This window comes from Ideonella sp. sgz306126 (genome assembly GCF_056032705.1).
Genome location: NZ_JBVYWP010000001.1, coordinates 595,760 through 708,912 on the forward strand (window position 1 = coordinate 595,760; position 113,153 = coordinate 708,912).

The 113,153-nt window shown below is 67.2% G+C and carries 102 protein-coding genes (2 of these 102 running past the window's edge); 32 read left to right on the plus strand and 70 right to left on the minus strand.

Annotation, left to right across the window (positions count from 1 at the left end; translation table 11 throughout):
- The 17 genes from AC0N04_RS02755 to AC0N04_RS02835 all read right to left on the minus strand — a co-directional run.
- Positions 1 to 285, minus strand: partial view of a glycosyltransferase family 4 protein gene (locus AC0N04_RS02755; protein WP_474278365.1) — the beginning only. It extends 828 nt beyond the left edge of the window; 285 of the gene's 1,113 nt are visible here — the first part of the coding sequence; it begins with the start codon at positions 283 to 285; its stop codon lies beyond the left edge, outside the window.
- A gap of 35 nt (positions 286 to 320) precedes the next feature.
- Positions 321 to 1,517 carry a glycosyltransferase gene (locus AC0N04_RS02760; RefSeq protein WP_474278367.1) on the minus strand — a complete coding sequence of 399 codons (1,197 nt, stop codon included), beginning with the start codon at positions 1,515 to 1,517 and terminating at the stop codon, positions 321 to 323.
- A 7-nt stretch (positions 1,518 to 1,524) separates the two neighbouring features.
- A complete protein-coding gene (locus AC0N04_RS02765; RefSeq protein WP_474278369.1) occupies positions 1,525 to 2,442 on the minus strand; it encodes a glycosyltransferase family 2 protein in 918 nt (305 codons plus the stop codon).
- A 7-nt stretch (positions 2,443 to 2,449) separates the two neighbouring features.
- Positions 2,450 to 3,505: a glycosyltransferase family 2 protein gene (locus AC0N04_RS02770; RefSeq protein ID WP_474278371.1), complete on the minus strand. Its 1,056-nt coding sequence runs from the start codon at positions 3,503 to 3,505 to the stop codon at positions 2,450 to 2,452.
- Positions 3,451 to 4,461, minus strand: coding sequence for an acyltransferase family protein (locus AC0N04_RS02775; protein WP_474278373.1), 1,011 nt, complete (start codon positions 4,459 to 4,461; stop codon positions 3,451 to 3,453). Before AC0N04_RS02775 ends, AC0N04_RS02770 begins: the two co-directional genes overlap by 55 nt.
- Before the next feature lie 24 nt (positions 4,462 to 4,485).
- Positions 4,486 to 5,814: an O-antigen ligase family protein gene (locus tag AC0N04_RS02780; RefSeq protein ID WP_474278375.1), complete on the minus strand. Its 1,329-nt coding sequence runs from the start codon at positions 5,812 to 5,814 to the stop codon at positions 4,486 to 4,488.
- Positions 5,815 to 5,822: 8 nt separating this feature from the next.
- Positions 5,823 to 7,025, minus strand: a complete 1,203-nt coding sequence (locus AC0N04_RS02785; RefSeq protein ID WP_474278377.1) for a Coenzyme F420 hydrogenase/dehydrogenase, beta subunit C-terminal domain — start codon at positions 7,023 to 7,025, stop codon at positions 5,823 to 5,825.
- Entirely contained in the window at positions 7,018 to 8,178 is a 1,161-nt protein-coding gene (locus tag AC0N04_RS02790; RefSeq protein ID WP_474278379.1) for a polysaccharide pyruvyl transferase family protein, read from the minus strand. Before AC0N04_RS02790 ends, AC0N04_RS02785 begins: the two co-directional genes overlap by 8 nt.
- Positions 8,179 to 9,471 carry an oligosaccharide flippase family protein gene (locus AC0N04_RS02795; RefSeq protein WP_474278381.1) on the minus strand — a complete coding sequence of 431 codons (1,293 nt, stop codon included), beginning with the start codon at positions 9,469 to 9,471 and terminating at the stop codon, positions 8,179 to 8,181.
- Between the two features lie 464 nt (positions 9,472 to 9,935).
- Positions 9,936 to 10,670, minus strand: coding sequence for an exosortase-associated protein EpsI, B-type (gene epsI, locus AC0N04_RS02800; RefSeq protein WP_474278383.1), 735 nt, complete (start codon positions 10,668 to 10,670; stop codon positions 9,936 to 9,938).
- Positions 10,657 to 11,538, minus strand: coding sequence for an exosortase B (xrtB, locus tag AC0N04_RS02805; protein WP_474278385.1), 882 nt, complete (start codon positions 11,536 to 11,538; stop codon positions 10,657 to 10,659). The genes epsI and xrtB overlap by 14 nt, the downstream gene beginning before the upstream one ends.
- Positions 11,539 to 11,560: 22 nt before the next feature.
- Positions 11,561 to 12,475, minus strand: coding sequence for a polysaccharide biosynthesis tyrosine autokinase (locus AC0N04_RS02810; protein WP_474278387.1), 915 nt, complete (start codon positions 12,473 to 12,475; stop codon positions 11,561 to 11,563).
- Between the two features lie 18 nt (positions 12,476 to 12,493).
- Positions 12,494 to 13,918, minus strand: a complete 1,425-nt coding sequence (epsF, locus tag AC0N04_RS02815) for a chain length determinant protein EpsF (protein ID WP_474278389.1) — start codon at positions 13,916 to 13,918, stop codon at positions 12,494 to 12,496.
- Between the two features lie 108 nt (positions 13,919 to 14,026).
- On the minus strand, positions 14,027 to 14,878 hold the full coding sequence (epsE, locus tag AC0N04_RS02820) for a polysaccharide export protein EpsE (RefSeq protein WP_474278390.1): 852 nt from the start codon (positions 14,876 to 14,878) through the stop codon (positions 14,027 to 14,029).
- An 8-nt stretch (positions 14,879 to 14,886) separates the two neighbouring features.
- Complete coding sequence (locus AC0N04_RS02825; protein WP_474278392.1) at positions 14,887 to 15,909, minus strand: EpsD family peptidyl-prolyl cis-trans isomerase; 1,023 nt, start codon at positions 15,907 to 15,909, stop codon at positions 14,887 to 14,889.
- A 184-nt stretch (positions 15,910 to 16,093) separates the two neighbouring features.
- Positions 16,094 to 16,723, minus strand: a complete 630-nt coding sequence (locus AC0N04_RS02830; RefSeq protein ID WP_474278394.1) for a thiol:disulfide interchange protein DsbA/DsbL — start codon at positions 16,721 to 16,723, stop codon at positions 16,094 to 16,096.
- Between the two features lie 233 nt (positions 16,724 to 16,956).
- Positions 16,957 to 17,151: a hypothetical protein gene (locus AC0N04_RS02835; protein WP_474278396.1), complete on the minus strand. Its 195-nt coding sequence runs from the start codon at positions 17,149 to 17,151 to the stop codon at positions 16,957 to 16,959.
- 170 nt (positions 17,152 to 17,321) lie between these two features.
- Between AC0N04_RS02835 and AC0N04_RS02840 the strand changes: the two genes are divergently transcribed.
- On the plus strand, positions 17,322 to 17,657 hold the full coding sequence (locus AC0N04_RS02840) for a helix-turn-helix domain-containing protein (RefSeq protein ID WP_474278398.1): 336 nt from the start codon (positions 17,322 to 17,324) through the stop codon (positions 17,655 to 17,657).
- Positions 17,658 to 17,783: 126 nt separating this feature from the next.
- Here the strand turns inward: AC0N04_RS02840 and tnpA are convergent, their stop codons facing one another.
- Positions 17,784 to 18,185, minus strand: a complete 402-nt coding sequence (tnpA, locus tag AC0N04_RS02845; protein ID WP_474278400.1) for an IS200/IS605 family transposase — start codon at positions 18,183 to 18,185, stop codon at positions 17,784 to 17,786.
- Between the two features lie 58 nt (positions 18,186 to 18,243).
- Here tnpA and AC0N04_RS02850 point away from each other — a divergent pair, with 58 nt between their 5' ends.
- Both AC0N04_RS02850 and AC0N04_RS02855 read left to right on the plus strand, forming a co-directional pair.
- Entirely contained in the window at positions 18,244 to 19,584 is a 1,341-nt protein-coding gene (locus tag AC0N04_RS02850) for an RNA-guided endonuclease InsQ/TnpB family protein (protein ID WP_474278402.1), read from the plus strand.
- A 42-nt stretch (positions 19,585 to 19,626) separates the two neighbouring features.
- Positions 19,627 to 20,841, plus strand: a complete 1,215-nt coding sequence (locus AC0N04_RS02855; RefSeq protein ID WP_474278404.1) for a type II toxin-antitoxin system HipA family toxin — start codon at positions 19,627 to 19,629, stop codon at positions 20,839 to 20,841.
- A 62-nt stretch (positions 20,842 to 20,903) separates the two neighbouring features.
- Here AC0N04_RS02855 and AC0N04_RS02860 read toward each other — a convergent pair whose 3' ends face one another.
- From AC0N04_RS02860 to AC0N04_RS02890, 7 genes are all read right to left on the minus strand, one after another.
- On the minus strand, positions 20,904 to 21,725 hold the full coding sequence (locus AC0N04_RS02860) for a beta-keto acid cleavage family enzyme (RefSeq protein ID WP_474278406.1): 822 nt from the start codon (positions 21,723 to 21,725) through the stop codon (positions 20,904 to 20,906).
- Between the two features lie 71 nt (positions 21,726 to 21,796).
- Positions 21,797 to 23,125 carry a sigma-54-dependent transcriptional regulator gene (locus tag AC0N04_RS02865; protein WP_474278408.1) on the minus strand — a complete coding sequence of 443 codons (1,329 nt, stop codon included), beginning with the start codon at positions 23,123 to 23,125 and terminating at the stop codon, positions 21,797 to 21,799.
- Positions 23,125 to 24,987 carry an ATP-binding protein gene (locus AC0N04_RS02870; RefSeq protein WP_474278410.1) on the minus strand — a complete coding sequence of 621 codons (1,863 nt, stop codon included), beginning with the start codon at positions 24,985 to 24,987 and terminating at the stop codon, positions 23,125 to 23,127. The genes AC0N04_RS02865 and AC0N04_RS02870 overlap by 1 nt, the downstream gene beginning before the upstream one ends.
- Before the next feature lie 6 nt (positions 24,988 to 24,993).
- Positions 24,994 to 25,794, minus strand: coding sequence for an ABC transporter ATP-binding protein (locus AC0N04_RS02875; RefSeq protein WP_474278412.1), 801 nt, complete (start codon positions 25,792 to 25,794; stop codon positions 24,994 to 24,996).
- 1 nt (position 25,795) lies between these two features.
- A complete protein-coding gene (locus AC0N04_RS02880; protein WP_474278414.1) occupies positions 25,796 to 26,614 on the minus strand; it encodes an ABC transporter permease in 819 nt (272 codons plus the stop codon).
- Positions 26,615 to 26,619: 5 nt separating this feature from the next.
- Complete coding sequence (locus AC0N04_RS02885; RefSeq protein ID WP_474278416.1) at positions 26,620 to 27,597, minus strand: ABC transporter substrate-binding protein; 978 nt, start codon at positions 27,595 to 27,597, stop codon at positions 26,620 to 26,622.
- A gap of 347 nt (positions 27,598 to 27,944) precedes the next feature.
- A complete protein-coding gene (locus AC0N04_RS02890) occupies positions 27,945 to 29,477 on the minus strand; it encodes a hypothetical protein (RefSeq protein ID WP_474278418.1) in 1,533 nt (510 codons plus the stop codon).
- Positions 29,478 to 29,740: 263 nt separating this feature from the next.
- On the opposite strand from AC0N04_RS02890, the gene AC0N04_RS02895 reads away from it, so the two are divergent.
- The 4 genes from AC0N04_RS02895 (at position 29,741) to AC0N04_RS02910 (ending at position 32,853) form a co-directional block, all read left to right on the plus strand.
- Entirely contained in the window at positions 29,741 to 30,835 is a 1,095-nt protein-coding gene (locus tag AC0N04_RS02895) for a methyl-accepting chemotaxis protein (RefSeq protein WP_474278421.1), read from the plus strand.
- Between the two features lie 48 nt (positions 30,836 to 30,883).
- On the plus strand, positions 30,884 to 31,291 hold the full coding sequence (locus AC0N04_RS02900; protein WP_474278423.1) for a bacteriohemerythrin: 408 nt from the start codon (positions 30,884 to 30,886) through the stop codon (positions 31,289 to 31,291).
- Positions 31,292 to 31,559: 268 nt separating this feature from the next.
- Positions 31,560 to 31,919 (plus strand): HU family DNA-binding protein, encoded by a 360-nt coding sequence (locus AC0N04_RS02905; protein ID WP_474278425.1) that lies wholly within the window; start codon positions 31,560 to 31,562, stop codon positions 31,917 to 31,919.
- A gap of 40 nt (positions 31,920 to 31,959) precedes the next feature.
- The gene (locus AC0N04_RS02910) at positions 31,960 to 32,853 is read left to right on the plus strand and encodes a sulfotransferase family protein (protein ID WP_474278427.1); all 894 of its coding nucleotides are present in this window, start codon (positions 31,960 to 31,962) and stop codon (positions 32,851 to 32,853) included.
- A 43-nt stretch (positions 32,854 to 32,896) separates the two neighbouring features.
- On the opposite strand, the gene AC0N04_RS02915 is transcribed toward AC0N04_RS02910, so the two are convergent.
- Positions 32,897 to 34,942, minus strand: coding sequence for a methyl-accepting chemotaxis protein (locus tag AC0N04_RS02915; protein WP_474278429.1), 2,046 nt, complete (start codon positions 34,940 to 34,942; stop codon positions 32,897 to 32,899).
- Positions 34,943 to 35,207: 265 nt separating this feature from the next.
- Here AC0N04_RS02915 and AC0N04_RS02920 point away from each other — a divergent pair, with 265 nt between their 5' ends.
- Positions 35,208 to 36,365, plus strand: coding sequence for a glycoside hydrolase family 5 protein (locus tag AC0N04_RS02920; RefSeq protein WP_474278431.1), 1,158 nt, complete (start codon positions 35,208 to 35,210; stop codon positions 36,363 to 36,365).
- A complete protein-coding gene (locus AC0N04_RS02925) occupies positions 36,362 to 36,937 on the plus strand; it encodes a hemerythrin domain-containing protein (RefSeq protein WP_474278433.1) in 576 nt (191 codons plus the stop codon). The genes AC0N04_RS02920 and AC0N04_RS02925 overlap by 4 nt, the downstream gene beginning before the upstream one ends.
- Positions 36,938 to 36,983: 46 nt before the next feature.
- Here AC0N04_RS02925 and AC0N04_RS02930 read toward each other — a convergent pair whose 3' ends face one another.
- The 9 genes from AC0N04_RS02930 to AC0N04_RS02970 all read right to left on the minus strand — a co-directional run bounded on the left by AC0N04_RS02930 (position 36,984) and on the right by AC0N04_RS02970 (position 46,953).
- Entirely contained in the window at positions 36,984 to 37,751 is a 768-nt protein-coding gene (locus AC0N04_RS02930) for a hypothetical protein (protein WP_474278435.1), read from the minus strand.
- Positions 37,748 to 39,415, minus strand: a complete 1,668-nt coding sequence (locus AC0N04_RS02935; RefSeq protein WP_474278437.1) for a beta-1,6-N-acetylglucosaminyltransferase — start codon at positions 39,413 to 39,415, stop codon at positions 37,748 to 37,750. Before AC0N04_RS02935 ends, AC0N04_RS02930 begins: the two co-directional genes overlap by 4 nt.
- Positions 39,416 to 39,449: 34 nt before the next feature.
- A complete protein-coding gene (locus AC0N04_RS02940) occupies positions 39,450 to 40,217 on the minus strand; it encodes a hypothetical protein (protein ID WP_474278439.1) in 768 nt (255 codons plus the stop codon).
- 118 nt (positions 40,218 to 40,335) lie between these two features.
- Positions 40,336 to 41,319, minus strand: coding sequence for a glycosyltransferase family 2 protein (locus tag AC0N04_RS02945; protein ID WP_474278441.1), 984 nt, complete (start codon positions 41,317 to 41,319; stop codon positions 40,336 to 40,338).
- Positions 41,316 to 42,689: a hypothetical protein gene (locus AC0N04_RS02950; RefSeq protein WP_474278443.1), complete on the minus strand. Its 1,374-nt coding sequence runs from the start codon at positions 42,687 to 42,689 to the stop codon at positions 41,316 to 41,318. The genes AC0N04_RS02945 and AC0N04_RS02950 overlap by 4 nt, the downstream gene beginning before the upstream one ends.
- The gene (locus tag AC0N04_RS02955; RefSeq protein ID WP_474278445.1) at positions 42,686 to 44,188 is read right to left on the minus strand and encodes a hypothetical protein; all 1,503 of its coding nucleotides are present in this window, start codon (positions 44,186 to 44,188) and stop codon (positions 42,686 to 42,688) included. The genes AC0N04_RS02950 and AC0N04_RS02955 overlap by 4 nt, the downstream gene beginning before the upstream one ends.
- Positions 44,189 to 44,203: 15 nt before the next feature.
- Complete coding sequence (locus tag AC0N04_RS02960) at positions 44,204 to 45,085, minus strand: sulfotransferase family 2 domain-containing protein (protein WP_474278447.1); 882 nt, start codon at positions 45,083 to 45,085, stop codon at positions 44,204 to 44,206.
- 26 nt (positions 45,086 to 45,111) lie between these two features.
- The gene (locus tag AC0N04_RS02965) at positions 45,112 to 45,948 is read right to left on the minus strand and encodes a sulfotransferase (RefSeq protein ID WP_474278449.1); all 837 of its coding nucleotides are present in this window, start codon (positions 45,946 to 45,948) and stop codon (positions 45,112 to 45,114) included.
- 201 nt (positions 45,949 to 46,149) lie between these two features.
- On the minus strand, positions 46,150 to 46,953 hold the full coding sequence (locus AC0N04_RS02970; RefSeq protein ID WP_474278451.1) for a sulfotransferase family protein: 804 nt from the start codon (positions 46,951 to 46,953) through the stop codon (positions 46,150 to 46,152).
- 122 nt (positions 46,954 to 47,075) lie between these two features.
- Between AC0N04_RS02970 and AC0N04_RS02975 the strand changes: the two genes are divergently transcribed.
- Entirely contained in the window at positions 47,076 to 47,870 is a 795-nt protein-coding gene (locus AC0N04_RS02975) for a hypothetical protein (protein WP_474278453.1), read from the plus strand.
- A 12-nt stretch (positions 47,871 to 47,882) separates the two neighbouring features.
- Here the strand turns inward: AC0N04_RS02975 and AC0N04_RS02980 are convergent, their stop codons facing one another.
- The 10 genes from AC0N04_RS02980 to AC0N04_RS03025 form a co-directional block, all read right to left on the minus strand.
- A complete protein-coding gene (locus AC0N04_RS02980) occupies positions 47,883 to 49,190 on the minus strand; it encodes a hypothetical protein (protein ID WP_474278455.1) in 1,308 nt (435 codons plus the stop codon).
- A 13-nt stretch (positions 49,191 to 49,203) separates the two neighbouring features.
- The gene (locus AC0N04_RS02985) at positions 49,204 to 53,067 is read right to left on the minus strand and encodes a glycosyltransferase family 2 protein (protein WP_474278457.1); all 3,864 of its coding nucleotides are present in this window, start codon (positions 53,065 to 53,067) and stop codon (positions 49,204 to 49,206) included.
- Positions 53,068 to 53,084: 17 nt separating this feature from the next.
- A complete protein-coding gene (locus tag AC0N04_RS02990; protein WP_474278459.1) occupies positions 53,085 to 54,848 on the minus strand; it encodes a polysaccharide biosynthesis/export family protein in 1,764 nt (587 codons plus the stop codon).
- A 5-nt stretch (positions 54,849 to 54,853) separates the two neighbouring features.
- Positions 54,854 to 55,966, minus strand: coding sequence for a KpsE/RkpR family capsule polysaccharide export protein (locus AC0N04_RS02995; protein ID WP_474278461.1), 1,113 nt, complete (start codon positions 55,964 to 55,966; stop codon positions 54,854 to 54,856).
- Positions 55,963 to 56,655: an ABC transporter ATP-binding protein gene (locus AC0N04_RS03000; protein WP_474278463.1), complete on the minus strand. Its 693-nt coding sequence runs from the start codon at positions 56,653 to 56,655 to the stop codon at positions 55,963 to 55,965. Before AC0N04_RS03000 ends, AC0N04_RS02995 begins: the two co-directional genes overlap by 4 nt.
- A gap of 7 nt (positions 56,656 to 56,662) precedes the next feature.
- Positions 56,663 to 57,454: an ABC transporter permease gene (locus AC0N04_RS03005; protein ID WP_474278465.1), complete on the minus strand. Its 792-nt coding sequence runs from the start codon at positions 57,452 to 57,454 to the stop codon at positions 56,663 to 56,665.
- Positions 57,455 to 57,604: 150 nt separating this feature from the next.
- Entirely contained in the window at positions 57,605 to 60,268 is a 2,664-nt protein-coding gene (locus AC0N04_RS03010) for a glycosyltransferase (protein WP_474278467.1), read from the minus strand.
- A gap of 241 nt (positions 60,269 to 60,509) precedes the next feature.
- Entirely contained in the window at positions 60,510 to 61,541 is a 1,032-nt protein-coding gene (locus tag AC0N04_RS03015) for a hypothetical protein (protein WP_474278469.1), read from the minus strand.
- Positions 61,531 to 62,625, minus strand: a complete 1,095-nt coding sequence (locus AC0N04_RS03020; RefSeq protein WP_474278471.1) for a glycosyltransferase family protein — start codon at positions 62,623 to 62,625, stop codon at positions 61,531 to 61,533. The genes AC0N04_RS03015 and AC0N04_RS03020 overlap by 11 nt, the downstream gene beginning before the upstream one ends.
- Before the next feature lie 117 nt (positions 62,626 to 62,742).
- Complete coding sequence (locus AC0N04_RS03025) at positions 62,743 to 64,269, minus strand: YifB family Mg chelatase-like AAA ATPase (protein WP_474278473.1); 1,527 nt, start codon at positions 64,267 to 64,269, stop codon at positions 62,743 to 62,745.
- Positions 64,270 to 64,556: 287 nt separating this feature from the next.
- Here AC0N04_RS03025 and AC0N04_RS03030 point away from each other — a divergent pair, with 287 nt between their 5' ends.
- From AC0N04_RS03030 to AC0N04_RS03090, 13 genes are all read left to right on the plus strand, one after another.
- A complete protein-coding gene (locus tag AC0N04_RS03030) occupies positions 64,557 to 65,303 on the plus strand; it encodes a TorF family putative porin (protein ID WP_474278475.1) in 747 nt (248 codons plus the stop codon).
- 25 nt (positions 65,304 to 65,328) lie between these two features.
- Positions 65,329 to 65,667 carry a P-II family nitrogen regulator gene (locus tag AC0N04_RS03035; protein ID WP_474278477.1) on the plus strand — a complete coding sequence of 113 codons (339 nt, stop codon included), beginning with the start codon at positions 65,329 to 65,331 and terminating at the stop codon, positions 65,665 to 65,667.
- A gap of 33 nt (positions 65,668 to 65,700) precedes the next feature.
- On the plus strand, positions 65,701 to 67,248 hold the full coding sequence (locus AC0N04_RS03040) for an ammonium transporter (protein ID WP_474278479.1): 1,548 nt from the start codon (positions 65,701 to 65,703) through the stop codon (positions 67,246 to 67,248).
- A 212-nt stretch (positions 67,249 to 67,460) separates the two neighbouring features.
- A complete protein-coding gene (gene gshA / locus AC0N04_RS03045; protein ID WP_474278481.1) occupies positions 67,461 to 68,756 on the plus strand; it encodes a glutamate--cysteine ligase in 1,296 nt (431 codons plus the stop codon).
- A gap of 42 nt (positions 68,757 to 68,798) precedes the next feature.
- Positions 68,799 to 70,715: a potassium transporter Kup gene (locus tag AC0N04_RS03050; RefSeq protein ID WP_474278483.1), complete on the plus strand. Its 1,917-nt coding sequence runs from the start codon at positions 68,799 to 68,801 to the stop codon at positions 70,713 to 70,715.
- A gap of 2 nt (positions 70,716 to 70,717) precedes the next feature.
- A complete protein-coding gene (locus tag AC0N04_RS03055; protein WP_474278485.1) occupies positions 70,718 to 71,896 on the plus strand; it encodes a benzoate/H(+) symporter BenE family transporter in 1,179 nt (392 codons plus the stop codon).
- A 241-nt stretch (positions 71,897 to 72,137) separates the two neighbouring features.
- A complete protein-coding gene (locus AC0N04_RS03060) occupies positions 72,138 to 72,593 on the plus strand; it encodes a type IV pilin protein (protein ID WP_474278487.1) in 456 nt (151 codons plus the stop codon).
- Positions 72,590 to 73,084, plus strand: coding sequence for a pilus assembly FimT family protein (locus AC0N04_RS03065; protein ID WP_474278489.1), 495 nt, complete (start codon positions 72,590 to 72,592; stop codon positions 73,082 to 73,084). The genes AC0N04_RS03060 and AC0N04_RS03065 overlap by 4 nt, the downstream gene beginning before the upstream one ends.
- Before the next feature lies 1 nt (position 73,085).
- Entirely contained in the window at positions 73,086 to 73,580 is a 495-nt protein-coding gene (locus tag AC0N04_RS03070) for a type IV pilus modification PilV family protein (protein ID WP_474278492.1), read from the plus strand.
- Positions 73,580 to 74,917: a PilW family protein gene (locus AC0N04_RS03075; RefSeq protein ID WP_474278494.1), complete on the plus strand. Its 1,338-nt coding sequence runs from the start codon at positions 73,580 to 73,582 to the stop codon at positions 74,915 to 74,917. The genes AC0N04_RS03070 and AC0N04_RS03075 overlap by 1 nt, the downstream gene beginning before the upstream one ends.
- Positions 74,905 to 75,504 carry a pilus assembly PilX family protein gene (locus AC0N04_RS03080; protein WP_474278496.1) on the plus strand — a complete coding sequence of 200 codons (600 nt, stop codon included), beginning with the start codon at positions 74,905 to 74,907 and terminating at the stop codon, positions 75,502 to 75,504. The genes AC0N04_RS03075 and AC0N04_RS03080 overlap by 13 nt, the downstream gene beginning before the upstream one ends.
- A 52-nt stretch (positions 75,505 to 75,556) precedes the next feature.
- The gene (locus AC0N04_RS03085) at positions 75,557 to 78,835 is read left to right on the plus strand and encodes a hypothetical protein (protein ID WP_474278498.1); all 3,279 of its coding nucleotides are present in this window, start codon (positions 75,557 to 75,559) and stop codon (positions 78,833 to 78,835) included.
- Between the two features lie 41 nt (positions 78,836 to 78,876).
- Complete coding sequence (locus AC0N04_RS03090; protein ID WP_474278500.1) at positions 78,877 to 79,143, plus strand: hypothetical protein; 267 nt, start codon at positions 78,877 to 78,879, stop codon at positions 79,141 to 79,143.
- Between the two features lie 22 nt (positions 79,144 to 79,165).
- Here the strand turns inward: AC0N04_RS03090 and AC0N04_RS03095 are convergent, their stop codons facing one another.
- The 4 genes from AC0N04_RS03095 to AC0N04_RS03110 are packed head-to-tail and all read right to left on the minus strand — an operon-like array spanning position 79,166 to position 82,909.
- On the minus strand, positions 79,166 to 80,299 hold the full coding sequence (locus AC0N04_RS03095) for an ABC transporter permease (protein ID WP_474278501.1): 1,134 nt from the start codon (positions 80,297 to 80,299) through the stop codon (positions 79,166 to 79,168).
- Positions 80,296 to 81,255, minus strand: a complete 960-nt coding sequence (locus AC0N04_RS03100; protein WP_474278503.1) for an ABC transporter ATP-binding protein — start codon at positions 81,253 to 81,255, stop codon at positions 80,296 to 80,298. The genes AC0N04_RS03095 and AC0N04_RS03100 overlap by 4 nt, the downstream gene beginning before the upstream one ends.
- The gene (locus AC0N04_RS03105; RefSeq protein WP_474278505.1) at positions 81,252 to 82,253 is read right to left on the minus strand and encodes an HlyD family secretion protein; all 1,002 of its coding nucleotides are present in this window, start codon (positions 82,251 to 82,253) and stop codon (positions 81,252 to 81,254) included. The genes AC0N04_RS03100 and AC0N04_RS03105 overlap by 4 nt, the downstream gene beginning before the upstream one ends.
- Positions 82,250 to 82,909 (minus strand): TetR/AcrR family transcriptional regulator, encoded by a 660-nt coding sequence (locus AC0N04_RS03110; RefSeq protein WP_474278507.1) that lies wholly within the window; start codon positions 82,907 to 82,909, stop codon positions 82,250 to 82,252. Before AC0N04_RS03110 ends, AC0N04_RS03105 begins: the two co-directional genes overlap by 4 nt.
- Before the next feature lie 314 nt (positions 82,910 to 83,223).
- On the opposite strand from AC0N04_RS03110, the gene metX reads away from it, so the two are divergent.
- The gene (metX, locus tag AC0N04_RS03115) at positions 83,224 to 84,360 is read left to right on the plus strand and encodes a homoserine O-succinyltransferase MetX (protein ID WP_474278509.1); all 1,137 of its coding nucleotides are present in this window, start codon (positions 83,224 to 83,226) and stop codon (positions 84,358 to 84,360) included.
- Positions 84,361 to 84,451: 91 nt separating this feature from the next.
- The gene (gene metW / locus AC0N04_RS03120; protein WP_474278511.1) at positions 84,452 to 85,036 is read left to right on the plus strand and encodes a methionine biosynthesis protein MetW; all 585 of its coding nucleotides are present in this window, start codon (positions 84,452 to 84,454) and stop codon (positions 85,034 to 85,036) included.
- A gap of 13 nt (positions 85,037 to 85,049) precedes the next feature.
- On the opposite strand, the gene AC0N04_RS03125 is transcribed toward metW, so the two are convergent.
- The 4 genes from AC0N04_RS03125 to AC0N04_RS03140 all read right to left on the minus strand — a co-directional run bounded on the left by AC0N04_RS03125 (position 85,050) and on the right by AC0N04_RS03140 (position 89,514).
- Positions 85,050 to 85,823 (minus strand): general secretion pathway protein GspB, encoded by a 774-nt coding sequence (locus AC0N04_RS03125; RefSeq protein WP_474278513.1) that lies wholly within the window; start codon positions 85,821 to 85,823, stop codon positions 85,050 to 85,052.
- 23 nt (positions 85,824 to 85,846) lie between these two features.
- Positions 85,847 to 87,574, minus strand: coding sequence for an ExeA family protein (locus tag AC0N04_RS03130; protein WP_474278515.1), 1,728 nt, complete (start codon positions 87,572 to 87,574; stop codon positions 85,847 to 85,849).
- A gap of 71 nt (positions 87,575 to 87,645) precedes the next feature.
- Positions 87,646 to 87,939 (minus strand): hypothetical protein, encoded by a 294-nt coding sequence (locus AC0N04_RS03135; RefSeq protein ID WP_474278517.1) that lies wholly within the window; start codon positions 87,937 to 87,939, stop codon positions 87,646 to 87,648.
- A 144-nt stretch (positions 87,940 to 88,083) separates the two neighbouring features.
- Positions 88,084 to 89,514 (minus strand): outer membrane protein assembly factor BamB family protein, encoded by a 1,431-nt coding sequence (locus AC0N04_RS03140; protein WP_474278519.1) that lies wholly within the window; start codon positions 89,512 to 89,514, stop codon positions 88,084 to 88,086.
- Between the two features lie 691 nt (positions 89,515 to 90,205).
- Between AC0N04_RS03140 and AC0N04_RS03145 the strand changes: the two genes are divergently transcribed.
- Positions 90,206 to 91,108, plus strand: coding sequence for a diguanylate cyclase (locus tag AC0N04_RS03145; protein WP_474278521.1), 903 nt, complete (start codon positions 90,206 to 90,208; stop codon positions 91,106 to 91,108).
- A gap of 63 nt (positions 91,109 to 91,171) precedes the next feature.
- Here the strand turns inward: AC0N04_RS03145 and AC0N04_RS03150 are convergent, their stop codons facing one another.
- Positions 91,172 to 92,008, minus strand: coding sequence for a Rossmann-like and DUF2520 domain-containing protein (locus AC0N04_RS03150; protein WP_474278523.1), 837 nt, complete (start codon positions 92,006 to 92,008; stop codon positions 91,172 to 91,174).
- Complete coding sequence (locus tag AC0N04_RS03155) at positions 92,005 to 93,987, minus strand: aminotransferase class I/II-fold pyridoxal phosphate-dependent enzyme (protein WP_474278525.1); 1,983 nt, start codon at positions 93,985 to 93,987, stop codon at positions 92,005 to 92,007. The genes AC0N04_RS03150 and AC0N04_RS03155 overlap by 4 nt, the downstream gene beginning before the upstream one ends.
- A gap of 200 nt (positions 93,988 to 94,187) precedes the next feature.
- On the opposite strand from AC0N04_RS03155, the gene AC0N04_RS03160 reads away from it, so the two are divergent.
- A complete protein-coding gene (locus tag AC0N04_RS03160; protein WP_474278527.1) occupies positions 94,188 to 95,726 on the plus strand; it encodes a methyl-accepting chemotaxis protein in 1,539 nt (512 codons plus the stop codon).
- A 66-nt stretch (positions 95,727 to 95,792) separates the two neighbouring features.
- On the opposite strand, the gene trxC is transcribed toward AC0N04_RS03160, so the two are convergent.
- Positions 95,793 to 96,227: a thioredoxin TrxC gene (trxC, locus tag AC0N04_RS03165; RefSeq protein ID WP_474278529.1), complete on the minus strand. Its 435-nt coding sequence runs from the start codon at positions 96,225 to 96,227 to the stop codon at positions 95,793 to 95,795.
- A 119-nt stretch (positions 96,228 to 96,346) separates the two neighbouring features.
- Here trxC and thiL point away from each other — a divergent pair, with 119 nt between their 5' ends.
- From thiL to AC0N04_RS03180, 3 genes are read left to right on the plus strand one after another with little or no spacing between them, the layout of a single operon-like run.
- Positions 96,347 to 97,309, plus strand: a complete 963-nt coding sequence (thiL, locus tag AC0N04_RS03170; protein WP_474278531.1) for a thiamine-phosphate kinase — start codon at positions 96,347 to 96,349, stop codon at positions 97,307 to 97,309.
- Between the two features lie 7 nt (positions 97,310 to 97,316).
- A complete protein-coding gene (locus tag AC0N04_RS03175; protein WP_474278533.1) occupies positions 97,317 to 97,961 on the plus strand; it encodes a phosphatidylglycerophosphatase A family protein in 645 nt (214 codons plus the stop codon).
- A complete protein-coding gene (locus tag AC0N04_RS03180) occupies positions 97,961 to 98,479 on the plus strand; it encodes a CinA family protein (RefSeq protein WP_474278535.1) in 519 nt (172 codons plus the stop codon). The genes AC0N04_RS03175 and AC0N04_RS03180 overlap by 1 nt, the downstream gene beginning before the upstream one ends.
- Before the next feature lie 8 nt (positions 98,480 to 98,487).
- Here AC0N04_RS03180 and AC0N04_RS03185 read toward each other — a convergent pair whose 3' ends face one another.
- A complete protein-coding gene (locus tag AC0N04_RS03185) occupies positions 98,488 to 100,320 on the minus strand; it encodes a putative bifunctional diguanylate cyclase/phosphodiesterase (RefSeq protein ID WP_474278537.1) in 1,833 nt (610 codons plus the stop codon).
- Positions 100,321 to 100,402: 82 nt separating this feature from the next.
- Between AC0N04_RS03185 and AC0N04_RS03190 the strand changes: the two genes are divergently transcribed.
- Positions 100,403 to 101,353, plus strand: a complete 951-nt coding sequence (locus AC0N04_RS03190; RefSeq protein ID WP_474278539.1) for a 2-hydroxyacid dehydrogenase — start codon at positions 100,403 to 100,405, stop codon at positions 101,351 to 101,353.
- Between the two features lie 52 nt (positions 101,354 to 101,405).
- Here the strand turns inward: AC0N04_RS03190 and holA are convergent, their stop codons facing one another.
- From holA to AC0N04_RS03225, 7 genes are read right to left on the minus strand one after another with little or no spacing between them, the layout of a single operon-like run.
- Positions 101,406 to 102,515 (minus strand): DNA polymerase III subunit delta, encoded by a 1,110-nt coding sequence (gene holA / locus AC0N04_RS03195; RefSeq protein ID WP_474278541.1) that lies wholly within the window; start codon positions 102,513 to 102,515, stop codon positions 101,406 to 101,408.
- Positions 102,516 to 102,529: 14 nt separating this feature from the next.
- Positions 102,530 to 103,072, minus strand: coding sequence for an LPS-assembly lipoprotein LptE (locus tag AC0N04_RS03200; RefSeq protein WP_474278543.1), 543 nt, complete (start codon positions 103,070 to 103,072; stop codon positions 102,530 to 102,532).
- Positions 103,069 to 105,717, minus strand: coding sequence for a leucine--tRNA ligase (leuS, locus tag AC0N04_RS03205; RefSeq protein WP_474278545.1), 2,649 nt, complete (start codon positions 105,715 to 105,717; stop codon positions 103,069 to 103,071). The genes AC0N04_RS03200 and leuS overlap by 4 nt, the downstream gene beginning before the upstream one ends.
- A 38-nt stretch (positions 105,718 to 105,755) precedes the next feature.
- On the minus strand, positions 105,756 to 106,190 hold the full coding sequence (locus tag AC0N04_RS03210; RefSeq protein WP_474278547.1) for an ExbD/TolR family protein: 435 nt from the start codon (positions 106,188 to 106,190) through the stop codon (positions 105,756 to 105,758).
- A gap of 3 nt (positions 106,191 to 106,193) precedes the next feature.
- Positions 106,194 to 106,844, minus strand: coding sequence for a MotA/TolQ/ExbB proton channel family protein (locus AC0N04_RS03215; RefSeq protein WP_474278549.1), 651 nt, complete (start codon positions 106,842 to 106,844; stop codon positions 106,194 to 106,196).
- Complete coding sequence (gene dapB / locus AC0N04_RS03220; protein ID WP_474278551.1) at positions 106,844 to 107,656, minus strand: 4-hydroxy-tetrahydrodipicolinate reductase; 813 nt, start codon at positions 107,654 to 107,656, stop codon at positions 106,844 to 106,846. The genes AC0N04_RS03215 and dapB overlap by 1 nt, the downstream gene beginning before the upstream one ends.
- The gene (locus AC0N04_RS03225; protein ID WP_474278553.1) at positions 107,653 to 108,216 is read right to left on the minus strand and encodes an outer membrane protein assembly factor BamE; all 564 of its coding nucleotides are present in this window, start codon (positions 108,214 to 108,216) and stop codon (positions 107,653 to 107,655) included. Before AC0N04_RS03225 ends, dapB begins: the two co-directional genes overlap by 4 nt.
- A 131-nt stretch (positions 108,217 to 108,347) precedes the next feature.
- Here AC0N04_RS03225 and fur point away from each other — a divergent pair, with 131 nt between their 5' ends.
- Complete coding sequence (gene fur / locus AC0N04_RS03230) at positions 108,348 to 108,830, plus strand: ferric iron uptake transcriptional regulator (protein ID WP_474278555.1); 483 nt, start codon at positions 108,348 to 108,350, stop codon at positions 108,828 to 108,830.
- Here the strand turns inward: fur and hprK are convergent.
- The 6 genes from hprK to AC0N04_RS03260 all read right to left on the minus strand — a co-directional run.
- Positions 108,784 to 109,740, minus strand: a complete 957-nt coding sequence (hprK, locus tag AC0N04_RS03235; protein WP_474278557.1) for an HPr(Ser) kinase/phosphatase — start codon at positions 109,738 to 109,740, stop codon at positions 108,784 to 108,786. The two genes, fur and hprK, sit on opposite strands and share 47 nt — an antisense overlap.
- 19 nt (positions 109,741 to 109,759) lie before the next feature.
- On the minus strand, positions 109,760 to 110,230 hold the full coding sequence (locus AC0N04_RS03240) for a PTS sugar transporter subunit IIA (RefSeq protein ID WP_474278559.1): 471 nt from the start codon (positions 110,228 to 110,230) through the stop codon (positions 109,760 to 109,762).
- A gap of 232 nt (positions 110,231 to 110,462) precedes the next feature.
- Entirely contained in the window at positions 110,463 to 110,804 is a 342-nt protein-coding gene (hpf, locus tag AC0N04_RS03245; RefSeq protein ID WP_474278561.1) for a ribosome hibernation-promoting factor, HPF/YfiA family, read from the minus strand.
- Positions 110,805 to 111,303: 499 nt separating this feature from the next.
- Positions 111,304 to 111,975, minus strand: coding sequence for a glutathione S-transferase (locus AC0N04_RS03250; RefSeq protein WP_474278563.1), 672 nt, complete (start codon positions 111,973 to 111,975; stop codon positions 111,304 to 111,306).
- Between the two features lie 136 nt (positions 111,976 to 112,111).
- On the minus strand, positions 112,112 to 113,017 hold the full coding sequence (locus AC0N04_RS03255) for a DMT family transporter (RefSeq protein ID WP_474278565.1): 906 nt from the start codon (positions 113,015 to 113,017) through the stop codon (positions 112,112 to 112,114).
- On the minus strand, positions 113,010 to 113,153 hold the 3' end of the coding sequence (locus AC0N04_RS03260) for a rhomboid family protein (RefSeq protein ID WP_474278567.1). 465 nt of this gene lie beyond the right edge of the window; the window shows 144 of its 609 coding nt (coding positions 466-609); its start codon lies beyond the right edge, outside the window — the gene reads right to left on this strand; the stop codon is at positions 113,010 to 113,012. Before AC0N04_RS03260 ends, AC0N04_RS03255 begins: the two co-directional genes overlap by 8 nt.

Here is a 113,153-nt window from a genome sequence, read left to right on the forward strand (position 1 = left end):
AATGATGTATTGCGTGTGAAGTATATCCAACCCCAATGATTTTTGCAGACGAGGCAGCTCCCATATTAATCTCCGCACGGATCCCGTCTTGGCCAATCTTACGAGATTGACATTGGGCAAGTCAAAGGCAGGGTACCTAGTCAAAAACGACTCCGTTTCCGCCAGCAAGCAGAAAAAGTCAATTTCCGGACACAATTTAGCCACCCTCGAAAAGACTTCTATGACATGCGTACGCGAGCCTTGGAAGAGGCCGTCGACCACATGCAGGTCGAAGCCAACCTTCATACGTGATTGCTCGGTTGCTTTTGGGGCGTCACTTATCATCGACTAACAACTGCTTGAATTAACATTTCATTCAATGAAGCCCGTTTGGCTTGCCAAGAGAACTGTACTTCAGCCAGCGCTCGGGCACAGATGCTGAGGCGTTTGCTCAGATCGGGGTTGTCCAGCACCGCCACCACCTGTCTCGCAAACTCTGCGGGTGAATCCGCGATAAGCATATGTTTGCCCGACTTCGCTCCGGTTTCTTCCGCGCCAATGCTCGTTGACACGATGGGGCAGCCGCAAGCCATGGCCTCAAGCGTCTTGATCTTGATACCACCGCCACTCAGTAAGGGCACCACCACCAGTGAGGCGGAACACAAAAATTCAAACGCGTCGGGCACGATACCCACGAATCTGATATTTTTATTTGCTAGCGCCAATATGGCGGTTGGAATGCCTTTTCCAGCAACCTCAAAAATCGCGTCTGGATGTGCTCGCAGCACGTCTGGAAGCACTTTATTAATGAAAAACATTAATCCTGTGACGTTGGGCAGATGGGAAAATGAGCCAATGAATGCGATTTTTTTTGTCGTGCCGATTTTCCAAGTTTTTGCTGGCATGACGACCGCCGCAGGACTGGTCACTGCGCCTAATCCGGGATTAAAAACCTCCAGACCCAAACGATCTTGCTCAGTCAATACGGCTATCAGGGAAAATTTACGGTAATACCGAGCTTCATAACACAACCACCCCAGCCAATTCATAAGGGCCAACGCCCGTTTCATTATCCGCTTTTGAGACCTAAATTGTCGATAGGCTGAGATTGAATAAGCATCTTGAACATCCATCAGCGCGGGAATCCCGTTGCTTGCATCGATGTACTGCGCCATCTGGGGAAATTGGATCAGCACCGCATCAGGCGCCAATCGCGCGATGGCGTCCCGCACGGCCAATGACATTGCCGGCACCCTGCACAGATATGCACCGACTGGCGTCAGGCGCAGCACTTGTGCCACCTTGGCACGCATGATGGTGAGCCTACCCAATGGCTGGTGCACCGTGGTAACGGAGGCACAGATCCTCTGCAAATGCGGAAGCGCAACAGCGAGCTCTTCGGCGCCTGCTTGGGCAAACGCCAGAAAGTGAACCTCGTGTTCCGCAACCAGTCCTTCCAGCTGCCCCCAGCACAATGCGCCGCCGCCGTGCGGCACGCCGGGGTAATAGACAAAGGGCGATAGAACGATGAGTTTCAAAGCGTGGTCACCCCTCCACCCGTTGCAGGGCCTGCCTGGCCGCAGCAGCAAAGCCCCGCGCCCTTTCCAGATCAACAGCATGGCCGCGCACTTTGTATCGTGCGGCGTATACAGGCACCCGCAGTGCCAACACCAAGGCGATCAGCGTACTGCTTACTGCAGCTACGGTGACGCCGTGGTGCTTGGCTAGGTACAGCCGGTAAGAGCGAACCGTGCGCGTCAGCGCCCCTTGGCCGATCCATGGCTTGCCAGCCCCCTCATAGTGCGTCACTCGCACGCTGGGCACATAAGCAACGTCAAAGCCCAGCATCCGCACTTGCTTGCAGTAGTCCACGTCTTCTACGTACATGAAATAGCGTTCGTCCAACCCACCAATGGTTCGCCACAAGCTGCGGCGCGTCATTAAGAACGCGCCCGATACCCACGCCACCTGAGCATGGGGCTGATCGTAAAACGCCGGCTGCGTCTCGGTCCGGCGAAACAAGGTGGGCAACGCCGCCACAGAGGCCAACCCCAACCAAGACAGCACGATGCGTGCAGGCGTGTGTTCATAGCCAACGGACGGTTGGTTGCGCCCATCGCCATAGAACAGGTGCGCACCCGCGGCACCCAACTTAGGGTTGTCAAAGGCAGTCACAACGTCAGCGATCGGGCCCAATAGCTTGGTGTCGTTGTTCAGCAGGAGCACCAAGTCGCCTGCGGCAACATTCACACCCAGGTTGTTCCCTCCGGTAAAGCCACTGTTGATGGCGTTCTTGATCAAGTGAACGCTTGGGAAATTTGCTTCTATGTAGGCCGAACTGCCGTCGCTGGAAGCGTTGTCCACGATGATCACCTCATGGGTGCAAGCCACGAACCGCACCACCGAGGCCAGACAGTCGTCCAGGAAACGGCGGCCGTTGTAGTTGACGATGACGATCGACAACAAGGGCTTAGGCGGCATGGCGGCCCCCCACGCGGCGCAAGGCGAACAAACCGAGCATTGTGGCGAACAGAGCGACTTTGGCAGTCTTGAACTGCTTGCGTTTGAGGAACGTCAGCAACTCCAGGCCAATCTGGGCCAGGCAGCGAATGAAGTTGGCCCGGTTGAACTTCCAGTTGAAGATTACCCTGTTGCGATAGAGATACCTGGTAGAAAGGGTAGACGGCTGACCCAAGCTACTGGAGCCGATGGACCCACCCTCCTTATGCCAAACCAAGCTTGCATCGGCATAAGCCAACTTGAACCTGCCTCGCGCCCGAAAAGCCCAATCTATCTCTTCGAAATAAAGAAAATAGTCTTCACACATCAGCCCCACAGACTGAAGGAAAGCTGCGCTCACCAGCATCGAAGCGCCCACCACATAGGCCGTCTGCGCCTCCACCGCTGCTACATTGCATTTGGCACTTGTAGGTTGAAACTGCCCAATTGGCACCACCACGCCTCGCGAAGGATCAAAGGCTGCCCCGCCGTAGGCCTGAACCGTATCCCGCTGATGATGGAAAACAAGTCTGGAGCCACAGATGCCCACAGTGGAATCCTGCTGCATACGCTCCACCAGCTTCAGCAAAGCATCCGGCGCCACCACTGTGTCGTTGTTCAATATCCAAACGTAGTCAAAACCGCCGTGAGCGATACAGTAGCGCAGGCCGACGTTGTTGCCCCCCGCAAAACCAAGATTCGCCCCGGTTTGGATCAGAACCAGCGGGGCCTCTGGATCATCAGCCCCCCCTGCCTCGGCTTGTGCTCGACCATACAGCACAGAAGGAATTGCCTTAGCTTCAGCCCATGACGATATTTTCTCAAGAGAGCCATCATGTGATAGGTTATCGCACACCACTACTCGGAAAGCCACGCCGGCACTTTGGTATAGGCTTTCAAGACATTCAATGGTGTCTTGCCAACCATTCCAGTTCAAAATCAATGTGACGACACTCGAAACTTCGTGCCTTACTAACATGCAGCAACAGCCTTCCGTTGCAGAAACCGCTTTTCCACCAAATGCCATGACGCTACCGCAAGCAACAATGAAACCGGTAGAGATAGCATAAACACGACCCACCAAGTCAAATATCCAGGCATTGATCTTGTGACTAGGTATATTACAAACTGCTGCACCGGGAATGCATAAATATAAATTCCGTAGGAAAAGTCCCCAAATTTAGCGAAATTTGACAACCCAAACCTACAATAACCAACACGAATTATCAAGTAAGCTATGAACGGCGACCCGATGAGCACATTGATCTTCAATAGATACAGGAGCAACACAAAAAATATTGCACCGAACAGTTCAACACTGCCTGACAGGCTTTCTTTATAAAGAAATGCAATTGTTCCGGCAAGAAACCAACCACAAAGGGGTATAAATTCGCGAAAGAAATTAACGAAACCAGAATCAATTGTCGACAAGCCAATACAAATGATCCAGAGCAACCACACCACTGACTTTCGCAAAATGCCAAAATAACCCAAGGCCGCAATTAATAAGTAGCAGGTAAATTCATGCCGCAATGTCCAGAGGGAGCCATTAATTGCTGACCCATAGGGATTGCGTCCAAAAACCCCAGGAAGATCAAATTTACCTTTATAAAGGGTTATATTTTTTATGAAATAAATGAGACTAGCCCCCATAAAATCAGAGAGATCAGCCGATGTAATGAACGCCCCAACCACAATTGTGATTAACAGAACACTAGCGAGCCCTGGAAATATTCTGCGTACTCGCGCATTCAGAAAGGCATATATATTTTTCTTACCCTCCCAACTCGCAGCGATTAAGAATCCACTGAGGATAAAAAAAACGACAACCGCGAGCCTGCCACCATTAAGGCGGCCATTGCTAAGCGCAACCAGCGGTTCATCTCTTGCATTTAGCACCAAGGGAAACGAGTGCGAAAACAAGACAAGAACCGATGCAGCAAGTCGCATCGCATCAAAATTATTTGGGCTGCGCGTATTCATATCGACTGATATATGGCCTAGTCATCAATTTGAGGCATTATTAGTATCGCCTTCCTGAGTGATTTTCGCGCATACAACGATCAACAAAATGAACCACATCTGAGAACTCAGCGAGTGGATACCCATTTGAATTGAATATGTCAACAACACGGTGACAGCAGATGCATGAGTTCTCGCTTCATTTAGCTTGTCAACCTCAATTAACCGGCGCCAAGGAATACCACCCAATATTAACACTAAGAGCAACAAAGCTGCCGCCGAAAAGCCCGATTCCAAACTGATTAGCAGATAATAGTTATCTAAAGTTCTAATGCCTGCCCGACCGACAAGGGAGAATACAGACAGTCCTTCTCCAAGACCATGCCCAAGGAAGGGCGCCTCCAACGCCCGCGGCAGGCCACCCAGCAGCATTTCGACTCGCGCACTCGTGCTAGAAATGGTTTCTTGGGTGCGCCCGAATAAAGTCCCCACATAGAAATAGAACGCTGAAATCAATCCCGCAATTGCGAGCGGCACTTGAGACATAACCAGATACTGCAGCACTCTATTTTTAGAACGCCTTGTCCACGCATATATTTCCCAAGACAACATGATCACCGCGACAGCAAACACCAAACCTAGTGCCGCACGCGAACCACTCGCATATATGGACGCCAAAGCCAAGAGCCCAGCCGTCATATACAATAATTTGTTTGCACTTCTAGTTGTTTGACAAAACAGTGCCCAAATTATCGGCAAGAGTAGTATAAAGAATTGACCAAGCAGAATGGGATGCTCGAAGGTGCCTTCAGCGCGGTAACCACCATCGCGCGTTTTGTCCAAAAACACACCCATCAAATAGTCACTATTGATGGGAAAGAAACTCATTAACAGGTTTCTTTGCTTATAATAGTCAATGAGTGCAACGATGCTGGCCAAGCACCCAGATATCACCAAGGTGACCATCACTTTGTGTGCATTCTTTTTGAAACTGATTGCAAGCAGCGCATAAAACAACAGGGGAAACGTTACAAAAAATTCGTTTCTAAAAAATGCATACAACTCAAATATTGGATTCTCTGAATATGCTGCACTAACCATGCGAACGCCATAAAACAAACTCAGCGCAGAAATAAATAATCGATATTCCAGCAAACGCCGCTTCATTAATTGAATAGCGTCAGAATTGGTAAAAAAATTCCAAATGAACCCAACTAATAATGCAAATCGAAGCAATCGATCTGGCGCAACATTGGGTAAACCGCCAAACTTTAACTCTGCATAATTAGGCCAAAGAGGCAATATAAACACGAAGACCAAGAACAAATAAAAATACTTTGATTCTTTTCCGTCATTAATGCTTTTTGTGCTCATGGTCGTCATTAATCAATCAGGCGCCGCAGCGTGCCTCTGAAACTGCTGATGTTTTCGCGCAAGCTAAGTTCGGCAGCCAAACGAAACAGTGGCAAGTTGACATAGCGAGGTGCTAGGCGACGCGCCACCCATAGCGCCGCAATGCGCGACATGACCAAGCGCTTGCGGTTGAGTTGATACGGTTGCATCTTGGCAATTTCTTCCTCAGGCAACGGTTCAGTGGCAATGGCACTGGCCTGCATGGCGCTTTGCACCAGGGCTTCGCCCTTTGCGGTGCGTGTTATCACGAGGCTGCGGCCTTCGCGCTCGTCAAACTCTGGGTAGCCGTCTTTGCCGTACCAAGCATCAGCACCGACCACGTCCGCAAATTCGCCTGTACCGTCGGGGCAAATCTTGCAGCGGAATTGCAGATGCCGGTTAAGGACCGTTCCCCAGGATGTGGCGTAGTCAGTTTCAAAGCATTTGTTGTCGAACGTGATGGCAGTGGTTTTTCCGGGCCAGCCGTCGCCACGAAAAACAAATGACTTCACCCGCTCCGGCTGGACTTCAAACTTCTCCAGTAGGGTCAATGTGCCTTTGCGGCTCGGTATTCCAGCGCACATGAATGACAGCATAAAGGGCACTTTGGTGCTGATATCGGGGTGCAAGGCCTCAAAGCGGCGCAGGGCAGCAACGTCACAGGGTTTGCCCACAAAGGCGAATCGGCCGGGCATGGCAAGTAGTTCGCGCAGTTGGGCCAACGGAGCGGATGGGGCGTAGCGGGAGCCCGCCCCATCAAGTACCTGCCCGGCTGTACGGCTGATGCTCATCTCGTTGCCCAGCGGGTCATTGGTCGCGGCCTTGATGTGGGCCACGTAGTCCACCTGTCTGCTTTCAAGCAAGTGAATCAACAGGGCAGACAGCACGCCGCCAGAAGAGCCCCGGTGCCTCGTCTGGGGGTCATGGGCGTGCCCTGTGCGCACCTGCACCAGTGGGCCCCAATGGGGGTGATAGTTTGTCAGCTTGTCCTGGTGTTGGATGAGTACGCCGGGGCACACATTGCCCAACTGCTCGCACTCGTCGGCGTCCAGCGCTTGCTGTGCAACGGGGCGCAGGTAGCCCGCATGACTGAGCGCGATCTTCACCTTGCCTGGAAACAGGGTCTGGCACAGGCCGCAGCCCGTGCACAGGCCGCTGGCACTTATCGATTCGATACTGATGCGTTTACGCACGCAATTCCTTCAGCATGCCAACCAGATAGCTCTCGTATTTGGCAAGCCTGCTTTCGGCTACCCGGTTGCCAGCGTCAACCTCTGCCTTCAGGGCCAGGCGCGCCTCGAATGACTTCTTTATCAATGCCATCACCTCCTCCTGGCTGTCTGCCTTGCAATCGCCAAAGTGTGGATAGCCTAGCGACGCAAACAGCCCGTTGAATTTACGGCTGTAGGCCAGTGGCACGACAGGTACGCCACTGGAAAATGCGCCGATGCAAGCGTGCATGCGCGCGCCCACGAAAAAGTCCATGCCCGAGATGAAGGACTTGGCGTCACCAGGGGAGGCAAATCGAGGGGCCACTTGCACACCGGGATAGCGCTGCTGCAACGCAAGTGACACGCGATGATCGTCCTCGACTTCCATGGATTCAGGGATGACATGTGAAACAAGGAAGACATCGCAGTCCGCCTTGGCTGTGAACCAATCCAGCATGGCGTGGGTAAGTGCAGCGTAGTCCAGACTCAAGGCAAACTGATTGTTGCGGGTGTAGCCACCGTGGTAGAGCAGCGCGGATACATTGATGCCCACCCGAATGCGGCCTTCATCGTGCCGCACCGGCTTTTGATAGGGCAGTGCAAATGCAACGTCAATGACCTCCGCCGCGTTGGAAACGCCGTGGGAGCGCAGGTACTCCATGGACAAATGGTCGCGAGCAAACACTTGCTTGCTGCGCTTCATGATGAACAGAGCACCAGCCCGGCTGAACCTGCGCTCAAATGGGCCTATGGTTTGAGGGCTCAAGATCAAGGGGATACCAGACAACCAGACTGAATATTTGGTGCCTGTCAGAATGAGGTACCGTTCAAGGCCGTAGATGTCAGTGAAGCTGTCACCCTCCCCGATATCCAGCACCAGATCACACTCGCGCAGTTGTCTGAGAAAGGGCGATTTCCAGGGGGCCATGAAGTTGCGCTCAACACCGCAAACGCTGACAACATTCGTTTGCTGGCCATAGTCTTCCGCGCCTAACGTGCCAAAGAGCTTGAATTGCACCTTCAGGTCGAGTTGCGCGGCCGCACTTTCCAGGATCGCCATCTGCGAGAGCGTGAGAGCGCCAACGCCAAGATTGCTGGAACTTAGCGAGTGCCAGAGCAAGCCTATGGTCAGCATTCAACGACTCATCATCAGGAGGAACACCACACCGATGACGACGACCAAAGTCGTCGCATTCATGGCACTGATTCCCAATGGAAAACCACGCAGAACCAAGGTGAAGGCATAAATGAAATAGAGGCTGGTCACCGCAATAATGGACGCATAGAGCATGCCGAGCAGCCCGAACGTCGGGATGAGGAAATAGGCTGCTATAAATAAGGCTGCCAATGCAGCGGCAACAGCCGCGACGCGTGTGGACTGAAGCCTTACTGCACTGAGCGTGACGCCATGGCTGGCCGCGACGTAGCGGACCAACAGCAGCATGCCAAACCAGGGCATCAGACGTCCGAGCTCGTCGTATCTGTGGCCATACAGTTTGTGCGTGATGACCTGTGCGCCCGTGACAAAGAGGAGCATGAAGCCACCGCCGATCAATAACATCTGCAAGAAAAGCCGGTTGGCAAGCAGCTTCAAGCCGGTCTTGTCCCCGATCTTGCCGGCCATGGCGGGCAGGTAGACATTACTCAGCACCTGTGCAAAGGTATTGGCGCCTTGCATGAGACGAAGCCCGGCCTGGTACAAGCCCACCGCACCTGAGCCCAGGAAGTGTTGAACGATGAGCGTATCGGCCTGGGATTGAAAATTGGTGAAAGCCGCCTCAGCCGCAAATGAAAGGCCCACTCGAATATTCTGCAGGCCATGTTCTATGGTGTGGTGGGAACCTCTGTTGGCTCGCGGCACCAGCCGCTGGTAAGTGCGGGCGGTAAGAATGAGGAAAAGAATGCGTGAAGCCAAAAAACCCAATGCAACTTCGATAACACCACAACCCATGATCAATAAACCCAACACCACACCGAAGTGAACAAGATTCACCCAAAATGCAATGTGAGCTTCTTCCTTGTACTGACCTAACCCACGAAATACGGCGTTGAAGGTGTCTGCAAATGAACTCAGGATACCGGTTAAAAGCAATACCCAGAAAAGCATCAGGGGTTGCCTTTCTCCCCATGACGTCAGCAAAGCAACGCAAGAAACAAGAACTGTTCCAATTGTGAGAATCACCTTGGCAGCCATCACGCCGGCCATCAACTCACCAGTTCTTTCTTGGTTGTAGCCAACATCCCGCATCAACTGTTGACCGAACCCGAAATCGACTACGAGCCCGATCAAGGAAGTTGTCGTAAACAGGTACATGAATGAGCCGAATTTCTCAGGCCCCCACATTCTCGCCATCACAATGAAAATGACGACGCCCGTCAACAACCGCAGGGCTGTTGACAGAGTCATAAAGAAGGTGTGCTTAAGCAATCCGCTCGTCTCCAATAGGTATTTCGTAGAGCCGAACAGTTTGGCTGTTATGCCAAAGGTGTTAAGGAGCCGAGGACCATGGTCCGCATTGAGGTTAGATTCAATATGGACAGCATTGATCCTGCTCTGTTGCAAGGAGATGCGCTATAGCGCTCTGGTTGAGAACAGCGCATAACCGCACAACCAGTTCTTAAAGACACGTTGGTTGCTGGCCGGAAAACTTTTTTTGGCGTTTCATGGCAGTGCCTTAACGGTGACGCGAACCTGGGCGGTGCCGGATATCACTCATACCATGCACGAGGATCCACGGTTCAGCAGGATTACCGACTCTCGTGCTGGCCATGCTCAAAGGCTTCATTCATCGGTGAATCCCTAGCATATCAAGCATATGGTCATAGACTGCAGGCCTTTGATGCTCACCATGGCAACCGAGGAGTAGAGCACGAACGGGTCATATGTTCAGCTCAATGAGAGCCCTCAGCCCCAGCAACAGCTCTAACATTTGCAGAGGACATGGCATCCAGCAGGTCTCGCACAAATTGGTCTTGCCGCCTCCAAGCATAGTCGCTGTTACCGTCAATCGACGAGACCCGAAATAGCAGCCCGTCTGCAATGAGGCCCTTCAAGCTGTACCGAAGTCGCGCAATTCCTTGTTCCACATTACCTCGCACCAGCAGGTCGCCGATGCGAACCCAGTAGGTGACGGGCTCAACGCGGTCCCCAAGGCGAGTGGTCATTCGCATCACTGGCAACCGAAATTTCCCAAACGCAATCTGATCTTTGTGAATTTGAGCCACTTGAAAACCTTGCGCCGAATAGCAGACCTCGGGGCGATGAACCTGCAGGTCACGACTTTGATCACCTCCATAGGCGATCGATAGCATGATTCGATATCCGTCGTCGTTCACGTAGGTTCGCGACAAGGTCTGGCTATAGATGGTCTCGAGCTCGTTCTCGGTTTCCGGATTTACAAGCAAGCCAGAATCAGGCAATTGATGCCAGTGCGAAAAACTCTCGGGTGCGATGGCGAGCAAGTGAAGGGCCGGTCGTTGATCTGCCAGACGCAATCGCGGCTTGAAAAAATGTGCACAAATCGAAGATGCCACCATCAAGACCAAGCAGAGCAACGCGGCTTGGATGCTGCCAAGCACAGCTGACTCGCATTCGACCGTTCGGGTCATATCGCTAGCCTTGGTCATGGGGATTCCCTTTGGCAAGACCCACTCTCAACAGACCATCGATTGACATGATGAGGAGCAGTGCCGCTAAAAAGAGGACGATCCCGGCAAAGCCATGGAGAAACCCCTGACCGGCTGCATCACCCCAATAATACGTAATCAGCGCAAGCAGGCAAACTCGGATGACGTTTGCGACGAAGCTGATCGGAATAATCAGCACGCCTAACACGATATTTCTAGTCGACGATGAGGACCGGACCACGTTGAGGTAGACAAGGCCCAACGCTTCGAGCGTGAATAAGGTGTGAAGCCCAGCGCACGCGTCAGCAACCAGCAACTGATATGGCCCAATCTCTAAAATAACTCCGCTTCGACTGATAGGGAAACCCACGAAATAGAGAATTTGGTCAACGCAGTAAGAAACTGCCAGTTTCATGGGTTGAGTCATCGCATCCACGAACACGCCTGGCAATGGCAACATGAATACGAGAAACACCAATGGGAACCATACAGCCTTGAGTTGCTTCGTTCCGCGCAGCAAGAGCATGATGCCCGCGAGCATGGGTATCAACGAGGCAGTCTCAACCAACAAGAGGCTTTGGGATCGGCCGAATATGTAGAGGAGATTCGCTAACGCAAGGATCAGCCAGGCCGCGCTACGCAATGGCACTGCCCCGACCGAACCGCTCCAAGCAGGCCAACTACGCCAAATCAACCAAATAGCCAGCACAAGAACAATCGGCCCCTGCCCTTGTTGCTCGGTGGACCAAACGCTCTTGAACAAGTCAACCAGCGTTGGAACGTAAAGCAGCAGTAGGCCGGCAAGAACAACCAGCCACGCTTGTGCTGGCCGCTCAAGCAGCCTTTGCGTTAGCGAAGGTGAGTTCATGGCAAATGGCGCGCTGTTCCCGTCAAAACTCGTTCATCACGACGCCAGCAACCCGCGCATTCGCAGCCGTCAGCGTATGAACCAGCGCCTGGAGTTCATTGACGCGAGCCATGTTCTTACGCGCTATCACCAACGCCACGCCACACCGTGCTGCGATCACAGCCCCATCAGCGCCATATTGCCCGGCCGGAGTGTCCACCACCACATGGTCGAAGCGGGTGAGCAATTCGTGCAGCAGCAGGCCGAAGGCGGGCCCCTCGACCAGTTCCAGCGGGTTCGGCGGGCGGATGCCTACCGGCAGCACGAAGAGGTTAGGCACGCCGGCCACTGACCGGATGACGCTGTCGCCGCCCCGGCCCGAGAGCAGGCCCGAAAGGCCGGTGTCGCCTTCGACGCCGAAGACCTCGTGCAGGCGCGGGCCGCGCAGGTCGGCGTCTACCACCAGGGTGCGCCCGCCCAACTGGGCCAGCGCCACGGCCAGGTTGGCGCAGAAGAAGGTCTTGCCTTCGCCGGTGTTGGGGCTGACCACGGCCAGCGCGCGGCGGGACTTGACCTTGCCATCCTCGCCCTCGGGGTGGGTGCGCAGCATGATTTGCGCGCGAATGGCGCGGAAGGCCTCGGCCTGCTGCGTGAACGGCTGGTTCAGCACCACCAGCTCGGGGCTGCTCTGGCGCCGCTCTTCGCCGCCGTAGGCGTAGTTGAACTGCTGGGCCAGCGCGCGCAGCACGTCGTCCGGCGTGGCGTAGCCCAGCGCGATGGCGGCTTCGCCGAACTTGAGACCGTGGCTGCGCTGATGGGCCAGTACCTGCTCCACCTGCTCGGCGCTGAGGTTGCGGGTGTCGCGGATGATGTCGCCGATGGAGCGCACGTCTTCGGCGCTGGGCAGGCCGCCGAAGGTGGAATTGGCGCCTTCGGGGCTGCGGAGGTCTGCGGGCATGGTGGCGGGTTCCCTGGGTTACTTCTTGTCGGGCGCGGGAAGCTGGCCGGAGATGACGCGCTGCGCCATCAGGCTCAGCGCGTTGCCCTTCAGCGCGATGGCGGGGCGCGGCATCACACCCAGCACCGGCAGGCCCAGCGCTTCAACCAGGTCTTGCGGGCCGCGCACGCGGCGGTCTTGCAGTTCGCGCACCAGCGCCGAGCCCACGGCCAGCAGTCCGCCCAGGAAGATGGCCACCAAGGTATTGAGCAGCAGCTTGGGGCTGGAGGGCTTGAGCGGCGGCGTGGCCGCGCTCAGCAGGTTGACGTTGGTCTGCTGGGTCTGGCTTTCCAGGCTGCTCTGGGTCTGGCGCGCGGCGATCGCGTCCAGCGCCTTCTGCGCGTTGTCCACATCGCCTTGCAGCACGGCCATGCCGTCGCGCGATTGCTTGAGCTTCATGACCTTGGCGCGCTGCGCGTCGAGCTGTGCCTGGAGCTGAGCGACGCGGGCAGCGTTGATGTTGGCGGTGACGCCCATGCTGCCGCCGACGTTGCGGGTTTCCGCCGCGATGCGGTTGCGCAGCTCGGCGATGTTGGCCTGCGCCTGCAGCACCTGCGGGTTGTTGGCGCCCAGCCGGGTGTTGAGTTCCTGCAGGTTGGCCTCGGCGCGGCTCAGGTCCACCTTCAGCCCGGCCACCACGGGGTTGTTCAGCGTGTCGCTCAGCTGCGCGGTGTTGCCGCCGTGAGCCTGGGCGCTGCGGCCGGCGCTGTCGGTGGCCAGCGCCTGCATCATCACCAGCTGGGTGCTCAGGTCGTTGAGGCGGCCGGTTTCCACGTCCAGCCGCTCGTCATTGCCCTGGATGCCGTTGGCCTGCTGGTACTGGCTGAGCTTGGTCTGGGCCGCCGCCAGCGCGGCCTTGGCGTCCTTGGCGCGGCGGTCGAAGAAGCCGCTGTACTGCTTGGCCGGGTCCACGCGCAGTTCCAGCGAGGTGTCCAGGTACGCCTGGACGAAGGCATTGGCCAGCGCGGCGGCGAAGTTCGGGTCCGGCGCCTTGTAGTCCACCGCGATGACGTTGCTTTCGCGGCTGGGTTTGACGTCCAACTGCTTTTGAAAGACTTCGACCAGCCAGTCCTGCACCGTGCCCTGCCCCCCAGTCGCCTCCTGCCACTGTTGGCGGATGTCGGGGTTCTGGTCCAGCTTCAGGTTCTGGATGACCTTGCGGGCCACGCGGTCGCTGGTCAGGATGTCCACCTGAGTGGCCATGACGGCCGGGCCCATCATTGCGCTGGCCATCGCGCCGCTGATCGGGTCGGGCGTCACGTCCACCACCACGCTGGCTTCGGCGGTGTACTTCTTGGGCAACACCAGGCTCAGCACCACGGCCGTGGCCACGGTGACGAAAAACACCAGCAGCGCGAGCTTGCGCCGGGCGCGCAGGATGGCGAGGAAATGGGTGAAGTTCATGGCGTGAGGGAGTGTGACCCGCAGCGCGCCCGCCGGCGTGGCGCGCGCCGCGGCAGTCTCGCTAGGGTTGAGGGGCCGGCGCCGGGCTGGCCGGGGCGCGGCGGGACTTCAGAACAGGCTTTCGCGAACGTAGATCACGTCGCCGTCCTGCAGCGGCTCGTCCATGCCGGGCTGCAGTTCGGTGGTCTTGCCGTCGGCACCACGGCGGCGCACACGGATGCCTTTTTCGGTGCCGCGGGGCGTGAGGCCGCCGCCGGCCGCCAGGCCTTGCATCAGCGTCATGCCGCGCATCAGCGGCATCTGGCCGGGGCGCTGCACCTCGCCGTAGATGTAGAACTGCGGGGCGCGGTCCACATAGACCACGTCGTTGCCCTGCAGCACCAGGTCGCCCTTGCGCTCGGCCGTGGCGAAGATGGCGGGCACGTCCACCTTCTGCAGGAAGGGTTGGCCGCCCCGCGTGCCCACCACGGTGACCATGTCGCCGCCCAGTTGCGGCAGGATGCCGCCGGCCAGCGCCAGCACGTCGGTCAGCCGGGTGCCGGCCTGCTCCAGCGCGTAGCGGCCGGGCCGGTTGACTTGGCCCAGCACGCTGACCTGGCTGCCGCGAGCCTGCATCAGCACCACGTTGACCTGCGGGTTCTTGACGAAATCGCCCTTGGCCAGGCCGCTGGCGATCAGCTTTTCCGCATCGCCCACGCTCAGCCCGCCCACGTGCACCGCGCCCAGCAGCGGGTACGAGATGACGCCGCCGTCGGACAGGCGGGCGTCCAGCGTCAGGTCCTGGTTCTGGTAGACGGTGATGTGGATCGCATCGCCGGGGCCGAGCTTGTACTCGGCCGGAGCCACAGCGGTGCTGCCAGCGGCCGTGCCCTGGGCGTGGGCCGCGTCGGGGGCCAGCCAGAGCCCGAAGGCGACGGCGAGGGCCAGCAGCAGCAATCGAAAGAATCGGGAATGAAGCATGGGCGCAGTCACTTGATGCCTAGGCCTTTCTTGAGCGTGGCGTCGTCCAAGCCGGCCGGGGACGCTGCCGGGGCCGGAGCCGTTGCACCGGAAGATGCATTTGCCGTGCCCGCGTCAGCCGCCCCAGTGTCAGGGGTCGCGGCCGAGGCGGGGGCCGCGGCCGGCGCAGCGGCGGGCGCCGATGCGGCATTTTTGGCAAAAGCGCCCAGGTATTCGACTTTGGCGGCCGTGCGCAGGCGCTTGACCTCGGCATCGGCCGCGTCGCGCCGGCGCTGCTGGGTGATGAACTGCTCGATCGCCGGGCGGGCCTGGTCCAGCGTCACCGGGGCGTCCTGCGCGCTGAGCACGAACAGCACCTTGGCGCCGCCCGGGCCGGGTTGCACCACGGCCTGACCTTCGCTGAGCTTGCTGAGCGGGTCGACCAGGGCCAGCGGCAGCGCCTCGGCCGGCTGGGTGGCCTGGCCGGTGGTGAACTGCAGGCTTTGCGCCTTCAGGCGGGCCATGAAATCGGCCGGGCCGGTGGCGGCCGTCAACTCGGCGCGGATCTGGGCCAGCTGCGCCTCGGTGGTCTGCACGTTGACCTCTTGCAAGGTGTAGATGCGGCGGTGGCTGAACAGGCCGGGGTGCGCGTCGAAGTATTTCTGCACGTCGGCGGGCGTGGGCGGCGCCGTGGTGGCGCCGATTTTTTCGAGGTAGGCGCGGGCGATGATGTCGCGCTTGGCGGCCTCGATGGCCGAGACGACGGCGGGCTCGCGGTCCACCTTCTGGTCCACCGCCTGTTGGTAGACGACCTCGCGGTCGATCAGGTGTTCGAGCACCTGGTGGCTGGCGGCGTCCATCTGCTCGGGGCGCAGGCCGCGCTGCTGCTGCAGCACGTCGTTGACCTGATGGACGGTGATCTCGCCGTCGTTGACCTTGGCCACCGTCTGGGTGGCGCCGCTTTCGTGGCCACCGCAGGCGGCCAGAGCCCACACCGAGACGCCCACTGCCAGCGCGCACGCGGTGCGGCGCAGCCTATCGTTTGAACTCATTGAACTCCCCAGCGCCACCGGACCCCCCCTGCAAGAACTGCTGCACGCCCCGTGCGGGTGCACGGGCCGGGAGGTGGAGGGTTCAACGAGAGCGAAAGTTCATTCTAGTGGCCGACATGTCCGCAAAATGTCGGCTCCACGAACTAGGGGGATCGCTGCGGCGCAGGCCTGCGCCGCAGCGATGTCAACGCTGGGAGCGGCTCTTGCGGATCAGCGCGTCGGCCACTTTCAGAGCCTGTACTTCGCTGCCGGCCAGCTCGGGCGAGGTGATGAAGCGGCCGTTGATGGCCAGCGTGGGCACGCCGTCCACGTGGTAGGCGGCGAACAGCTGGTTGGCCGCGCGGATCTTGGTGGCGACGGTGAAGCTGTTCATCTCGGCTTCGAGCCGGGCCTTGTCGAGCTGGTTGGCGGACGCGAAGGCGGCCAGCCCGGCGGCCGTCTCCAGCTGCAGGTGCTGCACGTGCACGGCGCGGAAGACCTTGGCATGGATGTCGCTGGGCGCGCCCATCGCTTCGAGCGCGAAGTACAGCTTCTGGTACGGCAGGTGCGGCGGGGCCCAGCCCACCGGGATGCGGCGGAACGCGACATCGGCCGGCAGCGCCTTGACCCAGGGTTCCAGCATCGGCTCGAAGGCATTGCAATGCGGGCACCAGTAGCCGAAGAACTCGATCACCTCGATCTTGCCGGGCACGGCCACGGGCTGCGGGGTGCCCAGGCGGGTGTAGTCCTTGCCTTCGATCGGCTCGGCGGCCTGGACCAAGCCCGGCAACAGCGGCGCGGCGGCCAGGACCAGGGCGAGATGGCGACGTTTCATGGTGTTTCCTTCTTGGGGGTCTGAACGGGATCCGGGGCGGATTTGAACCGATCTCGCGTGCCCCGGTGTTTCCCGCTGTTGAACGGGCCACAGGCCGCTTCGGTGCACGCCTGTCCCGCAAGGCCGGCGTCCGCGCTCGCAAGGCGAGGCGTCCACGCTCGTAAAAAAAGGTTCACCTGCAGCGGCTGCGGGTGAACCTGTGGCGGGCCCGGTGCGCCCCGGGCCGCGGTGGATCAGGACGTGGCCGGAGCGCTGTCGTCGCCGCTGTCCTTCTCGGCGAGCTTTTCCTTGATCAGTTCCACGCCCTTATAGCCGGCGACCGCAGCCGCGGCTTCGCCCAGGAACGACGCGTTCGGATCGACCTTCTCCAGGCCTTCCACGGCAGCGACGGCCCCGGCGACTTCTTCCAGCTTGTCCAGAATACCCATGGCGATTCCCCTCATCAGCGGTTGAACAGAGCGCGCTTTCCGCGCGCCGCCGGATGATACGGCGGCGATGTTGCGGAAGGATGGCTGAGCGAGCCGGATCCAGGTCGGTAGCGCGGAACAATAAGCGTCATTAAAGGCGTCAATTTATAGACTCTGATAAATTTAATGGCATGCCAAAGTCTTCCGCCCACAACGACTGGCTGGCGCCGCAGGCCGCCGAGAGCCTGAAGGCCCTGGGCGAGAACCTGGCCTTGGCCCGGTTGCGCCGCAAGGAGTCGCTGCGTGACTGGGCCAAGCGCATCGGCGTGTCGGTGCGAACGCTGCAGCGGCTCGAAGACGGTGATCCCGGTGTCGGCATGGGCATCTATGCGGCGGCGCTTTGGTTGATGGGGCGCGCGCAAGCGCTGCCTGATCTGGCCGATCCCGCCAGCGACCGGGGGGCACTCGAGCTCGACCTGCGCCAGGCACGCGAACGCCTGAACCGTCGGACAAGGGCGGCCAAGTGAGCGCCTACCGAGTCGCGCCGTAGTGCTCCATCCATAGCGGGCTGGCAGCGATAGCTGCCCCAAGGCGGAGCCTACCCGCTTGGATGGTGGTGAAGCGGCGCACGCTGCTCGCGCCAGCGAGCAGCGTCACAGTGGTCTCGCTTGCTGCTCGATGTACTGTTTGATAACGGACAGTGGCGCTCCGCCCACGCTGGCAACGAAGTAGCTCCGACTCCACAGCACCGGCTCCCGGTACTTGGCGCGCAGCGCCGGGAACTCCTTGCGAAGGAGCCGGCTCGTGACGGTCTTGAAGTTGTTCGCCACGACGCTGGGTGCGCACTTCGGGTTCAGCCCAAGAAGGAAGTGGACATGGTCCTCTTCCCCGTTCATCTCGATGAGCTCGGCCTCCCAGTCCTCGCACAACGTCGCGACGACATCCTTCAGCCGGTCGAGCATCGCGCTGGTGAAGCACTTGCGGCGGTACTTCGTGACGAACACGAAGTAATAACTAAGCGAGTAGCTGCAGTGGTAGAGCTTGTTGACGCGCATGGTGTAGGTCGATATACTGTATGCGCATACAGCATATAACTAAGCGCGATTTTCGTCCATGCTCGTCCGTCAAGGCTTCCAATTCGCACTGCGCCTGAAGCCACAGCGTGAAGCCGTGCTGCGGCGCTGGGTGGGCTGCCGGCGCTTCGTCTTCAATGAGGCGCTCGCGCATCAGCGTGCCGAGGTGGCTGCCGGACGCAAGCGTCCCGGGTACAGCGCGCTGTGCGCGCGCCTGCCGGCGCTGAAGGCGCAGCACCCGTGGCTCTGCGAGCCGCCGGCCCAGGCGCTGCAGCAGGCTCTGAAGGACCTGTGCAAAGCCTGGGACTCCAAGTTCAACTCCAAGTTCGGCGCGCCGCGCTTCAAAAAGAAGGGCGAGGGCGACACGCTGCGCCTGCCGCAGGACTGCAAGTACGACGCTGCCGCCGGCACGGTGACGCTGCCCAAGCTCGGAGATGTGAGCTTACGGCACAGCCGCGAGGCCCTGGGCGAGCTCAAGAACGTGACGCTGCACCAGGAGCGCGGCCGCTGGGTCGCCTCGCTTCAGACGGAGCGCGAGGTCGAGGTCGGGTATCCCGCGGCCACCGCCGCGGTGGGCCTGGACTTCGGCGCGGCCACGACCATCATGCCGAGCAACGACGCGCTCGCGCCCATCGAGCTGCCCGAGCGCATCGGCCGCTACGAGCGGCGCATGAAGCGCCAGCAGCAGGCGGTGTCGCGCAAAAGAAAAGGCTCGGCCAACCGCAAGAAGGCCGTCGCGCGCCTGGGCGCCATTCACGCCCGCATCGCAGCGATGCGGCGAGACTTCCTGCACCAGCGCACCACCGAGCTGGTGCGTGGCCACGCGCTCATCGCCATCGAGGACCTGGCGGTGCGGTCGATGACGGCCTCGGCGGCCGGCACGGTCGAAGCGCCGGGCAAGAACGTGCGCGCCAAGGCAGGCCTGAACCGGACCATCCTGCGCAACGGTTGGTCGATGGCCCGCTCAATGCTCGAGTACAAGGCGGCCTGGTCGGGCGCGATGCTGGTGGCGGTGCCGCCGGCGTTCACGAGCCAGGCGTGCAGCGCTTGCGGCCACACGGCCGCGGAGAACCGCAAGACGCAGGCGACGTTCGAGTGCGTGGCCTGCGGCCACGCGGAGAACGCCGACCGCAACGCGGCGAAAAACATCTTGGCCAAGGCGCAGCTGATGCTGGGCTCGGCCGACGAAATCCAGCCGGGCGGACGCCCGGCGAGTACCGCGGGATACGCGGGAACTGATGCCTGTGATGGTGCGCAGCTCATCTCGAAAGAGAAGCTGCAGCACCGGAGGCCGCGCTCAGCGGCTCAAGGAAGGTCTGTTGGACTTCCGTTGGCAGGAACCAGCTCGGGACTGAGCCTCCCCGGGAATCTCCATCCATAGCGCGCAGCGCTTGGGTGGAGAGGATGTCAACGAATCACCGACGTGCTGTACCTCTGGTGGTTGGCCGATCCGCACGCGCCGCGGCCGGTGGGCGTCTTGCGCCACGTCGCGCGCCATGGGCGGCAGCCTGGCGGCGTTTCGCTCGAATACCACCCGGACTGGATTTCAACGGGCCATGCGCTCAGCGAAGATCTGCCTCTGCAGCGTGGCGAGTTCCTGCCGGCGGAGCCGGACGCGGTCGCCGGCGCGGTGGACGACGCCAGGCCGGATCGCTGGGGCGAGCGCATCGTTCGATTGCTGGACCATCCGGCCAGGCTGTCGACGCTGGAGTTCCTGTATTTCGCAGGCGACGACCGGTTCGGCGCGCTGGGCGTCTCGACCTCGGCCGACGCATACCTGCCCCGGCACCACGGGGCGATGGCCCAGCTTGGCGAAGTGGATGCCATCCACGATCTGGTGCGGCGGGTCGAGGCGGGCGAGCCGGTCGAGGAGCGGCTGCGGCGCCTTGTCACACCGGGGGCGACCCTGGGCGGCGCGAGACCCAAGGCGCTGGTGCACATCGACGGCGCAGACTGGGTCGTCAAGTTCGCCGAGACCGGCGATCCGCTGGACAGCCCGGTGGTCGAGCATGCGGCGATGACGCTGGCGGCACGTGCCGGCATCGAGGTGTGTGCCACGCGCTTGATCACCTTGGCCGCCGGCCATGCCGTGGCCGTGCGCCGCTTCGACCGAGACGGCGACCAGCGGCTGCACGCGCTTTCCGCGCACGTTGCCTTGCGAGCGGCCGGGCAAGCCTACGGCTATCCGGAACTGGCGCTGCTGCTGCGTCGGCGAGCGCCGGCCGATCGGTTCGAGGCCCAAGGCGAGCAGTTGTTCAGACGCATGGTGTTCAACATCCTGATCGACAACACCGACGACCACGAGAAAAACCACGCCCTGTTGGTCGACGCGGGCCGGCGATACCGGCTGGCGCCGGCCTTCGACGTCCTGCCGGCCGGCCAGGCCTTGGGGTACCAGCAAATGAGGGTGGGGCGTGACGGTGCACAGGCGACCATGGCGAACGCGCTTTCTGAACATCGGTCGTTTGCGCTGACCTTGCCGCGCGCAAGGCAGGTGGCGGCAGAAGTGGCCGCCGTGGTCGACGCATGGCGGCCCCACTTCGAGCGGCTCGGTGTGTCGGGCCGTGATCTGAGCTCGCTCAGCCTTCAGATCGATCGACCGTTCCTGCGGGAACAGCGACGCGCAACCGGTCCGTGAGATCCGGGGCTGGAGGAGCGCGAGGCCGCATCGACGGGTGTCGAGGCCGCACTGCCGCCGTTTCAGCCGAAGGCCTGTCGCAGCGCTTCGGCGCTGGCCAGCGAGCGGCCCATCGCCCGCACGCCGTCGGCGGCGCGCCGCACCAGCGCGGCGTTGTCGGGCGCCACACTGCCGTCGGGCAGCAGCAGGTTGTTCTCGAAGCCCACGCGCACATGGCCTCCGAAGGCGGCGGCGGCCATCATGCAGGCGTTTTCCTGCGGGCCGAACGCGCACACCGCCCACGGCTCGGGCCCATCGTGGCCGGCCAGGAAGGGCAGCAAGTCGCGAGGCTCGCTGCGCTGGCCGGCGCTGTAGCGCCCCAGCACGAACAGCAGGAACCAGGGCGCGTCGGGCACGACGCCACGTTGGCGCAACGCGCGCCAGCGCTGCAGGTCCTGGGCGTCGTAGAGGATCACCTGGGTCATGATCCCGGTCTTCGCGAGCCACGCGAGAAACTCCGCCGCCTCGGCCTCGTGCGAGGGATCGGGGATCAGTTCGCGCACCGCCACCGAGACGGCCTCCGGCACGAGTTCGCGCACCACCGCCATCTGCTGCGCCGGGGCATAGAGGCGGCCCGACTCGCTGGTCACCTGCACCACCAGCGCCTGCCCGACGGCCGCGCGGATCGCCTGCGTCGCTTCCCGGTAGGCGCCCGCGTCCAGCAGGTGCAGGCCTTCGGGCGTGCGGACGTGCAGGTGGATCATCGCGGCGCCGGCATCCAGGCAGCGGCGCGCCTCGGCGGCGAGCTCCGAGGCCGTGAGCGGCACGCCCGGGTGGTCGGCTTTTTGCTTGTAGGCGCCGTTGGGCGCGACGGTCAGGACCAGCGGGTCGTGGAAGGTCTTCATTCAATCTCCGTCGTGCGGGCTGTGGGGACTCAGGCCGGCCCGAGGGGTCTCAGGGCGTGCCTTGCGGTGGTTCAGGGCGCGCCTTGCGGCTCGAGGCCGAAGCGCTTGAGCTTGTCGTAAAGGGTCTTGCGTGGGATGCCCAGGTGCTCGGCGGCCTGGCTGACGCTGCCCGCGGTGCGCAAGGCCTCCTGCACGAGCTGGCGCTCGAAGCGCTCGACCAGCGCGGGCAAGGCGTCGCCGCCGGGGGCGGCGGATTCGTGCTCGTAGATGCCCAACGCATAGCGCTCGGCCGCGTTCTTCAGCTCGCGCACGTTGCCGGGCCAGTCGTTGGCCAGCAGGCGCCGGTAGACGGCCGCGGCCACCGGCGGCGCCGGCCGCTGGAAGCGCGCCGCGGCCTGCTGGACGTAGTGGTCGAACAGCAGCGGGATGTCCTCGCGGCGCTCGCGCAGCGGCGGCAGCGAGATCGTGACGACGTTGAGCCGGTACAGCAGGTCGGCACGAAAGCGGCCGGCGCGCGCCATCTCGAACAGGTCTTCCTTGGTGGCGCCCACCACGCGGCAATGGATGGGCACCATGTCATTGCCGCCCAGGCGCTCCAGCACGCGCTCCTGCAGCACGCGCAGCAGCTTGGCCTGCAGTTGCAGCGGCATGCTCTCGAGCTCGTCGAGGAACAGGGTGCCCCGACCGGCGTGCTCCAGCTTGCCGATGCGGCGCCGGCCCGCGCCGGTGAACGCCCCCGCCTCGTGGCCGAACATCTCCGACTCGAACATGGATTCGGGCACCGCCGCCGCGTTGACGGCGACGAAGGGTTGTTCGGAGCGGCCGCCGGCCGCATGCAGCGCGCGCGCCACCAACTCCTTGCCGGTGCCGGTCTCGCCCAGCACCAGCACGTCGGCGCCGCTGCCGGCCACGTCGTGGATGAGGCGGCGCACGGCGGCCATCTGCGGGTGCTGGCCCAGCAGCAGGCCCTCGACGCCGCGCGCCTGTCCGAGCGCGAGCCGCAGGCTGCGGTTCTCGGTGACGAGGCGGCGCTTGTCGAGGGCGCGCCGCACGACGTCGATCAGGTGCGCCGACGCGAAGGGCTTGGGGATGAAGTCGTAGGCACCCTCGCGCATGGCTTGCACCGCCAGCGCGACGTCGCTGTGGCCGGTGATCAGCACGACCGGCAGTTCCGGGTCGATCAGCCGCAGGCGGGCGAGCAGCGCCATGCCGTCCATGCCGGGCAGGCGCACGTCGGTGACGACGATGCCTTCGAACTCGCGCCCGGCCAGCGACAGCGCCTGCTCCGCGGTCTCGCAGGCCTGCACCTCGATGCCGGCCAGCTCCAGGGTCTGGCTGCAGGCGCGCAGGATCAGCGGCTCGTCGTCGACCAGGATCACTCGTTGCGCAGCATCAGTCATCACGGGGCTCGTATCTCTTCGGCCAGATCCATGCGCAGGATAAACCGCGCGCCTGCGTTCTGCGCGTTGCCGGCCACCAGGCTCGCGCCGTAGTCGCGCGCGATCGCCAGCGAGATCGGCAGGCCCAGCCCGAGCCCGACACCCGCCTCCTTGGTCGTGAAGAACGGGTCGAACAGGTGCGGCAGCACCTCGGCCGGGATGCCGGGGCCGTTGTCCTCGATCGTGAGGACCCAGCTCAGCGCCTGACGCTCGGCGACGATCTCGATGCGGCCTTCGCCGACGTGCTCGCGCAGCGCGTCCAGCGCGTTGCGCAGCAAGTTGACGAGGACCTGCTGCAGGCGCACCGCCTCGAAGCGCACCAGCGCGTCCGGCGGCACCCGCAGCGCGATCACGACGCGCTGCTGCATCACGCGCTGCTCGAGCAGCGCCAGCGCGTCGGCGACCGCGCCCCGCAGCACCACCGACTCCGCATCGCCCGGGCTCTTGCGCGAGAAGTTGCGCAGCTGCAGCGTGATGCGGCCCATGCGCTCGACGAGCTGGGTGATGAGCTGCAGGTTCTCGGCCGCCTTGTCCGGGCGGCCTGCGGCCAGCAGCGTGCTCGCGTTGTCGGCCAGCGAACGCATCGCCGTCAGCGGCTGGTTGAGCTCATGGGTCACACCGGCCGCCATCTGCCCCAGCACGGCCATCTTGGCGGCCTGCACCAGTTCGCTCTGCGCATCGCGCAACTCGCGCTCGGTGCGGGCCCGCGTGGCGACCTCGGCCCCCAGCGCCTGGTTGGCCGCCACCAGGTCGGCGGTGCGCTCGCTCACCTTGTGCTCGAGCTCGCGGTGCGCCTGCGCCAGGGCCTGCTGCGCCTGGAGGTTTTCCAGGATGCGGCGGCGGCGCTGCTGCAGGTACAGGCCCGCCACGGCCAGCGTGACCAGCAGCAGCAGGCTGGCCATGCGCGTGGCGCGCGCCGCCAGCACGATGGGCTGCGCATCGGCGAACAGCATCAGGTGCCAGCCCAGCGGATCGATCTGGCGCGTCTCGATCAGGTAGTCGCCCCGGTCGTCCGGATCATCGATCCGCACGATGTGCACCGCCTCGGCGGCGAGCGGCCGCCGGTGCCAGCGCAAGGGCGCGAACGACTGGTTCTCGTATTGGCGCGTGGCGGCGATGTAGGCCCGCGCGGGCGCCGACAGCGCGTCCACCGCGCGGTAGCGCCAGGCCGGCTCGGACGACAGGAAGCTGATGCCGTGGCGATCGGTGACGATCACGCGGTCGTTGGCGGCCTTCCAGCTCGCCTCCATGCCGGCGAGGCTGACCTTGACGGCCACCACGCCCAGCGCGCGGCCGTCGGGCGCGCGCACCGGCGCGGAGATGAAGTAGCCGGCGACCTGCGTGGTCACGCCCACGCCGTAGAAGTGCCCCGATCCGCCGTGCATCGCGTCGAGGAAGTACGGACGAAAGCCGAAGTTCAGCCCGACGTAGCTCTGCGGCGTGTTCCAGTTGCTGGAGGCCACCGTCGCGCCGTCGGCGCCCATCACGTAGAGCACCATGCCGCCGGCCTGCTGGTTGACGCGGGCGAGGTAGTCGTCGACGCGGGCGGCGGTCGCCACGTCGCCGGGGGCCGTCACCAGCCGCAGCAGGTCCGGGTTCTGCGAGACCGTGTAGGGCAGGTAGCTGAACTTTTCCAGCGCCGCGTCCAGGCTGGTGCTGTAGACCTCCAGCCGGTGGCGGGCCGCCTCGCGCACGTCGGCGCTGGCCCGCCGGGCCGCCAGTTCGCCGCTGCCCCAGAGCACCGCTCCGGCCAGCGCGACGACGACCAGCACCGCCGCGTAGAAGCCGGGCGACCGCCGGCCCGCGGGCGTCGTCGCTGGCACCGGCACTCAGTCCATCGTGAGGCCGCTCAGTTCGGCCTCGTCGTGGCGTGCCTGCTCGGCCATCACCAGGGCCCCGATGTCGCGCTTGAGCGCATTGAACGCGGTGGCGCTGGCGTCGCGCGGGCGCGGCAGGTCCACGCGCACGTCCGCCTTGATCGTGCCGGGGCGGTAGGTCATCACCACGATGCGGTCGGCCAGGTAGAGGGCTTCCTCGATGCTGTGGGTGACGAACACGATGGTCTTGCCGAGTTCGGCCCAGATCTTGGTCAGCTCATCCTGCAGCGCCCGGCGCGACAGCGCGTCCAGCGCCCCGAAGGGCTCGTCCATCAGCAGCACCGGCGGGTCGATGGCCAGCACGCGGGCGATGGCCACGCGCTGGCGCATGCCGCCCGACAAGTCTTTCGGGAAGCGATCGCGGAACTCGCCCAGCCGCAGCAGTTGCAGCCAGCGCTCGACCGCCACCGCGATGTCGCCCTTGGACAGGCCCTTGATCTGCAGGCCGAAGGCGATGTTCTGCGCCACCGTCATCCAGGGGAACAGCGCGTACTCCTGGAACACCATGCCGCGGTCCGGACCCGGCCCGAGCACCGGCTGCCCGGAGACCTCGATGCGGCCCGAGGTGGGGGGCGAGAAGCCCGAGATGGCATTGAGCAGCGTGGATTTTCCGCAGCCCGAGGGGCCCAGCAGGCAGACGAACTCGCCGGGCTGGACCTGCAGGTCGATGCCCGCGAGCGCCACCACGTCGGTGCCGCCGGCGGTGGTGAAACGCTTGTGCACGCCTTGCACGAGGATGGACGCGGTCGTCATGTCACTGCTCCAGGCCGCGGTGCCAGCGCAGCAGGTGGTTGTTGATGCGGCTCATCACCAGGTCGATGCCCAGTCCGAGCAGGCCGATGGTGAACATGCCGGCGATGATCTTGTCGGACCAGAAGTACTCCCGGGCCTCCAGGATGCGGTAGCCCAGCCCGTTGTTCACCGCGATCATCTCCGAAACGATGACGACGATGAACGCGGTGCCGATCGCGATGCGCATGCCGCTGAGGATGTAGGGCGTGGCCGCCGGCAGCATGACCCGCCGGAAGATCGTCATCTGGCTGGCGCCCAGGTTGCGCGCGGCCCGCAGGTAGATGCCGTCGACGTGCCGCACCCCGGCGATGGTGTTCATCAGCACCGGGAAGAAGGCCCCGATCACGATGAGGAAGATCGCAGGCGGGTTGCCCAGGCCGAACCACAGGATGGCCAGCGGGATGTAGGCGATCGGTGGGATGGGGCGCAGCACCTGCACGAGCGGGTTCATCAGCTTGAAGACCCGCTCGTTGGCCCCCATCAGCAGGCCGAGCGGCAGGCCCAGCAAGGAGCCGAGGAAGAAGCCCGTGAGCACCCGGTACAGGCTGCCGGCGGCGTCCTGCAGCAGCTCGCCCGAGAACAGCCACGCGACGTGACTGCCCTGCGAGGGATCCCAGGCCTGCATCGGCGCGAGGTACTGCCACCAGCGCACCGCCACCGCCACGGGCGACGGCAGCACCTGCGGGTTGACCCAGCCCAGCGAGGCCACGGCCTGCCACAGGGCCAGCAGCAGCGCGGGCACCGCCGCGCCCTGCAACCATGGAATGACGTGACGGCGCATGGCGATCACTGGACGTGGAGCGACTTCTTGGCCGCCTGCAGCAGGTCGGTCTTGACGTAGTCCGTCGCCCGCGGGGCCTGGCGGAACTTGCCGATGCCGTACTTGACCATCAGGTCGGCGGTGGTCTGCAGGTGCTCCGGCGTGATGTCGTAGCTGTAGGGCGAGTTGCCGATCGCGGCGTCGAAGTCGGCCTCGGTGATCTGGCCCTTGAACAGCGTCTCGCGCACGTAGCGCGAGGCGAGCTTGGGATCGTCGATGAAGGCCTTGGTGGCCATCACGAAGCAGCGCATGAATTTCTCGGCCACCAGCGGCTTTTCCTTGTAGAACTTCTCGGTCATCACCAGCGTGCGGACCGGGCTGCCGATCGGCGTGTCGTAGGGCTTGAGCAGTTCCACGCCGAAGCCCTTGTTGATCGCCTGCGACGACTGCGGCTCGGTCTGCATGATGACGTCGACGTTCTTGGTCAGCAGCGCCTGGTTCAGGTCAGGGTAGTTCAGGTAGGTGATCTGCACGTCCTTGCCCGGCTGGTCCGAGAAGCTCAGGCCGGCCTTGCCCAGTTCGGTGGCGAGCAGGATCTCCTGGATGCTGCCGCGCGTGACGGCCACGCGCTTGCCCTTGAGGTCGGCCACGCGCTTGATGCCGGAGTCCGGGCGGGCCAGAAGGCGGGCGCCGCCGTTGGCGAAGCCGGCCACGACGTAGATCGGTACCCCGCTGGCGCGCGCCGAGATCGCCGCCTCGGAGGCGGTCGCGCCGGCGTCGAGGTCGCCGGCGATGATGGCCTGCATCACGTCCAGGCCCTTGGCGAAGATGCGCACGTCGATCTTGAGGCCGCACTGGGGCCCGATCTCCTGCATGTACGAAACGGCGCCGAAATGGGCGAGCTTCAGGTTGCCCAGCCGCACCACTTCCTGGGCATGGGTCAGCGGGCTGAGGGCGAACAACAGGGCGGCCACCGGCGCCGCCAGCGTCTTGAATCGGGTCATGTCTTGTCTCCAGTCGGGTTTGGAACTCTGCGGGCGATGACCAGGGGGTGACCCCTCGCACCGTGCCCGAGGGGTTTCATCGCAGCTTCCATGCCATCCGGCTGAGGCGGCGGCGCCCGACGCCAAGTGACTGACAGGAAACGAGTTTCTGCCCAGGACCGGCACCACCGGGCCGCGCCGGATGGCGGATCTCCGGAATGGCGGGCGGATCGAGTCCGGAGAACGTGACAGCTTCGCCACTGGCCCCCAGGGTCTGGGGCGACGGGTGGAGGCGGGCGAGCCGGGGCTGTGCCGGGCGGCAAAGGCGCTGCGCCGGCCCCGCCCGCGCCGGCCGGGCGCCCGGCCGCTCAGCGGCTCGACAGCATGAAGGTCTTGGTCCAGGACAGTTCGGCCACCGGGCTGGTGAAGCCGCTGCGCACGGTGCGCTGCTGACCCAGGCCGAGGCGCCATTCGCCGCCATGGCGGCTGGGCGAGACGCCCAGCCAGCCCATCCACTGCGCCAGCGCGCCGCCGCCGGTCTGCACGCCGCCACCGCCCGCGGCACCGGCCAGCACTTCGAGCCCGGCGCGCGCGGGACCGATCCGGGAGCTGGCGAGGCCGGCGCCCAGCAGGCCCATCGAATAGGCACCTGCCCCGCCCGCGTAGGCGCTGTGGGCCTGGCCGGTGAGGTAGACATGCTGGCTGACATAGCGGTCGAGCTTGATGCCGACGGTGTCCAGCGGGCGGAAGCTGCCGTCGTTGCGCGCCACCCGGCCGTGGTGCTGGATCACCGCGGTCCATTCGGTGCGCACCACGGGCGCGGCCTGGCTTTGGCCTTCGAGATCGACGCGCATCCAGAGGTCGAGCTGCTTGGCGCGCAGCAGGTGCGACGGCGTGCGCACGATGCCCAGCCCGGCCCCCATCGCCCAGCCGGGGTGCGGCGAGATTTCGGTGACGGCGCTGAACTTGCCGATCACGCCGCCGCCGGTGGGCACGGCGCCGCCGCCGCCCAGGCCGATCGCGGCGCGCACGCCGGTGCGCCAGGACGGCAGCGCTTCAGGGAACGGGGCCGCGCTGGCGGTCGCATCGCCCAGGATTTCCATGTAGCCGGCCGCGTTGCCTGACGCGGCGGCGGCGGTCTCCACACCGAAGACCAGCCCGTCGCCGGTGGAGAGCCGGTCGGCCCGCGCGCCGACCAGCGCGATGTGGCGGCCGCCGGCGAGCCGGTACTGCGAGGCGGTGATCGCCAGGCGATCGAAGCCGAGTCCGCTGGCACCGCGGGTGAAGGCGATGTCGCCGGGCGCGGCATCACCGTAATGGCGGTACTCGCCGTACCAGTCGATCACCAGACCCAGCTGGTTGCTGTGGATGTCGCCGCTGGGAAAGCGCACCTGCGACCATGCGATGCCGGCCTCGACCGTGGGCGAGAGCTGGGTCAGCCACTTGACGGAGGGACGCAGCATCAGGCCGCTGCCCACCGGCGCCGCGCCGCCCCCGCCGCCGCCCGCGAAGAAGCTGGCGACGATGGCCTGGCTGTCGCTGATCGGCCAGCCGTGCTCGACCTGGACGCCGCCGACGAAGAGCCCGCCGCGGTGGCCGGTGAACGCCCCGTAGACCGCCGGGCCGACGCGCCACGATGGGCTGGGTGCGAACAGCATCGACGCCCCCATCAAGCCCATGCGTTCGCCCTGGGGCAGGCGCACCGACTCGATGCTGAAGCCGGTCGAGGTCGGGAGCGATTCACTCTCCAGCGGCGGCCAGTTGCCGGTCGCCTGCGCCGCGCCGGGCGCCAGGCCCGCCACCAGCACGGTGAGCGACAGGATGGCGCCCGCCCGCCTGGAACAGGCCGAAAGCGCGCGAGGCGCGACGGCGGGAGAAAGGGGATGAAGAGGCTGAGGCATGGGACGACACCGATTGGGGGCGGACTCTACCGCAGCAGGCGCCCTGCCCGACCGGCCCCGTCGGCGCGGGAGGTTCATTGCGGCGGCTTTGATCCAGGTCATGCGCGACACCATCAACGCCGGCGCCGCAGGAACCGATAGCTCAAGGCATGCGAAGCGCTTTGCCATCGAGGCCCCTCCCGCGCACCCCGGGTGTGCCCTCGCCCCGCCGAGCGTCCTGCCGTCTTTGATTCCGCGCCCTGTCGCGCCCCAGGAAAACTGCGATGTTCAAACCGCGTCTCAAGCTCAAGGTATCCCGTGAAGCCTGGATGCTGTTCCTGTCGCTCTTCGCCACGGCCTTGGCCTGCGCCCTGCTGCTGCCGGCACTGCCAGGTTCCGGCCGTGCCGGCACCGCCACGGCCGGGGCGCTGGAGGCCCTCGGGCTGGCACTGGCACTGGCGCTGGCCGTGTCCAGCGTGGAGATGGCGGTGCTGCACCGCCGCCTGCAGATTCCGGCGGGCCGTGGACTGCTGCGCCGGCAGGGCTCGGACGACCGCGTCGCGCAGGGCGCCGACGAGGTCAACTCGAGTTCGGAACGCCTGGCCGCCGCGGCCAACGAAATCTTGTTCTCGGGCCAGATGCAGGCTGCCGCCACCGACGGCGTCAAGGACTTGATCGATCAGGTCTCAAGCAGCGTCGGCCAGGTCACGACAGTGGCGCAGGACCTGCAATCGCGCTCGACGCTGGCGCACGAACTCTCCAGCCAGGGCGGCACGCTGGTCGACAACGTGGCGCTGAAGATGACCGAGATCGCCACCGCGATGACCCAGGCCTCGGCACGCATCCAGGCCTTGTCGGGCCAGGCGCGCAACATCGGCGAGGTCGCCACGACGATCACCCGCATCACCAGCCAGACCAACCTGCTGGCGCTGAACGCCGCGGTCGAGGCGGCGCGCGCCGGGCCGCATGGCCGCGGGTTTTCGGTGGTGGCCCAGGAGGTCAAGCGCCTGGCCCAGGAAGCGGCGGTGGCGACCAAGCACATCTCGGAGACGATCCACCTGATCCAGACCGACGTGGCCGAGTCGTCGCAGGACATCCACCACGCGCTGCCGCTGGTGGCCGCCGGGGTGCAGATGGTGCAGGACGCCGCCTCGGCGCTGCGCGACATCCGCTCGGGCTCGGACGAGTTGCTGGCCCACAGCGCCGCGCTGGCCGGCGAGATCACCCAACAGAACCAGCTCATCCAGGACATGGTGGGCGGTATCGGACAGATTCTGGACATGACCGGGCAGACCAGCCAGGTCGCCGAACGCGCGCTGGAAACCTCCGTGGCCTTGTCGGCCACCGCAGCGGACATTCTTCAGGCGGTCCAGGCCTGAAGCCCACTCCTCCCCCCACCCTCACTCAAGCGAAGCAAGGAGCTCTCCATGGCACTGATCACCTGGGGCCCGATGCTGGCCGTCGGCGTCAAAGACATCGACGACCAGCACAAGAAGCTGGTCGAACTCGTCAACCAGCTCAACGACGCGATGCACGCCGGCCAGGGCAAGGCCGCGCTGCAGGCCGTGCTCAACGAACTGGTGCGCTACACGCAGTACCACTTCGGCACCGAAGAAAAGCTGATGGCCTCGCACAAGTACGAGGCCTCGGCCGCGCACAAGGCCGAGCACCACAAGTTCGTCGCCGACGTGTCCGCGTTCAAGCAGAAGTTCGACAGCGGCAACGCGATGATCTCGACCGAGATCATGAATTTCCTGCGCGACTGGCTGTCCAAGCACATCCTGCAGACTGACAAGAAATTCGCCAAGTCGCTCAACGCGCTGGGCGTCAAGTAGCGCGGCCCAAGCCCTTGCTGCGTCGGGCGTGCGCCGCCGACATAGGGATTTACAAGCAAAGTGGCGGGCTCGCGCGGGCCCGACCCCAGGGGGGACGCCGCCGCTGTTCGCAGGGCCGTTCCGCCGGCATCGACCCCCCTAAGGGATGTGGCCCAATCGCCACAGAAATCGCACGCGTTTGGTTGCAAAATCATTCGGCCGAGACCTGTTTCGAAGGTTGTCGCCAACCCTTGTCGAGCAGGCTCATCAACTGAAGAGGCATGACCCCATGAACATCAAGGAACTGGCCACCAAGCTGTCGGCCGCGAATCCGGACGTCGCACAGAAATCGATCGAAAAGCTGCTGCGCGCGGCCTTCATCGCCGTGCGCGACGAGTTGTCTGCCGCCACCGAGGGGGACGTGAAGTGCCTGCCGCTGGGCAGCTTCAAGGTCAACAGCAAGCCGGCCAAGGCCAAGGAAGGCAAGCCGGCCCCCGCCGCGGGCGAGAGCGTCGTGCGCATCTCGCTGCGCCTGGCCAAGGGACAGGCGGACAAGCCCGCCAAGACCGACGCCCAGAAGGAACAGAAGAAGGAAGCCCGCAAGGCGGAACGCAAGGCCGCCAAGGCCAAGGGCGCCGCCAAGGCGTGAGCCGGGCTTGCCTGGGGCCGGCACCGGCCGGCCTGCACCTGTGAAGCCTAAGAAGAGCGAAGGCGCCGCAGCTGCGGCGCCGTTCTTCATTCTGGGCTGCGTCCGCTCGGGCACGACGATGCTGCGCAACGTGCTGCGCCTGCATCCGCACCTGTGCTGCCCCGAGGAAACGCATTTCTTCCGCTGGAGCGAGCCTTTCGGCGCGCCGGGCTACCGGCAGGTCGCCACCGCCAACCCGACGCTCAAGCGGCACCGGCAGCTCGACGGCATTTCGGAGCCCGAGTTCGCCGCGATGCTCGACGCGGCCAGCTCGCGCGGCGACCTGTGGCAGCGCTACCTGGAACGCTACCGCGCGCTGCACAAGCCCGGCGCCACCCGCTTCTTCGACAAGACCCCGCAGAACGCCTACGGGGCGGCGATGATCGCCACCGAGTTCCCGAAGGCGACGTTCGTGCACATCGTGCGCAACCCGGTGGACGTGGTGGCCAGCCTGCGCATCGGCAAGGTGATGAAGGTCGACAACCTGGTGGCGGCCTGCAGCTACTGGAACGAGGCCGTGGCCAACCTGGCGGTGTTGAAGAAGGCTTATCCGGGCCGGGTCTGCGAGCTGAGCTACGAGCACTTCAGCGCCAACCCGATGGCGGGCCTGCAGGCGCTGCTGGCTTTCCTGGGCGAACCGTTCGAGGCCGCCGATTTCGCCAGCGTCAAGACCTCGCCGGTGCGGCACGAAGACGCCGGCGTGTTGACCGCCGACGAGATCGACCGGGTCAAGCACCTGTGCCTGGCGGGGCGCATTCGGCACGGTTATGCGGCACCCGATGAGGCGGCGGATCGCCAGACCGTGGCAGGCCCCGCCGTCGAGGCCCAACGCGCGGCGCGGCGTGCCCGGCGGCAGGCGGAGCGCCAGGCCACCCGCCGCCGGCCAGCGGCCTGACGGCCTCGGCGCGGGGTGCTGCTCATCGCCGGTCGGCGATCCGTCAAAGACCGCGCTTGGCCCGCGTCAACAGGGTCGAGACTTCGCTGGAGACCTGGGCGAACCGGGAGCCGGAGCCGATCAGTCGCTCTGCCTGTTGATACTGGCCCGCGTTGATCTGGCGCGCCACGGAGCCCGCCGTCTGGTGGAACTCGGCGTGCTTGCCGACCAGTTCGACGAACGTCGGGCGCTGGCCCCAGCGGCTACCGCCCGGGCCGTGGATCCACTGGCCCAGCGGACACTGGTCGTCCCGGCAAATGGTGTCGGCGTCCAGCCTGGCGTGGTCGGCAATGGCCTTGCGCAAGCGGACCTTCCAGGCCCGGTGGGCCTCGATCGCCTTGTCGAAATCGAAGTCGGCCGGCGCCACGGATTCATCGGCGACGGCCAGGGTCAGGCCCGCCGGGATGATGAAGCGCGCGACTTCTTCGGCCAGCGTGTGCGCCTGGTCCTTCATCGCCGAGGCCGCGGCAGCGGTTTCCTCCACCAGCGCGGCGTTCTGCTGGGTCATGCGGTCGAGCTCCTGCACCGCCTGGCCGATCTGGCCCACGCCCAGGCTTTGCTCGTGCGCGCCCGTGGCGACCTCGCCCAGCAGGTGGTCGACGCGCTTCGACGATTCGACGATCTCCTCGATCGTGACGCCGGCGCTGCGCACGCGGGTCGTGCCGGATTCGACCTGGTCGACGCTGCGGCCGATCAGGGTCTTGATCTCACGGGCGGCGTCCGCGCTGCGCTGGGCCAGGGTGCGCACTTCGCTGGCCACCACGGCGAATCCCCGGCCTTGCTCGCCGGCCCGGGCCGCTTCGACTGCGGCGTTGAGCGCCAGGATGTTGGTCTGGAACGCGATGCTGTCGATCGTGCCGATGATCTCGCCGATCTGTGCCGACGACGCGCGGATGTCTTCCATCGTCTGCACCACCTCGCGCATCGCGCGCCCGCCCTCGGTGGCGGTCTCGGCGTTGTGGCGCGCCATCTGGGATGCTTGCTGCGTATGGTCGGCCGAGCTCTTGACGGTCGAGGAGATTTCCTCCATCGACGCGGCGGACTCTTCCAGGTTGGCCGCCGCCTGCTCGGTGCGGGCGGACAGATCCATCGCGCCGGAGGCGATCTCGCTGCTGGAGTGGACGATGTCCTCGGTCGAGCGTCGCACCCGCAGCACCATGCCGCGCAGCGAATCCTGCATCGCCCGCAGTTCGAGCATCAGCTGCGCCGCCTCGTCGCCGCCCCAGGGCGAGGGGGAGGTGGTCAGGTCGCCGTTGGTCATCGCGCGCAAATGACGTCGGGTCTCGCGCAGGCCGCCGTCCATCACGCGGTAGAAGCACAGGAACAGGTAGGCGGCCAGCAGCAGCGACGTGGCGACGATGCCGGTGTCCCAGGCCGCCTTGCGCAGCGCCGCCTCGCGCAGGTCGCCGCTGTAGACGCCCGAGCCGATCACCCAGCCCCAGGGTTCGAATCCCATCACATAGGACAGCTTGTCCACCGGCTGGTCCTGGCCGGGTTTGGGCCACTGGTAGCGGACGAAGCCCTTGCCGTGCTGCTGAACCTCGTCGACGAAGGCCTTGAACAGCGGCAAGCCGTTGGGATCCTTCAGATCGCTCACGTCCTTGCCGTCGAGTTCCGGCTTGATCGGATGCATCAGCACCCGCGGCTGCATGTCGTTGACCCAGAAGTATTCGCCACCGTCGTAGCGCAACCCCGCCAGCACGCGCAACGCCGTCTGCTGGGCCTGTTGCCGGGACATCGTTCCGCTGGCTTCCTGCGCCTGCGCCCAGGCGACGACGCCCCGGGCGATCTCGACGTGCTGGCGCGTGGCGGCCATGCGCGCCTGCTGCGCCTGCTGGTAGTCGCCCACGCTCAGCCAGGCCAGCACCGCCACCATCGGCACGGTGAACGCGAGCGAAATGATCAGCGCCTTGGTCGAAAACCGCAGTTGCCGGAACAGCCGCACGCCGGGCGCCCAGATGCCGTGGTAGGCGAAGAACCCGCCCTCGCTGTCCTGGAATCTGGAGCCCGGAGCGGACGAGGTCGGCGTAGGGGAGAGAACGGCAGACATGTGTTTCCTTGAATCGATCCCGGCGGGCGCGGCAGCGCACCCCCCGGATTGGGCGGCGCACCGAGCGGTCACATTGCTCATGGATTGTCGGCAGACGACCGTATTTGCTTGAGGCGAATTGCAATCGATAACAGGGCTATTTCGCTCAGCGATCGGCCGCTGGCCGATGCCGCCGCCGCAAGGGCGCCAGCGAATCCCCAGGACGGCACTGGCCATCCGCCTCCCCGGCGAGTACGCTGGCGCCTCACCTTCTCGGGAGTCGCCCATGAACGCGTCCGCAGCTGTGGCCCCCTTCCCTCGCTGGGCACGCGCATGCTTGGCCGGCCTGTCGATGGTGATCGCGTGTGCGCAGGCGGCACCGCCCCAGGCGGATCCGGCGGCTCCAAACGGGCCCGGCGCGGTCAGCGTGTTGGGCGGCCGCGAACTGCTGCGCGATTGCGTGCCCTGGGTGCCCCGCGGTCTGTCGTACTTCGGTCGCATCGTGCCGCCAGGCTGGAAGACCGACGATGAAACCCGCGCAGCGGAGGAGAATTTCGGCCAGGTCAACATGGACACGGTCAAGTTCCTGCACGGCGACACGGTGCGTTATCAGGTCGGCCTGCCTTTCATCGATCCGCAGTCGCCGCAGTTCTCGCGCCCCTACCTGGCGCAGCTTCGCGAGGCGGTGGCGCTGGCCCGACGCAACGGCCTGAGCGTGTTCCTGTCGATGCAGTGGCAGGGCCGCACGCGGGTCAAGGCGGTCGAGACCCTGCCCGGCGAGTCCACGCTGCGGGCGTGGCAGACCCTGGGGCCGATGTTCGCCAACGACCGCGGCGTCGTCTACGAATTGTTCAACGAACCCCAAAGCGCCAACCCGCCCGACGCCACCGCCTGGGAGGCGTGGCGCAGCGGCCACCAGGCGGTGATCAACGCCTTGCGGTCGCAAGGGGTGGGCAATGTGCTGCTGGTCGACGGCATGAACGGAGCGCGCACGCTGCGCGGCGCGCCGGCGTTGAGCGACCCGATGAACCAGCTGGTCTACGGCGTCCACCCTTATCTGCGGAACGACCTCAACAGCGTGCCCAAGTGGGAGGACCATTTCGGCCGTTTCGCCGCTGATCACGCCGTGGTGGTGACCGAATGGAGCCACTGGGCGCGCACCTGCAACATGGCCGACATCAACACCGTGCGCGGCTTCCTGGCCTACCTGGAGCGCAAGCACATCGGCCTGCTGGCCTACGGGGCCGACTCGCGCGACAGCCGCGTGATGCAGATGGCTGGCGAGCGCAGCACGCTGACCCGCTTCGACGACCTGGCCTGCGACGCACCGGGCTCGGGACCCGGCCTGGACCTGCAGCGGATGTTCGAGCGCGAAGCCGATGCGGCCCGGCACGTCGCTCCCGTTGCACCGGCCGCGTGCGGGCTGCCGACACCCAGGCCATGACGCCGCTCTTGCCGGCCCCCGACTCGACTGATCAGGGCTTCGTCGCGCCGCTGGCGATGTTGACCGCCTGTCATCGTCGCCTGACGCAGTCCTGCGCCGCGCTGCAGCGGCTGATGGGGCCGCTTGCCGACGGAGCACCTGACAGCGACGCCCGCAACGTGGCCGTCGCCCTCATGGCCGACTTCGACGCCGCGATCCGAGACCACCTTGCCGACGAAGAGGTCGGCCTCTTCCCGGCCCTCCTCGAGTCGATGGCGGGCTCGGATGCAACCTGCATCCGCGCACTGGTGACCTCGCTGACGACCGATCACCGCGCCATCGAGGCGCAGTGGCGGCGCCTTCGGGTCACACTGGCGCAGCTCGCTGCCGGTGGCAGCCAGGGTCTGGCAGCAGGGGACGTCTCCGTTTTCGTCGCGTCTTGGGAGCGGCTCCTTGCCTGCGAAGACACCCTGTTGTTGCCCATGGCCGCGAGACTGCTGAGCGACTCAGCGCTCGACGACCTCGGCCAGTCCATGGGTGAGCGCCGTCTTGCGAGAACCGGCGCCAAGGCCGCGCAGGCCGGCGGTCCTTGAGGCCCGCTCCTGGCCTGGGCAGGCGAGGCCAGGCCGCCCGCTCAGGTCACCGCGGTGGCGTGTCCGTTGCGCCCAGCTCGGCCACGATCTGCTGATGCACCCGGAACAGGTTCTCGGAGTAGTCGATCAACCCGAGGGTGTGGTGCTCGCCGCTGAAGATGAAGCGCAGCAAGGAGGCATCGTCGAGGATCGACGCACGCGACCCCAACCCGGCGAAGGCGAAGATCTCGTCGGCCAGCGACAGCGCCTTGACGCCGTTGCGGAAGAAGGCCTCGTAGGTCACGGTGAGGCAGTCGAGGCGGTAGCGGGGCAGCTCGGCGTCGATCCAGCGGCGGTAGCCCGCTTCGTCGCGCACCAGCGCACTGACGCGCGCGGCGGCGATGTCGGGGGCCGGCTCGCGCTGCCGCAGCCGCTCGCGCACGCCCTCGATGCCCTCGCGCGCCCAGGTGCTGAAGTGGCTGGCGACGAGCAGCGAGAACAAGCGCTCGTCTTCACGTTCGCGCTCGACCCGGATGACGCGGTAGCCGCAGGCCTCCAGTGCCTGCAGCAAGAACGTGTTGAAGCCCCAGGACTCGGTCTCGAACTGGTGCTTGAAGGTGACGCCCTTGCTCAGCTCGGCGTACAGCAGTTGCTTGGCCACGTCGAGTTCGCCGGCGTGGAAACGCTTGGAGACATCGCCCATCGACCGCGACCACAGGAAAGGTTCGTTGCCCTTGCGTTCCCAGGGCAGGTAGTTGCCCAACAGCCGGTACAGGTCGGCCGCGCCGGTGCGCCGACGCGTCAGGATGACGCAGGGAGGGGCGGAGAAGCTCATGTCAGGTCCGGATGGGCATCCCGCAGCCGAGCCTGGGCCCAGTCCCGAGAGGCATAGAACCGGCCGGCATCGACTCGCGGCACGGCGGCCTTGAGCGCGAGCAGCGTCGCGTCCTTTTCGCCATTGCCGACGTCCTGCAGCCGGATGGCCCGGCAGGTGTGCTTGTGCTCGTGGATGGCCTGGGCATAGTGCGCCAGCGGCAGCCAGCGCGACTGGTCCGCCACGGCATCGAGCGTGGCGGTCATCAACGGTGCCTCGTGCGCGGCGTTCATCTCGCGCAGCGCGGCCTCCGCCAGCTGGAATCGGTTCTGGTCCGGCGGATCGCAGCACACCAGGGTCGCATTCGGATCCCACAGCACGAAATTGCGCGCCCAGCACGGCACGGCCGGGTTGATCGCGAAGGCGCTGTTGCGCTGGGTGTCGAGGTTGACCACTTCGTGCAGGAAGGCGCAGGGGTCGTAATCGCGCCGGGCCCGCATGCCGCTCTGCAGGCCGCGCCACGAGCCCATTTCCGAGGCCGGCACGAGTCGGGCGGGATCGAACAGGAAATCGAAGATGGGCAGGCTGCCGCCGACGCGCGCCGCGCTGAGCAGGTGCTCGAGGTAGCGACTCGACGCGGCATACAGCACGTAATACGGCCGGTGGCTGAAGTCCATCACGCCGCGCCACGGATCCTCGGCGGTGCCGATGTGCGACCGGGCACTGCGCACCCTCAGCGCATGGGCCAGGAACCGCTGGTAGTCGTTGGTGGCGTGACCGGCGCGGTTGAAATAGCTGAGGTCGTGCTCCTGGCTGACCACCCGGGCATGGATTTCGCGGGTCAGCACCAGCGCATCTGGCGAGACCTTGCGGGCGAAGAAAAAGGGCTGGCGCATCAGGTGCGCGTAATGCCCGTTGTCGAGCACCAGCGGCCGGCCCTGGTCATCGAACTCGTAGTAGGTGAGGTTGTGGCCGGCGATGAAGGCCGGCTTCTGCACGTCGGCCACCAGCGTCTGGATCGCGAATTCATCGGGGATCCAGGACCGGCGGAAGAAAGCCCGCAGTTCGGGCTCGTCCAGCCGGCGCACCACGCCGGCAGCCGTCTCGCGGGTCAGGCAGAACCACTGCGAGCCGAAATGCATGCGCAGGCCGGGCGGCGCCGTGCGCTCGATGCCCAGGCGGCGCTGCCAGGCGGTGAAGCGTTCGAACCAGTGGCGCTGGGTCTGGAAGTTGAACGGAAAGTAGTACTGGAAGCGCTCGCGCTCCAGGCCATCCTTGACCCAGCTTCGCTGCGAAATGTCGACCGCCTGGATGAAATCGATGCCGCGGCGCCGGCGCAGGAATTCCTGCAGGCTGGCCAGCGGCCGGATCGGCATGCAGCTGCCGCTGACGAGGGCGAGGTAGTCGGCCTGGAAACCGGTGTCGGCCAGCGCCTGCGCCATCAGGCGGTGGGTGGCCGCCACCAGCGAGAACTCGCCCCAGGCGCAGGTCTCGCGCTGCGTCAGCAGCTCGAACTGCAGGTCGGCAGGCAGCAAGGCCTTCAGGCGTTCGAGGTCCGCGGCGCCGCGCCGCGCGTCGTAATGGACGTAGACCTTGACGTCAGCGCTGGCGTAGAACGGCGACGACAGCCGCAGCGCGATCTGGTCCGGTGATTCGTGGCATAGCAGGAGGATGGCGATTTTCATGCGATGTCAGAAGCACTTCAAACGCCCTTCGGGGTCATACGAACCAGCGCGCGAGACGTTTCTGGCGCAGGCTTTCCAGCAGCCCGCTGTAGTTGGTGACCTTGTCCTGTTGACGACCGGGATTCTGCCGCTTGATCGGCTCCTCCACCGTTTCGAAACGGTCCTTCACCCCTAGAAAATCGACCAGTCCATTGAGCACGTCGAGGTCCTTGATCTCGGAGTAGTCGATGTGGAAGTAGCGCTGGCCGGTGCGCTGCAGGATGGTCAGCACGTCGTTGTAGTAGAGCGACTGGCGCAGCGCGAAGGTGGTCAGGTCGGCGACGTCCACGGGCACCTGTTCCGGCTCGCGCTTGCGGTTGGCCTCGGTGGTCAGCCAGACGTCGGTTTCGCGGGCGATCTGCAGCGAGATGAACGAGTCGAGCAGGTTGCGGGTGAGCACGATCTTGCGCACCTCGGGGTTGTACAGCGCCTCCGACGTCACCTGCGGGTCGTGGTCGAGGAACATCCGGAAACCCACCTGCTCTCGGTCGCTGGCGGCAATGACCCGATTCAGGAAGTCGACCGGGTCGCGGTTGCGCGCGGCCAGATCGTCGCGGCGGATGCCCAGCAGTCCGTCCTTGTACTCGGCGGCGAAACCGATGAACTGCGGATTGAACAGCTCGCCGTGGCAACGGATGCTGGGCAGCAGTCCCAGCTTGCGTTCCAGGAAATTCGAGCCGCTGCGCATCATGCCGATCATCATGAACGCGGGCCGGGCCACCTGGAGATGCGGTTCGACGGGTGGCTTGATCGAGACTTTCATGCGGGAACTCCCTGGGCGCGACATCCGAACAGCGGGGGCCTGGACAACCCGGCGCGGCCACCCGATTGATTATTGTCGAATCCTGCCGGCCCTTCGGCAGCGCAGGCGCCGGGCGGGCTCAAAACCATGTGCCGGTTTGCATGAATCCCAGCCTTTGCATTTGCGCGCTGCCTTCGAAGCGGATCGACAACTGCGGGTCGTAGAGCACGACGTCGCCGGCATCGAGGTAGGCCTTGTACTCGACGCTGCCGGCGTAATGCTCGCCGCGCTGCAACTCCTCGGCCGCCTTCTCGCGCAGCAGATTGACATACTTGAAGTGGAACAGCACGCCGGAAATCGCGTCTGGGCGCTGGAACACCGTGCAGTTCAGGCTGGGCTCGTTCAGATGGTGCATCGACGACACGTAGTACAGCCCCTTGCGCCAGCGCACCAGCGGCACCTTGTTGAGTGCCGGCGCCTGCTCGGGCTTGTCGGCGAAGAAGCGGCGCATGCGCACCCCGCCCTGGACCCAGAAATTGCGGTTGGCCTCGTTGTAGCGCTGCGTGAGGTTGAACCGGTCGAAGTACGGGCACAGCGCGAACGGGTCCGCGTCGGGGGTCAGGTTGGCCTGGCTGAGTCGGCCGGGGCCGTAGGCATCGACCAGCACGGTGAACAAGCTGTCCTGCTCGATCGCTTCCATCTGGCGGGTCAGGCTGCGCAGGCCGCGCGCCTCGCAGTAGGGGTAGACCAGGAATTCGTCGGGGTCGACCGTCACGCACCACTTGCCCACGCCATGCCGGGCCAGCAGGTGGTTGCACCAGTCCATGCCGAAGTTCGACGCCTTGTAGCTGCCGTCGGCCAGCCAGACGGAGCAATCCGGCTGAGCCGCCAGGTAGTCGGACAGGCCATCGGTGGACTGGTTGTCGATCACCAGGAAGTGCGCCACGCCGAGCCGGCGGTAGTGCGCCAGAAAGGCCGGAAAGCGCGGCATCTCGTTGCGCGCGCAGCAGACCAGCAATGGCGACGCGGCGGCGATGGCCGCGTCCTTGACCGCGATCGCTCGAAGCTGTTTCGCGTTGCGCTCGATGCGGGCGAGAACGACCAGGGATTCGCGTTTGATCATGGCGATGACGGCGTGGGCGCAGGATCGTCACTCGGCGAAAAAGACCAGGCCCAGGCGCCCCCCGCGCCGGCCTGTCTGGCCTTGGCAGCGGCCTTGGGGCGCAGCTGGAATTGCCCCAGGCCGGCCACTTCGACCATTCCGACCGCGGGCGCCGACAAGGCGTCGCGCAGCGCATCCATCACCTGCTGGACAGCGGCCTGGGCGTCGGCGACGGAGACGTCGGACGCCAGGCCGGCGCGTTGCAGCGCCTGCTGCGCCAGGGCGCGCGCGCCGACGCGTCGCATCTGCACCAGGGCACTGTTGTCCTTGAGCTTGCCGCGGCGGCCGCCGGTCGCGATCTTCTCGCGCAGCTGGTGCATCCACTGCGCCACCTGTTCAGGCGTCGGCAGCGCCTGCGCGTCGGGCGCCGCCTGCCCCACTTCGGCGGCCAGCCACGCCAGCGCGGCCGGCGACGGATGCAGCAGGTCGTCCTCGCCGGCGATCGCGTCGGCCCCGGAGATGCCCGGAGGCTCGGCCAGCGACTCGCCCAGGCGCGATTCCATCCAGGCGATGTCGTCGGCCTGGGCCTGCAGGATCGGGCGCACGACCTCGGCGCTGAGCCGGATCCTCGGCCCGCCCACCTGGCGCAGGTAGCGCTGCATGCGACGGTTTTCCTCGACGCTGCCACGGCCGGTGCCATAGCCCGGCCCCAGCTTGCGATAGATGTAGAGCAGCGCCAGGCCGTCGCGGCTCAGGCTTTCGTTGGAACGCTGGAACGCGCTGGCGGGCACCTCCAGCGCCAGGCGCTGGAGGAAATCGGCCACCACGTCGTTGCCGGGGAAGCGGGCGGGATCGAACTTCCAGTAGCGGATGCGCTCGCGGCCGAACACCTCTTCCATCTTGCCGAAGCGCTGGCGATAGGCGGGATAGCGCTTGGCCAGGTCGACCATCCCCTGCCCGGCCTTGATCTTCTGCTGCAACTCGCTGGCCATGTAGCCCATCGGAGCGCGCACGTAGCCGACCAGTTGCACGTCATCGAAGCGCTCGTCCAGCCACGCCTTCATGCGCTGGAGCGCGCTGGTGCTGAGGGTGCTGATCACCTCGGCCGAGATGAGGCAGCGCTGGCCCCCGCTGGCCTGGATCTGCTGGTCGAGCGTGGCCCGGGCGGCCTGGCTTTCCTGGTCGAGCTGCTCCTGCGGGACGGCCCACTTCCGGTTGAGGTGGAAATCCTGCGGGCGGTCCATGAACAGCGTGGCCAGGACCCGGCTGGAGTTGCCGACGCCGACGTTCAGGAACGTCGTGCCTGGCAAGGGCGACGCCGCCAGCAGCGTGGCCTGGATCGAGGTGCTGCCGGTCTTGGGCATGCCGAAATGGACGATGCACTGGCTCATGACGTTCCTTGCCCCAGCGTCGGCGTCGACTCGGCAGGGTCCGAGCTGGCCTCCCCCTCCTGCCTGGTGGCAGCCTCGACGCGGAATTGAAGTCGGACGGTGGCCTCCGAGGGGTCATCGGCGGCGGCGCGGCGCTGGCGGATCTGGCCCAGGCCCACGAGTTCCAACCCCGCGCCGGGGCTGAGGCAGGCCTGACGCAACTGGGCCAGCGCGGCCACGACCAGCGCCTCGCGTTGGGCCTCGGTCATCGGGGCATCGGGAGCGGCGTCGCGGATCCGGCGGGCCAGCATGCCGACGTCGAGCCGGACGGTGCCGGGCTCGTCGGGGGCCGCCGCACGGTCGTCGTCGAGGCGGCTCAGGTCGCCGGATTCACCCAGGTCGGCATCGTCGCTGATGTCGTCGGCCCCCTCGACGTCCGGCTCGGCGTCTGGCTCGGTGGCCGACACGTCCGCCGTCTTGCGTGCAACGCGGCCGAGGTAGGCGTCCAGCACCTCGGCCAGGCGGGCCGGATCCATCGCCTCGTCCACGCCCGGTGCATGCCGGGCCCCCAGGCGCGTCCTGAGCCAGCCCAGGGTGGCGTCGGAGTGGCGCAGCAGATCATGCTCGCTGGCGATCACCGGCATCCCCGGCACCGCGTAGCTGGGTCGCAGCGGTGAGTCCAGCCGCTCGGACACCCAGGCCAGGTCGTCCGCCTGCGCGTCCACCACCTCGCGCAGCAAAGAGGGTTCGATCTTGAGCTTGTCGCCGGGGACCTTGGCCAGCAGACGGATGAGGCGCCGGTTGCGGCGTATGCCCTGTGCTCCCGCCTCGAACTTGGGGTGGATCTGGCGGTAGGCGTAGAGCAGACCCACGGCCTCGCGCGACAGGCCTTCGTTGATGCGGCGGATGTCGGATTCGGGCAGGCTCAGGTCGATGGCCGAGAGGAAGTCGCGCACCACGCATTGCGACGGAAACCGCTGTGGGTCGAAGCGGCGATAGCTGACCTGGTCGCGTCCGAAGATCTGCTCGAGCGGCTCGAACCGGCTGCGGTAGCCGGGATAGCGCCGCGCCAGATCGAAGCGGCTGTTGCCGTTCTTCAGCGACTGCTGGAACATGCTTTCGATGAACGAGGCCGGCTCGCGCACATAGCCGATCAGGCGGACCGCATCGACCCGCGCCATCAGCCAGTCGCGCAGGCCGGTGAGCGTGGCGGAGTCGAAATTGGTAAGCATCTCGGTCGACACGATCACCCGCGGCTGAGGGCCGGCGAACTGCTGTTCGAGTTGCGCCAGCACCTCGGCCTTGCGCTCGCGCAGGTCCTCGTCGCTGAGGCCTTGTTTGCGGTTTGGCCGGAACTGGCGCGGCTTGGGCATGAACGCGGTCGCCAGCGCCCTGCCGGCATTGCCGTTGCCCAGCGTCAGGTAGTGGAACGCGTCGCTGGCCGGCGCGCGCAACAGGGTGGACTGTATCGAGCTGCTGCCCGTCTTGGCCATGCCGAAGTGCAGGATGCAGGTCTTCATGGCGCGTCCAGGGGATCAGGATTCGCTGGCATAGCCCAGGCGGCTGTAGTCGTCGGCATAGATCTCGCGCAGCCGGGCCTCGACGGCCGCGTCGGCGATCTCTTCGTAACTGAACGGCGGCTTGGGGCCTTCGTTGAAGCGAACCCCCAGGTCCGGCCGGTGGGGCAACGGGAACTGGTCGAGCACGTAGGCGAACTGCGATTCGAAATGCTCGACGCGGCCGATGAAGTCGATCAGGAAATAGCGCTGGAAATGCTCCAGGATCTCCGACTGCCGACCCCAGTGGGCATCGACGCGCACGGGGGTCTGGCGGGCGAAGTTGGCCTGCACGAAGTCGAGGAAGCGCATGAAATTGGCCCGGTGCGCCTCGAGCGTGTAGCCCATCTCGCCGGCGGCCGGCAGCCGCAGGCCGTGGTTCGCGACGATGTAGTCGCGTACCTTGGGAAACGAGTACTTGCTCTGGTGAAAGATCTTCTCGCTGAAGCACGAGTAGGTGCGCTTGCCGGGATGGCGCACGAAGGTGAACACAAGATGCGGCCGGGCGAGCTGGGCGCCGAACAGCGATTGGGTCTCCGGCGTGCGCTCGCGGCTGCGCAGCAGGCCGTCGAAGGCATGGATGTCCAGCGGCTCCTCGATGTAGCGGCCGTGCTCGATGAAGTAGAGCTGGTTCTTGATCGTCGTGCAGGCCGACTTCGGCACGTTCAGATAAATCAGGGGCACGCCATTGAGCGTCACCGCGCCCGCCGGCACGCCGGCCTGGCGATGACCGCCACGCCGCCCTGCGGACAGCTTCTGGACGTTCTGCGCCTTGGACTTGTGCCCTCCACCGCCCTGCCCGGCCGCGGCCGTCGGCTCACCGGGGGACTTGGCGCGGCGCGGGTTCGGGTGCTGGGGCATGCGACAGGCGTGGTGGGTGGAGCGGGTCAGCGACTGGCTTCGACGAAGCCGGGGCCGAACTCGCGTTGCAGGAAGTCGAGGGCAGGCTGCACGCGCTGGGTGACATGCTGCAGCACCTCGGGTGGAATGTCGATCGCTCGGGTCGAATTCACCTGCCGATCGAGCACGTAACCAGTGAAATGCGGCACGCCGATGAAGTCCTCGACCTCGGCCAACAAGGCCGCCGGCGCCTCGCGCACCCGGCCGAACGGAACGATCAGGGTCCGTTCCGGCGGCACGAAGCGACGCCAGCGGGGCAACTGGTTCTGGTAATCCCCCCGCGTGAAGATCTGGTCGTTGGCGGCGAGCAGGGCCAGCAGACCCTGGGCGCTGGGCTCGGCGTCGCGCCGATACGCTGCCATGCGCAGATGCGACAGCGCGCGGTCCACCGGGTGGCGCAGGATGTGGATGATGCGCACCTGCGGCAGCTGGCGCACGACCTCGGTCACGCCCTCGTCGCTCAATTCGGCATAGGCCGGGGTGATTTCACCGGCCACGCCGCCGGCCTTGTCCGGCCGCTCGAAGCACGCGCGGTACCACGCGGGCGAGAAGGTCTCGATCGCCACCACCGAGCGCAGGTGCGGCATCAAGGCCCGGGCGGCCTCCCCGCCCTTGCCTTGACGGGCCCGGCGCAGCTCGCGCTGGAATGCCGCCGAGACGGCCTTGAGTGCCCACTTGCGATGGCTGGCCGACTCCAGGGCGCTGAAGTAGTGCAACTCCTTGACGACCGGCATGCAGACACCCGGATGCTGCTCCAACTGCTCGTTAAGCCAGGTGGTGCCGGCCTTGGTCGCGCCGATGCAAAGAAAGGAGGGCAACGCCATCGAGCAGGATCGTAATGCAAACCGAGCGAGATGACTGCACGGCAAACGGCTGAGCCGGCCACGTCGACCGGTCCGGCCCGGGGATGTCGTCCGGCGCGGACAGGAAAACCTGGGGGCCAGTGTCACGGACTCGCGCGATCGCGCCTATCCCTTGAACGATTGCCCCACCTGCCGGGCGGCCCGTGACGTGGTGTGGCACCGTCACTCGCCACGGGCCGGCGGCGATTCGGCGTCAAGGTAGCCATAGCGGCGCATCCCGGCGGCGCAGCGGCTCCGGACGGTCTGCACGTCGGCCTCGCTCAGCACCCCCTCGGGCCGATGATCGACCAGTTGGGTGGTCAGCGTGGCGAAATGGTCGGCGTCGAACGGTTCATCGATGAACTCGCACAAAGCGCGCAGACCGGCCAGCGGATCGGCAACGAAGTCCTCGTACCGCAATTCATGAACCCGCGCCGGATAGGCCCGCTTGAGTCCGCGCACGATGCCGGCCGCCTCGGTCCAGTAGTTGATGGCCCCGTTGAGGCTGTCGACCTTGATGACCTTGCCGATGCGCAGGCTGGCCACCACGTTGAGGGGATGGCGCACGATGTGAACGAACTTCGAGCGCGGCATGGTGCTGGCGGCGAGCAGGGCGCCATAGACGTTCTGGGGTGTCTTGTCGAACCAGCGTGTGGCACCCGGCTTGCGGCGCTGCATGAACAAGGCCATGTAGCGCTTGTAGAGGTCCGCGCGCGAGCGGCAGTCCCGGAGCATCTCCTTGAATTCCAGCTCGGTGACGCCGTCGAGTTCGCGGTGTCGCCGCAAGACCGGATTGGTCATCAGCATGCGGCTGAAATTGTCCGTGCCTGCCGGGTCGCCCCAGCGCAGGAAGTTGGTCTCCTCGGGACAGGCCAGATTCGGATGCAGGCGCAAGGCGTCGCGCAGCAGGGTGGTCCCCGAGCGCACGCAGCCGACGATGAAGAACGGCGCGCGGCGAGGGTCGTTCGCTGGGGCTTCTGAACTCATGCAGGATGCCGACAAGGGTCCGTGGGGTGCGATCGATTATGTCGCCGGCAACGCGCACTCCGGGGTGCGGATGGGTCCGAGCTTGTGAGGTATTCTGGACGCGTAGTCCTCAACCCCTTGTCATGCTCGCGAGCTCGCCGCCCTTCATCCTCTGGACATTGCAACGCACCGGCGGCACCAACCTCTGCTCGGCCCTTGAAGCGCGTGCCGGCCTGCCGCGCACGCAACATGAACCCTTCAACGGGGATCGGGTTCACGGCGCGGTCACCCGGCATTGGCTCGACAGCGGCGACATCGCGATGCTCGAAGCCCGCATGCGTCAGATCTGCGCGCGGCCCTCGGTCATCAAGCATTGCGTCGAAATGGTGCCGTGGCCTGTCACTCAGGCGCTGGCCCGGGCCAGTTCGCAGGCCGGGTACGGTCACTTGTTCCTGTACCGTGAGAACGCGGCGGACCGCCTCCTGTCGCTGCATTTCGCGAACGTGAGCGGCATCTGGGGACCACCGCAGGTCGCAGGGTCGACGATCGATCCGGAGACCGGATCGGTGGATGACGCACCGCTGCCTGTTGACGATCTGATCGCCCATGAGACCCGTTGCACGCAGACCTTGCAACGAGCGTGGGATCTCCTTCAAGGGCACGGACAACGGCCGACGGCCGTGTCCTTCGAGGAACTCTATGCACCGACCGAAGCGTCCCGAGGCGAGGAGCGGCTCTACCGGCTGTTGACCGAATTGAATCTCGCGCGCAGCCCCGAGGCCGATGCCGCATTTGCGCGGAACGTCATGCAGTCCGGGGATCAGCACACCCGTCATCGCTACAAGCACTTCCGGGGGTTGGAGGAACTGATCGCCGCGTTGTCGACGCTCGCCGGCTTTGCTCCGACGCGCCCAACGGCCTGGGCCCGCAGCGGTTGACCCGGCCCGACCTCAAGACGACAGCGCTTCTTCGTTCCAGTAGTAGATCTTTCCGATCCAGTCCGGAAACCGCACCGACACCGTCGGCGCGACACCGTTGTTCCATTCGGTGAACTGAGCCTCAGAAATGCCGACCGAGGTGTCCTTCAAGTCGGGTACGTCGTACTTCTCGGGCACCACGATCACGATGTTTCTCGCCACCCGCTTTGCTTCCAGAAAGCATTCCCGCTGCAGCGGCCACAGGTGGTGGTAGACCCGCAAGGCCACGAAGACGTGATAGCGCTTGTCGCCGATGGGCCAAGGCAGGCTGCGGGCATCGTGCAGGTAGGTCGGGTTGAACCCCTTGTAGTTCCACTTCTCTGCATAGTCGATGGTGTCACTGCCGTGGACCAGCGACACGCCCATGGTGCCCATCTCCAGGACGGCATCGGGCGCCGCCGGCTTCGACAAGCGGACAAAGTCGATCGCGCTCTTGTGGTAATCCCAGCGGGCCGCCGCATTCCTCCAGTGGCCGCTGGAGGCCGCCTTGGTGGCGGCGAGATACTCGTCGTGGGTGATGTAGGCGTTCATGGTTTTGCCCTCCTTCAGACCTCTGAGATGCTCGGCAATGGCGCGTGACACATCTTCCTTGGGCCATGATCCGGAGCTCAAGGCGGGATCGGCTTGAGGAGACCGACCCAGCCGTTGCTCAAGAAATGCGTGGTGGACGAAGACCACCCGCACGGGAATCCGGCTGACCGACAGGAGCTTGGCAATGGCAAGGCGGTGACGCCCGTCCAGGAACAGCAGGTCGCCGGCCTCGTTGATGCCGATCTTGATTTCGTGGTGCGGACCGAGCGTCGAGTGATAGCCGACCTGGCCGAACACCGCCAGATCGTTGGACGGGTTCTTGGCCCGCCGACCGATTTCCACCTGATCGAGGTAGCCGTTGACCTTGATCGACTCGTAAAGCGAGCGCACCTCGCCGTTCAGTCGCTTGAGCAACTCGGCCTTAGTGTGGCAGTTCCAAAGCGGCCGGCCCGACTCGATGAGCTTGAGGTTGTACTTGAACCACTGGGTCGACTGCCACCCCGCGCCGCCGAGAAAAACCGAGCGGAACGCCTTGTAGACCATGCCCTGCTCGAAGACCTCGCCCTTGCCGATCTCGGGGCCGTCCAGAACCTGCTCGAAGACATTGACCTTGCCCCAGTTGTCGCTCCCGAAGGCGCGTGGCGACAGCGTGCTCTCGAACAGCGGCGTCGAAAAATGGATTCTGTGCGTCTGCGCGGTCATGGCACTCGGGGGTGTGGGATCGGTCGGATCGAGCGCGGCGGGATTCATGCCGGGCAGGCGTTCAGGCCTGAAGCAGATCGATCAGGCGCGCGCTGCCGGACCACTCGCACGACAGCGCCGGATCGCGCAGGGGCCGATCGGCCTCCGCCAGCAGGGCCAGATATTTGCGGTATTCCTCGGCGCCATTGAAGTGCTGCTTGCGCGCCACCTCCTGCAAGACCTTGCTCTTGAATCCGGCGTGGTACTTGAAGTGCGCGAAGCAGGCGGGCTCGGGCGCCGGATTCAGGTTGGAGGCGTAGTGCAGGCCCTCCGACAGGCGCACCCACGGCTGATAGCGAAACACCGCCAGCTTTTGCGAGGTGTAGAGGTTGGGTGCCGAATCCGGGATCAGCCGATGGCGCAACGCGCTGAGATAGGTCGGCCCGTTGGAGAAGCAGCCCGAGCCGAGATGCCAGCGCCGCACCGGTTGCCGGTCGAAATAGGGGGCGGCCTCGAAAGGCGGGGTCTTGCTGAAGTCGGCGTCGGCGAGATCGCCCTCCGGGTACATGTCGACCATGATCGTGAGGGCGGCGTCGTGCCCGGTCTGCGCCAGACCGGCGATCCAGTCGGTCACGGGGCGATGCTCGCAATCGCGGTAGACCAGGAACTCGTCGATGTCGGCCAGCACGACCCACTTGCCCAGCGCATGGGCGCCCAGCACGGCCTGCTGCCATTCGACGCCGAAATGGGAGTGGCGGTATTCGGTGTCGGCGCTGTAGAGGACGACATCGTCTTGCTGAAGCAGGAGTTCGCGCGTGCCGTCGTCGGACAGGTTGTCGACCATCACGAAGTGACGGACGCCCAGGGCCCGGTAGTGGGCCAGGAAGTGCGGCATCAGCACCCGCTCGTTGCGGGCCACGGCGACGACGATCAGCGGCGCATCGCCCAGTGCCCGCACACCCGCCTCGCCGCTGAGCAATTCGAGCTGGTTGGTGCCGGCGGGACTGCCCAGCACCGGTGCCGAGTGGGTGGGCCAGATGCGGGCCGGCCGCAGCGCCACTTGCTGCAGGCCGCGCTGGACTTCCGGTAGGCGCGCGGCGTCGTCCAGGTGGCTGACCACCGTCGGGCTGCAGGGCCCCGGAAAGAACACGTTCTGGTAGGCGTTGACCGGGTGGGCGTTGCTGCCGAAGCGGCGACGAACCAGGGTTTCATGGCCTTCGCTGGACAGCGCGAAGCCGGCCAGCGCGAGCAGGTCGCCCAACAGTTTGTCTTCCATGTAGGCGCTGCGGGTCAGCCGCGCCCCGGCATCGGTCTCCAGCGTGGCCAGCACGCTGGCCATCGCATAGCGCGACAAGCAGTAGCCGGCGCCGCCATCGGCGTAGACCGAGGGCTCGGGAGATTTATCGAGCGCCTGGGCTGCCAAGGGGGTCGACGAGCGTGCCTGGTGCCAGCGCCGGTCGGTGCCGCCTTCACTCCGGTGCAGGCGCCGACCCAGGTAGTGCTGCGCGAGATGGGTGGATTGGTCGAAGAAGGCGTCGACCGCGAGATGGCAGTCGTCGTCGATCTTCAGCAGGTGTTCGAAATCGGTGTGCTCGGTCACCCAGCGGATCAGCGCCAGCGTCTTGGCCGGCAGGGCTTCGTAGGCGTCGGAAACGTCGAGTTCGAGGACTTGATCGTGCAAAGCGCCGTCGCCATCGCCCACCACCACCACCCAGGCGATGCCGCGCGCGTCGAGGTCGCGCGCCCAGGTCTCGCGGATCAGGCGCACCCGGCTGTCCAGGTTACGGCGGCAGGAATAGATCGCCACGAGCGTCGACGCCAGCGGTTGCGGCACCGACAGGCGGCGCATGCCGGCGTCCGGCGGCAGCGTCCGATCGACGGCGTGACCCCAGCGCTGGTGAAGGTGCCGTGCCCAATCGGCCAACAGGCTGGCCAGCAGCTCGGTCGGTTGGCGTCGATGGGCTCGCTTCAGCACGCTCCAGGCGCCGATCAAGGCCTCGGGCGGCACCGCGTGGGTGCCGCACTCGGCATAGGCCGACAGCCAGAGTTCGCGTACCCCGTACAAACTGTCCTCGGCCCAGCCCGGGCCAAGGACTTCACGCTGCAGCACCCACGAGAGTGCGGCCACTCTCACCCCGATGAAGTAATGGCCCTGTCCCCCCAGCAGGCGCCAGGCGTGCCAGCGACGCTCGTCGCCTGCCGGATCGGCCAGGGCCGCCACCGACTGCGGATCCCCCAGGCCCCGCAGCCGGGCCATCTCGGCCACCAACACGGCGCGCGCCGGCGGATGCGGGACGCCCGTCACCTGGCGGATGCGTTCGGCGTGCTGAACGGGAGAGCCCACCCAGTCGGCCGTGGCCAGCGGGTGCGCGGCCAGACGCAGCGGCTCGGAGCGGGCGATGCCGGACAGCAACGCGGCGGCGGCGGCGGCGTCCCTGACGCCCGACTCCCCCGCAACCAGCGCGAGCAGCACTTCGCGCGTGATGTGGTTGGCATCGTCGCTGCCGACCGAGCGGGCCACCGACAACTGCGGCTGCAGCAGCCAGATGTCACCCCGCCCCAAGGGGCGCGGCTGGGTCAGCGTGGCCTGGACGACCAGAAACTGCTGATAGGCATCGTGAAGCCGGATGGGCCAGTCGCGCTGACCGGGAACTCGCGCCGTCAGACGGTGCCAGAACGACGGGTTGAGGGCGTGCAGCCACAGCGCGTCCTGCTCGATCCGATAGGCCACCGGGCCCGGCAGGTCCGCCCGCAAGGCCAGCAACTCGACCAGGCCATCGATCAGGTGCACGTCGTGCAGGCGCGTCCAATAGCTGGCGCCATGCGCGTCGAACAGTCCCATCAACGCGCCGATCACCGGTTGCACATCGTCCGAGGCCAGCGGCGTGTGCTCGCCATGCCGCGCCAGCAGGCGCACCGATTCGGCAAGGCATTCGGTGTTCAGCCAACCCGGCGCCGTCGCCAGTTTCTTCAGCACCTGGGTCGCAGCCTCGAGATCGGCGCAGGCCACCAGCTCGGGCAGCACGAGCGAAAGCTCCCAGGCCTGGTTGCAGGCCATCAGCGGCCGCAGCATCGCCCCCTCCAACAGCGGACGAAGTCGCAAATAAGCACCGCGACTGCAGAAATAAGGCAGGACCGCCAGCAGAAAGCGCTGGCGCACGTCACCCGGAGCCCGGTTGCGTTGCAGCACCCGGACCAAGCCCTCCACCGGGTCGGCCTCGGGCAGGTCGGCGACCGTCTGATTGAACTCGCGCAGCAGGCGCCAGAGAACCACATTGCCCTGGTCGTCGATCACCGCCGCGCCGGGCTCGTCGACCTGGACGTCGCGCGGCCCCGCGCCCAGCCAGTCGGACAGTCCGAACCGCGCGGCCTGCTGCCACAGGAACCTCGCCTGTTCGGGCGACAGCATCGACGGCTCGGCGGCGGTCAGGCCGGCCGCCGCCGCGTGCTCAATCAACTGGAGCGTGCGGTACTGTCGATGGGGGGCGTCCGCCGAAGGCGCAGCGCTGCCGTCCTCCACCGGAGCCTGCGCAGCGCTGCGACGCTCGCGGTCGATCAACGACAACAGATCCCTGCGGTGCAGCCGCAGCGGCTCCGCGTTCAGCACGGTGCCGTCGACCAGGAGGGTCAGCGCCAGTCCGCCGTCGGAGGACGCCTCGCGCCAAACCTGTGACGGCAGCTCGACTTCGAACCCCAGGCGCAGCCGCTCGCCACCCACCGCCGCCCGCACGTCTTCGCGCTCCAGCCGAATGGCGACGATCTCCAGGGTCTGTGCATTGCACCGGAGCTGGAAATGTTCCTCCCGCCCTGAATCCGTGCAGGCCCAGCCGCGCAGCAACAGGCCCTCCAACCCTTCGACATGCCCCCGAACCGCGGGCGCACTTGACGCACGCAACTCCGACGACCCGGGCTCGGGCGGCGACGGCTTCTTGCGAGCGAAGATCATCGCTCCGCGCCTGCCGGCTACAGGCCCAGCGCCACCTTGGCGGAGACGGCGATCTGGTAGATCACCTGCGTCAGCGCGCGCCACAGCTCCACGTTCTTGCTCTCGAGCTTCGGCAGGATCATGATCTCGTCGCCCGGCGCGGGCACGGAGCCAGCCGGCGCCACGCTGCCGTCGACCCGCAGCACCAGCTGATGGTCATGCCCGCTGGGCTGGATGTAGCCGCCGGCCTGCGCGACGTAGTCGTCGACGCTGAACTTCGGGTTGTACAGCAGCGCGTTCGGGAACAGCACCTCGCCGCTGACCAGCACCGTGTTGCTGCGCGCCGGGATGTTGATCGTGTCGCCCGCTTCCAGCGGCAGCTTGCGCGCCTGCTCGGCGTCGGCCAGCACCACCTGGCCCAGCGGAACGACGGTGCGGGCACGGTCGATGAAGTTGAGCAGCATCGTCGATTCGAGCGTGCGCAGCTGCGATTCCTCCAGCGTCTTGGAGCGCCCGGTCAAGGCCATCGACTCCAGCCGCCGCAGCGAGATTTCCAGCGTGGCCTTCTGCCGCGCCGCGACCGACTTTCTGAACAGCTGGATGCCTGCCATGTTCGCGCTGGCCGCCGGCGTCAGCTTGGCCAGCAGGTCGCCCAGCGTGGCGCCATTGGGCATCGCGAACGACTGGTCGCCCAGCTCGGCGCCGTTGACGTTCACCAGGATCGTGCTGGCGTACTGGTCGGCGTTGAAGGTCACCACGTCGCCGTGATGGAAGCTGACGCCGGCCAGCTGGCCCAGCGGACGGTAGTCGACCGTCGGGCTGCCGCCGCTGGTGTGCTGGATGCTGACATTGGTGGCATTGGCCATCGGCACGGCCAGCTTCAGCAGGTCGGCCGCGGCGAGGCTGGTGCCGGCCGGGAACTCGAACACATAGGGGTTCAGGGCCTGGCCGTTGACCGTCACGATGCTTTGGCGCGGCAACACCGAGATGATGTCGCCGTCCTGGAACTGGATCGGCGCCAGCCGGCCCTTGAGCAGGAAGTCGTACAGGTTCACGTGGGCTCGCACGCGGCCGGCGCGCTGCACCTGAACGTCGATGTAGCTGCCGCGGTTCGGATCGACGCCGCCGGCCTTGTCGAGGAAGCTGATGATCGAGTCGGACGACAGGCCGGCGTACATGCCTGGCGCACTGGCGTAGCCGGTGACGAAGACCTTCACCGGCTGGGCCGAATCGACCGTCACGTAGACCCCGACATTGGCCTTGAACACGCTCTTGACGCGGTCCACGACATGCTGGTTGAGCTCGCTGTTGCGCACGCCCTCGAGGTGCACCGGGCCCACCTGCGGCACGAAGATGTTGCCGGCCGCATCGACGTTCTGGTACGCCTCATAGGTGACGGCGCCCCACAGGCGCACCAGCAGCCGGTCGCCGACGGTGACCTGGTAATCGGGGTTGAATCCGGTGAAGCTGAGCGCGCTGAAGCGCCCGGTGAAGATCTGCGAGCCGAACATCACCGGCGTGGCGCTGGTGGACGGATTGACCGGCAGCGGCAAGGCCAGCGTGGACGGCACCACCGGTGCGCCGGCCGGCGGCACGCTGACCGACCCGGTGGGAGCCGGGATGGCGGGCTGGGCCAGGGTGGTCAGCGGCGTGGTGGTCCCGGCCGTCGGCGTCGGTGCGGGCGAACCGGCGGTCGGCGTGGGTGTGGGCGCTGACGGCGTGGGGCCGGCGGTCTGGGCCAGGGCGACACCGCTCGCGCAAAGAGCCGCGCCGAAGAGGATCGTTCGGAATGAGAGCTTCATGATGTTCAATCCAGGTGTTCGCGGATGGTCGCCACGATCAGGCGTGCGATGCCGAAAAGGATCAGGCACAGGACGAAGACGGTGGCGATGTCGTACAGGCGCTGCGGGTAGATGGCCGACTCGGGCTTGGTGGGCTGCTCGACCACCACGACCCAGCGCAGGCGACGGGTCGAATCCATGCGAGCCTGCTCGGTGGCCAGCAAGGCGGCCTGGTAGGCGGTGTCGAAGAAGCCGGCCTGCGTGATCAGGGTCTGGTACTGGACCTGCAGGCTCGCGAGCTGGTCCGACGCGTCGCCGGTCGTGCCCCGCGCGGCCTCGGCGCTCAACTGGCTGCGGGTGGCCGCGATCTGGTCGCGCATCACCTTGACCTGGTAGGAGTCCTCCTGCATGTAGCCCAGGGCGGACTTGAGCGCGGCCTCCTGTTGGTTCAGATTGGCCTGCAGCGTGGAGGTCAACGTCGTGTTGGCCTGGGCCAGCGCGACCGGATCGAGCAGCTTGTGCTGCGACTGGAACGCGATGAGTTGCGCCTTGACGTTCTGGGACCGCTTCCAGGAACGGCTGACCTCCTGCTCGGTGAATTTCAGGCGATCCAGCGCGATCTTGTGCCAGTAACCGTTGAGGAACTCATCGCCCTGCTCGATGATCGCCTTGCCCATGCGCTGGGCGTAAGCCGGATCGAAGGCTTCCACCTCGACCGTGATCAGCCCGGAGTTCGGGTCGATCGCCGAGGTGACCCGGTTGCGGAAGTAGTCCAGGAAGTATTCCTTGCTCATCCAGGAATAGATCCGGTAGAACACATCCAGCCCGCCGTCGGCATAGTGCTGGCGGATCTGCATGGTGCTTTGCAGCTTGTCCAGCAAGTCCTCGGACTGCAGGTAGCTTTGCAGGTACATCGTGTCGCTCAGCGCCACCGGGTTGGTCGAACCGGTCAGGGTGCCGATCGTCGTCACGGTGCCTGGCGTGGCGGTGCCGGCCTGGGTGTTCAGCACCGCCACGATGTTCTCGCTGACATAGCGGCCACGGGCCAGCACCGTGTAATAGACGATCGCCAGCAGCGTCGGCACGAGCAGCAGCCAGATCAGCAGGCGCCGCGTCGTCAGTGATTTCAGCTTGATCATGTTTTTTTCTGGGCTTTCGCCGGCTTGGGTTTCTGCGGACCTTGATAGACGGCCAGGCCCTCTTCCACGTCTTCGTACAGGGTGGCCTTGCCACCCTCCAGCACCACCACCTGGTTGCACAGGTCGCGGATATCGAAGATGTTGTGCGAGACCAGGATCAGGTTCGAGCCGCTGGTGCGCTCCTTGAAGACGTTCTGCGCCTTCTTGCGGAACACCGGATCGCCCGTGGCCATGCCTTCATCGACGAGGTAGTAATCGAACTTGAAAGCCATGCTGATGCCGAAGTTCACCCGGCCGCGCATGCCCGCCGAATAGGTGCGCATCGGCAGGTCGAAGAATTTGCCGATCTCGGCGAACTCCTGCACGAAGGCGATCTTCTCCTGCATCTCGGCGCCGCTGGCACCGTACAACCGGCAGACGAAGCGGACGTTGTCGCGCGCGCTCAGCGAGCCCTGGAAACCGGAGGCCAAACCCACCGGCCACGAGATGCTGTGCGGCGTGTTGACGACCCCGCTGTCGGCGGTATCGACGCCGCCCATGATGCGCATCAGCGTCGACTTGCCGGCGCCGTTGCGCCCCATCAGGCCAATGCTGATGCCATCGGGAAACGTGAAGTTCAGGTCCCGGAAAACGTAATGGCGCCCGTTGACCGTCGGGTAGGACTTGGTGAGATTGATCAGCTCGATCATGCCGGCCTCAGTCGTGGGCGATGAGCTTCTGGCGGCGCACGCTGTACATGCTCATCGCCAGCCCCCAGATCAACACGATGACCTCGGTGGGATAGGTGAAGTTGATCCCCGCCACCGGGATGTAGCCGGGAAGAAAGGCCATGCGCGCCAGCTCGGCCAAGTGCATCACCGGGTTGTACAGAAAGTACACGAGCAGCTGAGGCGGGAAGTTGTCGACCGAGAACAGGATGCCGGAAATGAAGTACAGCGGCAGGGCGATCAGCGACACCAGCACATCGAACTTGGGCAGCACGTCGATGATGACCGCCGACATCAAGCCCAGCCCGGCCCCCAGCATCAGGAACAGGAACGTGACGTAGGTGTACATCAACGGATCGACCGGAACGACCGGATAAAACCCGATCCGCCCCAGGAAGAGCAGCGTCAGCACCAGCATCAGCACATGCAGCGTGCCCTCGACGATGGTGCGGGAAATCATCGTGTCCAGCGGCTTGACCTGGCGAAACCCGAACAGGCCGCGGTTGGCACCGACCGAGCTCATCAGCTGACCCCACAGCCGCCGGAACAGCATGTAGGGCATCAGCGCGACGATCAGGAACGGAAGGAACTCGTAGGAGCCTCGGCTGAGCCGGCCGCGCAGGACGTTGTTGATGAAGGCCATCATCGCCATCTGCGACAGTGGCGTTCCGATCAACCAGAACACGCCCGTCCAGCGCCCGCCGAAGCGGGTCTTGATCTCGCGCATCATCAGCGCGAAGACCACCGCGCATTGAACCTGCCAAGGGGAGCGTTTGATCACTGGAAATTCAAGAACTGCCATGAAATTCCGCTGCGGATCGCGCGGGACCGGATTCGGGACCACTGTAGCGCAGAGCGGCAAAAATGCACGCGTCGAACGGCGTACTGTGGGCGGATTCCATCACTGCCCGACCATCGCCTCCGCGAGCCGTCACAGGCTCACCCGGATCTGCTCGTCGTTGGGCGCCCGCTCGAGCAGATCCAGGCCGGGCGCGCGGGCCGATTGCAGCAACACATCGGCCAGCGCATCGGGGCGATCGGCCAGGCTCAGCGGCAGGACCAGATGATGTGGATCATGGCGGCGGGCGCGATCCGCCTGGGCGCCCAGGTCGAACACCGCCACCCGGCGCCCGCTGCGAAGCGCGCCGGACAACGCATAGCAATAAGTTTCGGGCCAGATCGACGGAACCAGCAGCACATGCGGATCGGCCGCGTTGATGCGCTCCATCAACTCGTTGTCGAAATAGCGGCCCAGCAGGCGGACCCCCTCGGCGGCCAGCTTGCTGTCGTCGCAGGAGTAGCCCAGGAGCGACAAAGCCAGTGGCAGGCCCCGGGAACGGGCCGACGCCGCCACGCCATGCAGCACGCGAAATCCCTTGATCGGGCTGATGGCACCGACCACCATCACGCGCACCGGCAGGTCCAGCGGCACCAGCGGCGACGCCGACACGCGGCGCGGCGGATCGGGCTCGTGGGGTCGGACCGCAATGCGCAGCGCGGGCCACCGCGACATCACCCGGCGGGCCACGTCGTCGGCCGGCACCAGCACATGCTGGGCCTGATGCAGCATCGGCTCGAACCGGGCCCGCCACTGGCTGATCGCCCCCGTCTGGTGATTCAGGTGATCCTGGCCGAGGCACTGGTCGCAGTCGGCATCGGCCGGCTGGCCGCAGTAGCGGCCGTCGGCCTTGACCAGGTTCACGCGCGGGCAGATCGTGTAGTAGTCGTGCACCGACACCTTCAGGACCAAGCCCAGCCGGCGCGCGGTGGACGCCAGGGCCTGCGCGGTCTCGGCGGGAAAGTCGATCAGGTGGTGGACATGCAGCTCGGTGATGCCCAGCAACGCGATGGCCTCGTCGAACAGTCCGCCCTCCCCGAGCGGCAGCGTTGCGAGGTTGTGCAGCCCGAACATGCCGGGGTGCAGCAAGGCCACGCAGCCGGCTTGGTGGGAGGGCCGCAACTCGAAGACGCCGACGCCCTGGGCCAGCAACTGCTGGGTCTGTTCGAGCAGGTGGCGCTCGGTCCCGCCGCCCCGGTTGTGGCAGACGAGCAGGACGTTGCGCTCGCAGGCCAATCGCTGGAGCCGGCCCAGGTCGATGCGTGCGCGGTAGACCCAGGCCGGGTCGGCCTCGATGTGCCGGGCGACCTGATGGTTGTAGTCGGGATAGAGTTTTTCGAGCTTCTTGATCGCCGCCGCGATGCGGGCCGCCGCCTCGCCCTTGAAGCTGACCGAGCCGACGTGGCGGACATAGACATCGCAGGCCAGGGCGTTCGTCCAGCCGGCCTGAAGCGCACGTTGGCAGAAGTCGTTTTCCTCACCGTAGCCGCGGCCGAACCGCCGGTCGTCGAACAAGCCGACCTGGCGCAGCGCAGCGCGCCGCAGGTACATGCAAAAGCCCACGCCGGTCGGCGCCTCGACCTGCTTGAGCCGATTGACCGAGGCCGCGATGCGGTCGATTTCGGCGTGCGACACCTCCAGCGACAGGCGGTTGTCCCCCAGGGTCTCGGGGTAGCTGCAGATCGTGGCGTTGTTCGACAACGGGGTGAGGGTGGCCGCGCGCGGATGCGCCTCGGCCTGTGCCACGAGCCGGTCCAGCCAGTCGCCGTAGACCTCGGTATCGCTGTTGAGCAGGACCACGTCGCGGTCGCGGTGCTGGCGCATGCCCTTGTTGACACTGCGCACGAAGCCCTGGTTCTGCCGGTTGACCTCCAGCGTGATCAGCCCCCGGGAGGCCAGTGTGCGCAGCATCGCACCCAGTTCGGGGATCGGGCTGGCGTCGTTGATGACCACCACCTCGTGGGGCGTGCGCACCGGCGCGGTCAACACGCTGTGCAGGCAGGCCAGGGTTTCCTCCAGGCCGCCGTAGACCGGGATCACCACGTCCACCTCGGCCGGAGCCGACCAGCGCCGTGCTTCGATGCCGCTCCAGAACTCGCTGGCCAGCAGGTCGCTCTGGGCCCCGGGGGCAGGTGTCGCCGAACGGCTCGGGCAGCTGCCGTGGCGGCTGCTGGCCCCCTCCATGTGGCGAGCCACCGCGTCGGTCGCGAACACCGACAGCGCCGCGCCCTTGACCACCTGCATCTCCGGCAGGGAATTCATCAGCCGCCGGATGTCCAGCCCCGGCAACGGGTTGCGTCCCTCGCGCCAGCCCCAGCGCTGAAAGTGACGCAGCGGGTCCATGCCGGATTGCGCCACATCGGGGTTGCAGCGGAGGTAGTACTCCGCGTCGAACCACGGCGATGGCGACAGGCCCCGAAACCGGGTGATCAGCCCGTAGTGCAGCAGGCGATTCAGGCCATGGGTCTTGCCACACTGGGCGTCGTAATGCGGCACGTCGAACATCGGGCTGGGCCACAGCCCCCGGGCATCCCCCTGAACCACGTAGTGCTTCAGCGCCGACATCCCGTCGAGCTCCGCGGGATCGATCTGCGACAGATAGAACTCCCGGTCGAACAAACCGGTACCCCGGGTCAACTCGATCTCGAACTTGAGCAGCGACTGCGGCTTGCCCACCGCGCGACCGAGCGAACGCAACAGGCGGATGCTCTGCATCATCACCTGCGCATCGAAGGGCCGCTTCGGTACTTCGATCACGGCCTGCCCCGGCTGCCAACGATCACGGTGTTCACGCTCATCCTTGCCAGGCCGGCTACCCGCGTCACCCACTGACATTGAACTACGACTGTCACAGGATGGACCCGAAAATGTTTGATATGTGCTGCTGAATGTAGCCCAGGCCGGCGATTCGTCTGCCCCCTAATTCCGCGCAAATCCCCCTTGAAACGCGTACTTGTGCCCGGAGCGACCGGGCAGCAAAGGGGCGCCGGGACGGCGGTCAGCGGCCGAGGTCTCTCAAGCCCTGGGATCGCCAGTCCTGGACCAGCGCCGCCTCTGCGTGCCAGCGATGGCGACTCCGCGAGGGCGGGTTGGCGGCCAGCAGGTGATGGCGCCCATCGGCCGCCCGGCCCCAGCCGATGCCGGCCACGCGAAGCCCGTCCCACCCCCCCAGCAGGGCCTGAAGCCACCACAACACCAGCACCCCGGCGCTGGGCGGAGCCTGCAGCGCCCGCACGGCGTCGCGCCAGATCGGCAGCGGCACCGTCAGCACCGGCACGCCGGCGGCCTGCAAACGGGCCGCCTGGGTCCAGCGACGCTGCAGGAAGCGCGGATCGGGGCCGGTCATGATCGCCCACGACAGACCGGCGGGCACCGGCGCGTCGACGTCGGGCGAGAACACCCAGACGTCGATGCGGCACCCCACGTCGTCCACGGTCGCACGAGGACCTTGCCACTGATTGAAGCGCAGCACCGCGGCGTGGCGGTCGATCGCCCGGCCCAGGCCGCCGCCGGCCAAGCCGGCGGCATTGCCCACCGAACACAGGCCGCCGGCCTGGATGCGCTGGCGCAGCCAGTGCCCGAACGCCGCGCGCAATGCCGGCTGCCCGTCGCCCAGACCGTTCCCCGCCAGGTCGGCGGGCGGGTGCCATGCCGCCACGCCGGGCTGGCCACGGGCGGCATCGTCCAGCACGTCGGGGTCGATCGCCCAGAGTGCCGCGGGGGCCGATTCCGCAAGCAGGCCCAGCGCCCGCCGCTGCCACACCCGAGGCAGGTCCGGCACAGCCTGCGTCAGCGCAGGCACCCAGCGCCGCGGCAGCGGGCGCCCCAGGTCACGGCGGAACAGGGCGAGCCGGCACAGCGCCGCGCCGCTGTCAGCCTGTCGGCGCCAGGCGGCCGTGAACCAGGCCAGCGTGATCTGGTCGTAGCGGCCCGCCTGCCGACGACGCCGGCCCCACCAGGCCTGCAGCCAGGCGGGCGCGAGAGCCCGCCAGCGCCGGCCCGCCACCGCAGGCGCCGAGCTAGCAAGCATCGAGTGCCTCGCCGCCGTCCGCCCCCGCACCGTTCGGTGCCAGGACGAAATCCAGCCACGCGCGGGCCACCGCATGGATATCGGCCTGCGCCAGCACCCGCTCGCGCAAGCCCTGCGTCTGTTGCCGGTACCACGGCGCATCGCTCAGCAGGCGCTCCAGCAGGGTGTCCCAGTCCGCCTCCGCCTTCGCCACCCAGGCTCCGGCGCCCTCGAACCGCCGGGCATCCGCCAACGGCGAGCACAGCGTCGGAATCTGCCAGAAGCCGGCCTCCAGCACTTTGAGCGCGGTCTTGCAACGGTTGAAGCGGGTCGGCTCCAGCGGTAGCAGATTGACGTGGGCGCGTCGCACCACGTCGGGATAGAACGCGAAGTCGTGCCGCGCCAGGCGCACGACCTGGGCGTCGGGCAGGTCGAGCGGGAAATGACCCGGGCCGGTCACCTCGATCCGGACCTCGGGGTGGCGGCGCAAGACCTGCTGCAGCACCGGCGCGACCAGGGCGAAGTCGCGGTCATGGCTGCGGGTGCCGGGCAGGTAGCTGATCAGCGGCGGCGTGGCTTGCAGGGGGGTCGCCGGCAGGCCGCGCCAGCGCCAGTGCACAGCATTGGGCAACACGGCGATCGGCGGGGCCGCCCCGCCCTGCGCACGAACCGCCGCCTGCAGCTCGTCGCGCAGCTGCACCGTCGAGACGCTGACCCGGTCGACTTGCTGCAGCGCGCGCCAGTGGGCGCAGAACAGGGTCCGGATCTCGCCTTCGCTGACCAGTCCGTTGAGCACGCCGGGGCTGGCCGAGGCCAGGTCCGGCAGAAAGATCAGGTCGTCGACGTCGGCGATCACCCGGGTGCGCTGCCGGCGCCAGCGCGGCAGCCACCATTGCAGGCGCCAGGTCAGCCGCGGCCGGTGCAGCACCACCCCATCGAAGCGCTGCGCCGGGCAGTCGTTGAGATGGCCGACGAAGATCTCGTGTCCCAGCCCCGCCAGCGCCAGCGCCAGGTTCTCGCAGCGGTACACGAAGGAGGCGTCCTGGCGGTAGCGTGCCGGGTTCTTGTTGCAGGCCAGAAAGGCGATCACCAAGGGACGGGTCAAGACAGGCGACTCCTGCAGCGGGCACCGACCGGCACGACAACGCTGCCGCGCGCCAGGGGCTCGGTCCAGTCTAGCCCAGGCGCGTCGGCTCCCTGCCGTCCGACCGCAGCGGCCGGTTCAGCGCTGCGGCAGCGCCCGGCGAAGCTGGATGGCTTCGGCCAGGTCGGCCACCTGCACCTCGTCGTGACCGGCCAGGTCCGCCACGGTGCGGGCCAGCTTCATCGCCTTGTGCAGGCTGCGCCCCGACCAGCCCAGCCGGGTGGCGGCGTTGCGGACGAAGGCCAGGGTCGCGGCATCGAGCGAACACGCGGCGTCCAGGTCGGCCCCTGCCAGCTGCGCATTCGGGTGGCCGGCCAGCCGCATGCGCTGCCGCTCGCGCGCGGCGGAGACCCGCTGCGCCACCGCGGCCGACGATTCGGCCGGCGGCACCGCCAGCAACTCTCCCGGCGCGACAGCCGGCACCTCGATCTGCATGTCGATCCGGTCGAGCAGCGGCCCGGACAGGCGGCCCTGGTAGCGGGCCACCGCGTCGGGCGTGCAACGGCAGTGGCGACCGGTGGCCGCGAACGCGCCCAGCCAGCCGCAGGGGCAGGGATTCATGGCCGCCACGAGCTGGAAGCGCGCCGGAAACTGGGCTTGCCGCGCGGCCCGCGAGATCGTGATCTGGCCCGTCTCCAGCGGCTCCCGGAGCGCTTCCAGCGCCGCACGCTGGAATTCGGGCAGCTCGTCGAGAAACAGCACGCCGGCATGGGCCAGCGAGATCTCGCCCGGTCGCGGAGGCACACCGCCGCCGACCAGCGCCACCGCGCTCGCACTGTGGTGCGGGCTGCGCACCGGTCGGCGCCGCCATGCCGCGGGGTCGAAACCGCCGTGCAACAAGCCGAGCAGCGCCGCGCTGGCCAGCGCCTCTTCGTCGCTCATCGGCGGCAATAGGCCCGGCAGCCGCTGCGCCAGCATCGACTTGCCCGAGCCCGGCGGGCCGATCAGCAGCAGGCTGTGCCCGCCCGCCGCGGCGATTTCGAGCGCGCGTCGGGCCCCCGCCTGGCCGCGAACGTCGCTGAGATCCGGCCCGGCAGCGGCCGGCGACACCGCGGCGGGCTCGGCGCGCGGCAACGCGGTCGCCCCCTCGGGCAGCAGGCTGGCGACCACGTCGCCCAGGTGAGCGGCGGCCCGAACGTCCAGCCCCGGCACCCGAGCCGCCTCGGCCGCGCTGGCCGTGGGAAGCACCAGCGTGCGGGCGGCGGCCTGGGCCCGTGCGGCCAGCGCCAGCGCCAGCGCGCCCCGCACCGGACGCAGTTCGCCCGCCAGCGACAGCTCGCCCGCCAGTTCGACCCCGGCCAGCCGCGACGGATCGATCACCCCTTGCGCAGCCAGGATGCCGATGGCGATCGGCAAGTCGAAACGGCCGGATTCCTTCGGCAGATCGGCAGGCGCCAGGTTGACGGTGACGCGTTTGTTGTGGGGAAACTCGAAGCCGCTTTGCGCCAGCGCCGCGCGCACCCGCTCGCGGGCCTCCTTGACCTCGGTCTCGGCCAGGCCGACCAGCGAAAAGCTGGGCAGGCCGTTGGCCAGGTGCACCTCGACCCGGACCTCCGGCGCCTTCAATCCGTCCAGCGCCCGGCTGGACACCACCGCCAATGACATGGCACGCCTCCCTGTCTGTGGAGCGCGGTACGTCGCCGGCTCCTGGCTCGGATTGTGCCGCCACCCGGGCTTGCATGGGCATGCACTGCAACAGTGCCGCTCACCGCGCACCACGGTCGTGCATGCCCGCTCCGATGCACGGTCGGAAGGCATTCAGAAGAGCTGGGCGCACCACCACGGTCGGTCTCACAGGCGGATGGCCCGGCGTCGCACGGCATGGCACGGAAGCTGCAAAAGGGACTGCGATCCCCTTCATCACCCACCCCCTGCACCAGGAGTTCGCATCCATGATCAAGAAGTCGTTCGTTTCGATGGCCGCCGTGCTGGCCGTGTCCGCCGTGCCGGGCCTGAGCTTTGCCGACGATGCCGCCGCACCGGCCGCCAGCCCGATCACCTACAACATCGGCGTCGTCACCGACTACCGCTACCGCGGCATCTCGCAGACCCACCTGGACCCGGCCATCCAGGGCGGCATCGACTACGCCGGCCCGAACGGCGTCTACCTGGGCACCTGGCTGTCGAACATCAACTGGATCAAGGACGCGGGCGGCAGCGACAGCGTCGAGTGGGACCTGTACGGTGGCTGGAAGGGCGAGGTGGCCAAGGGACTGACCTTCGACGCCGGCCTCCTGAGCTATGTCTACGTCAACAACAAGCTGCCGACCAGCGCCAACACGACCGAGATCTACGCCGATCTGACCTACAACGTCTTCACGGTCAAGTACTCGGACAGCGTGACCAACCTGTTCGGCTTCGCCGACAGCAAGAACAGCGGCTACCTCGAGGCCGTCGCCAACTTCGACCTGGGCAAGGGCTGGTCGCTGGCGCCGCACATCGGTCACCAGCAGGTCAAGAACAACGGCAGCTTCAGCTACACCGACTACTCGCTGACGCTGGGCAAGGACCTGGGCAACGGCGTGACGCTGAGCCTGGCCGCGATGGGCACCGATGCGGACAAGACGCTCTACGTCAGCCCGAGCGGCAAGTTCCTGGGCAAGTCGGCCCTGGTCGCCGGCGTCAAGTACAGCTTCTGAACCCCCTTCAGCAAAGGAAACAGCCATGAAGATGGTGACCGCGATTGTCAAGCCGTTCAAGCTTGACGAAGTGCGTGAGGCCCTGAGCGCCATCGGCGTGCAAGGCATCACGGTGACCGAAGTCAAGGGCTTCGGCCGCCAGAAGGGCCACACCGAGCTGTACCGCGGCGCGGAGTACGTGGTCGACTTCCTGCCCAAGGTGAAGATCGAAGCCGCCGTCGACGACGCGCTGGTGGACCGCGTGATCGAAGCCATCGAGGCCTCGGCCCGCACCGGCAAGATCGGCGACGGCAAGATCTTCGTCTCTGCCCTCGAACAAGTCGTTCGCATCCGCACCGGCGAGACCGGCAAGGACGCGCTCTGATCGCCCCCAAGCAACCAACCTACAGAAAACACCATGAGAAAGCTGATTGCTTCCCTCGCCCTGGGCCTCGCGGTCCTGGGCTTCGCGGGGACGTCGTTCGCCCAGGACGCCGCCTCCGCCCCGGTCGCGGTCGCCTCGGCGGCCGCCACGCCGGCACCTGACGCCAGCGCGGCGGCAGCGGCCCCCGCCGCCTCGGCGGCGGCATCCGACGCCGCCGCCGCGGCCTCGCAGCCGGTGCCCAACAAGGGCGACACCGCCTGGATGATGGTCTCGACCCTGCTGGTCATCATGATGACCGTGCCGGGCCTGGCGCTGTTCTACGGCGGCCTGGTGCGCAGCAAGAACATGCTGAGCGTGCTGATGCAGGTGATGGTCACCTTCTCGATGATCGTCGTGCTGTGGGCCATCTACGGCTACAGCATCGCGTTCACCGAGGGCAGTGGCACGTTCGCTCCGTTCATCGGCGGCTTCGACCGGCTGTTCATGAAGGGCATCTGGGACAACGTCGCAGGCACGTTTGCCAACGGTGCGACCTTCAGCAAGGGCGTCTACCTGCCTGAGCTGGTGTTCGCCGCGTTCCAGGCGACCTTCGCTGGCATCACCTGCACGCTGATCGTGGGCTCGTTCGCCGAGCGCATGAAGTTCTCCGCGGTGCTGGCCTTCATGGCGCTGTGGTTCACCTTCAGCTACGCGCCGATCGCCCACATGGTCTGGTTCTGGGAAGGCCCGGACGCCTACTCCAGCAAGGCCGTCGTGGACGCGATGAACGCCAAGGCCGGCTACCTGTGGAACATGGGCGCGCTGGACTTCGCCGGCGGCACGGTGGTGCACATCAACGCCGCGGTCGCGGGCCTGGTGGGTGCGATCCTGATCGGCAAGCGCGTGGGCTATGGCAAGGAATCGATGGCCCCGCACAGCCTGACGCTGACGATGGTGGGCTCGGCCCTGCTGTGGGTGGGCTGGTTCGGCTTCAACGCCGGCTCGGCGCTGGAAGCCAACGGCGTCGCCGCCCTGGCCTTCTTCAACACCTTGCTGGCCACAGCCGCCGCGGTGATGTCGTGGTCGCTCGGTGAAGCGCTGCACAAGGGCAAGGCCTCGATGCTGGGTGCCGCCTCGGGCGCCGTGGCGGGCCTGGTCGCCATCACCCCGGCCTGCGGCAACGTGGGCATCGGCGGGGCGCTGGTGATCGGCCTGGTCGCCGGCTTCGCCTGCCTGTGGGGCGTGACCGGTCTGAAGAAGATCATCGGTGCGGACGACACGCTGGACGTCTTCGGCGTCCATGGCGTGGGTGGCATCCTGGGTGCGCTGCTGACCGGCGTGTTCAACTCGCCCAGCCTCGGCGGCCCGAGCACGGTGGCCGACTGGGTCTCGGTGACCATGACCACGCCGGACGCCTACTCGATCGCGGCCCAGGTCTGGATTCAGGCCAAGGCCGTGATGCTGACCATCGTCTGGTCGGGCGTGGTCTCGTTCGTCGCCTACAAGCTGGTCGATATGGTGATCGGCCTGCGGGTGACCGAGGAAGAGGAACGCGAAGGTCTGGACATCAGCTCGCACGGCGAAACCGCCTACGGCAAGTGATGCCATGAACCGGGAGCCGGCCCGCGCCGGCTCCGCAACGAACCGAGCAATCGGAGCGAGTTGGGGACTGTCCTAGGGCAGTCCCCTTTTTTCGTTGGGCCGTGCCAAGCTCCGCCCCCTTGACCGCGGACCGCCCCCTGTCGTCCAGGGTGCACGGAAACGATCCCCGATCTGCCAGAATCGGTCGTCCTCCCTTTCCCAAGCCCACTCTCATGGTTCCGCACCTGGTTACTGCGCTCACCGGCCCGATCAACGAGTTGGAACAACGCGTCCTGGAATCGATGCCGGCCATCGAACGCTGGTTCCGGCTCGAATGGATGGAGCACACGCCGCCGTTCTACACCTCGGTGGACATCCGCAACGCCGGCTTCAAGCTCGCGCCGGTGGACACCAACCTGTTCCCCGGCGGCTTCAACAACCTGACGCCCGAGATGCTGCCGCTGGCGGTGCAGGCGGCGATGGCGGCAATCGAGAAGATCTGCCCGGAAGCCAAGAACCTGCTGCTGATCCCGGAAAAGCACACCCGCAACATGTTCTACCTGATGAACGTGCAGCGGCTGATGCAGATTTTCGGGCAGGCAGGCCTGAACGTGCGCCTGGGCACGCTGGACGAGGGCATCACCGAACCGACGGTGCTCGAACTGCCCGATGGCAGCTCGCTGACGCTGGAGCCGCTCAAGCGCACGGGGCGTCGGCTGGGCCTGAAGAACTTCGACCCCTGCACCATCCTGCTCAACAACGACCTGTCCGCCGGCATCCCCAAGGTGCTGGAGAACCTGAACGAGCAATACCTGCTGCCGCCGCTGCATGCCGGCTGGGCGGTGCGACGCAAATCCCATCATTTCCGGGCCTACGAGGAAGTGGCGAAGAAGTTCGCCAAGCTGCTGGGCATGGACCCGTGGCTGATCAATCCGATGTACGCCCAGTGCGGCGAGGTGAACTGGCAGGACGACCGCGGCCTGGACTGCGTGCAGACGCAGGTCGATGCGCTGCTGACCAAGATCCGCCGCAAGCACAAGGAATACGGCATCAACGAAAAGCCGTTCGTGGTCGTCAAGGCCGACAACGGCACCTATGGCATGGGCATCATGACGGTGCGCGACGCCAAGGAACTCACCGAGGTGAACCGCCGTACCCGCAACAAGATGGCGGTGGTCAAGGACGGCCAGGAGGTCAGCTCGGTGATCATCCAGGAAGGCGTGCCGACCTACGAGCGGGTCAACGAGGCCGTGGCCGAGCCGGTGGTCTACATGATCGACCGCTACGTGGTCGGCGGTTTCTACCGCATCCATGCCGACCGCGGCATCGACGAGAACCTGAACGCACCCGGTGCCGCCTTCGTGCCGCTGGCCTTCGAGGAGAGCCACCTGCTCCCCCGCCTGGGCACCCGCCCCGGTGCCAGCGCACCGAACCGCTTCTACATGTACGGGGTGATCGGCCGGCTGGCGATGCTGGCCGCGTCCTACGAGCTCGAAGCCACCGACCCCAACGCCGAGGTGTACGACTGACACCCGCCCCCGCCATGCCAGGCGCCGCCCCGGGCGTCTCGCATGGCGTCATCGAAGCCTGCCCCCTGCATCTTGAGCGCTTCTCATAAACCCTCCCGATCCCCATCGGCGCTGGCCGGCCTGACGCTGGCCGCCCTGGGCGTCGTCTATGGCGACATCGGGACCAGCCCGCTCTACGCGCTCAAGGAGGTGTTCCACGCCGGCCATGTGCCGATGAGCCACGCCAACGTGCTGGGCGTGCTGAGCCTGATCTTCTGGACGATGACGGTGATCGTCTCGCTGAAGTACGTGTCGCTGATCCTGCGCGCCGACAACAACGGCGAGGGCGGCCTGATCGCGATGCTGGCCCTCGCCACCACGGCCGTGCGCGACCGGGTGACGCTGCACCGCGTGCTGATGGTGGTGGGCCTGTTCGGCACCGCCGTCTTCTATGGCGACGGCGTGATCACGCCGGCGATCTCGGTGCTTTCGGCCGTCGAGGGGCTGGAAGTGGCCGCGCCGGCGCTGCAGGAAGTGGTGATCCCGATCACCCTGGTCGTGCTGGCGTGCCTGTTCGCGGTGCAGCGCCTGGGCACCGGCGGCATCGGCAAGTTCTTCGGCCCCATCACGCTGGTGTGGTTCTTCGTGCTGGCCGCGCTGGGGGCCCCGTACATCGTGCGCAATCCCGCCGTGCTGGTGGCGATGAACCCGGCCTATGCGGCCTCGTTTGTGTGGGCCCAGCCGCTGGTGGCCTTCGTCGCGCTGGGCGCGGTGGTGCTGTGCGTGACCGGCGGCGAGGCGCTCTATGCCGACATGGGGCATTTCGGCCGGCGGCCGATCCGCATCGCCTGGTTCGGCCTGGTGATGCCGGCCCTGGTGGTGAACTACTTCGGCCAGGGTGCGATGCTGCTGGCCCACCCGGAGGCGATCGACAACCCCTTCTTCATGATGGCGCCCGCCTGGTCGCAGCTGCCGCTGGTGTTCCTGGCCACCGCGGCCACGGTGATCGCCTCGCAGGCCTTGATCTCGGCCGCCTTCTCGGTCACCAAGCAGGCCATCCAGCTGGGCATCCTGCCGCGCATGGCGATCAAGCACACCTCGGTCAAGGACACCGGACAGATCTACGTGCCCTTCATCAACTGGGGCCTGTTCGTCTTCATCGTGCTGGCGGTGGCGCTGTTCAAGAGCTCGTCGAACCTCGCGTCGGCCTACGGCATCGCGGTGACGCTGGACATGTCGATCACCACGGTGATGACCTTCTTTGTGCTGCGCTACGGCTGGAAATACCCGCTGGTGCTGACCGCGCTGGCCACCGGCTTCTTCTTCGTCGTCGACGTGACCTTCTTCCTGTCCAACCTGCTCAAGCTGATCGCCGGCGGCTGGTTCCCGCTGATGATAGGCAGCGGCATGTTCCTGCTGATGCTGACCTGGCAGCAAGGCCGCGCGCTGATGCGCCACCGGGTGCGCGACGAAGCGATCGCGCTGGACAGCTTCCTGAAGGCGGTGTTCGTCAGCCCGCCAGTGCGGGTGCCGGGCACGGCGGTGTTCCTGGTGGCCGACGAGGACCTGACCCCCAACGCCTTGATGCACAACCTCAAGCACAACAAGGTGCTGCACGAACACAACCTGTTCGTCACCGTCAAGCACCACGAGGTTCCCTGGATCGGCTTCGACAAGCGCCTGACCATGCGGCCGCTGGGCCACGACTGCTGGCAGGTCAGCCTGCATTTCGGCTTCAAGAACGACCCGGACGTGCCTGAAGCGCTCAAGCTGCTCGAAGGCCGCGGCGTGCCGCTCGACGACATGGACACCAGCTACTTCCTGTCGCGCGACACGGTGATCCCGACGATCGGCCACGGCATGGCGATGTGGCGCGAAAAGCTGTTCGCCAGCATGCACCGCAACGCCGCCGACATGGCGGACTTCCTGAACCTGCCGTCCAACCGCATCGTCGAGCTGGGCGCCAAGGTCGAGATCTGACCGTGCCGCCGCGCCTGACGCTCGCCGCGCTCCGGCGCGATCTCTCGCTGTCGGCCGTCGTGGCCGGTTTCGTCGCGGTACTGGTGGGCTTCACCAGCTCGGTGGCCATCGTCTTCGCCGCGGCGCAGGCCCTGGGCGCCACCCCGGCGCAGACGGCCTCGTGGATCTGGGCCCTGGGCCTGGGCATGGGGCTGACCAGCCTGGGGCTGTCGCTGTGGTACCGGCATCCGGTGCTGATCGCCTGGTCCACGCCCGGCGCGGCGCTGATCGCCGCCACCCATGGCGTCGCGCTGTCCGACGCGATCGGCGCCTTCATCGTCAGCGCGCTGCTGATCACGGCGGCGGGTTTCAGCGGCGTGTTCGAGCGCGTGATGAACCGGCTGCCGATGGCCATCGCAGCGGCGCTGCTCGCCGGCGTGCTGGCCCATTTCGCGCTCGACGCAGCACTGGCCGCGCGCAGCGCACCGCTGATGCTGGCCGCCATGACCCTGGCGCTGCTCGCCGGCCGGCGTGGCTGGCCCCGCTACGCCGTGCCCGGCGTGCTGGCGGCCGGCCTGGTGGCCGCGGCGCTGCAGGGCCGGCTGGGCCTGGGCGCCGTGCACTGGGCCTGGGCCGTGCCGGTCTGGACCTCGCCGACCTTCTCCGGCAGCGCACTGATCGGCGTCGCCCTGCCCTTGTTCGTCGTGACCATGGCGTCGCAGAACCTGCCCGGGGTCGCGGCCCAGCGCGCGTCGGGCTACGCCACGCCGGTATCGCCGGTCATCGGCACGACCGGCCTGGCCTCGTTGCTGCTCGCGCCGTTCGGCGGCTACGCCCTCAACCTGGCGGCGATCACGGCGGCGATCTGCATGGGCAAGGAGGCCCACGAAGATCCCTCGCGCCGCTACCTGGCCGCCGCCGCGGCGGGCCTGTTCTACCTGGTGGTGGGGCTGGCCGGCGCGGCGGTCGCCGGCTTGCTGGCGGCGTTCCCGCGCGAACTGGTGGCAGGCGTGGCCGGCCTGGCGCTGCTGGGCACCATCGGCAGTGGCCTGGCCACCGCGCTGCAGGACGAATACCACCGCGACGCCGCCTTGCTGACCTTCGTGGTCACGCTCTCGGGCGTCACGCTGGCCGGCATCGGCTCGGCGTTCTGGGGCGTGGTCGCCGGCGCGACGGCCCTGGCCTTCGCACGCCGTCGCTGAGCACGGCCGCTGCCGCTCGTCGGCCGGCCGAGGCCGCTCGTCCCGAGCGCCGCGCCCGTCGCCGATCCGAAGGCGTACGCTGAGTCCCAAGCTGGGGTCTCGGGATGCTGGCGGCTCGGGTCCATGGCATCGAATCTGGCTCGGCCGCGCCCGTCCAGCAGGGTGTCAGACCCTTCAGCCGACGATGAAACTGCCGAAAACGAACGAGACCACCCGCCTCTTCAACCTGCCTGGAGCCCCCATGCGTTGTCCCTCCCGCCGATCGTCTGCCGCCTCCCTGCACCGTCCCGGCGGCTTCACGCTGATCGAGGTCATGGTCACCGTCGCCATCGTGGCCATCCTGGCGTCCGTGGCGGTGCCGGCCTACACGAACTACGTCAAGCGCGGCAAGCTGCCCGAGGCCTTCAACCAGTTGACGGGCATCGCGATGGCCACGGAACAGTTCTACCAGGACAACCGCACCTACGTGGGCAGCCCGGCCTGCAGCGCGATCGCGTCGACCACCAACTTCAGCTACGCCTTCAGCAACTGCGCGGCGACGACGTACAAGATCACGGCCACCGGCATCTCCAGTTCCACCACCGGCTTCCAGTTCACGCTCGATCAACAAGGTCAGCGCGCCACCCCCGCCGTGCCCAACGGCTGGACGACCAGCGCGGCCTGCTGGGTCACCAACCAGTCCGGCACCTGCCAATGAGCCTCTCGCCTGCTTCATGTCGGCGGCAGTCCACCGGCTTCACGTTGATCGAGCTGATGGTGACGATCTCGGTCATCGCCATCATGCTGGCCTTGGCGATGCCGTCGATGAACACCACGATCAGCAATTCCCGCGACCGCGGCGTGGTGCAGAAGTTTTCGCAAGATTACGACTGGCTGCGCAGCAAGGCCGGCTCGTCCACGGTCACGCTGACGATCAACGCCGATTGCAGCTGGCAGGCCTCGGTCAACAACGTGGCCGATGCCGCCCATTCGATGGCCGCGGCGGACCTCGCCGCGATCAAGTCCACCGTCACCTGCGCGGGCAGCGGCGCCACACCGCTGGCCCTGCCCGCGACCTTGCGCTTCAACGCCCAGGGCTTCGAGACCGGCCCGACCGGCGGCCTGACCTTCCGCGCCGCCAACGGCCAGGCCTGGCCGCTGCAAATCCTTTATTCGGGCTCGATCGTCCGTGTCCAAGGAGCGTCCTGACATGACGGCCTTCCTGCGTCCACCGCGCCGCCAACGAGCGCATCGCCGAACGGCCCGTGGCTTCACGCTGCTGAGCGTGCTGGTGGCCATGGTCATCCTGGCCTTCGGCCTGCTGGCGATGGGCAAGTTCTATGTCGCCATCACCTCGGCCGGCACGCAGAACGAGAACGTCTCGGCGCTGGCGCCGGCCAGCAATGCATTCTGGGGCCTGGTGCAGAACAACCAGGCCGCGTTGCTGCCCGGCATGGCAGGTACCTACACCAGCGCCAACGTGGGCAGCGCGCCGGCGGTGCTGCAGTCCTGGCTGACCCAGGCCACCGCGCTGCCGCAAGGCAAGGTGCAGATCGTCACCGCGCCCGATCCGGTCAGCGGTGTCGCCTGCGCGCCATCGAGCTGCCTGGTCACGCTGACCCTGAGCTGGCAGCCGAACGCCAATGTGCTCAATGCCACCGCCCTGCGCACGCAGACCTTCACCTACCAGTTCATGGGCAACTGATGAAACGCCTCCCGCCCTCCCGCCCTGCGGCCCAACACGGGGTGACGCTGATCGAGTTGATGGTGGCCCTGGTCATCAGCATGCTGCTGGCCATGGCCGTGATGCTGGTGCAGAAGAACCTGGCCACGCAGAAGTCGCGCGGCAGCGACGTCGCGCTGCGCGACAACGAGGCCCGCGCCGCGATGGACCTGATCGCTCACGACATGAGCGGCGGCGGCTTCCTGCTGGGCGGCACCGACCTGCGCTGCGATGAGCTGTTCACCTACAACAAGGATGCCCCCCCTAACGGCTATGTCGCGCGGCTGCCGGTCGACGCCATGGCCGCGGCGGCGAACACGGTGGTGCCCTTCGCACCGACGCTGACGCTGAACTACCCGACCGCGGCGCAGAACTATCCTTCCGACGTGCTGGCCATCAATGGGGCGACCGACGCGACGACCTTCGGCAACGGGCCCACCGGCGCGGCGCCGACGGTGCCGCTGTTCCAGAACCCGACCTATTCGCCGATGAACGCCGGCGTGATGCCGGTCACCACCACCACCGGCCTGACCGCAGGCCACGTGGGGGTGCTGCAGATCCCGAACCTCAGCCTGGCCGCCGGCTCCTTCCTGACCGGCGCGGCCTACCCCAACCGGCAGGCGCCGTACGCCTGCATCCGGCTGCCGATCTCGGGGGTCAGCCTTGCCAACCGCACGGTGTCCAGCGCGGCGGGCGCGATCTTTCCCGGCGCGTACGTGGGCGGCTTTTCGGCCAACCTGATGGCGGCCAACGGCTTCACCGGCCCGTTGAGCGACGCGCTGATCTACAACGGCAGCGCCCTGGTCGACCTGGGAGCGCCGACCGCGGCCAACCCCAACCCGACCCAGCGCACCACGGTCTACTACATCGACAACAGCAACGCCTGGCCCACGCTGATGCGGGCCCAGTACAGCCTGCTGGACGATGCCATGGTCGCGATGCCCCAGCAGGCCGCGCCCGCGGCGCAACCGGTCGCCGCCGGCGTCGTGTCGCTGCAGGTGCTGTTCGGCGTGGACCCGGGCTCCACCGGCCATGTCACGGCCTACAAGACCGCCGCCCAGGTCAAGGCGGCCCCCTACCTTCAGCATGTGATCCTGACCGCCAAGGTGCTGCTGGTCACCCGCACGCTCTACCCCGACCCTGAGACGAACGCGAACGCGGCGGACGCCTACATCGCCCCGGCGACCGTGGCCATTCCCAGCAATGCCCCCACGCCCGGCGATTTCCAGCCGGTGCCGATTCCCGCTGCCTTCGCGAAGTACCGCTTCGTCGCCCATGTCACCGAAACCGCGCTGAGAGACTTCACATGGACGCCTTGACCTCTCATGTTCCCAGGCGCGTGTCGATGCGCGTTGCCCGCCCCCGGGCCCAGCGCGGCGACGTGCTGCTGATCGTGCTGATCAGCCTGATGGTCAGCCTGCTGGGCCTGGTCTACGCGATGCGCGACACCATCATCAGCACCCAGGTGACCGGCAACAACCTGGCCAAGCAGAAGGATGCGCAGATCAGCGACGTGGCGCTGAACATCGTCGAGAACACCATCCGCACCAGCTATGGCGGCCAGGTGCTGGAGCTGAGCGCGACCGGCCAACCCTGGTGGCGCAACGTGCCGGCCGGGACCGCGCCGCCCGGCGACTTGGTGGCCTCGCCCACGTACTGGACGAATTGCCTGAACAACGGCGATGTCACGCTGCGCTGCAGCCAGGTGGCGCTGCCGGCCGCGCTGGCGGCGAAGTACAGCGCCTACGCCGTCGTGCAGCCCACCGGCCACACCGGCGGCACCGGGCTGTGCCAGGGCATCGTGCTGCTGACCCCTTATTACTACGACGTCTTCGTGCACGTGGTGGAAGCGTCGCAAGACACCAGCGCCACCACCGAAACCGTCTTCAAGCTGTGCGCGCAGTAAGCGCCCTGGCCGCCCGCGTCCGAAACGCCTAGCCCGAACCAGTGAGATCGCCATGAACCACTCCCCTGCCCTGTGGCTGCGGCGCCTGACGGCGCTGACCAGCGTCGGCGTGCTGCTCTACACCGCCCTGATCCCGGTGGCCCAGGCCGCCGCCCCGGCCACGGCGCCGCAGGTGCTGCTGGCGATCACCAACTCGGAGTCGATGGACGGCACCACCAGTGGCGCCATCATGGTCGGCAGCGGCACGGTCACCGGCCTGTCCAGCTCCAGTTCGCCGGTCACCTACACCGTCCCCGCGGGCTTCACGCCGCCGGTCAACGGCGGCAGCGGCGGCGTCGCCAACTACACCTACGCCTGCGGTTCGTACCAGTGCGACAACGGCCCCAGCCGTCTGAACCTGGCCAAGGCGGCGATGAAGGGCGTCATCAACCAGTACGCCACGACGATCAATTTCGGGCTCTACGGCTACAGCACCAGCGGCACCTCGCTCTACAGCACTTGGTTGTACCTGATGAGCAAGACGGGCGGGTTCACGTTCGTCAACACGCCTCCCGACGGCACCACGACGCTGGCCAACCCCTGCTACAACTACTCGGCGATGCCGACGAGCACCGCCAAAACCAATTGCTCGAGCCTGGCGAGCAAGTATCCGACGATCGCGGCGAACCAGTCCGTCCAGATCCTGGACACGTCGGACGAGGCCGTGATCAACGACGTGCTCTATGCCCCCAGCGGATACGGACTCCCTGCGGTGTTCGTGACCTACAACGGCCCCTCGCCGGCCAATCCGTACACCGCCTATTCGCTCAGCACTTACAACACCAATCTCGGCGGCTACTCCGTCGGCTACAGCAGCACGCTGCCGAACATCGGCGGTTGGTCCACCACACCCACCAATGCCGGCTACGTGCCGTTTTCGTCGCAGGTGTTGTACGCCCAGCGCGGCTGGGGCTACGGCGGCTCGCAATCGGCCACCACCGGCAAGACCATCGTCGCGATGGGCACCGACCCGACCACCTCGTCCGCCTTCACCAACGCGCTGGCACCCGAGACCAATGGCCCGTCGACCGCGGAGATCAAGTCGGTGGCCGGGCAATCGGCGATCGCCGGCCTGATGGCCGGCGCCAAGTCCTACCTGGGCGGCATCACCAAGGCGGCCTGCCAGAACCAGTACGTGGTGCTGCTGACCGACGGCCTGCCGACCATGGACTTGCGCGGCTACGCCTGGCCGCCGCTGGGCACGGTGACTGCCAACGCCTACCACCTGACCGCCACCTTCAACGCCGACGGCTCGTTCGCCAGCAGCAATTCGCAGGCCGTCACCGATGCGATCGCGTCCATCACCGCGGCCAAGAACGCCGGCATCAAGACCTACGTGATCGGCCTGGGCGCCGGCGTCAACAACGCCGCCAATCCGATCGCCGCCCAGGTGCTGCAGGCGATGGCGATCGCCGGCGGCACCAGCAACTTCTTCCCGGCCACCGACCCGAACTCGCTGACCGCCGCGTTCAACACCATCGTCTACCAGATCTACACCTCCAGCGCGGTGGCGGCGCCGATCGCGCCGATCAGCGTGTCCAGCGGGGCGGCCTATGAATACAGCCTGACGTCCAACCCGATGTCGGGCAGCGGCGATGTCTCGGCCTACAAGGTGGCCGCCGATGGCACGGCTTCGCAGACCGTCAGCTGGGATGCCGCCACGCTGATGACCGTGACCCAGCGCGGCACCGCGTTGATGGCGCCGAACGCGACGGGCAGCGCCACCGTGCTGTCTTCCATGGACGCCGCGGCGTTCAACCTGACGCCGACCACCTGCGTGCCCGCCACCTCGACCATCGTCAACTACCTGGTCAACCCGAGCTACAAGGCCAACGGCTGCAGCTTCCTGGCCGGCCGCCAGTCGGGCCTGTTCCTGGATCAGTTCGGCACACAGAACACCGGCAAGTACGTCGGTCCGCCGGCCAACGGCACGCTGATCCAGCAGTCCGCCGGCTACCTGGCCTATGCGCGCAGCAACGCCTTGCGCAACCCGATGCTGCTGTTCACCAACAACGACGGGTTCCTCTACGCGGTCGATCCGAACAGCGGCACGCTGCAGTGGGGCTGGACCACACGCAACCTGCTGGCCAAGATGCAGAACTACAGCACCTTTGCCAGCGGCGGCTACGCGAACGGCAACTTCACGGTGGTCGATGCGCCGGACGCCAGCGGCGTCTGGGGTTCGTACCTGGTGGGCAGCCTGCAGTCCGGCGGCGAACACTTCTCGGTCAAGCTCAGCAGCCAGAGCGGCACCGCCAGCCCGTATGTGAGCCAGCCCACCACGCTGGTCTACGACAGCGTGACCGGCGGCACCTCCCCCGGCGATGCTCCGGGCGCCACCGGGGCCGTGCCGCTGCGTCAGCCGGTCGTGATCGCCTATGTCGGCAACAGCGCCTACGCGGTCTACGTGGTCAACAACGGCAGCACCAGCACGCTGTACGAGGTCAACGTGGCCACCGGCGCCAGCAGTTCGTTCACACTGCCCTTCCAGCTCAGCAGCGCGCTGTACCTGAACAGCGCCAACAACGAGCTGTGGCTCGGTGGTGCCGACGGCAGCCTGTGGGAAACCGCGATCGTCAGCGGCACCGCCGCCACCGACGCCAGCTACCTGCAAAAGGTCGGCAGCACCATCAGCCCGACCACCGGTGCCGTCGTCAAGCCGGTGCTGTACGTGGGCTACACCGTGGTCAACGGCACGCCCTATGCCTATGCGCTCGATCAGAGCCAGGTCAACGTGTACAACGTCACGGCCTCGGGCTGGACGCCGCTGTGGGCCGCCACCACGACGGCGGATTACACCTACACCGGCAGCGGATTCGCGGTCAAGAGCGGCGGCGCCACGCTGACGAGCGGCGCGTCGGTGTCGGATCAACCCACGGTGGTCGCCGGTGCCTTGATCGTGCCGGTCGGGGTCCCGGGCGATGTCTGCACCATGGGCCAGGGCGCCTATGACTTCTTCAGCCTGGCCGACGGCACCTTCCCGACGCTGCCGTTCACGCTCAATGGCCAGGCGGTGACCGGACCGATCATGCTGGGTGCCGATTCCGGCGCCGCGCTGACGCCCAGCATCACGCTGACGAATGAAGGCCTGGCGATCAACCTCGGCGCCACCGGCGCGATCAACCTGGCGGGCGGTGACGGCGGTGGTGGCGGTGGCGGTGGCGGTGGCGGCGGTGGCGGTGGCGGTGGCGGCGGCGGCGGCGGCGGCAACCCCGGTGCGGGCACGCCGGCCCCGCCGCTGCTGAACAACAGCCTGGCCTTCAACAAGCACCTCAACTGGCTGCAGCGCTGAAGGCCCTGCCGGATCCGCTGCCCTCTTTTCCTAGGACAACCATGAAGCACTCGTTGCGTGTGAGCCTGGGGCTGGTGGCCCTGCTGCCCGCCCTGCTGTCGACCAGTTTTGCCGCACAGATGGCCGGCGGCACGATCGGCCAGGCGGCTCAAGGAGATCCGGCCCAGGCCCTGGCGGCGCAGGCCGACGCCAGGGCCGCCGCCGCGACGGCTACGGCCGACACGGCGGGCAGCCATGTCACCTCGGTCAACGGCAAGCCGCTCACGGCCCCCGCTGCCAAGCGCCCGGCGTCGAGCAGCGCCCGCTGAGCGCAGGGCTGCCAAGCCGGTCTCAGTCGACCGTCTGGCGGTAGCGTTTGAGGGCGATGGTGCCGGCCACGAGCAGGAAAGCCAGCATCGGCCACAGCTCGGGCCACAACTCGGCGAAGCCATTGCCCTTGAGCAGGATGCCGCGGACGATGCGCAGGAAATGCGTCAACGGCAGCAACTCGCCGATCATCTGGGCCCAGTGCGGCATGCCCCGGAACGGGAACATGAAGCCCGACAGCAGCATCGACGGCAGAAAGAAGAAGAACGTCGCCTGCAGCGCCTGCAACTGGTTGCGCGCCAGCGTCGAGAAGGTGAATCCCACCCCCAAATTAGCCAGCATGAACACGCCGATCATCGCCATCAGCAGCGTGAAGCTGCCGACCATCGGGACTTCGAACAAGGCCCGCGCCGCCAGCAGGATCACGCCCAGCTGAAGGTAGCCGATCACGACGTAGGGCAGGATCTTGCCCACCATCACCTCGAACGGCCGCACCGGCGTGGCGAGCAGGTTTTCCATCGTGCCGCGCTCGCGCTCGCGGGTCATCGCCAGGCCGGTGAGCATCACCATCGTCATCGTCAGGATCGTGCCGATCAGCCCCGGCACGATGTTGTAGCGCGACAGGCCCTCGGGGTTGTAGCGGCGGTGGATGCGGATCTCGAACGGGGCCGCGGCCGGCTGCAGCGCGCGCAGCGAACCGCCCAGGTCCGCATGCAAGGCCGTGTTCGGCAGCAAGCTCAATGCCGCGATCGCGTTGCTCGCCGCCGAGGGGTCGGTGGCATCGGCGCTGACCAGGATCGCCGGCTGCTCGCCGCGCACCACGCGACGCGAGAAATCCGGGGGTATCTCGACCAGGAACTGCACCTCGCCGTCCTCCACCAGCCGGTCGCCCTCGGCAGCGCTGGCGGGTTGCCGGGTGATGCGGAAGTAGCCCGTGTTCTGCAGCGCCGCCACCACGCTGCGCGCCATCGGCCCGCGGTCGGCGCTGACCAGCGCGGTCGGCAAGCCCTTGGGGTCGGTGTTGATCGCATAGCCGAACAGCACGAGCTGGATGATGGGCACGCCGACCGCCATCGCGAAGGTCGGCCGGTCGCGCAGCATCTGCTGGAACTCCTTGATGAAGATCGCCAGCAGGCGAGCCGGACTGAAGCGGGTCATCGTGCGCCCTCCGCATCGGCGAAGTTGTCGGGCGCCTGGCCGATCAGGCTGATGAAGACATCTTCGAGATTCGCGTCGGTCGGCGTCCAGCGCAGCCCCGCCTGATCGCGCCAGGGCGCGATCGCCGCCTCGACCTCGGCCGCGTTGCGGCCTGCCACATGCAGCGCGCTGCCGAACGCCGCCACACACTGCACGCCGTGCGCCGCCTTCAGCGGTTCGACCAGGGGCATCAGCCGTGCCGCATCGTCCGCCTGCACCGCCCAGACCACCAGGCCGGCCTGCTGGATGATTTGCGCTGCCGTGCCGCGCGCCAGCACGTGGCCGTAGGCGATGTACACCAGTTCGTGGCAGCGCTCGGCTTCGTCCATGTAGTGGGTCGAGACCAGCACCGTGATGCCCTGCGCCGCCAGGCGATGGATCTCGTCCCAGAAGTCGCGCCGGGCCTTCGGGTCGACGCCCGCCGTGGGTTCGTCGAGCAGCAGCAGCCGCGGGTGGTGCAGCAGGCAGGCGGCGAGCGAGAGGCGTTGCTTCCAGCCGCCCGACAGCGATCCGGCGAGCTGGCGCTGGCGGCTTTCCAGCCCCAGGCGCTGCAAGGCCTCGTCAACCCGCCGGCGCCGCTCGGGCAGCTCGAACAGGCGCGCGACGAAGTCCAGGTTCTCGCGGATCGACAAATCCTCGTAGAGACCGAACTTCTGCGTCATGTAGCCCACCTGGCGCTTGATGCCCGCCGCGTCCTGTCGCAGGTCCAGGCCCAGGCAGCGGCCTTCGCCCGCGTCGGGCGTCAGCAGGCCGCAGAGCATCCGGATCGTGGTGGTCTTGCCGCTGCCGTTGGGGCCCAGGAAGCCGCAGATGCGCCCGGGCCGGACCTGCAGCGAGACCTGGTCGACGACCGTTCGGCCGTCGTAGCGCTTGGTCAGGCCGTGAACGTCGATGGCCCATGGGGAGTCGTCGGTCATAGCCCGGCCTGGCCCGACTCGGCCGCCGCGGCGCGCTGGACGTCCAGCGGCTGGCCGGGCTGCAGCCGCGTGGCATCGGCCGGCGCCGGAACGGCCTCGACCATGAACACCAGGCGCGACCGCTGTGAGTTCGAATAGATCACCGGCGGCGTGAACTCCGCCTGCGACGAGATGCGGCTGATATGGGCCGCGATCGGCTGGCCGCAGCCGTCGCAGCGAATCGTCACCGCCTGGCCCGGCGCGAGTCCGCCGACCTCGGACTCGGGCACGTAGAAGCGTGCCTTGCGCGCCGACGGTGGCAGCAGCGACAACACCGGCTGACCGGCGGGCACGTACTCGCCCACGCGGAAGAAGGTGTCGGCCACCAGCGCCGCCGCCGGCGCCGTCTGCGTGGCCTGCTGCTGGCGCCATTGCGTCTGGGCCAGCACCTGGGCCTGCGCCGCGGCGGTGGCCCGGGCAGCGGCCTGCGCATCGGGCCGGGCCGGCAACTCGGCGACCTGCATCGACGCGGTCAGCTCGGCCACCCGCTCGCGCGCCTGGTTGACCGCGGTGATCGCGTCGTCCAGGTGCGAGCGGGAGATGAACTCCTGCGCCACCAGCGCCTGCTGCCGTTTGAGCTCGATCTCGGCCCGCTCGGCCTGGGTGCGAGCCTGTGCCAGCTGCGCCCGGGTGACCGCGATCTCCTGGGCGCGCCGCCCGGTCGTGGTGTCGGCCGCCTGGGCACGGGCCGCGGCCAGCCGCGCATCGGCCTCGGCACGGGCATCGCGGGCGGGCTGCTCGTCGAGATGAAACAGCGGCGCACCGGCCGCCACCGTCTGGCCGGCCTGCACGCTCAGCTCCGTCAGGTTGCCGGCCACCGGCGCCGAGACATAGACGTACTCGCCCTCCACATAGCCCGACCAGGCCGCCGTAGGCGCTGACGCACCGCAACCCGCCAAACCGAGCGGCAGGCCGATCAACGGCCACAGCCGCGACGCGGCCACCCCAGATCGCTTCATGTCTTTCTTCTCCTGGAAGAGGCCGCCGGTGCGGGCACGCTCAGCGCCCGCAGCGCCAAATCGACGCGTTGGAGGATCGCGGCGTCGCTGAACACTTCTTCTTCGACCTGGCTGCCCAGCCACGCCGGTGCCAGTTTCAGCGAGACCGCGCCCGAGGCCGCCAGCAGCGGCGCCGCGACCGAGCCCATCACGAACAAGAAGCGCTGCAAGCTGGGCAGTTCGCGCACGTCCCCCTCCTGCTGAGCCTGAGCCAGCAACTGCATCAGCAGGCCCAGGTGGCGCGGCGCGTTGGTACGCAGCACATCGCGCACCGCCGCCTCGCCGGACAACGCGTCCAGTGCAAGGCGGGCGATCAGCACCCGGTGCGCGCGCAGGAACTGGCCCAGGGCCAGCAACACCGCGCGCAGCCGGTCGACGGCCGGCCCGTCCTGCATGCTTCCGGCGCTGAGGCGCTCGAACAGCGATTCATAAATCCCTTGCAGCAAGCGCTGCAGAAAGGCCTGCTTGCTGCCGAAGTGGTAGTGGAACATCGCCGGATTCACGCCAGCATGCTCGGCCACCCGTCGCACCGACAGGCCGGTGCAGCCCCAATGCGGGTACAACGCGACGCCACTGCGCAGCAACGCATCGTCCAGGCCTTGGGAGGGGCGCACCATGCGGCGATTATTGGTCAGTCGACCAGTAAATACCAGCCCCCGCGCCAGCCTCGCGCGCTCGGGACCTGCGGCAGGTCAGACCGAGCGGCCAGGCGGCCCGGACTGCTAAACTCCGCCGCACACAGCGCCGATTTGTTCCGCATTGCGGGCGCTTTAGAAATGCCGCTAAGGCGCCTGCGCCGCGGTGACCTGGCCCGCCCCGGTGCGATGCCCTCTCCGAGCGCCATGTCGACCTCCGGCATGGCGGCCCGGCCCGCGCAGACCGCCGACGGCGTCATGACCATCACTCTTGGGAATCTGGGGAATCAGGGTCCATGCCTTCCGTCGGATATGTGGCGCCACAGCGCATGCACTTCAGCGAGCCGCTGGCGCTGCAAAGCGGCTCGGTCCTGCGCGACTACACCCTGGTCTACGAGACCTACGGCACGCTCAACGCCGAGCGCAGCAACGCGGTGCTGGTGTGCCATGCGCTCAATGCGTCGCATCACGTGGCTGGCGAGTATCTGGACCAGGCCAACAGCCTCGGCTGGTGGGACAACCTGGTCGGCCCCGGCAAGCCGCTGGACACCGACCGCTTCTTCGTCATCGGCGTCAACAACCCGGGTTCCTGCTTCGGCTCGACCGGGCCGATGCACCTGAACCCCGACACCGGCACGCCCTACGGCGCCGACTTCCCCGTCGTGACGGTGGAGGACTGGGTCGACGCCCAGGCCCGCCTGATCGACCAGCTGGGCATCCGCCGGCTGGCCGCCGTGCTGGGCGGCAGCCTGGGCGGCATGCAGGCGCTGGCCTGGACGCTGCGCTATCCCGACCGCCTGTCCCATTGCGTGGCCGTGGCCACCGCACCCAACCTGTCGGCGCAGAACATCGCCTTCAACGAAGTGGCACGGCGGGCCATCGTCACCGACCCCGAGTTCCACGGCGGTCATTTCTATGCCCACGGCGTGATCCCGCGCCGCGGCCTGCGGGTGGCCCGGATGATCGGCCACATCACCTACCTCTCCGACGACTCGATGGAAGCCAAGTTCGGTCGCGAACTGCGCAACGCCGAACTGAACTACAGCACCCAGGACATCGAGTTCCAGATCGAAAGCTATCTGCGCTACCAGGGCGAGAAGTTCAGCGAGTACTTCGACGCCAACACCTATTTGCTGATCACCCGCGCTCTGGACTATTTCGATCCGGCGCGCCCCCACGGCGGCGACCTCACCAAGGCCTTCGCCGTGGCCCGCCACACCAAGTTCCTGCTGGTCAGCTTCACCACCGACTGGCGCTTCTCGCCGGCCCGCTCGCGCGAGATCGTCAAGGCGCTGGTGGACAACAAGGTCGACCTGAGCTACGCCGAGATCGCCGCACCGCACGGCCACGACGCCTTCCTGCTCGAGGACCCGCGCTACCACGGCGTGATGCGGGCCTACTTCGACCGTATTGCTGTCGAGGTGGTGAGGTGAGGCGGGCCGAGCGCCGGGCCGCGCCCAAGCCGGCCCGCATTCCCTCGGGGGATCGGCCAATGTGCCCATTGGACGAGGGGCGGAGATTCCAATGACCGAGAACAAGAACCTGGAAGTCATCGCCCAGCTGGTGCCCGAGGGCTCGCGCGTGCTGGACCTGGGCTGCGGCACCGGCGAGCTGCTGGCGCATCTTCAAAAGCACCGCGGTTGCACCGGCTATGGCGTGGAGCTGGACGATGCGAACCTGCTGGCCTGCGCCCGCCGCGGCGTCAACGTGATCCAGTTCAACCTCGAAGAAGGCCTGCAGCTGTTCAAGGACCGCAGCTTCGACGTGGTGCTGCAGCTCGAAACCCTGCAGCATCTGCGCAATGCCGAGAACATGCTGCGCGAAACCGCGCGCGTGGGCCGCATCGGCATCGTCACCTTCCCGAACTTCGCCCACTGGCCGAACCGGCTGAGCGTGATGCGGGGCCGCATGCCGGTCACCAAGGCCCTGCCCTACCAGTGGTACGACACGCCCAACATCCGGGTCGGCACGCACGCCGACTTTGAAGTGCTGGCGCGGCGCAACGGCCTGGGCATCCTCGACAGCTTCGGCCTGCAAAGCGGCCAGGTCGTGCGCCGCTGGCCCAACCTGCTGGCCAGCGTGGCCGTGTTCAAGTTCGAACGCGCCTGACGGCCCTCGCCGGTCAGGGGCGCGGGTAGGGCAGCTCGAAAACCTGCGCGTGCCAGCGCAGCCGGGCCGATGCCGGGCCGATGCGCTCCAGCACCAGCCCCGGCGCCACCGTGTCCCCCTCGCGCAGCACCTGGTCGTTGATCACCAGCACGCTGGCCGTCGGGCTCTCGGAATACATCGATCCGCCCAATTTCAGCGGCGGGATCTGCCGCTGCAGATCGGCCGGCAGATCCTGCAGCCGAGGGGTTGGCGCCTTGGCCCGCCGCGCGGGCGCCTCGCCCCGGTCCGACACCGCCTCGCCGCTCACCTTCGCCGGCCCGGCTTTCAGCGCCGGCGCCGCCGCCCGTGCGGTGTCCGGGTCGATGCGTGCTGCGGGCATCGGCCTGGGGGGACGCGCGGCCGTTCCGGGGCGAGCGGCCGAGGCAGGCCAGGCCGCCGAGGACGCAGCCGGAGCGAAATCAGGCCGGGGCGCCAGCGCCGCCACCGGAACGGTCGGTCGGTCCGGCGCGTCGGGCGCCTTGGCGCTGGCCACGCCAGGCGCCAAGGCCGCCGCCGGCGGTGGCGCCACCGCGGCGCGGCGCCCCCACCAGAAAGCCAACGCCACGGCGGCCAGCGCGACGACCCCGAACAGCGCGAGCGGCAGTCCCCGTCGAGGGGCGGGCGGGCGGGCGGCGGCACCTGCACGGTGGGCCGACAACTCAGGCTGGTCGTACAGGCCGGGTACGGTGCCGCGGCCCCGTTCACGATCGGCTTCGGCGCGACGCAGGGCGTCGAGGATGATGGACATGGTGTGCGCTTCCGTCGATCGAATCAGGGCGCCGCGGCGGCGAGAGGCTCTCCCAGGCGCGGCTCCTCGACGCCGACCGCCCGGTTGAGCTGCATGAAGGTGGCGGGACCGGCCACGCCATCGGCCGCCAGGCCACGGGCTCGTTGGAACGCCTGCAGGCGCGCCACGAGGGCCGCGTCCATGGCCGTCCCAGGCGGGGGCGGCGAGACGCCGGCCCACCGGGCCAGCGCGGTCGCCAAGGCGTCGACGGCGGGCCCCTGCTGACCGGCCGAGAGCGGCGCGCCGTAGCCGGGCGGCGCGCGCCAGAAGGTCTCGAAGTCGCCCGTCCACGACCGACCCAGCGCGGCCAGATCCAGGCGCTGCCGCTGCGTGCCGTCCTGCAAGACCGCGGCGTGGGCATCCAAGGCCAGCAGGCGAGGCCAGCGCAGGCGCCCTTGATCGTCGCGCATCGCCATCAGCCCGGGCCGGTCCAGCTCGCGGATCATCGGCAGCGGCCACGGCAGGTGGGCGCATTGCAGCGGCGAGCCGCTGCGGGCCGCCTCGCACGGGTCCGCGCCGGGCGGCAGCGTCACCCCCCAGGCCATGGCCAGGTCGCGCCACGCGGCGGCTTCATCGCGCACTGCGGCCGCCGGCGGGTTGGGCGTCACGACGCCTTCGGTGGTGGACGCCGCGGCGGCGGGCGCCGAGGCCGCCGCCGCCTGGATCGCCACCGCAGGGCCGCTGGCGCCAGGTCCCGACCCGTTCCGGCTGATAGCGGTGCTGGCCTGAACTCCCGGCGGCGGGCTCACCTTGGCGATGCTGCCCGCGCCGGATGCCCCCCCGTGTCGCCCGGCCCACCACGCGCCACCCCCTCCGCCCAGCCCCAGCAGCGCCAGCGTCAGCAACCCCAGCTGCCAGCCGCGCCAGGCGTGCGCGGCACGCGGCAGCTCGGCGGTGTCGAAGACCTCGCGGGCCGCCTGTTCGATCAGGGCCACGCTCGCCTGTGCGCGTCCCTGCGCGTAGGCCGCCAGCAAGGCCCGGTCGGCCAGCAGATTGATGCGCCGCGGCACCCCGCCACTGAGCGCATGAAGGCGTTGCAGCGCCGCGTCGTCGAACGGCAGTTCGCCCTCCCGCCCGGCCACCGCGAGGCGATGCGCGACGTAGCGCGCGGTCTCCGCCGGGCTCAGCGCGCCCAGGTGGTAGCGCGCGATCACGCGCTGGGCGAGCTGCTCCAGCTCAGGCCGCGCCAGCATGCTGCGCAACTCGGGCTGGCCGATCAGGATGATCTGCAGCAGCTTGCGCTCCGAGGTCTCGAGATTGGTGAGCAGGCGCAGCTGCTCCAGCACGTCGGCCGACAGGTTCTGCGCCTCGTCGATCACCAGCACGCTGCGCCCTCCGCTGGCGTGGACCGCCAGCAAATAGGCATTGAGCGCGTCGATGTGGTCCTTCAGGCTGGCCGCACCGGGGCCCGGTGCGCGCACGGCGATCCCGAACTCGTCGCAGATCGTGCGCAGCAACTCCAGCGCATCGAGCTTGGGGTTGAAGATGTAGGCCACCCGGGTGTCGGCCGGCACCTGCTCCAGAAAGCCGCGGCACACCGTCGTCTTGCCGGCACCGATGTCGCCCGACAGCAGCACGAAGCCGCCACCGCCCTGCAAGCCATAGAGCAGGTGGGCCAGCGCCTCGCGGTGGCGTTCGCTGAGAAACAGGTAGCGGGGATCGGGCGCGATCGAGAACGGCGCCTGCTTCAGGCCGAAGAAGGGCAGGTACATGGGGGCGGAGGATACCGCCAGTGCCCTCGTCGCCGGGCCGCTTGTCGTGCCTGGCGGTCGCGCCAGCGGCCTCAGGCCCGCGGGCCGCCGGCCTCCCGCTGCAGGCGGCCGAAGAACAAGTCGAACACGTCGGGCTCGTTGACTTCGCGCACCTCCAGACCCGGCAGGCGATGGCGCAGCAGTCCGACCGAGGGCAGGCCATCGAGCGCAGCCGGCAAGGTCTCCGCCCAGGCCGGCGCCGTGCCCTGTGTGGACTCGGCCGACGCCACCAGGTGGCTCAGCGACGGCAGGTCCTCCCAGTCGATGCCGCCGGCGGCCAGTCGGTGGCGAGGGGTCCCGGCCTGCAGGGTCGTCGGCTTCATCATGGCGTGCTCCTTGGTTGCCTTCAAATTTAGCGCCAGCGGCCGGCGGCAATCGCCCAAGAAACCGGCGAAAAACGCGTCAGTCCGCCGGGTCCAGCCCGGACGTGGAACCGGCCTTGCCGGCTGTTCCACGCCCGTGAGCGGTGCTCAGAACCCGAAGCCGTAGACCTTCTTCGAGCCCGTGGCGCCGCCGACCGAGAAGGTGCCGCTGCCCCACAGCACCATGCCGTTGGCGATCGACGGTCCGGCATTGCAAGGAGCCCCGCTGTTGGCGGACCACAGAGGTGCCCCGGTGCCGGCGTCCAGGCCGTACATCGTGCCGTTGGCCGGATCCAGATTGCAGCCGAACACCACGCCGTTCGCAACGCTGACCGCCGCTTCGGCACGGCTGCCCAGCGGGTCCTTGGTGGTCCAGAGCACGCCGCCGGTCTTCGGATCCAGCGCCGCCCAGCCGCCGGACGTGGTGGTGCTGCCGTCCTTCAGCGTCCAGACACCGGGCGAGGTGCCGCCGCCGGTCAGGCCGCTGTTGCTGACCGCCACGTAGATCCGGTTGCCGTCGTAGGCCGAACCCCATTGCAGGCCGCCGGTCAGTCCTGGCGGCGCCACCTGGGTGACCCAGGCCAGCTTGCCGTCATTGGCCTTGAACGCCCAGAACTTGCCGCTCTTCTGTCCAGCGCCGACGATCTTGCCCTGGTTGCCGATGCCGACGCCGTTGCCGTTGGCGATCAGCATCGGACCCTGGGCGAAGTCCCAGTCCGGACCGTTGGGGTTGGGGCAGTTGTCGTTCGGCGGATTCACGAAGCCCGGCACGTTCAGGCCGCAGCCCACGTTCCAGGCGTCAAAGGGCAAGCCCTTGGCCGACCAGACCAGCGCCCCCGTGTTCATGTCCAGTGCGACGATGGAGTCGAAATGATCGTCCGGGCTGAGGCAGGTCGCCGGCGCGCCACCATTGTTCAGGCAATCGAGTACCGACTGCGGCACGCTGTAGTTGTTGCCCGTGGCCATGTACAGCAGCCCCTTGTCGGGGTCGACGGCCCCGGTGCTGCCCCAGACCGATCCGCCGCTGTAGCCGCTGGGCACGGTGTAGGTCTGCCACTTGATCGCCCCGGTCGTTGCATCCAGCGCGACGACGCTGCCGCGGAACTTGAAGGTCCAGTAGGCCTTGGGCACGAAGCCCGCGACCAGCTCCTCGTTAGACGCCAGCCCCACGTAAACGGTGTTGTTCGCCACCACGGCCGATTGCGTCACGAAGGACATCACGGTGTTGTCGACCTGGGTCGACCACAGCAGGCTGCCGGTGTTCTTGTCGACCGCGAACACGTGCGCCGGCTGCGGTGCCGGCTGGCCGAAGGCCTGCAGGAACTTGCCGCTCTGGTTGCCCAGGATCAGCGCATTGCCGGCCACCGCCGGCGTGGCCCGCGCGAAGTCGCCGGTGATGCCGGTGTAGGCAGAGATCGGGTTCTTCCAGACGATCGCGCCGGTCAGCCGGTTCACCTTGTACAGGAAGCCGGCGGAGTCGGGGTAGTAGGCGTAGTCGCGGGGTTGGCCGTGACGTCGCCATCGCTGGGCGCCGTCCATTTCAGCTTCAGCGAGGCCACCGTGCTGGGGCTGATCAGGGTTTCGCTGGCCTGGTTGCGTGAATTGCCGAGGTTCTGCCCGGCCGTGGGCCAGTTGGCCTGCGCCCACGCCGTGCCGGAAACCGCCCATCCGAGAGCAGCCCACGCTGCCCAGCGGACCATCCAATGCTTGGTCGTGATCATCATGCAATGTCCTCAAAGATGAAGGATTGAAGTTCGGGTGAGATGCGCTGAACCCACCCTCGTCCGCTCCAGGCGTACCGGCAGCCTTCGCCTTCCCCCTCGGTGGAAATCACGCCGACCTGGCACCGTCGCCCGGCACGTCGCAGGGCCGCGCTCGTGGCGCCGCCCGACCGTCCCGGCAGCACCTGCCGCTCAGGTGCCGCAACGCATGCGTCCCTCGCGCCCGACGCGAGAGGAAGTCGTCACCATCCCGGTTGACTCCACACCTTCTGCCCAGCTCCTGACTGCCCACTCCGCCGAAACGCCGAGCCTGTTTCAACGCAGCAGCATCATGCGCGCGTCCCCCTCGGGCCGCGATCCAAGCCCATCGCTAAGAATGGCAAGCGCGTTCATAGGGAGTCCCCCTAGGACGTCCAGCCACGGGGAGGCTGCAGCACGGAAGGCTGCCGAGCGCGGCGCCGGGGCCGGACGCGGCTCAAGTCGGCGGCGAATGTACCGACAATCCTCGGATGACCGTCGCCAACCGTTGCATGTCCGAGCCGCAGGCGCTGGAGGCCTTGCTCCACGGCATCGACCGCGGTATCGAGGCCCACCTGGCCTGGAACCAGCGGCTGCTGCGCTGCGCGCTGCTGCGGGAATCGCCGGGCGACGACGCGCTGCAGCCCGATGCCCACAGCCTGTGCCAGTTCGGCCGGTGGCTGAACGACCATCGGCTTCAGGTCGACACCATCGATGCGCCGCTCGTGCGCGGCATCGACCAGTCTCATCAGCACATGCACGAGGCCGCGCGCCAGCTCTGCCATGCGGTGCTCCACGGAGAAATCGCCCAAGCGGCCCACCTGGACGCCTACATGGAGCAGCAAAGTGCGATGGTCGGCATGCTGAACAAGCTGCGTCTGCGCGTGACGGCGTATTCCTCGCGCTTCGACGACCTGACGGGCCTGCCGCTGCGCCACGGCCTGGATTACTGTTTCCGGGTCCGGCAGATGGATGCGCAGCGCACCGGCGCGTCGCTCTGGGTGGCCGTGTTCGACGTCGACCACTTCAAGCGGGTGAACGACTTCCACGGCCACGCGGTGGGCGATGTGGTGCTGCAGCAGATCGCGCGGCGACTGACGGCCGGACTGCGGGAAACCGACTTGCTGATCCGCTTCGGCGGGGAAGAATTTCTGGCGCTGTTTCTGGTGGCGGAACCCCAGGACGTCCCGATCCTGGCTGCGCGCGTGCTGGAAAGCGTCAGCGCGACACCGATCGTCACGCCGTCGAATCTGAACCTGGCGCTGACCGTCACCGCGGGCCTGGCCCGGGTCCATCGAGACGAGTCCTTGATCAGTGCCACCGAGCGCGCCGACCGCGCCCTGCTGCTGGGCAAGACCCAGGGCCGCGCCCGATTCGTGCTGGCACCGGTGTAGCGACTTGCGGCGCCGCGCTTTGGACCCCGCGAGAGGCGCCCGCCCGCAGCGACACCCCGGGACCTAGGGCAACACCTGCCCGTCGCGAGCCAGCCGGCCCGCCAGTTCGCTCAGTGCACGGTATGCCTGGCCCAGCGCCGCGTCGCGGGCCGCCATCGCGTCGCCTTGGCGCGCCAGCACCTCGGCATCGCCACGGGCGGCCGGGCCGGTCAGCGCGGTCCGCGGCCCCAGCGCCTGGAGATTGGCCGCAGCGCGCTGCACGAAGCCTTCGGCCAGGCCGGGCACCCAGGCGGGCGGCACGCCGGTGCCCTGCCAAAGTTCGGTGGCCACCGCCTGCAGCACCGGCAGGAAGTTGCTCGCGAACACCGCCGCCCCGTGGTAGAGCGGCTTGTCGGCGGCGGCCAGCTCGAAGCAGCGCCCGCCGATCGCCTCGAACAGCGCACGCAGTGGCAGCAGCGCCGCGGCGTCGCCCTCCAACGCGCACACCGTGCCGGGGAACTGCTGCACCGCCACCTCGACCTCGGCAAAGCTGAGTGCCGGGTGCGCGCTCGCCACCGCCCAGCCTCTGGCCTGCAGCGGCGCCAGCAGGCTGCTGGCCAGGAACCCGCTGGCATGCCAGGCGACCGCCGGCGGCCCCGCCTGGGCGGCGATCGCCGCGGCCGTGTCCGCGATCTGCGAGTCCGGCACGGCCAGCAGCCACAGCTCGGCCGGTGCCATCGCGGCCACGGTGTCGACCGCATCGCCCGTGCCCAGGCCGGCGACCGCCTCGCCCGCCGATGCCGGTCGCCGGCTCAGCACGCTGCCGAGCCGCACCTGCCCGGCCTCGATCCACAGCCGGGCCAGCGTGCGCCCGACGCGGCCGGCGCCGACCAGGTTCAAGCGCGGCAACGCGTCGCTCATCGGCCGCCGTCCCGGCGCGGCAGGGCCGCATGTTCGGCCGGGCTGAGCACGCGCAAATGCCATTCGCCGTCCAGCGTGGCCAGGCCGTGCAGGTCGATCGAGCGCTGGGTCTGCAGCAGCCGCGTCAGGTAGGCCACGACCTCCGGCGTGACGACCTGCCCCGGCACCAGCACCGGAATGCCGGGCGGATAGGGCACGATCTGGTCGCAGCAGACGCGGCCGACCAGGGCCTGGTTCGGCTGGCCGCGTTCGTCCAGCAGCGGCAGGCGCTCGCCGGCTTCATAGAACGCGTCGCGCGGCAGGCAGGCCAGCTCGGAAAAGCGCGGGGCCTCGGGCATGCGGGCATAGGTCAGCGGCGGGCGGCGGTCCTTGGCCAGGCGCAGCATCGCGTCGAACAGGCGCGAGACCTTGCTGCGCGTCGTGGCGATGGTCAGCAGCAGCGTCAACGTGTTGTGGGTGTTCTTCTCGACCTGGATGTTGTAGCGGTTGATCAACTCGTCGCGCAGCTCGTCGGCCGACCAGCCGCTGGCCGACAGGTCGATGGTGAGCTTGGTCGGATCGAGCCGGACGCCGTCGCCGCGCAATGCGTCCGGCAGCAACTCGTCCAGCGTCAGGACGCGGAACGCGCCGGTGGCGTTGATCTTCTCGCGCAACTCGCGGGCGAAGCCCAGGGACCGGTCGAGCAGGCGGTAGCCCTCCATCACCGCCTGCTTGCGCGCCACGTCCAGGCTGGCGATCAGCGTGTACTGCGGGCTGGTGCTGGCATGCATGTTGAAGTTCTCGCGGAACAGGTGCTCGTCGAACGCCGGATCGTTCACGTGGATCATGCTGGCCTGCGAGAACGCGGACAGCACCTTGTGCGTGCTCTGGGTCGCGTAGTCGGCCCCGCATTCGAGCGCGGTCGGACGCAGCTCCGGGTGGAAGCGTGCATGGCCGTACCAGGCCTCGTCGACGATCACCTTGATGCCGGCGGCATGGGCCATCGCGATGATGGGCTGCAGGTCGTAGCGCAGGCCGTCGTAGGTGCAGCTGGTCAGGATCAGCACCTTGGCGTCCGGGTGCGCCTCGATCGCGGCACGGATCGTCGCCTTGGGCACCGGACCGAACAGGCCGAAATGGCGGTTCAGCGCCGAATCGAGGTACACCGGCCGGGCCCCCGACAGGATCACGCCGTGGTGGACCGATTTGTGGCAATTGCGGTCCAGCAGCAGCTTGTCGCCGGGCGCCAGCAAGGTCTGGAAGATGACCTTGTTCGAGGTGCTGGTGCCGTTGGTGGCGAAGTAGGTCTTGCGCGCGCCGAAGGCCTTGGCGGCCAGCTTCTGGCTCTGGGCGATGACGCCGGTGGGATGCAGCAGCGAATCGAGCTGCGGCACGCTCACCGACAGGTCGGCGCGCAGCATCTCGTCGCCGACGAAGTCATGGAAATCGCCCACCCACGGGCTGCCCTTGAACGCGTCGCCACCCGCATGCCCCGGCGTGTGCCAGCTGTCCTTGGCCTGCGCCACATAGCTGCGCAGGGCGTCGTAGAACGGCGTGGCGGCCTTGCCCGCGACCTCGGCGGCCAGGATGCGGAACCAGCCGTTGAAGTCCAGCTCCTCGCGATCGAAATAGCCGTGCACCGCCTCGCTGGCGTGCTGCTCGACCCGCAATTTGTCCGCATCGTCCTGCAGCAGCAGGTAGATCGACAGCTCGGGCCGGGCCGCGTACAGGCGCCTGGCCAGGTCGGCCGAGGTCGGCGCGTCGCCCGCGGGGCCGGCCGGCAGGCTCGCCCCATGGTCCACCAGCACCACCTGCACATGGGCCTCCGGGTCGGCGCACAGCACCTTGCCCACGGCCAAGTCGGCATCGGCGGCGCAGGCCTCGGCCACCAGTCCATGCGGATTGTCCAGCGCCTCGCTGGCCTGGTTCAGGCCGGCGCAGACTTGCTCGCGCCAGGCAGGGTCGGCGCTGACGATCAGCACCCGGGTGGTCGGTTTCATCGGCGCAGCGCCCTTGAGAGAACAGCGCCCAGTGTAGGCAGGTTCCCGGCGTGAAAGACTCGGCGAAACAGACCGGCGGCCGATGGATCCACGCCGGCGCCGGGTTGTCGGTCTCGCGGAAACCTCACGGCCCGGTCAACCATTCAAGCCCTCGCGCGCCCGGGCCGACAACCCAGAGACTGCCTTGCCCGAGTTCGATCATGAAAATCGCCTTCAAACTCCCGGTCGTGTTCGGCGCGACGACGCTGCTGGTCGTGGCCGCGGCCCTGTTCGGGATCCAGCGCATGGACCGGGCGATCGACACCTACCGCACGACCGTGCAGACCAAGGTGACCAACGAGCGCGATGTCAGCGCGATGCTGGTGACGTTCAAGCTGCAGGTGCAGGAATGGAAGGACACGCTGCTGCGCGGCAAGGACCCTCAAAAGCTCGCCAAGTACTGGGGCGCATTTCAGGAACGCGAGGCGGCCGTCGACACGCTGGCCGCGCAGCTGTTGAAGTCGCTCCCCGAGGGCGACAGCAAGGCCTTGGTGCAGCAGTTCGCGCAGGCCCACGTTCGCATGGGCGGGGGCTACCGCAAGGGATTCGAGGCGTTCAAGGCGGCCGGATTCGACCCGACCGCGGGCGATGCGGCGGTGGCGGGCGTCGATCGCGAACCGGCGCGTCTGCTGGCCGAGGCCGGGCGCAAGATCGCCGAGGAAAGCGCGTCGGTCGCCGCCCAGGCCGCCGCCCAGAGCGAGCGTGCGCTGAAGCTCAGCCTGGTGCTGATGCTGGCGGCGTCGATCGGCGGCCTCGCCGTCTGCGTGTCCCTGGCGCGAGACATCAGTCGGCCGCTGCGTGCCGCATTGGGCATCGCCCAGGGCATTGCCGAGGGGAACCTCACGAACACCATCGACATTCGCGGTCAGGACGAATTTGCAGCGCTGCTGCAGGCGCTCGACGCGATGCAATCCAGCCTGGGCCGGGTCGTCACGGAAGTGCGGCGCAATGCCGAGAGCATCGCCACCGCCTCGTCCCAGATCGCGTCGGGCAGCGGCGACCTGAGCGTGCGCACCGAGCGCCAGGCCAGCGCGCTCCAGCAGACCGCCGCGTCCATGGAGCAGCTCAGCAGCACCGTGGCGCAAAACGCCGGCCACGCCGGGCGGGCCGATCAGTCGGCCCAAGGCGCCAGCGCGGTGGCGCTGCAGGGCGGCGAGGTCGTGGCGCGCGTGGTCGACACGATGAAGGGCATCAACGACAGCTCCCGCCAGATCGTCGACATCATCGCGGTGATCGACGGCATCGCCTTCCAGACCAACATCCTGGCGCTCAATGCCGCGGTCGAGGCCGCGCGCGCTGGCGAGCAGGGCCGCGGATTTGCGGTGGTGGCCCACGAAGTCCGCAATCTCGCGCATCGCAGCGCCGACGCGGCCAAGGAGATCAAGTCATTGATCTCGACGAGTGTCGAGCGGGTCGAACAAGGCTCCACGCTGGTGGATCAAGCCGGCTCGACCATGGCCGCGGTGGTGGCGGCGATCCGCCAGGTGACCGACATCGTGACCGAGATCAGCAGCGCCAGCGCCGACCAGAGCAAAGGCGTCGGCCAGATCAGCGAAGCGGTTTCCGACATGGACCACGCCACCCAACAGAACGCTGCGCTGGTCGAACAAAGCGCGGCGGCGGCGGAGAGCCTGCGCAACCAGGCCCGTCAACTCGTTCAATCGGTGGCCCTCTTCCGGCTCGCCGACGCCTGCGCCTAGAACCTGCGCGCCCGAATCCGGGCCGACGGCCTCAGGCCCGCGCGGGCTGCCGCCGAGCTGCCGGACTCAGGCCCGGGTCCAGGCGACCACCTGGGCCGCCGGCATCGCACCGGAAACCCGGTCGACTTCGCGCCCGCCCTTGAGCTTGAGCAGCGTCGGGATGCTGCGGATGTTGAAGCGCCCGGCAGTGCGCGGGTTGTCGTCGCTGTTGACCTTGACGAACAGCGCCCGGCCCTTGAGCTGAGCGGCCGCCTGTTCGAACTGCGGGGCCATCGACCGGCACGGGCCGCACCAGGGCGCCCAGAAATCAACCACCACCGGCAGGCCGGTGGCCGAAGTCACCGCGTCGAAGTTGGCGTCGGTCAGGGCCACCGGGTGACCGTCCAGCAACGCAGCGCCGCAGCGGCCACAGACCGGGTCGTCGGCAAGCCGTGCATCGGGCACGCGGTTGGTGGCGCCGCAGTGCGGGCAGGCCACATGGGTGGAGGCGGGGGTGTTCATGTGCCGGATTTTGGTACCGGGAACGGTATTTTCAAGAGCGGGCTTTTCACGTCCTTTCCCTCCCCTGCGCCGCGCCTCGGGGTGAACGGCCGGTGCCCACGCTGGGCGACAATGCCTGCATGTCCCTGGGTGAATTCGACCTGATCGAGCGCTTTTTCCGGCGTCCCGTCCAACGCGCAGTGCTGGGCGTCGGCGACGACTGCGCCTTGCTGCAGCCGCGGGCCGGCATGCAACTGGCCGTCTCCACCGACGCGCTGGTCGAAGGACGCCATTTCCTGTCCACGGTCGATCCGGCCCGGCTGGGTCACAAAGCCTTGGCGGTGAACCTGAGCGATCTGGCGGCTTGCGGCGCCGAGCCGCTGGCCTTCACGCTGGCTCTGACCTTGCCTGCGGCGTCCGAGGCGTTCCTGGCACCGTTTTCGCGCGGGCTGCTGGCGCTGGCCGATGCCCATGGCATCGAACTGGTGGGGGGCGACACGACGGCCGGCCCGCTCAACATCTGCATCGGCGTCTTCGGCGAAGTGCCGACGGGCCAGGCCTTGCTGCGCAGCGGCGCGCAACCCGGCGACGAGTTGTGGGTCAGCGGCTGCCTGGGCGACGCCCGCTTGGCGCTGGAAGTGTTCCGCGGCACCCTGAGTCTGCCGGGCGACGCCTTCGAGCAGGTGCGCAAAGCGATGGAATGCCCGCAGCCACGGGTGGCGCTGGGGCAGGCGCTGCGCGGCGTCGCCGGTGCCGCGATCGACCTCAGCGACGGCCTGCTGGGCGACCTGGGTCATCTTCTGCGTCGCTCGCGGTGCGGCGCCACGCTGTACCTGGACGCCCTGCCCCGCAGCGCCGTGCTGGCGGCACAGCCCGACGCCGTGCAGCGCCTGTGCCTGCTGACCGGCGGTGACGATTACGAGTTGCTGCTGGCCGCGCCGCCTTCGCGCCATGCGGCGATGAACGACGCCGCCGCACGTTGTGGCGTGGCACTGACCTGCATCGGCCGCATTGAGCCCCCAGAGGCCGGCCTGCGGGTGCTTGACGGCCACGGGCAGGCGCTGGACCTGGCCGGTTGCCGCAGCTTCGACCATTTCCAATGAGGCGGCCATGAGCGAGCCCACCGCGCCCGATACCGACCCGGTCAGCGAGGCCCGCGTGCTGCGCGAGACGCCGGTCGAACGACCCGCCGTGCCGCCCGAGCCGGCCGCGCGCGCCGAAGAGCCGGCCCGCCCGACGGCCGCGCCGCGCCGCGCCAGCCTGCGCCTGATGCTCAGCTCGCCGCTGCACCTGATCTCGCTGGGTTTCGGCAGCGGCCTGTCGCCGATGGCGCCCGGCACCGTGGGCACACTGTGGGCCTGGCTGAGCTTCGACCTGCTGGCCCCCTGGATGAGCGACCGCCTGTGGGCCGGCCTGCTGGGCGGCGGCCTGCTGATGGGCTGGTGGGCCTGCACCCGCACCGCCCAGGCGCTGAACGTGGCGGACCCGAGCGCGGTGGTGTGGGACGAGATCCTCGCCTTCTGGACCATGCTGTGGCTGCTGATGCCCGGGGGCTTCGGCCTGCAGTTGGCGGCGTTCGCGCTGTTCCGCTACTTCGACGCCGCCAAGCCGGGGCCGGTGGGCTGGGCGGATCGCCTGTTCAAGGGCCGGCCCGGCCGGCCGCCGGGGTGGGCGCAAGGCTTCGGCATCCTGTTCGACGACTTGGTCGCGGCGCTGTGCAGCCTGCTGGTGCTGGCACTCTGGCGAGTGCTGTGATGCCCTTGCTGGCCGAGGAGGAACGCCTGATGGCCGAACTGGGCCCGCTGGGCGACGACTTGCGCGCCCGCGGCTGGCACCTGGCCACTGCCGAGAGCTGCACCGGCGGCCTGATCGCCGCGCTGTGCACAAGCGTGGCCGGCTCCAGCGACTGGTTCGATCGCGGCTTCGTAACCTACAGCAACGCGGCCAAGACCGAGCAGTTGGGCGTGCCGGCCACCTTGATCGCTGCGCAGGGCGCCGTCAGCGAGCCGGTCGCCCGTGCGATGGCGCTGGGCGCGCTGGCGCACAGCGCGGCCCAGTTGGCGGTCGCGGTCACCGGCATTGCCGGGCCGGGCGGTGCCGTGCCGGGCAAGCCGGTCGGCACCGTGTGGCTGGCCTGGGCCTGGACCGGGGCGCGCGGCACGGTGAACTGCCGGACCGAGCACCTGCTGCTGCCCGGTGACCGCAGCGCGGTCCGATCGCAATCGGTGCAGCGCGCCCTGGCGGTGCTGCGCGAACTGGCTGCGCCGGACTGAGCTGCTGCTCAGCCGTGTCCCATCAGCGCCCGCGCTAGATCGACCGGCCCGTGGTCGTTGGCGCCGGGCCCAGCGGGCGCCCCGCCGGGCGGCAGCGGCCAGGCCGGCTCCGGCAGCGCGGGTTGCGGTCGCGCGAACAGATAGCCTTGTTGCAGCGTGCAGCCCAGTTCGGCCAGCGCGTCGCGCTGTGCCTCGGTTTCCACCGACTCGGCCACCACGGCGATCGACAGGCTGCGCGCGAGTCCGACGATGCCCGCCACCATGGCCCGCGCCTGCGGGTCGTCCGGCAGGCCGCGCAAGAACGTCGCATCGAGCTTGACCATGGCCGGGCGCAACTCGCCCAGGCGCGCCAGCGAGATCAGGCCCGAGCCGAAGTCGTCGATCACCAGCGACACGCCCAGGCCCCGCAGCGCCTCGACCCGCTGCTGGGTGCTTTCGGCGTCGCCCATCAGCGTGCTTTCGGTCAGTTCCACGGCCAGATCCTGGCCGGCGACATGGTGGCGCTGCAGCGCCTGCCCCAGCTCGCGGGCCCAATGGACGTGGCGGAACTGGGGCGCCGAGACATTGATCGAGATCCGGCCCGGCCGCAGGCCCATGAGCTGCCACTGCGCGACCTGGGCGCAGGCCTGGTCCAGCGTGCTCAGGCCCAAGGCGTGAAGCTGCCCGCTCTCCTCGGCCCGGTGGATGAAGCGGGCCGGTGGCAGCAGGCCTTCGCGCGGATGCTGCCAGCGCATCAAGGCCTCGGCCCCGACCGCCTGACCCGTCACGGTGTCGATGACCGGCTGGAAATGGAGCTGCAGTTCGCCGTGGTCCAAGGCATGCAGCAACTCGCCGTCGCCCCCGGCGGCGACGCGCTGGTCGTCATCGTTGAGCGTCGGCTGGAACACCGCATGGCGCCCGCGGCCCAGGGTCTTGGCGCGGTACAACGCCTGGTCGGCGTGCGCCAGCAGCGTGTCGAAATCCTCGCCGTCGCGCGGAAAGCGGGCGACGCCGACGCTGGCCGACACGTCGCCGCAAGACCGACCATCGTCCAGCGTCACCGGCGCTTCGGTGGCGTGAATCAGGCGCATGGCGGTCAAAGCCATGGCGTCGAAATCCACGGTGTCGACCATCAGCACCGCGAACTCGTCGCCGCCCAGGCGGGCAACGAGGTCCGATCCGCGCACGGCCTCCTGCATGCGGCGCGCGACGCAGTGCAGCAGCGCGTCGCCTGCCGGCGTGCCGTGCCGGTCGTTGATCTGCTGCAAGTGATCCAGATCCACATACAGCAAGGCCATCGAGCGGCCGCTGCGCTGTGCCTGCGCGGCCGCATGGTCGAAGAGATCGCGGAACAGGCGCCGGTTCGGCAGGCCGGTCAACGCGTCGTACACGGCCAGGCGCTGCAGATCGCCGGTGCGCAGCTCCACCTCGTCGACCAGCGCATCCACCCGCTGGCGCGCTCGCGTGAGCTGGCTCACGAGTTCGTCGAGCTCGTTCACGAGCCAAGGGCCGGCCCCCGCCGGCAGCAGCCGGTGGCGGCCGCCCGCCAGCATCTGCGCCAACTGACGCACGCGCCCCAGCTTGCGCGACACCCCCCCGATCCAGACGCCTGCCAGCAGCAGCAGCAGCGCGATCCCCTGGGCCAGCAGCACCCAGCCCCAGCCGGGCAGTCCCGCGCCGGGCGGTGCGATGCCCGAGGGACCGGCCCACAGCGTTGACAGCAGCGGCACGGCCAGGGCCGTCAGCCCCGCCATCAGCACCATCAGGCGGATCGACGCCACGCCCGCCTGGGCCACCGGCTCATGCCGGACATGCGCAGCCCGCGGCGGCGAGGAGCCGTCGCTGGCTTGTCGAAGTCGCACGCCGATCTCCATTTGGCACCGTCCTTCGCCCCATTCGGAAGAAGCACACGCCGTTTGATTCTGAACCGGTTACGCTTGTCGGATGTCGGTTTTGCTATGTGGCGATTGGGGGGGTGACGAGGCGGCGGTCTGGCGCCACCACCTGCAGCAGGCCTTGCCCGGCGAGCGCCTGCTGCTGGAGGGTGAGGCGATCGACGCCGCGACCCGCGCGGCCATCGATGTCGCCCTGGTCGCGAATCCGCCGCCAGGCCAACTGCAGGGTCTGCCGGGCCTGCGATTGATCCAGTCGCTGTGGGCCGGGGTGGACCGCTTGCTCGGCGACTCCCGTCTGCCGCAGAACGTCGCGCTGGCGCGCATGGTCGATCCGGCGATGACCCGGGCGATGGCCGAGACCGCGCTGTGGGCGGTGCTCTCGCTGCACCGGGGCTTTTTCGGCTACGCCCGGCAGCAGCGCGAGGCGCAGTGGCGGGTCGGGCCGCAGCGCCGTGCCGACGAAGTGTCGGTCGCGGTGCTGGGCTTGGGGCAGATGGGCAGCGCGGTGGCCGCGCGGCTGGCGGCCCAGGGCTACCGGGTCGGTGGCTGGCGCCGGCAGGGCCCGGCCGGGCACCTCGGCGGGGTCGAGGTGTTCTGCGGCGCCGATGGGCAGGCGGCCCTGCTGCAGCGCAGCAGCATCGTCATCAACCTGCTGCCGCTGACCGACGCCACCCGCGGCATCCTGAACGCGAGCCTGTTCCGGCAGTTGCCGGCCGGCGCCGCCGTGGTCAACCTGGCACGCGGCGCGCATCTGGTCGAAGCCGACCTGCTGCAGGCGCTGGACGACGGCCATCTCTCGCATGCGGTGCTGGACGTCTTCGGCACCGAGCCCTTGCCCGCGCCGCACCCGTTCTGGCGACACCCGAACGTCACGGTGCTGCCGCACGCGGCGGCGTTGACCGATCCCCGCAGCGCGGCTGCGGTGGTGGCCGACAACCTGGCCGCACTGCGCGCAGGCCGACCGCTGGCCCATCTCGTGAGCCGACGCGACGGCTACTGAGCCCGCTCGGGCGCCGCCCTCGGCCCGCAGGCCGGACCACCGGGCGCCGCGGTCAGGCTGGCAGGCTCAGGCGGCGCGGCGGTTGGGTGCCGCGCCGCGTCTGCGCTGCGGCGATCAGGTCCATCGTCATCAGGGCCAGGCGGCGCAGGCCGTCCCACGGGTCGCTGGGCCAATCGGGATCGCGCAAGCCCTTGACCAGGCCGTCGCAGGTGCTGGCCGCGCGCACCAGCACCGCGAGCGACGGACCGTCCAGCCCCGCCACCACCCGCTCGAACAGGCGTTCCTTGTCGCCCCAGACGCGCGCCTCGCGCAGCGCCATCGGCTGGGGTTGCCCGGCATCGATCGCGTCGCGAACGCGCTTGAGCGCGCGGATGTCCTCGGCCAGCGTCCAGTGCACCAGCACCGCGGCCTCGCCCTCGGCCTTCAGGCTGTCGAGCATGCGCAGCGCCCGCCCGACCTGCCCGGACAGCACCGCGGCGCCGAGTTGAAACACGTCGTAGCGAGCGACGTCCAGCACCGCCGCCTCGATCTGCGCGAACCTCAGCGGCCCGGCCGGATACAGCAGCGCCAGCTTCTGCAACTCCTGGTGCGCCGCCAGCAAATTGCCTTCGACCCGGTCGGCAAAGAAAGCCAGCGCCTGCTGGCCCGCCTCGCCGGGCTCGACGCCCTGGCCCTGCGCCGTCAGGCGCCGGGCGATCCAGGCCGGCAACTGGTGGCGCTCGACCGGGTCGACGCGGAGGGTTGCGCCCGCCGCCTCCAGCGCGGTGAACCAGGCGCCCTGCTGCTGCTGGCGGTCCAGCCGCGGCAAATGCACCAGGGTCAGCACGCCCTCGCCGCGCCCGTCAGTCTGTTGGGCGCAATACTGCTGCAAGGCCGCCGAGCCGTCCTTGCCCGGCTTGCCCGACGGGATGCGGATTTCGATCAGTTGCCGGTCCGAGAACAAGCCCATCGATTGGGCCGCCCCCAGCACCGCGCTCCAGTCGAAATGCGCGCCGCTGACGGTGAACACCTGGCGCTCGCCAAACCCCTTCGCACGGGCGGCCGCACGCACGGCGTCGGCCGCCTCCTGGGCGAGCAAGGGCTCGTCGCCGTGAACGGTGTAGATCGGCAGCAGTTCGCCGCGCGCGAGGTGCGGGCCGAGCTGGTCGGAACGGATCTGCATGGCGGCCGCCGCGTTCAGCCGCGCCGGGCCGCCCGGCCGCTGGCCGACAGCATGTGCAGCAATTGGGCGGCGATGTCGGCGCGCATCTCGTGCTCCAGCAGGCGCTCTTCGTCTTCCTTGCCCAGCGCGGCGGTCTCGGTGTAGCTGAGGTCACGCGACTGTTCCAGCTCGGCATCGGGCCCGAGCACGCGCCCGTCGGGGCTCGTGAAGCGGAACTTCAGCGTCACGCGCAGACGGAACTCGCGCACCTGCCCAGCGGCGGTGGAAGCGACCACCGTGCGGGTCAGGCGATCCTCCAGCGCCACCACCACCACGTCCGCATCCCGGGCGGCTTCCACCACCCTGGCGTTGGCGGGCAGGCTCTCGGCGAGGACCTCGGCCATGGCCGAGTTGCGGGCAAAACCGGCCAGCGCGACACGGGCGTAGGGCAACTCAGCCGGCTGGCGCAGCTGGAAGCCGCAACCCGCCAGCAGCACGGCGCCCGCCATCGCCCAGGCCACGGCGCGACCGGGCGAGCGACGCGTCGGGACCCCGAGGGACGGCGCGGCCCGGCTCATCCGACGACGATGTTGACCAGCCGGCCCGGCACGACCACCACCTTCTTCGCCGACTTGCCTTCGGCAAACTTCGCGAAGTCGGGGCTGGCCAGCGCGGCGGCCTCGATCGCCGCCTTGTCGGCGCTGGCCGGCACCTTGATGGCACCGCGCAGCTTGCCGTTGACCTGCAGCATCAACTCCAGCTCGTCCTGCACCAGCGCCGCCTCGTCGACCATCGGCCAGGGGGCATCGAGCAGATCGCCCAGCCGATCGGCATACCCCAGCTGCTGCCACAGCGCATGGGTGATGTGCGGGCAGGCGGGGTAGAGGCCGCGCAGCAGCACCGAGAAGCCTTCGCGCAGCACGGCGGCATCGCCCGAAGAATCGTCGGGCTTGAAAGCCTCCAGCGCATTGAGCAGCTTCATCGCACCAGACACCACGGTGTTGTACTGCATGCGCTCGTAGTCGTAGCTGATCTGTTTGAGCACCACGTGCACCTCGCGGCGCAGGGCCTTCGCATCGGCACGCAGGTCGGCCGCGGCATCGCCCGCGGCGCGCAGCAGGTCGGCGTGCCTGGCGCCGAAAGCCCACACCCGCTTGAGAAAGCGATGCGCGCCCTCGACGCCGGCGTCGTTCCACTCCAGCGTCTGTTCGGGCGGCGACGCGAACATCACGAACAGCCGCGCGGTGTCGGCGCCGTAGGTGTCGATCAGCTGCTGCGGATCGACACCGTTGTTCTTGGACTTCGACATCGTGCCGATGCCGTCGTAGCTCACCCGCGAGCCATCGCTCTTGAGCACGGCGTGGGTGACCTTGCCGGACGCGTCGGCGACGTTGTCGACTTCGTGCGGCCAGAAGTACTCGATGCCGCCCGCCTCGCTGCGGCGCGAGTAGATGTGGTTGAGCACCATGCCTTGCGTGAGCAGCCGGGTGAAGGGCTCGCTGACCTTGACCAGCTTCAGGTCGCGCATCACCTTGGTCCAGAAGCGCGCGTAGAGCAGGTGCAGGATCGCGTGCTCGATGCCGCCGATGTACTGGTCCATCGGCATCCAGTAGTCGGTGCCTGCACCCACCATCGCATCCGGGTTCGTCGGGTCGCAGTAGCGCATGAAGTACCACGACGAATCGATGAACGTGTCCATCGTGTCCGTCTCGCGCCGAGCCGGCTTGCCGCAGCTCGGGCAGGCCACGTTCAGGAACGAGGCGCACTTGTTCAGCGGATTGCCCGAGCCATCGGGGATCAGGTCTTCCGGCAGCACCACCGGCAGGTCCTTTTCCGGCACCGGCACCGCGCCGCAGCTGTCGCAATGGATGATGGGGATGGGCGTGCCCCAGTAGCGCTGGCGGCTGATGCCCCAGTCGCGCAGGCGCCAGGTGGTCTTCTTCTCGCCCAGGTTTTTCTCACCGAGCAGCTCGGCCACCTTGCTCACGGCGGCCTTGTACGGCAGGCCGTCGAGCACACCGGAGTTGACGCAGACGGCGCGCTGCTTGTCGCCGTACCAATCGGCCCAAGCCTTGTCGCTGAAGGTCTCGCCTTCGACGGCAACAACCTGCTGGATCGCTATGCCGTACTTCTGCGCGAATGCGAAGTCGCGCTCGTCGTGCGCCGGCACGCCCATCACGGCGCCGTCGCCGTAGCTCATCAGCACGTAATTGCCGACCCACACGTCCACGTCCGCGCCGGTCAGCGGATGCGTCACGACCAGGCCGGTGCGGACGCCCTTCTTCTCCTGCGTGGCCAGTTCGGCCTCGGTGGTGCCGCCCTGGGCGCATTCGGCGATGAAGGCAGCCACCTCGAGCCGCGATGCAGCCGCGTGCACCGCCAGCGGATGTTCCGGCGCCACCGCGCAGAAGGTGACACCCATGATGGTGTCGGCCCGCGTGGTGAAGACGAAAAGCTTGCCGTCCTGGATCAGCCTGCCGTCCGTGCCCGCGATCTGGTGCGGGAAGGCGAAGCGCACGCCCTCGCTCTTGCCGATCCAGTTCTCCTGCATCAGGCGCACCCGCTCGGGCCAGCCGGCGAGGTAATTCGGGTCCTCGGGGTTGGCGACCGCCGACAGCAGCTCGTCGGCGTACTGGACGATGTTCAGGTAATAGCCGGGGATCTCGCGCTTCTCCACCGCCGCGCCAGAGCGCCAGCCCTTGCCGTCGATCACCTGCTCGTTGGCCAGCACGGTCATGTCGACCGGGTCCCAGTTGACGACCTGGGTGCGGCGCTCGGCGATGCCGGCCTTGAGCATCTGCAGGAACAGCCACTGGTTCCACTTGTAGTAGCTGGGCTGGCAGGTCGCCACCTCGCGCGACCAGTCGATGGCCAGCCCCATGGCCTGTATCTGGCCTTTCATGTGGGCGATGTTGTCGTAGGTCCACTTCGCCGGCGGCACCTTGTTCTTCATCGCCGCGTTCTCGGCCGGCAGGCCGAAGGCGTCCCAGCCCATGGGCATCAGCACGTTCATGCCCTTCATCCGCAGCTGGCGGGCGAGCATGTCGTTGATGGTGTAGTTGCGCACATGGCCCATGTGCAGCTTGCCGCTCGGATACGGCAGCATCGAGCAGGCGTAGAACTTGGGGCGGCCGGCGTCCTCGGTGACGCGGTAGGCATGGGCGGCGTTCCAGTGCGCCTGGGCAGCACTTTCGACCTCGGCAGGGACGTATTTCTCGTTCATCCGCCGATTGTAGGAGGCGGCACCTGCCGCGGCGCTCCTCAGGGCGCCGACGCGGGCGTGGCGGCCGGCGCGGTGATGAAGCCGATGCGCGACAGGCCGGCCGCCTGCATTGCGCCGATCAACTCGGCCACCTGGCCATAGGGTACCTTTTCGTCGGCACGCAACTGCACTTCGGTGTCCGGGTGGGCCTGGGCCACCGTGGCCGCCTGCTGGCGCAGCGCGCTCATCGAGCTGCGCTGCTCGCCAACAAACAGCCGCCCTTGCGCGTCCAGCGCCACCGCCAGCACCTGCGGCGCGGCGCTGGGCTGGGCCGCCTCGGTCTGGGGCAGGTCGAGGCGCAGGCCGCTGGTCATCAGGGGCGCGGCGATCATGAAGATCACCAGCAGCACCAGCATCACGTCGATCAGCGGCGTCATGTTGATGTCGCTCATCGGCTGCGGCGCGCGGGTCCGTTCGAGCCGACCGAAGGCCATCGTTCAGCCCCGGCGCTGCAGCGCGGTTTCACGCAGGTCGTGCGCAAAGCCTTCGAGCTCGGCTTCGCTGGCGCCCAGCCACTTGCCGAAGACGTTGTAGGCCAGCACCGCCGGGATCGCCACCGCCAGGCCGGCGGCGGTCATCACCAGGGCCTCGCCGACCGGTCCGGCGACCTTGTCGATGGTCATCGAGCCGGCGCTGGCCATGCCCAGCAGCGCGTGGTAGATGCCCCAGACGGTACCGAACAGCCCGATGAACGGCGCCGTGGCACCGACCGAGGCCAGGAAGACTTGGCCGAAGTGAAGATGGCTCAGCCCGCGGTGCAGCGCGTCGCGCAGGCGGCGCGTGAGCTGCGCCTCGGCCGCGCCTTGCGCTTCGAGCGTGCCGGCAACGGGTTCGGCGAACGCCGCATCGAGCATCGGCAGCAGCAACCCTTCGCGGTCCGCCGACGCGAGGCGCTCGCGCGCCGCGTCGAGGTGGGGCGCATCCCAGAAGATCGCCAGCCCGCGCGCGATGTCGCTGCTGGCGCGCCGCAGCACCCAGGCCTTCCAGAAGATCAGCACCCAGGCCCCGATGGACATGGCCATCAACAAGGCCACGACGCTGCGGCCGATCAGGTCGCTCTGCGACCAGAAGCCCGACAGGCCGTCCATCAGGCGGACAGGCCCAGCACGTCGTTCATCGTGAACAGGCCACGGGCGCGCTGGCGCAGGAAGCGCGCAGCCCGCAGGCTGCCCTGCGCATAGGTGACGCGGCTGGCGCTCTTGTGGGTGATCTCGATGCGTTCGCCGGTGCCCGCGAACAGCACGGTGTGGTCACCGACGATGTCACCGCCGCGGATGGTCGCAAAACCGATCGTGCTCGGATCGCGCTCGCCGGTCACGCCTTCGCGGCCGTAGACGGCACAGGCCTTCAGATCGCGGCCCAAGGCGGCCGCCACCGTCTCCCCCATCGCCAGCGCAGTACCGCTGGGAGCGTCGACCTTGTGACGGTGGTGGGCTTCGATGATCTCGATGTCGTAGCCTTCGCTCAGCGCGCGGGCCGCCATGTCGATCAGCTTCATCACGACGTTGACGCCCACGCTCATGTTGGGCGCCATGACGATGGCGGTGTCCTGGGCGCCGGCCGCCATCTCGGCCTTCTGGCCTTCGGTGAAGCCGGTGGTGCCGACCACCAGCTTGACGCCCCGGCGGCGGCAGGCGGCCAGATGCGCCAGCGTGCCCTCCGGCCGGGTGAAATCGATCAGCACTTCGGCATCGGCCAGACCCTGGTCCAGATCGGCGGTGATGATCACACCGCTGTGGCGACCCAGCCAGGCGGTGGCGTCCTGGCCGATGGCGGTGCTCGAAGACAGGTCGAGTGCGCCGGCCAGGGCGCAGTCCTCGGCCGCGCTGATCGCCTCGATCAGCATCCGGCCCATGCGACCGGAGGCGCCGGCCACGGCGATGCGCAGAGCGGCCGTCATGGTGCCTCCAGCGGCGGATAGCTGCGTGTCGCACCCGCGGTCGGCGCTGCAGGCTCAGCCGCCGCCACCGCGGCGGCCGGCTTCGGGGCCGGCAGCGCGGCGCGCTCTTCGGGTGTCAGTTCGAGCTTGCGGGTGCTTTTCGCGGCATCGCCACGGCTGATCGATGCGACGAACTCGCGCTCGCTCGGCAGGTCCGGTGCGCTGACCGAGCTGACCTTGTCGTTGTCGAACAGCACCACCACCGAGCGCTTCTGCGGCGGCGTGCCCTGACGGTTGATCAGGAAGACGTAGTCCCAGCGATTGGTGTGGAACGGGTCGACCAGCAACGGGGCGCCCAGCGCCTGACGGACCTGCTCGCGGCTCATGCCCGGCTTGACCTCGGCCACCTGCTCGCTGGTGACGACGTTGCCCTGCACTACCTCGACCCGATACGGCGTCATGACGGACGAGATCACGTGGCTGACCCGGCCGGCCATCGAGGAACAGGCGCCGAGCAGCGCACTGGCTGCCAGCGCGGCGCCAAGCAGGGCGGCACGGCGAGGAGAGAAAGACAAGGGCATGGGCGGCAGCGTCCGGCGGCGGGCTGAGGAAACACCCGTCGAACCCTGCGCGCAGCCGGGCATCACAGGGTGGCTATGATGCGACGATTCTAGCGGCCCGCCCGATGGGCGTCGCGGGCCTGGATGCCACCATGACCCACGTCGACGAACTCAAGAGCAGCGGCCTGAAAGCCACCTTGCCCCGGATCCGGATTCTGGAGATCTTCCAGAAGGCCAGCCAGCGCCACATGACGGCTGAAGACGTCTTCAAGGCCCTGCTGGCGGAGGGTTCGGACATCGGTCTGGCCACTGTCTACCGGGTGTTGATGCAGTTCGAGCAGGCCGGCATCCTGTCGCGCAACCATTTCGAATCCGGCAAGTCGGTGTTCGAACTCAACGAAGGCCAGCACCATGACCACCTGGTGTGCCTGACCTGCGGCCGCGTCGAGGAGTTCTACGACGCCGAGATCGAAGCCCGCCAGCGCGCCGTCGCGCAGACCCGGGGCTTCACCCTGCAGGACCATGCGCTGGCGCTGTATGCGGTCTGCGCCAAGCCGGACTGCGTTTACCGCAGTGGCCAGGCCGCGCTCAGGAATCCCGGTGCGACTCCATCGCCGCCTGGTGGCGCTGAATGAACTCCTGGTAGGTGTCGATGCCGCGCAGCTGCAGGATCGTGTTGCGCACGGCGGCTTCCACCAGCACCGCCAGGTTGCGCCCGGCGTCGACCGCGATCACCACCTTGCGCACCGGGATGCCCAGGATCTCCTCGTACAGCGGCTCGTAGGGCAGCCGCTCGAACTCACGGTCCATCGTTTCCTTGCGCACCAGGTGCACGATCAGCTTGAGCCGCATCTTGCGGCGCACTGCCGTCTCGCCAAAGATGGCCTTGATGTCCAGCAGGCCGATGCCACGCACCTCCAGCAGGTTCATCAACAGTTCGGGGCAGCGTCCCTCCAGCGTGGACTGCGTGATGCGAAACAGATCCACCGCATCGTCGGCCACCAAGCCATGGCCGCGTGAGATCAGCTCCAGCCCGAGTTCGCTCTTGCCCAGGCCGGATTCGCCGGTCAACAACACGCCCAGGCCCAGGATGTCCATGAAGACGCCGTGGCGCGTCGTGCGCTCGGCCATCAACTGAGCCAGATAGGTGCGGACCACGTCGATCACGTGGCCGGCGGAGTGGGCCGTGGTGAACAGCGGGATCTCGGCCCGGTCGCACATCGCAACGAGCCGGTCCGGGGTCTGCTGGTTGTCGGCGACGATGATCACCGGCGGCTCCAGCGTGACAATGCGCTGGATGCGCCGCTCCAGCACCTCGGACGGGCCATCGCGCAGGTAGGCCACCTCGCGCTGCCCGACCAGTTGCACCCGGTAGGGATGGATGTAGTTGAGGTAACCGACCAGGTCGGCCGCAGAGCGCGCGTCGCGGACGGCGGCTTCGTCAAACCGGCGCTCGGGGTGGGCGTGGCCGGCGATCCATTCCCACTTCAGCGCCGGCTGGTGCTCCTCGAAGAGCGCCTCGGCGCTGATGGAAATGGGTTTCACGCGATGCCGCCCGGTCGCATCAGGCGACCGACTTCAGCGGCTCCCAGCCGGCAATCAGACGGTGCACCTCGGCCGCGTCGGGCTCAACCTTGAGCTTTTCGCGCAACTCGCGGTCCGACAGCAATTCGGCGATCTCGGACAGGATCTCCAGATGACGCTGGGTTGCCGCTTCCGGCACCAGCAGGAAGATCAGCAGGCTGACCGGTTCGTCGTCCGGAGCGTCAAAGGCGATCGGGTGCTCCACCCGCAGCACCGCTGCCAGCGGATTCTTCAGCCCCTTGACGCGGCCATGCGGCACCGCCACGCCATGGCCCAGACCGGTGGAGCCCAGGCGTTCCCGGGCGAACAGGTTGTCCGTGACCGTGCCGCGGGCGATGGCGTGCTGGTTTTCAAACAGCAGGCCGGCGTGTTCAAACACACGCTTCTTGCTTGTGGCGTCCACACCGACCAGCACATTGGCAGCAGGCAGGATGGCGGCAAGGCGGTTCATGGGCGACTCTTTCGACGGCGGGTCACGGTGAGGGAGACTTGAAACCATTTGCGACGGATCAAGGTGGCGGATTATAGAAATCGACACCTGATCCATGAAACTTGAACGTCGCGCCAACACGCGGGGTTGACCCCACTTGCTGCGTCGCAACAACAGTCATCGTGCCGCAGCGGCCCTCAAAAAACAAGGCGGCCCGTTGCCGGGCCGCCTCACGATGTCACGGAAAGCCCGATCAGGGCGCGGCGACTTCCTGCCGTTTGACCGCTTCGTGGTGATGTTCCTGGAGTTTGTCCTTGTAGCGGCACACCTGGCGATCCAGTTTGTCCATCACCTGGTCAATCGCCGCGTACAAATCCTCGTGGGACTGCTCGACAAAGATGTCCTTGCTTTTGACATGGAGCGTGATCTCCGCTTTCTGTCGTCGCTCCTTTTCCTTCAGCTTTTCGACTGTCAGCAAGACGTTGACATCCACCACCTGATCAAAATGCCGGGTGATCCGATCCAGCTTTGTGAGCACATACTCACGCAACGCCGGCGTCACTTCGAGGTGATGTCCGCTGATCGTCAAGTTCATCGGGGCGTCCTTTCTGTATTTCAATACCAAGCGGACCTCGCGACCCGCATCAAGGGTGACTGTTTTGTGACGCCACCCTTGCGACCCAGTGTGCCCCTGGTCCGGCACTTTGACAAGGCGTGTTGGCACATCGAAAGCGCGGTCTTCGCACGGTAGATCGCGCGCTCCGAATGCCTGCCGCAGAGGGACTGTGCGCAACCCGGTCCAGGTGCGGACGGGCGGGAATCGCAAGGGTCGGGGAAAAAAGGAAAGCCGCGCAGCACCCCGGAGCGAATTGGGAGGGAGGGAGGAGGAGGACGCTCCCGGGGCTGGTCAGCCAGAAGACCTGGCAGGCTGCGCGGCTTGAAGTGAACGGTTCCGGGCATCGCATTCCCGGAACCGGGGCAGGGCGCCGAAGCGCCACCACCCAACCCACCCTGTTCTGAGGCCTGGGCCGCTGCGAGGTTCCGCCACGACGCGTTTCATTCTGTAAAGCTGACGCCCCCGCGCCTGCCTGGCCTCACGGTGCCGCCTGCGCCTTGACCGCGGCGATCTGCGCCTCCTGCTCCCGCTTGCGGTCGGCACTGACCCGTTGCGCGCTCGGCCGCTCGCCCACGCGCTGGATGTACGGCTTCCAGTCCACACCGCCGGCCGCCAGCAGATCCTCGCCCAGCACCGCCTTGCTGGCCATCGCGACCAGCGGCAAGGACACATAGGCCGCGCAGTCGGCGCTGGTGAACTGTTCACCCGCCACCCACGGCGAAAACCGCGCCAGGCGGGCTAAGGCCGGCACGTTCTTCGTCAGTTGCTTGCGTACACGGGCCTGCGTGCCTTCGCTGACCGTGCTGCCGAAGAACGCCTGCGGATAGAGCTCGCGCACCACCAGTTCCAAGTGCAACTCGATGAAGGTGGTCAGTTCGCGCACCTTGGCCTGGGCCCAGGGATCGGAGGGCATCAGCGCGGGTTGCGGCCAGGCCGCCTCCAGGTATTGCACGATCACTTCGCTTTCGCACAGCGTGCCTTGCGGCGTGCGGATGAACGGCACTTTGCCCAGCGGCGTGGCCTGCAGCACCGCCTCGTCCTTCAGGCCGGTCAGCACCCGCTCCTCGGTGAAGGGGATGCCTTTTTCAAGCAGCACCATCTTGACCTTGTTGTAGTAGTTCGACAGCGCAAAGCCGCACAGCGTGATCATGAAGGACTCCTCTTCGAAACCAGGGCAAAGCGGCAGTCTATCCAGTGCGCCGCCGCCCCAGTGGCGCACGGGTGACAGCGAAAACCGGGTGCCGAGCGCGTCCGGCGCAGGCGAGAGCGATCGCCGACTGCCGGGATCAGCCCACCGCGGCAGGCCGGCTGACCTGCCAGATTCCCAGCACCACCCCCGCCAGGGCCACCACCAGCCGGGGGGTCAGCGGCTCGTGCAGCAGGAGCACGCCGAACAGCAGACCGAACACCGGCGTGAACAGCGTGAACGCGGAAATCCGCGTCGCCGGATAGTGACGGACCAGCCAGAACCACAGCAGATAGCTGGCGAAGGTGACGATCGCGATCTGAAACACCAGCGAACCCCAGACCAGCGGACTGAGCCGGCCGGGCCAATGCTCGCCGCTGGCCACCGCCGCGAACGTCAACAACACACCGGAGACCAGCAATTGGTACATCAGCGTCTGCTCAGGTGCGGCGCTGGACAGCCGGGTGGACCGAATGCTCAGCGTCGTGCTGGCCCACAGCACGGCCGCGACCACGCCGAGCGCATCGCCCAGCCATTGCCGCTGGCCGGCCGCCGGCGCGGTGAAGCCCTCGGCGAAGGCCCAAGCCACACCGGCAAACGCCACCAGCAGGCCGCTCCACTGCCGTCGGCTCAGGTGCTCGCCCGGCACCAGCAGCGGCATCACGCCGGCCACGATGAACGGCGACAGGTAGATGAAGACCACCATCCGGGACGCCGTCGTGAATTGCAGGCCGACGAAGATGCAGCCGAATTCGAGCGCGAACAGCGCGCCCGCGAGCAGGCCCGGCAGCAGCGTGCCGTTGCGCGGGTCCAGCGGGATGCGCTTGCGCGCTGCCCACAGCGCCAGCAGCAGCGCCGCGCCGATGGACCGCGCGGCGGCCTGCGCCAGCGGCGGAATCTCGGTGAGTCCGACCTTGGTCGCGGTCTGGTTCAGGCCCCACAGCGCGGCACAACCCAGCAGGCTGACCACCGCGAACGCGTCGAGGTGGGTTCGGCGATCACTCATCCTGGTTCCGTTTCTTGCTTTCAGGTGCACGCAGGCACAGCCACGCGCACAGCACCCCGGCGAACGTGCCGCTCACATGGCCCATGGGCGCCAACTCGAAATCCCAGCCCGGCACCCGGTGGACGACGCCCGCCCA

Excerpts from the sequence above, each read along its gene's own strand:
- AC0N04_RS03085 (WP_474278498.1), top strand. The coding sequence starts at position 75,557 with ATGAACCACTCCCCTGCCCTGTGGCTGCGGCGCCTGACGGCGCTGACC.
- AC0N04_RS02915 (WP_474278429.1), bottom strand. The coding sequence starts at position 34,942 with ATGTCTGCCGTTCTCTCCCCTACGCCGACCTCGTCCGCTCCGGGCTCC.
- AC0N04_RS03030 (WP_474278475.1), top strand. The coding sequence starts at position 64,557 with ATGATCAAGAAGTCGTTCGTTTCGATGGCCGCCGTGCTGGCCGTGTCC.
- metX (WP_474278509.1), top strand. The coding sequence starts at position 83,224 with ATGCCTTCCGTCGGATATGTGGCGCCACAGCGCATGCACTTCAGCGAG.
- AC0N04_RS03125 (WP_474278513.1), bottom strand. The coding sequence starts at position 85,823 with ATGTCCATCATCCTCGACGCCCTGCGTCGCGCCGAAGCCGATCGTGAA.
- metW (WP_474278511.1), top strand. The coding sequence starts at position 84,452 with ATGACCGAGAACAAGAACCTGGAAGTCATCGCCCAGCTGGTGCCCGAG.
- AC0N04_RS02975 (WP_474278453.1), top strand. The coding sequence starts at position 47,076 with ATGCTCGCGAGCTCGCCGCCCTTCATCCTCTGGACATTGCAACGCACC.
- AC0N04_RS02990 (WP_474278459.1), bottom strand. The coding sequence starts at position 54,848 with ATGAAGCTCTCATTCCGAACGATCCTCTTCGGCGCGGCTCTTTGCGCG.
- AC0N04_RS03160 (WP_474278527.1), top strand. The coding sequence starts at position 94,188 with ATGAAAATCGCCTTCAAACTCCCGGTCGTGTTCGGCGCGACGACGCTG.
- gshA (WP_474278481.1), top strand. The coding sequence starts at position 67,461 with ATGGTTCCGCACCTGGTTACTGCGCTCACCGGCCCGATCAACGAGTTG.
- AC0N04_RS02790 (WP_474278379.1), bottom strand. The coding sequence starts at position 8,178 with ATGCTGACCATAGGCTTGCTCTGGCACTCGCTAAGTTCCAGCAATCTT.
- AC0N04_RS02920 (WP_474278431.1), top strand. The coding sequence starts at position 35,208 with ATGAACGCGTCCGCAGCTGTGGCCCCCTTCCCTCGCTGGGCACGCGCA.
- AC0N04_RS03075 (WP_474278494.1), top strand. The coding sequence starts at position 73,580 with ATGAAACGCCTCCCGCCCTCCCGCCCTGCGGCCCAACACGGGGTGACG.
- AC0N04_RS03015 (WP_474278469.1), bottom strand. The coding sequence starts at position 61,541 with ATGCTTGCTAGCTCGGCGCCTGCGGTGGCGGGCCGGCGCTGGCGGGCT.
- dapB (WP_474278551.1), bottom strand. The coding sequence starts at position 107,656 with ATGACGGCCGCTCTGCGCATCGCCGTGGCCGGCGCCTCCGGTCGCATG.
- AC0N04_RS03090 (WP_474278500.1), top strand. The coding sequence starts at position 78,877 with ATGAAGCACTCGTTGCGTGTGAGCCTGGGGCTGGTGGCCCTGCTGCCC.
- AC0N04_RS02895 (WP_474278421.1), top strand. The coding sequence starts at position 29,741 with ATGTTCAAACCGCGTCTCAAGCTCAAGGTATCCCGTGAAGCCTGGATG.
- AC0N04_RS02925 (WP_474278433.1), top strand. The coding sequence starts at position 36,362 with ATGACGCCGCTCTTGCCGGCCCCCGACTCGACTGATCAGGGCTTCGTC.
- AC0N04_RS03130 (WP_474278515.1), bottom strand. The coding sequence starts at position 87,574 with ATGTACCTGCCCTTCTTCGGCCTGAAGCAGGCGCCGTTCTCGATCGCG.
- AC0N04_RS02905 (WP_474278425.1), top strand. The coding sequence starts at position 31,560 with ATGAACATCAAGGAACTGGCCACCAAGCTGTCGGCCGCGAATCCGGAC.
- AC0N04_RS02830 (WP_474278394.1), bottom strand. The coding sequence starts at position 16,723 with ATGAAACGTCGCCATCTCGCCCTGGTCCTGGCCGCCGCGCCGCTGTTG.
- AC0N04_RS03175 (WP_474278533.1), top strand. The coding sequence starts at position 97,317 with ATGAGCGAGCCCACCGCGCCCGATACCGACCCGGTCAGCGAGGCCCGC.
- AC0N04_RS03190 (WP_474278539.1), top strand. The coding sequence starts at position 100,403 with ATGTCGGTTTTGCTATGTGGCGATTGGGGGGGTGACGAGGCGGCGGTC.
- AC0N04_RS03025 (WP_474278473.1), bottom strand. The coding sequence starts at position 64,269 with ATGTCATTGGCGGTGGTGTCCAGCCGGGCGCTGGACGGATTGAAGGCG.
- epsF (WP_474278389.1), bottom strand. The coding sequence starts at position 13,918 with ATGAACTTCACCCATTTCCTCGCCATCCTGCGCGCCCGGCGCAAGCTC.
- trxC (WP_474278529.1), bottom strand. The coding sequence starts at position 96,227 with ATGAACACCCCCGCCTCCACCCATGTGGCCTGCCCGCACTGCGGCGCC.
- AC0N04_RS03240 (WP_474278559.1), bottom strand. The coding sequence starts at position 110,230 with ATGAACCGCCTTGCCGCCATCCTGCCTGCTGCCAATGTGCTGGTCGGT.
- AC0N04_RS03100 (WP_474278503.1), bottom strand. The coding sequence starts at position 81,255 with ATGACCGACGACTCCCCATGGGCCATCGACGTTCACGGCCTGACCAAG.
- AC0N04_RS02780 (WP_474278375.1), bottom strand. The coding sequence starts at position 5,814 with ATGAGCACAAAAAGCATTAATGACGGAAAAGAATCAAAGTATTTTTAT.
- xrtB (WP_474278385.1), bottom strand. The coding sequence starts at position 11,538 with ATGAACTCACCTTCGCTAACGCAAAGGCTGCTTGAGCGGCCAGCACAA.
- AC0N04_RS03050 (WP_474278483.1), top strand. The coding sequence starts at position 68,799 with ATGGCGTCATCGAAGCCTGCCCCCTGCATCTTGAGCGCTTCTCATAAA.
- AC0N04_RS02860 (WP_474278406.1), bottom strand. The coding sequence starts at position 21,725 with ATGAAGACCTTCCACGACCCGCTGGTCCTGACCGTCGCGCCCAACGGC.
- AC0N04_RS03000 (WP_474278463.1), bottom strand. The coding sequence starts at position 56,655 with ATGATCGAGCTGATCAATCTCACCAAGTCCTACCCGACGGTCAACGGG.
- AC0N04_RS02930 (WP_474278435.1), bottom strand. The coding sequence starts at position 37,751 with ATGAGCTTCTCCGCCCCTCCCTGCGTCATCCTGACGCGTCGGCGCACC.
- AC0N04_RS02955 (WP_474278445.1), bottom strand. The coding sequence starts at position 44,188 with ATGAAGACCTGCATCCTGCACTTCGGCATGGCCAAGACGGGCAGCAGC.
- AC0N04_RS03180 (WP_474278535.1), top strand. The coding sequence starts at position 97,961 with ATGCCCTTGCTGGCCGAGGAGGAACGCCTGATGGCCGAACTGGGCCCG.
- AC0N04_RS03060 (WP_474278487.1), top strand. The coding sequence starts at position 72,138 with ATGCGTTGTCCCTCCCGCCGATCGTCTGCCGCCTCCCTGCACCGTCCC.
- fur (WP_474278555.1), top strand. The coding sequence starts at position 108,348 with ATGACCCACGTCGACGAACTCAAGAGCAGCGGCCTGAAAGCCACCTTG.
- AC0N04_RS03095 (WP_474278501.1), bottom strand. The coding sequence starts at position 80,299 with ATGACCCGCTTCAGTCCGGCTCGCCTGCTGGCGATCTTCATCAAGGAG.
- holA (WP_474278541.1), bottom strand. The coding sequence starts at position 102,515 with ATGCAGATCCGTTCCGACCAGCTCGGCCCGCACCTCGCGCGCGGCGAA.
- AC0N04_RS03070 (WP_474278492.1), top strand. The coding sequence starts at position 73,086 with ATGACGGCCTTCCTGCGTCCACCGCGCCGCCAACGAGCGCATCGCCGA.
- AC0N04_RS02960 (WP_474278447.1), bottom strand. The coding sequence starts at position 45,085 with ATGCCCCAGCACCCGAACCCGCGCCGCGCCAAGTCCCCCGGTGAGCCG.
- AC0N04_RS03255 (WP_474278565.1), bottom strand. The coding sequence starts at position 113,017 with ATGAGTGATCGCCGAACCCACCTCGACGCGTTCGCGGTGGTCAGCCTG.
- AC0N04_RS02935 (WP_474278437.1), bottom strand. The coding sequence starts at position 39,415 with ATGAAAATCGCCATCCTCCTGCTATGCCACGAATCACCGGACCAGATC.
- leuS (WP_474278545.1), bottom strand. The coding sequence starts at position 105,717 with ATGAACGAGAAATACGTCCCTGCCGAGGTCGAAAGTGCTGCCCAGGCG.
- AC0N04_RS02835 (WP_474278396.1), bottom strand. The coding sequence starts at position 17,151 with ATGGGTATTCTGGACAAGCTGGAAGAAGTCGCCGGGGCCGTCGCTGCC.
- AC0N04_RS03105 (WP_474278505.1), bottom strand. The coding sequence starts at position 82,253 with ATGAAGCGATCTGGGGTGGCCGCGTCGCGGCTGTGGCCGTTGATCGGC.
- AC0N04_RS02880 (WP_474278414.1), bottom strand. The coding sequence starts at position 26,614 with ATGCGCCGTCACGTCATTCCATGGTTGCAGGGCGCGGCGGTGCCCGCG.
- tnpA (WP_474278400.1), bottom strand. The coding sequence starts at position 18,185 with ATGCGCGTCAACAAGCTCTACCACTGCAGCTACTCGCTTAGTTATTAC.
- AC0N04_RS02885 (WP_474278416.1), bottom strand. The coding sequence starts at position 27,597 with ATGACCCGATTCAAGACGCTGGCGGCGCCGGTGGCCGCCCTGTTGTTC.
- hpf (WP_474278561.1), bottom strand. The coding sequence starts at position 110,804 with ATGAACTTGACGATCAGCGGACATCACCTCGAAGTGACGCCGGCGTTG.
- AC0N04_RS02890 (WP_474278418.1), bottom strand. The coding sequence starts at position 29,477 with ATGCCTCAGCCTCTTCATCCCCTTTCTCCCGCCGTCGCGCCTCGCGCG.
- AC0N04_RS03210 (WP_474278547.1), bottom strand. The coding sequence starts at position 106,190 with ATGGCCTTCGGTCGGCTCGAACGGACCCGCGCGCCGCAGCCGATGAGC.
- AC0N04_RS03065 (WP_474278489.1), top strand. The coding sequence starts at position 72,590 with ATGAGCCTCTCGCCTGCTTCATGTCGGCGGCAGTCCACCGGCTTCACG.
- AC0N04_RS03155 (WP_474278525.1), bottom strand. The coding sequence starts at position 93,987 with ATGAAACCGACCACCCGGGTGCTGATCGTCAGCGCCGACCCTGCCTGG.
- AC0N04_RS02995 (WP_474278461.1), bottom strand. The coding sequence starts at position 55,966 with ATGATCAAGCTGAAATCACTGACGACGCGGCGCCTGCTGATCTGGCTG.
- AC0N04_RS03035 (WP_474278477.1), top strand. The coding sequence starts at position 65,329 with ATGAAGATGGTGACCGCGATTGTCAAGCCGTTCAAGCTTGACGAAGTG.
- AC0N04_RS03150 (WP_474278523.1), bottom strand. The coding sequence starts at position 92,008 with ATGAGCGACGCGTTGCCGCGCTTGAACCTGGTCGGCGCCGGCCGCGTC.
- epsE (WP_474278390.1), bottom strand. The coding sequence starts at position 14,878 with ATGCTTCATTCCCGATTCTTTCGATTGCTGCTGCTGGCCCTCGCCGTC.
- AC0N04_RS03080 (WP_474278496.1), top strand. The coding sequence starts at position 74,905 with ATGGACGCCTTGACCTCTCATGTTCCCAGGCGCGTGTCGATGCGCGTT.
- AC0N04_RS02965 (WP_474278449.1), bottom strand. The coding sequence starts at position 45,948 with ATGGCGTTGCCCTCCTTTCTTTGCATCGGCGCGACCAAGGCCGGCACC.
- AC0N04_RS03135 (WP_474278517.1), bottom strand. The coding sequence starts at position 87,939 with ATGATGAAGCCGACGACCCTGCAGGCCGGGACCCCTCGCCACCGACTG.
- AC0N04_RS02810 (WP_474278387.1), bottom strand. The coding sequence starts at position 12,475 with ATGCCCGCAGACCTCCGCAGCCCCGAAGGCGCCAATTCCACCTTCGGC.
- AC0N04_RS02825 (WP_474278392.1), bottom strand. The coding sequence starts at position 15,909 with ATGAGTTCAAACGATAGGCTGCGCCGCACCGCGTGCGCGCTGGCAGTG.
- AC0N04_RS02850 (WP_474278402.1), top strand. The coding sequence starts at position 18,244 with ATGCTCGTCCGTCAAGGCTTCCAATTCGCACTGCGCCTGAAGCCACAG.
- AC0N04_RS03250 (WP_474278563.1), bottom strand. The coding sequence starts at position 111,975 with ATGATCACGCTGTGCGGCTTTGCGCTGTCGAACTACTACAACAAGGTC.
- AC0N04_RS02900 (WP_474278423.1), top strand. The coding sequence starts at position 30,884 with ATGGCACTGATCACCTGGGGCCCGATGCTGGCCGTCGGCGTCAAAGAC.
- AC0N04_RS03140 (WP_474278519.1), bottom strand. The coding sequence starts at position 89,514 with ATGGACGGCGCCCAGCGATGGCGACGTCACGGCCAACCCCGCGACTAC.
- epsI (WP_474278383.1), bottom strand. The coding sequence starts at position 10,670 with ATGACCAAGGCTAGCGATATGACCCGAACGGTCGAATGCGAGTCAGCT.
- AC0N04_RS02775 (WP_474278373.1), bottom strand. The coding sequence starts at position 4,461 with ATGAATACGCGCAGCCCAAATAATTTTGATGCGATGCGACTTGCTGCA.
- AC0N04_RS02985 (WP_474278457.1), bottom strand. The coding sequence starts at position 53,067 with ATGATCTTCGCTCGCAAGAAGCCGTCGCCGCCCGAGCCCGGGTCGTCG.
- AC0N04_RS02840 (WP_474278398.1), top strand. The coding sequence starts at position 17,322 with ATGCCAAAGTCTTCCGCCCACAACGACTGGCTGGCGCCGCAGGCCGCC.
- AC0N04_RS03200 (WP_474278543.1), bottom strand. The coding sequence starts at position 103,072 with ATGAGCCGGGCCGCGCCGTCCCTCGGGGTCCCGACGCGTCGCTCGCCC.
- AC0N04_RS03110 (WP_474278507.1), bottom strand. The coding sequence starts at position 82,909 with ATGGTGCGCCCCTCCCAAGGCCTGGACGATGCGTTGCTGCGCAGTGGC.
- AC0N04_RS02980 (WP_474278455.1), bottom strand. The coding sequence starts at position 49,190 with ATGAATCCCGCCGCGCTCGATCCGACCGATCCCACACCCCCGAGTGCC.
- AC0N04_RS02770 (WP_474278371.1), bottom strand. The coding sequence starts at position 3,505 with ATGGCATTTGGTGGAAAAGCGGTTTCTGCAACGGAAGGCTGTTGCTGC.
- AC0N04_RS02950 (WP_474278443.1), bottom strand. The coding sequence starts at position 42,689 with ATGAGCCAGTGCATCGTCCATTTCGGCATGCCCAAGACCGGCAGCACC.
- AC0N04_RS03040 (WP_474278479.1), top strand. The coding sequence starts at position 65,701 with ATGAGAAAGCTGATTGCTTCCCTCGCCCTGGGCCTCGCGGTCCTGGGC.
- AC0N04_RS03225 (WP_474278553.1), bottom strand. The coding sequence starts at position 108,216 with ATGCCCTTGTCTTTCTCTCCTCGCCGTGCCGCCCTGCTTGGCGCCGCG.
- AC0N04_RS02945 (WP_474278441.1), bottom strand. The coding sequence starts at position 41,319 with ATGATCAAACGCGAATCCCTGGTCGTTCTCGCCCGCATCGAGCGCAAC.
- AC0N04_RS02970 (WP_474278451.1), bottom strand. The coding sequence starts at position 46,953 with ATGAGTTCAGAAGCCCCAGCGAACGACCCTCGCCGCGCGCCGTTCTTC.
- AC0N04_RS02865 (WP_474278408.1), bottom strand. The coding sequence starts at position 23,125 with ATGACTGATGCTGCGCAACGAGTGATCCTGGTCGACGACGAGCCGCTG.
- AC0N04_RS03215 (WP_474278549.1), bottom strand. The coding sequence starts at position 106,844 with ATGGACGGCCTGTCGGGCTTCTGGTCGCAGAGCGACCTGATCGGCCGC.
- AC0N04_RS02940 (WP_474278439.1), bottom strand. The coding sequence starts at position 40,217 with ATGAAAGTCTCGATCAAGCCACCCGTCGAACCGCATCTCCAGGTGGCC.
- AC0N04_RS02875 (WP_474278412.1), bottom strand. The coding sequence starts at position 25,794 with ATGACGACCGCGTCCATCCTCGTGCAAGGCGTGCACAAGCGTTTCACC.
- thiL (WP_474278531.1), top strand. The coding sequence starts at position 96,347 with ATGTCCCTGGGTGAATTCGACCTGATCGAGCGCTTTTTCCGGCGTCCC.
- AC0N04_RS03145 (WP_474278521.1), top strand. The coding sequence starts at position 90,206 with ATGACCGTCGCCAACCGTTGCATGTCCGAGCCGCAGGCGCTGGAGGCC.